We start from the raw sequence: 110,975 nt of genomic DNA, 5'->3' as shown, positions 1-110,975 counted from the left end.
CGACCGCGGAGAGCGAAGACCAAGCCATCACCGTTACTCCCGTCAGTCGACTAATTCATCCAAGGCCGCCCACCAGCAGGACGCGCAGACCGTGAGCGTGGTCCAAAGCGTTGCTGACCAGTTCTGTCGCCAGCAGCAACGCGTCCTCGACACAGTCGCTCGCCGCGCCGCGCAACACAACGCCACGGCCCGCGGCGCCCTCCACGTTCGCGCCGGATTCAAACCTCAAGGCGGCGAGAGTTTCCCCACGTCGCTTGCCCCGTGACGTTCTTCGGTTGGCCGGGTCCATTCGGTGTCCAGGTAAGCGGGAGCCTCCCGCCAAGCCAGCCCCGAAGGAGTCCCCATGACCAACCCGGCCACCACCACCAGCAACGCCGCGAAGACCCCGGCCCACTCCGACGCCACCGTCGTCGAGCGCGAGACCGGCGCTCTCTCCTCCGCGCACGGCGTCACGACCATCTCCGACGTCGTCGTCCAGAAGGTCGCCGGCCTTGCCACCCGCGAGATCGCCGGGGTGTACGCCCTCGGCGGGAACGCCTCGCGGGCCTTCAACGCCCTGCGCGAGCGCATTCCCGGCGCGACCGCCTCCTCCAGCCAGGGCGTGGCCGTCGAGGTCGGCGAGCGCCAGGCCGCCATCGACCTCCAGATCCTCGTCGAGTACGGCGTCTCCATCGCCGACCTGGCCCGTTCCGTGCGACGCAACGTCATCAACGCGGTCCAGACGATGACCGGGCTCGAGGTCGTCGAGGTCAACCTCACCGTCTCCGACGTCCACCTCCCCGGCGACGACGAGGGCGACGACACCGCCACCGTCACCGGCCGCGTCCTGTGACCCCCGGCGTCGAGATCGACGCCGCCGTCCTCGCCACGCTGGTGACGGCGCTCCCCCAGGTCGCCGCCCTGCACGACGGCCACTTCGGGGAGATCGCGACGCTGCTGCCCGGACGCCGGGTCCCCGGCGTCCGGATCCGGCCCGGGGAGATCACCATCGGCGTCACCGGCCGCTACCCGGCCACCGTCGCCGAGATCGACGCCGCGGTCCGCGTCGCGATCGGGCCGGCCGACCGGCCGGTGCACGTCCACGTCGGCGACATCGCCGCCCCCACCGCGACCCTCGTGGCCGCCGTCGTTCAGGAGTTCCCGTGAACCACACCCACCTCGGCCTGCTGACCGGCCTCGTCCTGGGCCTGGCCGCCGCGTTCGGCGGCTTCTGGGCCTTCCTCCTCGTGCTGGTGCTCGGCGGCCTCGGCCTGCTGGTCGGCCGGTTCCTCGACGGCAAGCTCGACATCGCCGCGCTGTCCGGCCGGGATCGGGGCTGAGCAGGCCATGACCGCCACGACCGAGCGCATCGCCGCGGACGACCGCGGCACGCTGACCATCGCGGATTCGGCCGTCGAGCGGATCGCCGCCCACGCCGTCACCGAGGTCGACGGCGTGGGCGGGGCCGCCACCCGTGTCCTGGGGGTGGCGGTCGGCGGCGAGACCCTCGACCGCAGCGCCAAGGTCACCGCGACGGTCACCGGCGGCACCGCCACCCTCGCGGTCCGGCTCTCGGTCGGCTACCCGCAGTCGGTCCGCAAGACCACCGAGACCACGCGCGACCACCTCACCCGCCGGGTCGGGGACCTGACCGGCCTGAGCGTCGAGCGGGTCGACATCACCGTGACCGCCCTGCACACCGAGACCGCCGAAACCCGGAGAGTCCTGTGAAACGCCGTCCCCGCCGCAGCACCCCCGCCGCACTCGTCGCGGTGGTCCTGCTCGCCGGGTGCGTGCTGGCCGCCGTCGTCGCGATCCAGACGATCTTCGGCCAGGCGCCCTGGATCAGCTACTCCGGCATCGCCGACCGGCTGCACGCCACCCACTGGAACGACCTCGTCCCGGTGCTCGCCGGCGTGGCGGCCGGCGTGCTCGGGCTCGTGCTGCTCGCGGCGGCGTTCCTGCCCGGCAAGCTCGTCGTCCTCCCGCTGCAGGGCGAGACCGATTCGGGTGCTTCCCGGCGCAGCTACCGCTCCACGCTGCGGGCCGCGGCGTCCGATGTGGACGGTGTGGCCGCCGCGACGCTGAAGGTGAAGCGCCGCAAGGTCATCGCCCGGGTCCGCACGGCGCGGACGAACGTCGAAGGACTGCCCGAGGCCGTGCGCACCGCGATCGAACGGCGGCTCGCCCAGATCGCCCCCGCCACCACGCCCGCCGTCAAGGTCCGGGTCACCTCCACCAGGAGCACGTCATGAGCCTCAACCGCCCGGCCCGGCTCAACCGCACGCTGCTCGCGCTGTTCGGCCTGGTTCTGCTGGCCGCCGGCGGGTTCGCCGTCGCCACCCACTTCGGGAAGCTGACGCTCCTCTCGCCGGACTCCGCGCTCACGCCCGGCACGTCCGCACCCCCGGCCTGGGTCTGGTACGTCGTCGCGGCGGCCGCGATCGTCGTCGGCCTGCTCCTGCTGCGCTGGCTGGCCGCGCAGCTCGCGCGGAAACCGAAAACCCACACCTGGCGCTTCGAGACCGACCCGGACCGCGGCCGGACCGAACTGGCCGCCGCGACCGCGGCCGCGCCGTTCCTCGCCGAGGTAGAGACCTATCCCGGCGTCCATGCCGCACACGCGACGCTCGCCGGCACCCACGACGACCCTGCGCTGGCGCTGGTGCTGAGCGTCGAGCAGGACGGCGACCCGAGCGCCCTCCGCGACCGGCTCGAAACCGAGGGCCTGCCGCGCCTGCGCCAAGCCCTCGACCTCGACGTCCTCCCGGTCACCATCGAATTCCGCTTCACCACCAAGACCGGCGCCCGCACGCGTTAGCCGTCACGGTGCCGGGCCACCTGGCACTCATGCCTTGTCGAGGCGGGGGTAGAGCACCTCCTCGACCAGCAGCAGGAGCGCCGCGGCGACCGGGATGGAGACCAGCGCCCCGATGATGCCCAGCAGGGCGCCGCCGATCAGCACCGCGACGACGGTGACCAGAGCGGGTACCTTGAGCGCGTTGCCGATGATCTTCGGCACCAGCAGGTAGTCCTCCACCAGCCGGTAGACGAGAGCGAAACCCACGGTCGCGAGAAAGACCGGCAGCGACACCGTGAGCGCCACCAGGCAGATCAGCACCCCGCCGATGATCGACCCCACCACCGGGATCAGATCCAGCACCGCGACGGCGATGGCCAGCAGCGCCGCGTACGGCACCCCGAAGATCAGCAGCCAGATCAGCGTGAGCACCCCGGCGATCACCGAGACCGCCAGGTTGCCCAGGACGTAGCCACCGACCTTGGCGAAGATGTCGTCGCCGATGAGGATCGCCCGCGGCCGGCGGGAATGCGGGATCAGCCGGTACATCGTGGAGCGGATGCGAGGCAGGTCGAAGACGAAGTAGATGGTCAGCACGACCACGACGAGGCTGTCGGTCAGGACGCCGAAGACGGCCTTGCCCGCGCCCAGCACGCCGCTGGTCAGGCCGCCGCCCGAGGAGAGCGCCGACCCGATCGCCTGCTGCAGGTGGAACCGCTCGTTGAGCCGGCCGAGGAAGGTGTTGTGGTCCTGGGCCTCGCGCAGGTACTCCGGGGCCTGGTCGACCAGGGCGGTGGCCTGTTCGACGATGACGGGGATCGCCGCGGCGAGGAACCCGCCGATCGCGGCGAATGCGACGACGAACACCGCGGTGACGGCCAGCCAGCGCGGGAAGCGGTGGATGACCAGCCACGACACCACGGGCTCCATGCCGATGGCGAGGAACAGGGCCAGCCCGACCAGGACGAGGATCTGCTCGGCGCCGGCGAGGAGCTGGATCAGGCCGTAGGTCACGGCGACGCCGGCCGCGGCGGCCATGCCGATGAAGAACGGCGACCGACGGTCGAGCCGCTTGCCGACCTGGCCCAGGGGCTGATCCGGGGTGCTGATCTGGGCGGCTTCGGCTTCGGCCTCGGCGACCGTGCCTTCTTCGTCTTCGCTGTGGGGCTGCCCGACCAGCGGGTGGTGGCCTTCGGCAGCGGGGTCGGCGGGGGACGTCAAGGGGCACCGCACTTGTCTCGCACCGGACGGTGCGCGGAGGAAGGCCGGCTCGATCGTGGGGACCGATCTGCGCGCTGATGATCGGCTGTGGGCTCAACCTCGGGCAGCGTAGCGATCACCGGCCGGACGTGGACCCGGCGGCCTGCGGCCGTTACGAGGATGGCATCCGCGATCGCCGGTGATCGATCGAGCGGGCTGCGAGCGGCGCAGGCCTGCGGTGCGGGTCCGAGGAGTGAGCACGACCACGAAACCGCGGCGGCGTCACGGAGAGGGGTGTCGCGACAGCCGGGATCACGACACCCCCTCTCGGGTTGGGCGACGGCGCACGCCACCGGAACGGAGAACCAGTCACGCGTCCGATGTGCCGTAGGGCCGTTGTGCGGCACCTTTGAAACCGTCCGCGTTTTCCCCGGGACCCGGGCCGATTTCCTCACCGCTGCGGCGTTTGCTGTCGCTACCACTCAACGGAGCTTCCGGCTCCATGTCGGTCGAGGACAACGTGCCATCCGGCGAGTGGTCCACCGGCGCACCGGTCGCCGGCTCACCGGGGTGGTTCTCGAAGGCCTTGTCGGTGGCGGGCGTTCTGTCGCCGCTCCCGAGGTCCGGGGACCAGCCATGGTTGTCCTCGTCGTCGAATCGGCTCACTGCGTGCTGTCGTTCGTTCTCCTCGGCCATGTGCGGCCTCCTCCGGGATTCGCCCAGGTCAACCCTGCGGCGTCCTTCGCGCCTACCCGGTCCGAGGACCGTCAAACCTCGACCCCGCCCGCCCGGGGAACAAGCCGGGGCCGTCGCCGTGCCGAACCACCTGGTGGCCGTGACGGTCCCTCTGGCGCCACCCGCGCCTGGGACGTTCAGCCATCCCGACGGGAGAACCCATGCCCACTTCAGCACCCGGCAGCCGGATCGTCGCCTGCGGACACCACCAGCCCGCCCGGCGCGTCTCGAACGACGAACTGAGTACTTCCCTCGGCACCACCGACACCTGGATCAGGGACCGCATCGGCGTCCGGAGCCGGCGGCTGGCCGCACCCGGGGAGTCGGTCGCCGACATGGCCACCGCGGCGGCCGCCGACGCCCTTCGGCACTCCGGCCGGTCCGCCGCCGAGGTCGACCTCGTCATCGTCGCGACCTGCACCTCCTTCGACCGGATGCCCAGCGTCGCCGCCCAGGTCGCCGACCGGCTCGGGATCCCCGCACCCGCGACCTTCGACCTCAACGCCGCGTGCTCCGGATTCCCCTACGCCCTGGCCAACGCCGACCACGCCATCCGCGCCGGCGCGAACCACCGCGCACTCGTGGTCGGCGTCGACAAGATGAGCGACTTCCTCGACTGGACCGACCGCTCCACCTGCGTCATCTTCGGCGACGGAGCCGGCGCCGCGATCGTCGAAGCAGCCGACGCACCCGGCGGGATCGGGCCGGTCGTCTGGGGATCCAACCCCGCCAAGAGCTCCAGCATCACCCTGCGAACGCCGGGCCCGCACGGCCTGCCCGCGACGTTCCGCCAAGACGGCCAAGCGGTCTTCCGCTGGGCGACCACCGAACTCGCCCCGATCGCCCGGACGGTCTGCGCCCGCGCCGGCGTCGACCCACGCGACCTCGGCGGCATCGTGACGCACCAGGCCAACGTCCGGATCATCACCGCGCTCGCCCGCAAGATCGGCGCCCCGGACGCCGTCATCGCCACCGACCTCACCGAATCGGGCAACACCTCCGCCGCCGGCATCCCCCTGGCCCTGTCCAAACTCGTCGGCCAACGCGCGATCCCCCAGGGCGCACCGGTGCTGCTCTTCGGCTTCGGTGCCGGGCTGACCTACGCCGGGCAAGTCGTCACCTGCCCGTGACCGGCCCGCGCCCATCCGGAGGCCGCGCTGCGCCGAACCCCTGGGCAGGTGTCGAGGGAAGGCCGATCTCTGTGATGGATTTCGACGAGGAGCTGGCGCAGCTCACCCGCAAGCTCGCCGACGCGGCCGAAATGACGGTGGCGTTGCACGACCTGCCGGACCTGCGCCGGGTCCGGTCGTCCGTCGCCGAGGCGCTGGCCTTCGGTGACTGTCCCGGCGATCGCTTCGGTGGCGTCCTGCTCGTGATCGACGAACTGGTCGGCAACGCCTACCAGCACGCCACCGCGGTCCGGGAACTGCGCGTCACCCGCACGGCCGGCAACCTCCTGGTCGAAGTCAGCGACCACGATCCGGACGTCACGTCGCTGCACGAGAGCCGACCGGAATCCACCCGCTACGGCCTCCGGCTGGTCGACCAGTTGTCCCTCGACTGGGGCGTTCGCGCCGACGACGCGGGCAAGGTGGTCTGGGCCCTCGTGCCGATCACGGTCTTCCCCGCGGCTTGTTGACACCCGGCGAGGGAATCGTCGCCATCGCGGGAGGGGCCGGTCGCCGCCACGACCCTGGAGTGATCCGGCGGTGGCGACGACCGGCGGGACGCCGCCGCTGAGGGCGTCCCCCGGCGGCGGACCTCCTGTGATCCGTCGCCGGATCACGGTCGCTGTCCGAGCCGGAATTCCTTCTCGGACAGCAAAGGGCGGCCGCCCCGGCTCCAGGAGGTCGTGGAGCCGGGGCGGCCGCATGGTGCCAGGCCACCCGTCGGCAGCTCAGGCGTTCGTCTTACTTGTTGGTGCCGGGGGTCAGCACCTTGTCGATCACGAAGACGGTGGCGTTCTTGGTGGGGATGTTGCCGCACAGGATCTTCGCGCCGTTGACGGTCATGTTGTCACCGGTGCCCTCGATCTTCAGCGGCCCACCGGCGGTGTTCAGCGACTCCAGCGAACCGGCGGCGGCGAGGCCCTTGGCGTCGTAACGCTTGCCGACGACGTGGTACTGCAGGATCGGCGCCAGCTCGGCCGGCTTGCCCGCCAGCTCGTTGAACTTCGCGTCACCCAGCGCCGCGAAAGCCGGGTCGGCCGGCGCGAACACCGTGATCGCCTGCTGCGAGTTGAGCGTGTCCACCAGGTTGGTGGCCTTGACCGCGGCGACCAGCTTGGTCAGCAGCGGGTTGGTCGAGGCGGCCGAGGCGACGGGCTGCGGGCCCATCGAGTCCAGCGAACCCGGCGAAGAACCCTGCGGCAGCTGCGAGCAGGCCGGGCCGAAGACGTCGGCGTTGGTGGTGACACCGTTGGAGGCAGCCGAGTCGGCGCTGGAGGACGGGGCGGCCATCGAGGACGACGGCGCCGGGGCGCTCGAGCTGGCGGACGAGCCGGTGTCGCTGCTGCCACACGCGGTCAGGGTGAGGGCGGCGGCCGCGGTCAGGCCGATACCGGCAATACGAAGCTTGTTCACGAAGTCACTCCAGTGAAATACGGCTTGAGCTCTCGGCGGGAATCCGCGGAACTCTTCTTCGGGGACCATTCGGCGCCGTCGGGCGACCGGATGGGTGGTTCACCACACTGTTTTTCGGACCCTCGAGAGCCGCAGCCGAGCCTGCTCCCAAGGGAACGGGCTCGGCGAAGTGCTTCTCGAGGTGACCATGACCAGAATTCGGGGGCGACGGCCTGCCGGATTGGTCATTCGCCGTCCCTGGTCACACTTCACCCGTTCCGGTGAACGCAGATCGGGTCGTAGAGCGCGGCGAAGGCCGTTCAGGTCTGCGCTCCCGCGCCCACTCGAACGGGTCACGCGGGAGGCCTGCGCGAGATCTGGCGCAAAGCGACCGCGAAGACGGCGTTGTCCACAGAGGACAATGCGAGGTGGTTCGCCGGTTTCCGCTACATGTTCTGGGCCCCCGCCTGGATCGCCTCCCGGATCCTGGCGTAGGTGCCGCAGCGGCAGATGTTGCGGATCTCGTCCAGGTCGGCGTCGGTGATCGCGTGGCCTGCGGCGGTCGCCTGCTTGACCTTCGCGACCGCGGCCATGATCTGGCCCGGCTGGCAGTAGCCGCACTGGGCGACGTCCAGTTGCAGCCACGCCTCCTGCATCGGGTGCAGGTCCTTCCCGACGGTCGCGGGCAGGCCTTCGATCGTGGTGATCTCGTCGGTGTCCTTGATGTCGGCGACCCGCACCGAGCACGGGTTGAACGCCTTCCCGTTGATGTGGCTGGTGCACGCCTTGCAGACGTCGAGCCCGCAGCCGTACTTCGGGCCGGTGATCCCGAGCAGGTCACGGAGAACCCAGAGGAGCCGGAGGTCGTCGTCGGCGTCGACGGTGACCTGCCGGCCGTTGACCTTGAACGTGTGTTGCGGCACGGCTGGCTCCTAGAAGGCGTGGTCGAGGCCGTCGGTGGGCGACGGCGGCGTGGACGGCTGCAGCGGCAACGGCTCGAAGCTGAGCGTGCCGTGGTTGATCGGGAACGACGTCGGCATCTTGCCCACCGCCCGGGCGTAGGCGCACGCGACCGCGGCGAACGACGGCGCGACCGCGAGCTCGCCCGCACCGCTCGGGCTGGCCGAGGTGTTCGGCATGACGACGACCTGCGTCTCGGGCGGGGTGTTCCACTCCCGGGTGTAGAAGTAGTTGTCCCAGCTGCCTTCCAGCGGGATGCCGTCCTTGATGTGCACGCTCGAGGTCAGGCACATCGCGATGCCGTCGTTGAGCCCGCCGATCATCTGCGCTTCCAGGCCACGCGGGTTGATCGCGAACCCGGGATCGACCACGACGAGCGCCTTCGTCACCCGCGGGCCGGTGACGGCGTCCGGGATCTTGCGGTTGACGGTCTCGGGCCGGCAGTCGATCTCGACCAGCACGGCGATCGCGCCGCGGTACTCGGCGTGCAGCGCGATGCCTTGGGCGGTACCGGCCGGCATCGCCCGGCCCCAGTTGCCGACCTGCGCCGCCTTGTCGAGCACCGCGCGCAACCGGGTGTCCTTGAGGAACTCCCGGCGGAACGCGACCGGGTCCTTGCCGAACTTCTTCGCCAGCTGGTCGACGACGAGTTCCTCGGCGGTGACGACGTTGGGCGAGTAGATGTTGCGCATGCTGCCGGTGTTGAACTTCAGCGGGATCTCGTTGAGCAGCTGGGTGGTCACGCCGAAGTTGTAGGGCGAGGACTGGCTCAGCAGGAAGATCGACTCGGCGAAGCTCAGGTTCCCGGCGATCGGCAGCCGCGACGCGAACGCCGTCAGCATCTCCCCCAGCCCGTGGCTGAACTCGGTCTGCACGCTGGTGTGCCGCTGCTCGAAGCTGATCACGTTGCCCAGCAGGTAGGTCGCCCGCACCCGCGACACGCACATCGGGTGGATGCGGCCCTGCCGGAAGTCGTCGGTGCGCGACCACATCAGCTTGACCGGCTTGCCCATCTTCTGCGACGCCTCGGCCGCTTCGGCGGCGGCGTCGTGGAACAGGTGCCGGCCGAACGAGCCGCCGCCCTGGGTGACGTGCACCTTCACCGCGTCCTGGGGCAGGCCCAGCTGCTTGGCGATGTCCTCCTGCGCGACGATCGGCACCTTGAGGCACGACCAGATCTCCGCACGGTCCGGCCGGACGTCGGCGATCGCGGCGCCGGTCTCCAGCGGGCTGTTGCTGGCGGCGGCGAAGGTGAATTCCGCGTCGACGTACTGGTCGAGCAGGCCGGGCACGGCCATCGGCAGCTGCGCGGCCTTCAGCTTCTTGAGCACCGTCGCGTCGGACTCACCGTCCACTGTGCCCGGTCCCCAGGTGACCTTCAGCGCGCGGATCGCGTCGATGCACTGGCCGAACGTGCGGCCGCGCACCGCGACCCCGTGCGCGATCGCGGCGACGTCGGTGATCCCCGGCATCGCCTTGACCTCGGCCGCATTGAGGATCGACCGCGGCGTCCCGTTGATCGTCGGCGGCCGGGCGACCATCGTCGGCAGCGCGTCCGGGACGGTGATGTCAAGGGTGAACTGCTTGGTGCCGGTGACCGAGGCGTGGGCGTCGAGCCGGTTCTGCGGCGTGCCCAGGACCTTGAACTCGGAACGCGCCTTGAGCGTGGCGACGACGCTGATCGTCGTGGCCGAGGCCGCGGCCTTGGACAGGGAGCCGTAACTCGCCTGCCGGCCGCTGGAGTGCCGGACCGTCCCCGCGGACGTCGTCAGCTGCGACACCGGGACGCCCCACTGCGCGGCGGCCGCGGCGAGCAGCCGCTGCCGGGCGATCGCCGCGGCGGTGCGGACCGGGGTGTAGATGCTGCGCATCGAGTTCGAGCCACCGGTGAGCTGGTTCATCAGCAGCTCGGGCCGGGCGTCGGCGAGGGTGACGTCGATCCGGTCCAGCGGCAGGTCGAGTTCCTCGGCGATCATCATCGCGACCGCGGTGGTCATCCCCTGGCCGACCTCGGCCCGAGGGACGGCGAAGGACGCGCGCCCGTCGGTGCCGACACCGACGGTGATCAGGCCCGAGGTGGGCAGGGCGGCGACGTTCTGCAGGTCGCCCAGGTCGAAGATGTCCTCGGGCTGCGGCAGCGACGGGATCGACGCCTCGGCCTGCCCCGGCGCGAGTTCGGCGACGCCGATTTGGGCGGCGACGGCGAGCGTCGGCGCGGCGAGCACGAAGCCGAGGAAGCGGCGGCGGCCGAGGGTGCGCGGTTCGGGTGGCTGCTCGGCGGGGACGTGGTGGGCCATGAGCGGCTGGTTCCTCTCGAACGACGGTGTCGGAGAAGTGCGGGGCTGGGACGCCGCCGAGCCGGAGTGTTGCATGGATCACGCCGCCGAAAGAATGCCCTGACTGCCTACGTTTGGCCTAGTGCCGTTGTGCACGGTGCACAGCCGGTGCTCGTCAGGGCACGCGCGGTGGCGGGAGGAACGGCAGGGCGCGCACGATCAGCGCCAGCTCCAGGGGCAGTTCCCCGCCGGTGAGGCGCTGCTCGATCAGCCCTTCGATCCGGTGGATCCGGTTGAGCACCGTGTTGCGGTGACAGTGCAGCGCCTGCCCCGAGCGCGTCGCCGAGCCGCCGGTGCCCACCCAGGTCGCGAGGGTCTCCAGCAGGAGACCGCGTTCGTCGCCGCCTAGGTCCAGCAGGCTGCGCAACCGGGTCTGCAGCAGCGAATCGGTCAATTCCGGCGAGCTGAGCAGCAACGCCTCGGGAAGCCGTTCGGCCAGGCACACGACGCCGGTCCGCCCCGGCGGCACGGTCCGCATGGCCAGGACCGCTTGGCGGTAAGCGGTGTGCACGGCGGCGAGACCGTCGACGAGCAGCGAGACCCCGGCCGCGGTGGCCAGCACGGACCCGACGGCCATCGTGGCCTTCACGACGTCGCGGCCGGGCAGCGAAACCACGCCGACGAGCACGTCGGCGCGCAGCTGCCAGGCCGACGCCGAGCCGAGCTTCTCGAGCTCGGCGCCCAGCGGTTCGACGCAGTCGCCGCCACCGGGTCCCGCCGCCGCGACGACGACGTAAGGGCCGGAGATCGGCAGGCGGAGGGTGCGGCCGGCCTCGTAGGCGAACCCGGCGTCGGCGGCCCGGCCCTGCAGCAGCCCTTCCCACAGCGACGCGCGCCGCTGCTCGTCGGCGCGCACCAGGCTGCGCTCGGCGGCGTGGTAGGCCTGCGCGACCTGGGCGGAGATCGCGTCGACGACCTCCCACACCCGGGTCGCGAGGTCCAGCATCGCCTCGTTGTTCACGTCCCCGGTGGCCCGGGCCTGCTCGGTCAGGGCCTGCCAGACCAGGCGCCCGCCCAGGCGGAAGGAGCGCAGCACGTCGTCGAGCGGCAGCTGCTGCTCGGCGCGGCGTCGCCCGGTCGCGCGGGCCGCGTCGTAGAAGTCCCCGTCGTCGCCGGGATGGCCGATGAGCTGGAGCACGCGCCGGAGGTTGTCGTGGCACGAGTGCCACAGATCGTCCCGCGGCACGACGTCGACCAGGCGGTAGCCGGGATTCTGGTCACCGATCACCGAGACCAGGACGTCGGTCAGCCGGTCGAGCCCGGCCAGCACGCTGGCCGCGAGCGACCGCGCCGTGTCGCCGCTGTCCACCCGTCCGTCCGCCATCCGCACCCACCGTCGTCGCCCCGCACCGGGGATTCGGAGCCGATGGCCGGTGCGGATCGGTCCCGGATCACCCGAGTCGGTGATCGACTCTACGTCCGCCGGGGCTCCGGCGCGTCAGCCGTCGGACTCCGCGGACGGGAGGTAGGCGCCCGGCACCTGGTCCGGGGCGACCACCTGGTTCTCCCCCGGGTAGGGCTGCTGCCAGCCGTGCGTCTGGTACCACGTGAAGTGGTTCATCTGCGCGGGGTTGGCGTAGTCGGCGACCGCGTTCGGGCCGGTCAGCCGCTGGTGGGTCGTCCACTCCTGCCACTGCGCCGCCACCTGCCGCTTGTCCGCCGGCACCGCCGACGACGGCACCGGCGCGGCGGCCGGGTCCGGCGGTGCGGGGGTGTCCGCGCCGCAGGACGGCTGGGTCGCCAGGCCGTCCGTCAGCGAGGTGCGGTTCGGCAGCGCGGCGAACGGCGTGTAGTCCGGCTTCTGCGTGAACGCCGCGCTCATCGGCGTCGCCGCGCTGTCCTTCTGGTTCATCGGCTTGACCCCGAGGATCTGCTCGATCGTCCGGATCATCGTGATCTGCGAGTAGTAGTGGTTGTCGACGACGCCGTGCTGGGCGTACGGGCTGATGATCTGCACCGGGGCCCGGTGGCCGTCGACGTGGTCGAGCCCGGCCTGGGAGTCGTCCTCGACTACGAAGATCGCCGAGTCCTTCCAGTACGGGCTGTGCGAGATCGTGTCGACGATCTTGCCGACCGCGAGGTCGTTGTCGGCGACCTGGGCGGCCGCGTTCGGCGGGCCGCCGGTGTGGTCGCTCGACAGCCAGAACATGTTCAGGTTGGCCGGCCCGTTCTTCTCGAAGTCGTCCTTCCAGATCTGGTACCGGTAGACGTCCGGCACCGCGGTGTCGAACTTCGGGAACGCGGGCACCGAGACGTTGTTCAGCGACGGGATCGGCGACGACGACACCAGCGGGTAGGCACTGGGCTGCCCGGTCGCGGCCATGTTCTTCGCGTCGCAGTACAGGTTCTGCCAGCTCGCGCCGGCCGGCTTGGTCAGGAACTGCTGGAACTCGCCGAAGTCCCGCACCGACTTCCCGGCCGCCTGCGCGCCGGTCCAGAGGAACCCGGAGCTCTGGTGGCCGAGTGCGTCGTCCTCGGTGTCGTAGCTGCGCAGGTACTCCCCCGCCGACGACTCGGTGTACTCCGGGTTGTCGGCCTGCATCAGCCAGTTGTGGCCCTCGGCGGAGTTCGTGCCGATGTCGTAGGTGTTGTCGTACAACCCGAACTGCTTCTCCAGCGCGTGCTGGTTCGGCGTCACGTTCTCGCCGAACTGCGTCACCGCCGGGTCGCCGTTGCCGCGCGCGTCGTCCCCGAAGACCTGGTCGTAGGTCCGGTTCTCCTTGACCAGCAGGAAGACGTGCTTGATCGTCGACGGGTCGCCGAGCCGCGCCGGGACCGGAACCGGCTTGCGGTGGCCGTTGTCGTGGGCCACCTGCACGGAGTCGGCCGTCCAGCCGTTCTGCTTGAACACCTGGCCGGTGTACCCGCGGATCGCGCGGTCGTCCGGCAGCCGGAAGCGCTGGACGCTCGAGGTCGTGTCGTGGGTGCCGTGCCCGGCCGCCGTGGTGGGACGGCGGGCGTCGACGCCGCGGGTGTTGGAGACCACGACGTCCTTGCCGACCGTGGTGATCGCCGTCGGGAAGTAGTCCGTCGGCAGCAGGCCGACGTAGCTCACCGGCTCCTGGGGCCGCTGGTAGCGGTAGACGGCGACCGCGTTGGCGCGGCCGAGCGTCACCAGCAGGTGCCCGTCGCCGGTGAGGGTGACGCCATCCGGCTCGTAGCCGACCGAAGCCTGCGGCCACGGCTGGGTCGCGATGGTCTGGACGACCTTGTCGCGGCCGGTGTCGATGACGGAAACCGTGTTGCTCGCGGTGTTCGTGACGAACAGCGCACCGTTCTTGGCGTACACCGCGGTCGGGTGGAGGCCGACGTCGATGCTCTTCGGCGGGGCGGCCGCGTTCGCCAAGTCGATGACGCTGACGGTGCCGCTCGTCGTCGCCCCGGTGAACCCGCTGGCCGGCACCTGGGTGTTGTACGAGTTCAGCGTCGGCTCGCCCGGGCGCGCCGGGCGCCCGCCTTCGTTGCTCACGTACAGCTTGGTCCCGACGCGGACCAGGTCACGCGGCGCGTTGCCGGTGGCCCAGCTCTGCTTGATCGCACCGGTCGCCGCGTCGAGGGCGACGACGCGGTTCTGGCCGTTGACCGCGGAGTACACAGTGGACCCGTCGGGCGAGAAAACGGCTTGGGCCACCAGCGCGTGCTTGGCGCCGTCGGCCGGGATCTTCACCGCCGCCGGGGCGGCGACCGTGCCGTCCGGGTTCACCGTGAACCTGGTGTAGCCGTCGGTCTGCGCCAGCCACAGGCTCCTGCCGTCCGGGGAGTACGACGGCCCTTCCTGGCCGACGTCGTTGCCGGGGATGCGCAGGTTCGCCGTCGCGGAGTTGCCGACGAGCTGCTGCACCTTCCAGCTCTTGAGGTCGACGACCGTGAGCGCGATCCCGCCGTCGGTGGTCAGCGCGGCGAGGTGGGCGCCGTCGGGGCTGACCGACGACGCCATGATCTTGCCGTTGTTCACGACCAGCCGGTCGCCGATCGGCTTGAGGTACTGGTCCGCGGAGACGACCTGGCCGTTCTCGGTGACCTGGCCGACCTGGTCCTTGCCGAACTGCTGCGTCGACGCGACCCCGACGCCGGTGCCGGTGGCGACGAGCACGAGCGTGGCGGAACCGGCTGTCGCGTACCGGAACCGGTGACCACCGAGGTGACCGAGAAGGCGAGCCTTCCGGACACGCCGCCTGCGGCGTGTTACCTGCATCGGTTCATCCCTTCGTGGAGGAGAGCAGCTCGACGTTCCCGTCGAACTGCCAGAGGGGGTTGGGCTGGTCCCCGGCCGGGGTGCGCACCTGGAAGTAGCCGTTCACTTCCTTCGGCCCGTCGCCGTCGGCGACGTACCGCCCGTCGGAGGTGACGTCCAGCTGGTAGATGGCCTGTCCGGTCGCCGCGATCCCGGGCAGGTGCCAGGAAACGACGCAGCGCCAGTCGTTGCCGGGCCCGTCGGCCGCGACCAGGCCGTCGCCCTTGGTGCACGCGGCCGTGGCGGCCAGCTGCGCCTCGGTGACGTCGGGCCGGTTGAGCTGCCCGGCCTGCAGGCGGTAGAGGTGACCGAACGCCGTCGCGAGCGAGGTCTGCACCTTGTCCTGGCCGATCCCCGACCCGGTGGCCGGGGTCGCCACGGCGATGATCCCGGCCGTGACGGCCAGGAGCGCGACCAGCGGCAGGGCCCCGGCGGTGAGGACCCGGCGTCCCGATCCGTCGTGGGCGAGGTTGGTGAAGTCGCGGCGCACGAACAGCAGGTAGGCGAGCACGGCCGCGACCACGGCCCACGCCAGGCCGACCCCGACACCGATGAGCAGCGGGCCGAGCTGGACCGGGTCGGTGAACAGGCCGTTCCAGGCGATGAAGGCGTAACTGGGCAGGGCGAGGCGGAGCGCGACGGGCAGCGGCAGCAGCTGGGCCAGCGCCATCGCGAGGGCGACGACGGCGGGCAGCAGCAGGCCCATGGGCGAACGTCCCCACAGGACGGACCCGAGCCACCCGACCGCGGCCAGGGCCAGCGTCGGGGCGAGCACGCAGACCCACGCCAGCAGGACCTGCGCCGCGGCCTCCCCCGGCGTCATCAGGTGGCCGTCGAAGCCCACCAGAGCCCGGTTTCCGACCGCCAGGAGCCCGCCGGCGCTGCTGGACACGGCCATCCCGGCCACCAGCACCAGGATGACGGTGAGGCTCGCCAGGGCCTTGGCCACGAAGATCCGCCGGGCGGACCGGACCGCCACCAGCAGGTGGCGCCAGGTGCCGAGCCGGTCCTCGGCCGCGAACACGTCCCCGGCGACCACCGACGTCAGCAGCGGAAGGGCGTAGGTGCCGGCGAACCCGAGCATCACCAGCGGCCCGGCCCAGCCCGTGGCGTTCATCCACCGGCCGAACAGGGTGTCGACGGGCAGCGAGCTCTGCCCGCTCACCGCGGCGACGAACAACGCGGGAGCGATCCAGCAAGCGAGGACCAGCAGGCGGATCCGCCAGGTCGAGAACAGCTTGACCAGTTCGAAGCGGTAGCCACGCGACACCGGGACGGGACCGGCGGCGGCCGGGGTCTCCACGGCGGTCGAGGTCATCGGGTGGTCTCCTGCTCGGTGAGGGCGAGGAACGCGGCTTCCAGCGGGGACACCACCGGCGCGAGCTCGCGCACCGCGATGCCGTCTTTCACGAGCCGGGGCACCAGCTCGTCGAGCGCGGGCACCAGCGCGCGCACGACGAGCACCTCGGTGTCCCGCCGGGCTCCGGCGTCCTCGACGAGGCGAACCCCCGCCGTGCCGGCGATCACCCGCCGGGCCGCGCCGGGGTCGGACGTGCGGAGCCGGTAGTCGAGCTCCCGGTTCTCGGCGGACAGCTTGCCCAGCGGGCCGGTGAACACGACGCGCCCGGCGGCGAGGATCGTGACTTCGGAGCACAGGGCTTCGAGGTCGTCCATCCGGTGGCTGGAGAGCACCACGGTCGTGCCGCCGGACACGAGCCGGTCCAGGACGCCGTGCACGTGCCTCTTGCCGACCGGGTCGAGGCCGTTGGCCGGCTCGTCGAGCACCAGCAGGCGCGGTTCGGTCAGCAAGGCGGCGGCGAGGCCGAGCCGCTGCCGCATGCCGAGGGAGAAGCCCCGCACCCGGTCGTCGGCGACGTCGGTGAGCCCGACTTCCTCGAGCACACCGTCGATGCCGGCCGTCCGCCGGTCACGGCCGCGCAGCGCCACCAGCGCGGCGAGGTTCTGCCGCGCGGTGAGCGAGGGGTAGAGGCCAGGACCGTCCACGAAGCCCGCGACCCCACCGGGCGCAGCCAGCGCGCGCCCGATCGGCGTGCCCAGGACCTCGAGCCGTCCTTCGTCGGCGACGGCCAGCCCCAGAAGCAGCCCGAGCAGCGTCGTCTTCCCGGCACCGTTGGGCCCCACCAGCCCGTGCATCTGCCCCGGCGCCACGTCCAGATCCACGCCGTCGAGCGCGACGACCTCGCCGAAGTACTTGGTGATCCCACGCGCTCGCACCGCGACGGGTGTGTCCATGACTCCCCTTGCCGTTTTCCTGGCTCGCGCAAGAAACTTAGGCACGGCAAATGACTTCGGCGGGCGCGCAGGGTGAACGCCGACCGAACGGGAACCGTCCGGCGGACACCTCGCCGGTGAAATGTCCGAGTTAAGGGCAGGTTTTGCGCCGGGTTAACCGGCGCCTTGCCTTCGGTCGTCCTCGAACCGAACCTGAGAGCTCGTGGAGGCAGGCCATCGGCTCTAGTACGCGTCTCGTAGTACGCGACGTGTACTATCTCGTCCATGCGCATGCCCCTGCCGAAAGCTCGACTGCGTCGCATCGGGCGGATCCTGCTCGTCGCCGTCCTGGTGCTCCTCGCCGGACTCGGCTCCTATGTCGGCTACGCCGCCTTGCGGGCAACACGGTCGGTCACCCTGCCCGCGCCGACCGGTCCCTACCGGGTCGGCCGCGCCATCGCCGAATGGACGGACCACGCGCGCGCCGATCCGCTTGCGCCGCCGCCTGGTGGGCCGCGGCGGTTGTCGGTGTGGCTGTGGTACCCCGCCGAGCCGGTGGCCGGTGCCGAAACCGCGCCGTACGCGCCCGGTGCATGGACGGGACTCCACCTCGGCGGCGCACTCGCCTGGAGCGAGACGAAGTTCGAAGACGTCCGTGTCCACGCGATCGCCGATGTCCCGGTCGCCGCCGGCCGGTTCCCGGTCGTCGTCCTGGAACCGGGCATGGGTTTTGCCGCGCCGCAGTACACCACGATCGCGGAGGACCTCGCGTCGCACGGATATCTGGTCGTGGGCGTCACGCCCACCTACAGTGCGAACTTGACCGTTCTCGGCGGAACGACCGTCCAGGCCAGCGAAGCGGGCAATCCGTCCGTGTTCGACGGCGACGACCTGCACACCGGCCAGGCGCAGGCCGCAGGTGATCGGCTGGTCCGCGTCTGGGCGGACGATGCTCGCTTCGCCGCGGCGCAAGTGCTGACCCAGAGCGCTTTCACCGGCCACCTCGACACGACGAAGACCATCTACATCGGACATTCGTTCGGCGGTGCCGCCGCCCTCGAGGCATGCCGCTCGGATCCATATTGCGCCGGTGCCGCCGACCTCGACGGCACCCAGTACGGCACCGTCGTCCACTCGGGACTCGCCAAGCCGTTGATGTTCCTCGGGAGTCAGGACTCCTGCATCACAGGCACCTGCGCACCGGCCACGCCGGCCGACCGATCCGACCGCGCCGCCGCCCAATCCCTGCTGAACGCCGGCAGCGGTCCCGTCTGGTGCTACCGGATCGCCGGGACCGAGCACTTCAACTTCACCGACTACGCCGCCTACTACCTCGCCGCCCCCACCGGGCTCCTGCTCGCCCTCGGTCCCGCGGACGGGGACGTCGTCCTCACCATCACCGGCGCCTACCTCAGCGCGTTCGCGGACCGGGCGGTCAGCGGCCGACCCCAGGCACTGCTGGCCGCGCCTTCACCGTATTCCCAGGTCGAAGTCCAGCGCACAATCCCTTAGCCACGCGATAACCTGGGGTTCGATATACAGACGCTACTTTCTGAACCACTCAGGTTTCCCGTCAGCCCAGCGCCGGCAGCACGCGGGTCCCTTCCGCACGCACTGCCCGCAGCGCCCGCGGGTTCAGGCCCAGCAGGTGCAGGATCGTCGGCGCGATCTGGGTCGTGGCCACCGGCACGGGAATCGTGCGCGGTGCACCGCCGCTCACCACGAGCGGGACCGCGCGGTCGTCCGGTGCGACGCCGCCGTGCTCGGCGATCTTCTTCGTGCCTCCGGTGTAGACGACGCCGTACTGCGTGACGCCGAACAGGTCCGGCGCCCGGTCGTCGCCGGGCCGGACGCCGAAGTAGCGGGCGGCGTCGGCGCCCGCGTACACCGTCCGCAGGCCGGAATGGGTGAACGCCTTGGGCGCGGCCGCGCTGTCGGTGCCCGTGCCGTTCTGCGCGAGCAGGTACTGCTTCGCGAACGCCGTCGCGGCCGGCGAGCGGTCGGTCAGCCAGAGCAGCATCGCGTCGTCGTCGGTCGAATGGACGACCAGCTCGGCGGCGCCCGGGTGGCGGGCCTGCCAAGCCGCGTTGAGGCCGTCGAGCAGCCTGGCGTCGTCGATCCGGGTCAGCGCGCCGGGGTCGGTGGGCGACTGGCCGTGCTTGGCGGACAGGATGATCGTCGTGGACCGGTCGAGGTGCCGGCTCCGCAGCTCGGCGGCGAACGCGCCGATCCGGCCGTCGACGAAGTCCAGCGCCGAGGTCAGCACCGGGCCGGGCACGGTACCGCCCGGAAGGTAGCCGCCGGTGCGCCCACCGGACGTCGGCAGCTTCTGCGCGGTGGACACGGACTGGAAGTTGAGCCCGAACACCGACGGGGTGCCCACGCGCCGGCTACCGCTGTGGTCGTAACCGTCGATCTCGTTCAGCACGGCCTGGGCCTTGTAGCCGTCGTACTGCTGGGTGGCGGCGTTGTCGGTGGTCCAGTCGCCGGTCCCGGCCGCGCTGTTGATCTCCGGGGTGAACAGGTCCTGCACGCCGGTGCCCGACGGCCCGTTCAGGATTTCGTAGGCCGGGTGCTTGTCCGACCACGCCGTCCGCAGCCCGGCCTGCCGGGCCACCTCGAACACCGTGTCGACCTTCAGGTACTCGTGCGGTGGTACCGGGCGGCAGGTCCGCGGATCGACCGGCAGCAGCGCGGCGTTCAGCAGCGTCCGCGGGTTCCCGGTCATGCCCAGCACGGACCCGGGGAGGCCGGTCAGGCCCTGACCGGCGTCGAGGCGGCTCTGGTCGCGGTCGAGGTTCTCGGTGAGGTCGACCTGGGCCCCCGGTTGCACCCCGGCGCACGACGTAGTGCCCGCGGGCAGCAGCGCGTGGTTGTAGGTGGCGTCGTAGTAGACGCCGGTGGTGGCCGGGTCGCCGCCGGTGAGCTGCCCGATCAGGCCGGGGAACGAGTCGGACGGCACCGGCGTGCGCGCGCTGGTGTACGACGTCCCCCGGGCCAGCAGGCCCGCCAGCGCCGAACGCGGGTGACCGGCGGCGTAGGCGGTCAGGTCGGACTGGTGCAGGCCGTCGACCGAGATGAGCAGCACGTGGCGGGCGCCGTCCGACGCCGACGCGACGGGCACGGCGGTGAGCAGGCTCAGCGCGGCGAGCACGGCGGGGACGCGGATCCGGTTCGGGGACAAGGTTTCCTCCTCGGCACGCCCCGGGGCGGGGCGTCCCCGGAATCCCACGCCACCGATCCGGCGGCGAGGAGACCTCGGTGCGAACACCGGGTGAACACCGGCGCACAACAAGTCCACTATGGACAGTCGTTGGCGCACAACGACATCGGGCACGCGCCGCACCCGCTCGCCATCTTAAACTACGAGGGTGTAGAACTTCAACCGGGACGGCGCACTGTGCGACTTCCGGCGTACACGCTACGCCGGAAGTCGCACGGCCGGCTCCCGCGGATCACCCGCCAGGCTGTCGCTCCGGCGCCACGCCCGGCCCTAGGCTCCGCCCACGCACCGCCGGAGAGGACGAGACCGCCCATGATCGAAGCACGTGCCGTGTCCAAACGCTACGGCGACAAGGTCGCCGTCGACGCCCTCACGTTCACGGTGAAACCCGGGGTCGTGACCGGGTTCCTCGGCCCGAACGGCGCCGGGAAGTCCACCACCATCCGGATGATCATGGGCCTGGACGCGCCCACGTCCGGCTCGGTCACCGTCAACGGCAAGCCCTACCGGAAGCACCCCGCGCCGCTGCACGAAGTCGGGGCGCTGCTGGAGGCCAAAGCCGTCCACACCGGACGATCCGCCTACAACCACCTGCTCGCCCTCGCGCTGAGCACCGGCATCCCGCGCCGGCGCGTCGACGAGGTGATCGACCTCGTGGGGCTGCACGAGGTCGCCCGCAAGCGCGTCGGCGGGTTCTCCCTCGGCATGGGCCAGCGCCTCGGCGTCGCCGCCGCCTTGCTCGGTGATCCCGCGACCCTGGTGCTCGACGAACCGGTCAACGGGCTCGACCCGCAGGGCATCCTCTGGATCCGCACCCTGCTGCGCGGCCTGGCCGCCGAGGGCCGGACCGTCTTCGTCTCCTCGCACCTGATGAGCGAAATGGCCTTGACCGCCGAGCACCTGATCGTGATCGGCAAGGGCAAGCTCATCGCCGACACCTCGGTCGAAGAGTTCATCCGGCGCGCCTCCAGCCGGGTCGTGCGGGTGCGCACCCCGGAGGCCACCCGGCTGCGGGACCTGCTCACCGGGCCCGATGTCGGCGTCACCAGCCTGGCCGCCGGGCTGCTCGAGGTCAGCGGCCTCGACGGCGCCGAGATCGGCCGCGTCGCCTGCCGCGAGGCCATCCCGCTCGAAGAGCTCACGCCCGTCCAGGCATCCCTGGAAGAGGCGTTCATGGAGCTCACCGACGACGCCCTCGAGTACCGGGTCACCCCGGCGGCCCAGGAAAGGTCCGCGTCATGACGACCACCACCGCCCCCGCCGCGACGCCGTCACCCCGGGCGTCCCTGCCGGACGACCTCAAGGTCACCCCGGTCCGGGTGCTCCGCTCGGAGTGGCTGAAGTTCCGCACGGTCCGCTCGTCGCCGCTGGCGGTCGCCGTGACCGTGGTCGGGATGATCGCGCTCGGCTGGATCTTCTCGGCCGCCGACGCGAACCGCTGGCCGGTCATGCGTCCCCAGGCCAAGGCGCACTTCGACCCGACCGACGTCAGCATCCGCGGCTACGTGCTGGCGCAGCTGGTGATCGGCGTGCTGGGCGTGCTCGTCGTCTCCGGCGAATACGGCACCGGGATGATCCGCGCGACCTTCTCCGCCGTCCCCACGAGGACGCCGGTGCTGTGGGCGAAGCTCGTCATCTTCGCGGTCGTGTCGTTCGTGGTGGGCACGGTCAGCTCGTTCGCCGCGTTCCTCGGCGGGCAGGCTTTCCTCAGCTCCCAGCACATCGAGACGACGCTGGCCGCCCCCGGCGTGTTCCGCGCGGTCTTCGGCGTCGGCCTCTACCTCACGGTGGTGGGCATGCTCGGCGTCGCGCTCGGCTGGCTGATCCGGCACACCGCCGGGGCGATCGCCACCCTGTTCGGCCTGCTGCTGGTGCTGCCGGGCATCGCCGACGCGCTGCCGGACAGCTGGGCCCCGCACGTCGTGCCGTACCTGCCGAGCAACGCCGGACAGGCCCTGATCACGGTCCGCCCGGACGCGGCCATGCTCGCGCCGTGGACCGGGTTCGCCGTGTTCTGCGCCTACGTCGCCGTCGCGCTCGTGGCCGCGTTCGTCCTGCTCGAACGCCGGGACGCCTGAGGACGGCGGGGTGAACGACACGGGTTCGGCGTGGCCGGCCGGCGGGTGGCCCGGGGCCGAGCGGCTGCGCACCTGGGCCCGCGCTCACCCGGGCGCCACGGACGTGGTGCTGGCGTGCGCACTGCTGCCGCTGGCGCTGGTCGTCGAGCACCGCGGGGTGACGCCGGCGGCTCGTCCGCTGCTGTTCGGGACGGGCACGCTGCTGGTCTCGACGCTGGCGTTCCGCCGCCGGTTCCCGCTGGCGACCCTGGCCACGGCGTGCGCGTTCGCGCTGGTCCCAGGGCTCTTCGGGCCACCGTTCCCGCCGACCTCCATCGCGGTGCTCGTCGCCGTCTACACGGTCGGCGCGCATTCCGGACGGCGGCGGGCCCTGACTGCGCTGGCGCTTCTCGGCGTGTTGATCGCGGTCGTGGTCTTCCGCGGCGACGAGCTCGCCGAGTCCGCCGCCCGGTTCGTGTTCGCCGCGGCCGTCGTCGTCGCGGCGTTCGTGCTCGGGGTCAACGTGCGGATGCGGCGGGTGTACCTGGTGTCGTTGCGGGACCGCGCGCTGCGGGCCGAACGCGAGCGCGACCAGCAGTCGCAGATCGCGGCCGCGCGCGAGCGAGCGACCATCGCCCGGGAGATGCACGACATCGTCGCGCACAACCTCTCGGTGATGATCGCCCTGGCCGACGGCGCCGCGTACGCCGCGCGCACCGATGCCGCCGCCGCGGAAACCGCGTCGTTGCACGTCTCCTCGACCGGGCGGCAGGCCCTCGACGAGATGCACCGGCTGCTGGGCGTGCTGCGCGGCGACGGCGGCGGCAGCCCTCGCACGCCGCAGCCCGGCGTCGCCCAGATCGACGAGCTCGTCACGCAGGTGCGCACCACCGGGCTCCCCACGTCGTGGACGATCACCGGCGAGCGGTTCCCCCTCTCCCCCACGGCCGGGCTCGCGCTCTACCGCATCGCCCAGGAGGCGCTCACCAACGTGCTCAAGCACGCCGTCCGGCCGTCGGCCGCGCACATCCGCCTGAGCTACGCCGACCCGGCGATCACCCTCGAGGTAGACGACGACGGTGCCGGCAGCCGGGCCGCCGCCGGTCCGGTGGCCGGGCACGGGCTCGGCGGCATGCGCGAGCGCGTCGGCGTCTTCGGCGGCGAGGTCACCGCCGGTCCCCGGCCCGGCGGTGGCTGGCGGGTCACGGCCCGGCTCGAACCCGGGTACGCCGGATCGGCGGCCGGCGCGTGATCAGCATCCTGCTCGTCGACGACGAACCCTTGCTGCGCCTGGGTTTCCGGCTCGTCCTGGAGTCGCAGCCGGACTTCACCGTCGTCGGTGAGGCCGCCGACGGCGCGGCCGCGATCAGCCGCACGGCCGAGCTCGACCCCGACGTCGTCGTGATGGACGTGCGCATGCCCGGGGTGGACGGGATCGACGCCACCCGCGAGATCGTCCGCGCGCACGCCCGCTCCCGGGTGCTGATCCTGACCACCTTCGACGTCGACGAGTACGCCTTCCCCGGTCTCAAGGCGGGCGCCAGCGGGTTCCTGCTGAAGAACGTCCCGCCCGAGGACCTGATCTCCGCGATCCGCGCGGTCGCCAGCGGCGACGCGGTGGTCGCGCCGAGCGTCACCCGCCGGCTGCTCGACGCCATGGCCGCACGGCTCCCCGACCGGGGCGTGGCCGGGGACGCCCCGGTCACCGGGCACGGTCTCGAACGGCTCACCGAACGCGAACTCGAGGTCCTCCGGAAGCTGGCCCGCGGCCTTTCCAACGCCGAGATCGCCGACGAGCTGGTCCTGGCGGAGGCGACGGTCAAGACCCACGTCGGGCGCATCCTCACCAAGCTCGAACTCCGCGACCGCGTCCAGGCCGTGGTGCTGGCCTACGACGTCGGCCTGGTGCGGCCGGCCTGACCGCGGCGCCGCGCGTCGACGGCGAACCCGAGGACGCAGACGACCGGCGACACCACGGCGACCGCGCGGAGACACCGCACCGGCACGCCCGGCCTCGGGGTCACGGTCACCCCGGGCGGCAGGTCGGGCACCCGGAACCGCAGGGTCTTCGTCATGTGCCGCCAGTGGAAGATCTCCTTCCACACCAGGTACCAGCTGATCGGCCAGGCCACCAGCGCGACGGTCCGCAGCATCCGCATCCCGCGAGGTTAACGCGGCTTAGCGCGCAGCGAACCGGTCGCTGACCGCGGTCGCCCTAGCTTGGCGTCGTGGCCATCCCTCCGTCGACCGAGCGAGACACCGTCCTCGGCGTGCGGATGCCGGTCTTGGCGGCGGCGCTCGCGGTGCTGGTGTTCCTGGCGCTGCTGGCATCCGCGAGTGACGCGCTGCCCTGGGCCAGGGGGTTCGACCTCGACGTCCACGCGTGGCTGGTGGCGCACCGGTCCGCGGCCCTCGCCGCCGTGGCCGCCGTGGTCACCTCGACGGCGTCCTCGGCGTTCACCGCGCCTCTGGTGTTCCTGGTCGCCGCCGTGCTCACGCGCGGAAACCCGCGCGCCCGGCTCGTCCGTGCCGGGCTCGTGCTCGCCGTGATGCTGTCCGCGGTGCTCTGCCGTTACGGGATTTCCGAGCTGATCGCCCGGCCGCGGCCACCCACCGCGGACTGGGTCGTGCAGGCCGGCGGCCTGTCCTTCCCGTCGGGCCACACCTCCGACGGCGCCCTCGCCGCGGGGCTGATCGCCTGGCTCGTCGTCCGCCGGTTCCCCGGCCGCCGCACGGCGTGGGTGGCGTGGGCGCTCGCCGCCGCGTACGCCCTGCTGATCGCCTGGACGCGCGTCTACCTCGGCGTCCACTGGCCCACCGACGTCTTCGGCAGCCTGGCCTTCGTGACGGCCTGGCTGTCCGGCTCCCTCGCCCTGCAGCGGCTCGAAGAGCGCGAGACGAACACCTAACGCAGAAAGGTCGTCATGCCAGCAACCACGGCCCGCGCCGCCCTCGCGGCGATCGCGGCATCGGTGCTCACCGCCTGCGGCGGAACCCCGTCCCCCGCACCGAGTCCGGCTTCGAGTCCGGCTTCCGGCAGCGAAGCGGCGAGCGGCACCACGGCAACGGAGGTCAACCCCGCCGGGGACATCCCCGACAACCAGGCCTACGTGCCCTTCACCCCGCCCGGTGGCGGTTTTACCGTCAAGATCCCGGAGGGCTGGGCGTCCTCGACCGCAGGCGCCACCACGACGTTCACCGACAAGCTGAACCAGGTCCAGGTGACGTCGTCCCGCGGCGCGGCCGCCCCGACGCCGGAGTCGGTGACCGCGTCCGACGTTCCCACGTTGCAGACGCGCACCCCGAACTTCGCCATGGGCCAGGTTTCGACGGTCCCCCGCGCCGCCGGCCAGGCGACTCTCCTGACCTACCAAGGCGATTCGGCACCCAACCCCGTCACCGGGAAGGTCGTCCGCGACGCGTTCGAGCGCTACAGCTTCTTCCACGGCGGGATCCGCGTCGACCTGACGCTGTCCGGCCCCACGAACGCCGACAACGTCGACCCGTGGCGCACCGTCACCGACTCCCTGAGCTGGTCGTGACAACCGGCTGGGCCACCCCGGCCCTGAACGCCCGCGAGCTGTACCGCTTCTTCCGCACCGGCGACGACGAAACGCTGGCCCTGCGCGGCGTTTCGCTCACCGTCGCCCGCGGCGAGACCGTCGCGGTGGTCGGCCCGTCGGGCTCGGGGAAGTCGACGCTGCTGGCCTGCCTGGCCGGGCTGGACGAACCCGCGGGCGGCAGCGTCGAAGTCGCCGGCGAACGGATCAGCCACCGTCCCGAGGCGGTCCGCGCCAGGATCCGCGCCCACCGGATCGGGGTGCTGCTGCAGTCCCGCAACCTGCTGCCCCACCTCGACGTCCGCGGAAACATCCGGCTGGCCCGGCGCGCGTGGCGCCACAGCGGCTTCCGCCCCTCGGCGGACGAGCTGCTGGACCGGGTCGGCCTCGGCGAGCGCGGACGGGCGACGCCCGCGCAGCTCTCGGGTGGCGAACTGGCCCGCGCCGGTCTCGCCGTCGCCCTGGCCAACCATCCCGACGTGCTGCTGGCCGACGAGCCGACCGGGGAACTGGACGGCTACACCGAGGAGCAGGTCCTCGAACTGCTCCGCGACCACGCCGCCCAGGGCGCGGGCCTGCTGATCGTCACCCACAGCGCCGAAGTCGTGGCGATCGCCGACCGGGTCGTCACGATCCGGGACGGCGAGGTGGCGGCATGAGCACCGACGCGCTCGTCGTCTGTGACGACGTGGCCCGCACCTTCGGCAGCGGGGCGGCCGCGGTCGTCGCCGTCCACGGGTCCAGCTGCAGTGTCCACAGTGGAGCGCGGATCGCCATCGCCGGGCCGTCCGGCTCGGGCAAGTCGACGCTGCTGCACCTGATGGCCGGGCTGGAGCGCCCCACCCGCGGCACCGTCACCTGGCCCGCGCTCGATCCGGCTGGGATCCGCGACATCGGCGTCGTCTTCCAGAGTCCCAGCCTGGTCCCGAACCTGGACGTCCGCGAGAACGCGGGCCTGCCGCTGGTCATCGCCGGCGTCGAAGACCCCGGACGAGCCGAGCGCGTGTCCGAGGCACTCGCCCTGGTCGGCGTCGACGACCTGGCCACCAAGCTGCCCGAGGAGATCTCGGGTGGCCAGGCCCAGCGGGTGGCGGTCGCCCGGGTGCTCGCGCAGCGGCCGCGGCTGCTGCTCGCCGACGAACCCACCGGGCAGCTCGACCGCGCGGCCGGGCAGCGGCTGCTCGACGCGCTGCTGGCCGCGACCGAGCACCTGGGCGCCGCCCTCGTCGTCACCACCCACGACCGGACCGTCATCGACCGGCTGGAGACGCGCTGGACCATGCACGAAGGCCGGCTCCGCACCACCGCGGACCGGACGGTGACGTCGTGATCGGGCTGTGGCTGGGCGGCCTGCTGCGCCGCCGCGCGGGCCGGCTGCTGGCCACCGCCACCGGCATCGCCCTCGCGGTCGCGCTGATCGCCGCCCTGGGCTCGTTCCTCGCCTCGTCGCAGGCCACGATGACCGCCCGCGCGCTGCGGTCGGTCGCCGTCGCCTGGCAGGTCGAGGTGCAGGCCGGTGGTGACGCCGGGGCCGTGCTGAGCACGTTGCGGAGCCTGCCGGGCACCGCGGCGGTCCGGACCGTCCACACTGGACGCACCAGCGGGCTGGAGGCCACCACCGGCGGCACGACCCAGACCACCGGCCCCGGCGTCGTCCTGGGCATCCCGCCCGGCTACGCGGCCACCTTCCCGGACCAGATCCGGCAGCTCAGCGGCTCCCCCGACGGCGTGCTCATCGCGCAGCAGACCGCGTCCAACCTGCACGTCCGCCCCGGTGACCAGGTCTCGATCGGCCTGCCCGGCGCCGGGCCGCGGCCGGTCACCATCGCCGGCGTCGTCGACCTGCCCCAGGCCGACTCGCTCTTCCAGAAGGTCGGCGCGCCCGCGCAGACGCAGCCGTCCGCACCGCCGGACAACGTCCTCCTCCTGCCCGAAGCCACCTTCACGGCGTTGACGGGCAACACCGCGCCGGTCACCCAGTTCCACGTCGCCCGGGACGCACCCGCCTCTCCCGACCCGGCCACCGCGTACCAGGACGAAATCGCCGCCGCCCACAACTTCGAAGCCCAGGTCGCCGGCGCCGCGCTGGTCGGCAACAACGTCGGCGCCGCTCTCGACGCCGCCCGCGGTGACGCCGCCTACGCGCAGATGCTGTTCCTGTTCCTCGGCCTGCCCGGGGTCGTCCTGGCCGCCCTGCTGACCAGCGCCCTCGTGGAAGCCGGCGGCGACCGGCGCCGCACCGAGCAGGCCCTGCTGCGCACCCGCGGCCACACCCCGCGCACGGTCGCCGGCCTCGCCGTCTCCGAAGCCGCGCTCGTCGCGGTGCTCGGCGGAGCCGCCGGGCTGGGCATCGCCGCGCTGGCCGGGCGGCTCGCCTTCGGGCCCGCACCGGACGGCGGGAGCGGCGCGGCCACGGCGTGGTGGTACGCGATCGCGTTCGCCGCCGGGCTGCTGATCACCACCCTCACCGTGCTCGTCCCGGCCGTGACCGGCCTGCGGCAGCGGACGGTTTCCCAGGCACGGCAGGTGATCGGCGCGAACCGGACGCCGTGGTGGGCCAAGGCCGGGCTCGACGTCCTGCTCGTCGCCGCCGCGCTCGTCGTGTTCCAGGCATCCTCGGGCAACGACTACGCGCTGGTGCTGGCCCCCGAAGGCGTGCCGTCGATTTCGGTGTCCTACTGGGCGTTCCTCGGCCCGGCCCTGCTGTGGCTCGGGGCCGCGGCGCTGCTGTGGCGGCTCACCACGCTCGTGCTCCGGCACGGCCGCGCCCCGCTGCGGCGGCTCCTGCGTCCGCTGTCCGGCCGGCTCGCGGCACCCGGGGCGGCCGGGATCTCCCGCCAGCGCCGTCCACTGGCCCGCGCGATCGTGCTCCTCGCGCTGGCCCTGTCGTTCGCCGCGTCGACGGCGGTGTTCAACCGCACCTACCAGCAGCAGGCCGAAGCCGACGCGCAGCTGACCAACGGCGCCGACGTCGCCGTCACCGAACCACCCGCCGCCCAGGTCACCGCCACCGCCGGCGACCGGCTTCGGGACGTCCCCGGCGTCCGGCACGTCGAGCCGATCCAGCACCGGTTCGCCTACGTCGGCGCGGACCTGCAGGACCTCTACGGGGTCCGCCCCGGAAGCATCCGGGACGCGACCGCGTTGCAGGACACGTACTTCCAGGGCGGCAGCGCCGCGGACCTGATGACGACGCTCGCGAACCAGCCGGACTCGATCCTCGTCAGCGCCGAAACGGTCAAGGACTTCCAGCTCACCTCCGGCGACCTGATCAACCTCCGCGTCCAGGACGCCCGCACCAAGGCCCTGCGGACGGTGCCCTTCCGCTACCGCGGGATCGTCAAGGAGTTCCCGACGGCGCCCAAGGACAGCTTCTTCGTGGCCAACGCGGCCTACCTAGCGCAGGCCACCGGCTCCGACGCCGTCGGCGCGTTCCTCGTCGACACCGGCGGCACCGGCCAGCCCGGGGTGGCCGAAGCCCTGCGCGCCCGGGTCGGCACCGCGGCGACGGTCACCGACATCACGCAGACCCGCGCCCACGTCGGGTCGAGCCTCACCTCGGTCAACCTGTCCGGGCTGACCCGCCTGGAACTGGCCTTCGCGATCCTGATCGCCGCCGGCGCCGGCGGAATCGTGCTCGCGGTGGGCCTGGCCGAGCGGCGTCGCGGTCTCGCCATCATGGCGGTCCTCGGCGCGAGACGGCGGCACCTGCGCGGGCTCGTCCTCGGGGAGGGACTCGTGCTGGTCGCCGGCGGCCTGCTCGGCGGCGCGATCATCGCGTGGGGCGTCTCGGAAATGCTCGTCAAGGTCCTGACGGGCGTGTTCGACCCGCCGCCGTCGTCGATCGCCGTGCCGTGGGCCTACCTGACGGCGACGGCCGCGGCGGTGGTCGCCGCCGTGGTCCTCGCCGCGACGATCAGTGCCCGCGCGTCCACCCGGCCCGCGGTGGAGGAACTGCGCGACCTGTGAATCACCCGCTCGTGGCGCGGCACTTTGCCATTCCCTCACCCGGCGTTGCCGGAACGTGAACCCGGACCTCGTTACGGTGCGCCATGACCTCAGTACGAACTCCCTTGCCCCGCAGCACTTTCCTGAACAAGGTCCCGGAGGTCACGCTCTACTTCTGGCTCATCAAGGTGCTGTGCACCACCGTCGGCGAGACGGCGGCCGACTTCCTCAACGTCGACCTGGGATTCGGGCTGACCGGGGTTTCGCTGGTCACCGGCGCGCTCCTGGTGGTCGCGCTGGTCTTCCAGTTCCGCGCGGCCCGGTACGTCGCCGGGCTGTACTGGCTCACCGTCGCGATCGTGAGCGTGTTCGGCACCCTGGTCACCGACAACCTCACCGACAACGCCGGCCTGCCGCTGGAGGCGAGCACGCTCGTGTTCGGCGTCCTGCTCGCCGTGACGTTCGTGGTCTGGTACGCGTCCGAGAAGACGTTGTCCATCCACTCGATCGTCACCCGCCGGCGGGAAACGTTCTACTGGCTGGCGATCCTGTTCACCTTCGCCCTCGGCACGGCGACCGGCGACCTCATGGCCGAAGTGCTCGGCCTGGGTTATCTGGTGACCGGTGGCATTGTCGTGGCGCTGATCGCGGTCACCGCGCTCGCCTGGCGGCTCGGCCTGCACCCGGTGCTCGCCTTCTGGTTCATCTACGTCCTGACCCGGCCGCTCGGCGCGTCCCTCGGCGACTACCTTTCCCAGCCCTCGAGCCAGGGCGGTCTGGGCCTGGGCGCGACGGTGACCAGCCTGATCTTCGTCGCGGCGATCGTCGTCACCGTCGTCTACTTGTCGGCTACGAAGGCCGACGTCGTCCCCGGAGCGGTCACCGCCGACGAGCCGGTCCGGGGTGGGATGTGGCAGACGGTCGTGTTCCTCGCGGTGATCCTCGTCGCCGGGGGCGTCGGCTACACCCTGCGCACCGCCGCCCTGCAGGACACCTCGCCGCAGGTGCCGGTCGCGTTGGCGCCGGTGCCCGGCGCCGGCCCGGCGCAGCCCGTGCCGGTCCACACCTCACCGCTGGGTGACCTGTCGGTGTTCCGCGGCATCACCCAGGACACCCTGAACCTGCTGAACGGCGGCAACCAGGCGGGTGCGACGACCCGCGTCGACGACCTCGAAATCCAGTGGGACACCGCCGAAGCCCGGTTGAAGCCCAAGGACAAGACCGAGTGGACGAACGTCGACGGCCGGATCGACAAGGTCCTGCGCGCACTGCGGTCGACGAGCCCGGATCAGGCTACCGAGAAGGATGCCCTCACGGCGTTGCTCACAACCCTTGGCTAAACCTCGTCCGTGGGTGCGCGGGACGGCCGCGCACCCACGGACCCCGGTCAGCCGGCGTTCTTGTTGGCCTGCAGGGCGAACTCGGTGGTGAACGTCTTGGCGAGGTCGACGTTGTGCCCCTTCACGTTGGGGTCGAACGCGGACAGGACGTTCAGCACGGTCTGCGGGCCGCCCTCGGGCATGATGCCGTCCGGGGTGTAGATGCCCTTCTCGTCGGACAGCGCCTTCACGTAGGCGGCGCGGCCGACGCCCGTGTAGTACTCCGGCGGCATCTTGTCGGTGATCTGGTCGGCGCTGCTCCTGGCGATGAACTTCATCGTCTTGACGAACGCGTTGGCCAGCTTCTGCACGACGTCCTTGTGGGCGTCCACATAGGACGTCTGCATGTACAGCGCCGACGCCGGGTAGACCCCGCCGAGCGCCTGACTGGCGCCGGCGGCGGTGCGCATGTCGATGAGCACCTTCGCCTGCCCGGTGTTCAGCAGCGCCGAGATCGTCGGCTCGGTGGTCATGCCGCAGTCGATGGACTTGTGCTGCATCGCCGCGATGAACGTGTTGCCCGCCTCGACCGCGACCGAATGGACGTCCGCGGCCTGCAACCCGTTGCGCACGGCCAGGTACTTGGTGAGGAAGTTCGTCGACGAGCCGAGCCCGGTCACGCCGAGGTTGCGACCCTTCCAGTCGGCGGGCGAGTGGATCTGGTCCGCGACGTCGGTGCGGCACAGCACGACCTCGCCTGGCACCTGCAGCAGCTGCACCACCGACTCGGCCGCCTTGCGCTTGCCCTGCAGGTCGATCGTGTGGTCGTAGAACCCGACGACGCCGTCGACCTGGCCGGCGAGCATCGCGGTTTCGGCGTCGACGCCGGCGGGTTCGTCGGAGAGCTGGACGTCCAGGCCCTGCTCCTTGAAGTACCCGAGCCGTTCGGTGAGCTTCGCCGGCAGGTAGATCTGCTTGTTGGCGCCGCCGACCATCAGCTTGACCACCGTCTGGCCCTGCGCGTTCGACGGCGCGGCGGCCGGGGTGGACGAGCCGCCGCAGCCGGCCAGAACCAGGCACGAAGCCGCCGCGAGCGCGGACGTGACGAGCAGTTTCATGGAAGAACTCCTTCGTTCCGGGTTCACAGGTCCGCGCCGGTCGAGGTGACGGGCGGGCGCCAGGCGAGCAGCTTCCTTTCCAGCAGCCCGATGAAGCCTTCGGTGATCAAGGCGACGGCGGCGATGATGACCATCGCGGCGAACACGCCGTTCGGGTTGAAGCTGCCCTGCGCCTGCTGGATGAGCAGGCCCAGCCCGCGCTGGGCCCCCAGGAACTCCCCGACGATCGCGCCGATCAGCGCGAAGCCGAAGCTGATGTGCATGCTGGCGATGATCCAGGTGAACGCCGAGGGCAGGACGACCTGACGGGTGACCTGGCCGCGGGACGCGCCGAGGATCCGGGCGTTGGCCATGTAGCTGCGGTCGACCTCGCGGGTGCCCTGGTAGGCGTTGAAGAACACGGCGAAGAACACCAGCACGACCGCGAGGGCCACTTTGGACTCGATGCCCAGCCCCAGCCAGACCAGGAAGATCGAGCCGAGCACGATCCGCGGGATCGAGTTCATGATCTTGATGTAGGGCCCGAAGATCTGCGACAGCAGCCGGACCCGGCCGAACGCCACCCCGCACGTGACGCCGAGGACGAGCCCGATCCCGAAGCCGAGGAACGCCTCTTCGAGCGTGACGCCGATCTGCTCCCAGATGGACCCGGCGTCCGTCCCGTGCTGGAGCCAGTCCCCGAGCTGGCGCACGATGGCGCTGGGCTGGCCGAAGAAGAACGGGTCGAGGACGTTCAGGTCGGTGGCCAGCTCCCAGGCCCCGAGGAAGACGACCGCGACGGCCACCCGCGCGACGTTCACCAGGACGCCACGCCGCCGCGCCCGGGTCCTGGCGGCGGTTTCCTCGAGGGCACCGGCCGTCTCCTCCGGGGCGGCGATCCGGGCCGTCACGACGCGGCCTGCGTGGTCGTGCGGGCGTAGGCGAGCTGGACCTCGTCGCGCAACGACGTCCAGATCTGCCGGTACAGCTCGACGAACCGCGGCTGGAACCGGATCTCCTGCACCGTGCGCGGCCGCGGGAGGTCGATGTCGTAGACGGCCTTCACGCGGCCCGGCCCGGCGGTGAGCACGACGACCTTGTCCGCCAGCGCGATGGCCTCTTCGAGGTCGTGCGTCACGAAGATGACCGTCGGGCGGGTCAACTGCCACAGCTGCAGCAGCTCGTCGGACATGATGGAACGAGTCTGGACGTCGAGCGCGCTGAACGGCTCGTCCATCAGCAGGATGCCGGGCTCGTTGATCAGCGACTGGGCCAGCGCGACGCGCTTGCGCATGCCGCCCGAGAGCTGGTGCGGGTAGTGGCCTTCGAAGCCGGACAGCCCGACCCGCCGCAGCCAGTCGCGGGCGCGGTCCCGGACGTCGCGCTTGTCACCGCCGCGCCACAACGGCCCGGCGGACACGTTGCCCAGCACGGTCTTCCACGGCAGGACGGCGTCGTTCTGGAAGACGAACCCGACCTTCGGGTCGATTCCGGTCACTTCGCCGCCGTCCACCAGGACCTGCCCGGTGGACGCGCGTTCGAGCCCGGAGACGAGCGTCAGCGTGGTCGACTTCCCGCACCCGGTCGGGCCGACGACCGCGCAGAACTCGCCGGCGCCGATCTCGAGGTCGAGGTCGGCCAAAGCGGTGTACATCCGCCCGGACGGCGTCGCGAACCGTTTCGTGACGTTCCGCAGCCGGATCGCCGTGGGAGTCGAGGTGTCCATGGGCCGGGGACCCTAGGTTCGGCTCGCGGCCCGGCGACAGCGTTGTGCGGCTTTGGCCGGTTACCCGCGTATCCGCAGGTTTTGCGCGTTCTGCCAGGCCGCTTTCCCTTGCGTTAGCACGCGGTGGAGGACACTCCCGGGATCGTCGGCGAAGACGCGAGGAGGCCGCCGTGCGCCATCCCAGGGCACTCTCGTCGTTGATCCTCGGGTACGTGCTCGCCATCCTGGTCGTGACCATGGTGCTCGGTTTCGCGCTCTACACCCAGGTCACCCGGGACCTGCTGGACCGCTACAGCGAGCGGCAGGCCCTGTCGGTGGCCGAAGCGGTCGCCGCCGACCCGGCCGTCCGCGCCGGGATCGCCGGCGGGGACCGGACGGGCGCCGTCCAGCGGGTCGCCGAGGACGTGCGGACCGCGTCCGGCGCCGCCTACGTCGTGGTGATCGACCGCGACGGGATCCGGCACTCCCACCCGAACCCCGCGCTCGTCGGACGGCGGATCGAAGAGCCGGTGATCGCCCTCGACGGGCGGAGCCACGTGGGTCTCGACGCCGGCAGCCTCGGCGACTCGGCCAACGGCAAGGCCCCGCTGCGCGCGCCGGACGGCACCCTGGCCGGCGAGGTGTCCGTCGGCATCCTGGAAACCGATGTCTCCCAGCACTTCTGGGCCGAGGTGCCGACCCTGCTGCGCTACACCGGCGCGGCGTTGCTGGCCGGGACGCTGATCGCGCTCGTGCTCGCCCGGCGGCTCAAGCGGATGACGTTCGGGCTGGAGCTGCACGAACTGGCGTCGCTGCTGCAGGAGCGGGAAGCGACGCTGCACGGCATCCGGGAAGGGGTCGTGGCCTTCGACCGGCAGGGGCGGCTCACCATGGTCAACGACGAGGCCCGGCGGCTGCTGCGCTGGCGGAGCGCGGAACTGGGCCGGACCCTCGACGAGGTCGTGCCGGAGGGCCGCCTGCGTGAGGTGCTCGGCGGCGACGGGATCGATCAGATCGTGCTGACCGACGAGCACCTCTTGGTGGCCAACCGGATGCCGGTGCGGGTGCGCGGGCGCGACGTCGGCTCGGTGGTGACCCTGCGGGACCGCACCGAGCTGGAAGCCCTGCTGCGCGAGCTGGACAGCGTCACCGGGCTCACCGACGCGCTGCGCGCGCAGCAGCACGAGTTCTCCAACCGGCTGCACGTCCTGTCGGTGCTCGTCGGGATGGGCGACCAGGAGGAGGCGATGGCCTACCTCGACGAGATCTCCGCGGGCAGCACCGGGCAGGCCGAAGAGCTGCGCTCCCGCATCGCGCCCGCGTCGCTCGCCGCGCTGCTGCTGGCCAAGATCACCATCGCGGCCGAGCGGGACGTCCGGCTGACCGTGTCCGAGGATTCGCGGCTCGACCAGCCGGCGCCGGACGCGCTGCTCACGATCGTCGGCAACCTCGTCGACAACGCGCTCGACGCCGTGGCCGACACGCCCGCGCCGCGGGAGGTCGTGGTGCGGCTGGCCCACGACGACGGCGCCATCGCCGTGTCGGTCACCGACAGCGGCCCCGGCGTGCCCGCCGGCCTGGCGGAGCGGGTCTTCCAGGACGGCTACACCACCAAGCCGTCCCGCAGCGGCCTGCCGCGCGGCCTGGGCCTGGCCCTGGTGCACCGGCTGGTCGTCCGGCTCGGCGGCCGGATCACCGTGGCACCGGGGCCGGGCGGCGCGTTCGACGTCCGGCTGCCCGTCCGGGCCGGGGAGCGGCCGTGATCCGGACCCTGGTGGTGGACGACGACTACCGGATCGCCCAGGTGCACGCGGCCGGCGTCGGCCGCGTCGACGGCTTCGTCGCGGCCGGCGAAGCGCATTCGCTGGCCGAGGCGCGGGCGCTGGTCCGGACGCTCCGGCCGGACCTGCTGCTGCTCGACCTGTACCTGCCCGACGGCCACGGGCTCGAGCTCATGCGGTCGCTGCACGACACCGTGCCCCGCCCGGACTTCATCGTCATCACCGCCGCGCAGGACATCGACAGCGTCCGGCGGGCCATGCAGCTGGGTGCCGTCTACTACCTGGTCAAGCCGTTCGGGTTCGCGCAGCTGCGCGAGCAGCTGGCCGCGTACGGCCGGCTGCGCGAAAGCCTCGACGGGCTCGACGTCGCGAACCAGGAAACCGTCGACACGCTCTACGGGCTCCTGCGCGGCCCGGCCGGGCACCAGGCCGGCCGGCGGCGGCTGCCCGCGACGATGGCCCAGGTCCTGGAGCAGGTCCGGACCGCGCCGCGTGCTCTGTCCGCGACCGAGGTGGCCGAACGGCTCGGTGTCAGCCGCGCCACGGCGCAGCGGTATCTGGCCGACCTCGTGCGCCGCGGTCTGCTGGACCTCAGCCTGAACTACGGCACCGCGGGCCGTCCGGAACACCGCTACCACGTGCCCCGCCGGTGATCACACCACGAGCGGCCGGCTCGCCGGGCGGACGCGGCGCCACGTGATCACCAGGAACACGATCAGGCCCGCGAACGGCAGGGAACCGACCAGCCAGCTCAACGCCAGCGGCGGCCCCGGCTGGTCGAGGACGGTGATGTCCGGGAGGTGCCCTTCACCGTGCCCCTGCGGGCCGTCGATGGCGAACCCGAAGCGGTACGTGCCCGCGCTGCTGAACGACTTCACGTCCAGGCCCCACGCATCGAGCTTGCGCGGGTGGCGGACCAGCGGCCCGGCGTGTTCGTCGGACTTGACGCCGGGGCCGTCCAGCAGCAGCGTGCCGGACTTGCCCGCGATGCCGCCGTCGGGCACGAACGTGAAGTCCAGCGACTGCATGGCGCGGATCGGCCAGACGGAGAACCCGACCGTCACGCTGTACGGACCGGCTTGGACGTGTTCGGTGTGCACGATGTCGACCGGCGCGTAGGCCATCGCCGGGGCCGCCCCGGCGAAGGTCAACGCGACAATGGCGAGGGCGGTGACGGCGAGGCGCCGGGTCCGCGAGGTCATCGGGTTTCCTCCGGGGTGAGGGCGTCGAGCATCGTGGTGAACCGGCCGCCGAGGAACCCGGCGAGCAGGCCCAGCGGCAGGCCGAGGATCGCGACGAGCGCGAACTCGGTCCCGGAGATCTCCGCGGTGGGGTCGGTGAGGAGCTGCTGCAGCGGCAGGCCGACGGCCACGACCAGGCCGGTCACCGTGCCGGCCAGGAGCAGGACCCGTTTCGCGTCGAGCCCGCGACGGCGGGTCAGGTGCAGCAGTCCCTCGACCAGGACCGCCGCGACGATCAGGAACATCGGCATGGCGCCGGGCAGGTCCGGCGGCTGGGGCGTGAGCCCGTCGCGCAGCGGGAGCCCGACGGCCGCGGCGTAGGTCTCCGCCGCCCACGGCGAGAACCACCACAGGAACGCCTGCAGGACCCCGAGCACCACCGCGATCGCGGTCGCGGAACCCGGCCGCCGCAGCAGCGTCGCGCCGATGACGAGCAGCAGCGGCGTGAAGAAGATGATCCCGATGATCGTCGGGTCGACCGGCAGCGGGAGGTTCTTGAGCGCGTTCGCGGGGATCGGCGCGAAGGTGATCAGGATCGGGATCGACCCGATGACGCCCCAGTGGCCCCAGCGCTGGTCCTTCGCGGCGGCGAACACGATGATGCTGCCGATCATGGTGACGGTGATCGAGAGGAACAGCGCGACGTGCGACGGGGTGTTCAGCACGGCGTCGAAGCCGTAGATCGAGTGCCACACCAGGTCCAGCAGCCCGTACAGCAGGAATGACGCCGCGCCGATCCCCGAGACCAGATAGCCCAGGGGCGCGGTGAAGACGCCGCCGAACACGCGGACGGGCGTACCGCCGGTCGTCCGGGGCATCGGCCGGCCGGCGCGCTGGGCGGCGGTGGCCAGCAGCACCATCACGAGACTGGCGACGCCGGACAACGCGCTGCCGGTGTAAAGGGCCAGATGCGACAGCGTGAAGAAGGTGTCCGGCCCGACCTCGGTGTGCCACTGGATGTCCCAGCTCAGCCCGGCCGTGGTGATCACCGTGCCGAGGAAGACCGTCCAGGCACCGGCCTGGGCGGCGGTTCCCGTCCGGGTGGCGGCGCGAACGCCGGCCACTGACGCGGATATGTCCATCTTCGTGTCCTTTCTCAGTTCGAGACGGGGACGGAAAGCGTGAGGTGGTCCGCGCCGACCGACAGCAGCAGCTGCCACGAGCCGGCCATCATCAGCGGCACGCCGTCGGCGCGGTAGCCGCCGCCACCGGTGGGCACGGCGGCGACCGGCGGGCCGGCGTGGCCCATCTGCGGCATCACCGGCTGGACCCGGACCGCGGCCCCGGAAACGGGGCGACCGGCCGGATCCGTGACGTCGATGTCGACGGAAGTGCTGCCGGGCTTGGGGTTCCGTACCGTGGCCGTCACCGCGTAGCGCGCCGAAGCCGCGTGCAGCACGGCGGGGCCGGCCGGGCTGGGCCACAACACCGCCACGAGCACCGCGACGACGGCGACCGTCACGCCGATGGCGACGGCGAGCCCGCGGCGGGAGCGGGTGGGCGTCACGGGGTCTCCCGGGGTGCGGGGGCGACGTCGAGCACGACCGGGACCGTCAGCACGGCGTAGCGGCGTTCGACCTGGATCCAGAGCCGGTACCGGCCGGGCACCGGGAAGGTGTAGGTGAACGGCACGTCCGGCCCGTAGGCGGCGACGGTCTCGTCGGGGGCGCTGTCGCCGTTGACCGGCGGAAGGCCGGCTATCCCGGGCCGCGAAGGGTCCATTGTGGACGTCGAACCCATGGCGTGGACGTGCGCCCACACCGGCGCCGTCTGCGCCGCCGCTCCCACCGGCGCCGTGGGCGGCAGCGGCCCGGCGACGATGAGGTGCCCGGCCATGCCCAGCCAGGGCTGCAGGTCGCCGGTGTCGCCGGCCCGCGCGGTCACCGTCGTCGGCTCCCCCGCCGCCGGCGTGGTCGTGGTGACGGTGATGCCGCCCGGCACCGTCACGCCGGTGAGCTGCCCGGCACCGAGCCGGACCGGGGCCGGGACCGCCGGCGACGCGGACGTGCCCGTGACGTCGATCCCGGCGGCGGCGTGCACGAGCTGGACCCCGCCACCGCGCCGGACCAGTTCGACAGACAGCGCGTAGTGCCCGGGCATCGGCGGCGTGACGTGCAGTGCGTAGTGGCCCGGGGCGGTCCGGATCGGGTGCTCGTGCCACAGCTCGCCGTCCGGGCCGATCAGCAGCAGGTGGACCAGGGCGCTGTCGTGGACGACCAGGTCGTCCGCCGGCAGGCCCGTCGACCCGTCGGTGAGGGTGAGCCCGAGGTCGCTCGCGTGTCCCGCGGCCGGCGCGCCGTCCACGGTGAGCACCACCGGCGGGCGCGAGTAGTCGCCGGTCATCGGCTGGGTCAGCGCGTACGGATCGGTGACGTTGGCGACGGTCGGATCGAGCTGCGGACCGGGCTGCGGCGGCAGCGGCAACGACGCCGAGAGCACCGCGGCGGTCACGGCGACCGCCAACCCGGCCACCATCCCGCCGGCCGGGAGCACCGCCCAGGCCGTCCGGCGGGTCCGGGTCGCCGTCACGACCGAAACCAGCAGCAGCACGCCCGCCGCGAGGAAACCGCCGTACACCAGGCGTTCCGGCGGCGAGATCACCTGAACGGGCACCACGAAGGGAATCCGGGCGGTGCGCGTCCCATCGCCCAGGGCCAGCTCCCACGGTCCGGGCCGGTCCACGGTCACGACCGCGCTGTAGGCCCGCGGTTCCGCCCCGAGGTCGACCGCGGCGGTGGCCGGCGCGCCGCTTTCGGCGGTCGCCCGGGCCGCCACGGTGAGCCGGCCCGGCGCGGTACCGGCGTGGGTGACGACGTCCAGGTGCAGCGGGCCGGGGACGCTCGTGATGCGGCGCAGCACGACGGTGAGTTCGCGGTCGCCGAGGGTCTGGGCCACCGTGACGTCGCCACCCGAAGACGGCGAATCGGCGTACGTCACCGGGCTCGCAGCGAGCAGGAACGCCAGGCACGCGACCGGAACCAGCGCACGGCGCTTCGGGAAGTGCGTCACGGCAGGAGCTTCGCGAAAACCGCCTTACAGGACCCTTTCAGCGGGTAAACGCGCTTTTGCCGTCGCCCGGCAATACTGGGGCGATGCGGATACTGGTGGTCGAGGACGAGGAGGCCATGGCCGCGTCGCTCGCCTGGGGACTGCGGGCGGAGGGGTACGTCGTGGACGTCACCGCCGACGGCCGGGACGCCCTGTGGCGAGCGCGGGAAACGGCCCACGACGTGATCGTCCTGGACGTCATGCTGCCCGGGCTGGACGGCTACCAGGTCTGCCGCCGCCTGCGCGCCGACGGGCTGTGGACGCCGATCCTGATGCTCACGGCCATGGACGACGACCTCGACCAGGCCGAGGGGCTCGACTGCGGCGCCGACGACTACCTGGTCAAGCCGTTCGCCTACCCCGTCCTGCTCGCCCGGCTGCGGGCGCTGACCCGGCGCGGGCTCGGCCGCCGTCCCGCGGTCCTCACCGCCGCCGGCCTGCGCTTCGACCCCGCCGGGCGCACCGTCGTCCACGACGGCGTCGCACTCGACCTCACCACCCGCGAGCTGACCGTCCTGGAGTACCTGCTGCGCAAGCAGGGCCAGGTCGTGTCGAAGGCCGAACTGCTGGACCACTGCTGGGACACCGCCTACGACGGCGGCCCGGCGGTCGTCGAGGTCACCGTCCACCGCCTGCGCCGGAAACTCGACCGGCCCGGCGGCCCGGGCGTGATCCACACCCTGCGGGGCCAGGGTTACCTCATCCGGGACGACGCCGATGAGCGGTGACCACCCGCGGTGGCACACCTTGCGGGTCCGGCTCACGCTGGTCGCCGGGCTCGTCATCACCGGCGCCGTGGTCCTGGGGATCGTGCTGCTCTACCTGCTGCAGGTCCAGTCCGTCGACCGCACCCTCGACGGCCAGCTGCGCGCCTACGCCGTCGAGATCACGGAGTCCGCCGCGAACGGCGCGTGGCCGCGGCTGCTGGCACCGTCCACATTGGACGCCGACGCCCAGGCCCAGGTCCTCGCCCCGGACGGGCACGTGCTCGCCGCGACCCGCACCCTGGCCGGCCTGCCCGCGATGTACAGCACCGGGTCCGGCACCCCGCGGCGCACGGCCGCGGCCGACGGCGTCGTCCCCGACGACGTCCGCGTGGTCGCGGTCCGGCAGGTCGTCGGCGGGCAGCCGGTCACCGTGCTGGCCGGCACCCCCACCGGGTTGCTCACCCAGCTGCGCGACGCGTTCACCTCGAACCTGCTCCTCGGCTTTCCCGTCATCCTCCTCGTCGCCGCGGTCACGGTCTGGCTGATCGTCGGCCGGGTGCTGCGCCCGGTCGAGCGGATCCGGCACGCCGTCACCGAGATCACCTCGGCCGATCTGTCCCGGCGGGTGCCGGAGCCGGGCACGCCCGACGAGATCGGCTCGCTCGCCCGGACGATGAACGACATGCTCGGCCGCCTGGAGAACTCGGCCGGCCGGCAACGGCGCTTCGTCGCCGACGCCTCCCACGAGCTGCGGAGCCCGCTCGCGGCGCTGCGCACCACGCTCGAGGTCGGGCTCGCCCACCGCGAGCGCGCCCCCTGGCCCGAGATCGCCGAGCGGGCCACCCGGCAGTCCCAGCGGCTCGAGGACCTGATCCAGCAGCTGCTGCTGCTCGCCCGGGCGGACGAACACCAGCTGACGGCGCAGGCGTCCGAAGTGGACATCGGCCGGCTGCTGCACGACATCCGGGCCTCGACGCCGGCCGACGGCGTGACGATCGACGTTCAGAGCACCGGCAACGCGGTCGTCCTGGGCCACGCCGGCCACCTGGAACGCTTGTTCCGCAACGTCCTCGACAACGCCGTCCGGCACGCGGAGACGTCCGTCCACATCAGAACGACGACCGGCCGCGGGCGGGTGGTCGTCGAGATCGCCGACGACGGCCCCGGCATCCCGGTCGAAGACCGGGACCGGGTCTTCGACCGGTTCGTCCGGCTCGACGGCAGCCGGGACCGCGCGAGCGGGACGAGCGGACTCGGGCTCGCCATCGCCCGTGAGATCGTCACGGCCCACCGCGGCGGCATCGTCATCACCGACACCGGCGGGCACGGGACCACCGTGTTCGCCTGGCTGCCCCACCGCGGGCCGTGACCGGCGGCGGTCACACGCCGCTGTAGCTGCCGGCCGTCCACTCGGGAATCGGGTCGTAGGCGTGGACGTCGTGGGCCGGCACGACGTGCATCCGGCCGGACAGGGCGATGACGCGCAGGAGGCCGTCCCGCACCTGCGACGGCTCGACGTCCGCCAGCATCCGCAGCAGCTTCGGCCGTTCCGCCCGCAGCGTCACGCCTTCGCACTGCCAGGTCAGGTCGCCGATGAACGCGAACCGGCCGCCGCCGGGAAGGGTCACGAACACGACGACGGAGCCGTCCGTGTGACCGCCGGCCTCGGCGATGACCACCGAGCCGTCCCCGTGGACGTCGTGGCTGGCCGGGAAACCGAGGTACGGCGGGCCGTCGAAGGTGTAGTGGTGGATCTCGTGCCCGCGGGCGACGTCGCGGAACACCGAGGCGTCCTTGGCCCGCTCGACGTACCGGCTCTCGGCCGCGTTCATCCAGATCGGGACGTCGAGCTCGGCCAGCCCACTGACGTGGTCCCAGTGGGCGTGGGTGATGACGACGCCGCGCAGCCGCGCCGGGTCGTAGTTCCGGTCCCGCAGCTGGTCCCGGACCGTGGCGCCGAGGTCGTGCGGCGAGCGCCGGTAGGACGGCATGGTCGCGATGTGCGCCTCGACGTCCGCGCCGAAACCCGCGTCGATCAGCAGGTCGCCGGCCGGGTGCCGGACGAGCACCGCAGTGGCCGCGAACTTCCGGAGGTCACCGAACGAGCCACCGCGGTAGGCCAGCGCGGCCCGGTTCTCGTACGTGCCGGTCGGGAGCTGGTAGAGCGCCATCCCGGCCGGGGGCGACGCGGCCGGCAGCGGACCCGTCCACGGCTCCGGCGCCGGAAGCGGCGCGGGCCGGAACGAACGGATCACGATCAGGGCGCCGGCGATGACCACGAGAGCCAGGGCGGTCCAGAGGTGGATCATGGTGCGTCGGGCCTTTCCGAAGTGGTGGTTTCCGGGCGCTGGTCCTGGAAGAACTGGTGGATCTCCTCGGCCGCCACGGACGTGCGGGCCTGGCCGACGTACAGGGACAGCACCACGGTGAGGACCTCGAGCGCCGGCTGGTCGAGCCCGGCGCGGACCGCGCGTTCCAGGTGCGTGGTGAGCCGGTTGCCGCGCACGCCCTCGCAGATCAGCGCGGTCAGGATCGCGACGCTGCGGCCGCGGTCGTCGAGGGCCGGGTCGTGCCACGCCGGCCCGCCTGCGGCGAGGACGGCTTCGTCGGCGAAGCGGCGGCCGACCCGCTCCGCGAACACGTCCGGCAGGTCGCCGGGGCTGACGCCGAACGTCTCGGCGTACACCGCGATGCCCCGGCCGATCCGGTCTCCCCGCGGGTTTTCGTTCTTGTCGTTCACCCTACGATCAGACCCCGGCGGCGGGTGCGAGGTCCAACACCTGATCAGACCGGGCCATACCGTCAGGGTATGGTCCGAGGGTGGTGGATCTGCGGTCCCTCGGCTACTTCGTCGCGGTGGCGGAGGAGCTGAACGTGGGCCGGGCCGCGGCCCGGCTGCACATGTCGCAACCCCCGCTGAGCCGGGCGATCCAGCAGCTCGAAGGCGACCTCGGCGTCGAGCTGTTCACGCGGTCCGTCCGTGGCATGACCCTGACCCAGGCCGGCCAGACGCTACTGCCGGAAGCCCGGGAGGTGCTCGCGCGGGTCGAGTCCCTGCCGTCGGTGGTGTCGCAGGCGGCCGAACCGCGCACCCTCACCATCGGGACCCTCGCCGACAGCGTGGACCGCGCGGGGCGGTCCCTGATCGACGCGTTCCGCGCCCGCTACCCCGGCGTCGGGATCCGTGTCGTCGAAGGTGATCTCACCGACCCCACCGTCGGGGTCGATCGCGGGCAGGTGGACGTCGCCCTCACCCGCGGCCCGTTCGACGCCGCGGGGGTCGTGGTCGCCGAGATCCGCCGGGACCCGGTCGGCGTCATCGTGCGCGCCGCCGACCCGCTGGCGTCCCGGGACCGGGTCCGGCTGGACGAACTGCGCGACCGGCGCTGGTTCCGCGTCCCGGACACCGCGGACGCGCTCTGGCGGGCGTACTGGGCCGGCGGCCGCGAGCCCGGAGGCGAGGCCGACACCATCGTGCGAACCGTGCGCGAGTGCGTCCAGGCCGTGCTGTGGTCGGACTCGATCGGCCTCGCGCCGCTGACGATCACCCGGGCGCCCGGCATCGTCGTCGTCCCGGTGGACGGCGTCGCCCCCAGCCCGCTGGTCGTCGCGTGGCGGCGCCGGGACCGGAGGCCGCTCGTGCACGGCTTCGTCGACGTCGCCACCACCACCGCGCAGGACAGCTGATCCTGCCGCGTCAAGGGCGCCGGCGCTGCCGGCCCGCGTAGTTGCGCAGGGCACGGAGGAAGTCGATCTCGCGGAAGGCCGGCCAGTAGGCGTCGCAGAAGTGCAGTTCCGCGAAGGCGCCTTGCCAGAGCAGGAAGTTCGACAGGCGCTGCTCGCCGCTGGTGCGGATGATCAGGCCGGGTTCCGGCTGCTCCGGCGCGTACAGGTGCGCGGCGACGTCGTCGACGGTCAGGGTGTCCGCGACCTCGGCGAGGGTGCTGCCGGCGGTGGCGCGTTCGACCAGGAGGTCACGCAGGCCGTCGACGATCTCCTGGCGGCCGCCGTAGCCGATCGCCAGGGTGACGTGGGCGCCGGTCAGGCAGTCCCGGGTGGCTTCGGCGGCGTGTTTCAGCGCGCCTGCCGTGCTGGCCGGCAGCAGATCGACCGCGCCGGCCACGTGGACCCGCCACCGTGCGCCCGGCCGGGCCAGCCGCTCGGTGGCGAGCCGCTCGACGACGTCCATCAGGAACGCCACCTCGCCGTCGGCGCGGTGGGTCAGGTTTTCGGTGGAGCACAAGAAGACCGTGACGTAGCGGATGCCCAGCGACTCGCACCAGGACAGCACGCGTTCGGCGTGTTCGGCGCCGTACTGGTGGCCGAGGCTGGGGTTGGCCATGCCCTGCTGCCGGGCCCAGCGCCGGTTGCCGTCCATGATCAGCCCGACGTGGTCCGGCAGGTCCCTGCCGGTGAGCTGCTTGCGCAGGCGCCGTGCGTACAGGGCGTAGAGCGGTGCGGTGATGCGCATCTGCCCGCCTTTCAGGCCGCGGTTTCCGGGGTTCGCAGGACCAGGGGTGTCGCGAGCAGGACCAGCCCGAGCGCCGGCGCCGCCCCGGCGACCAGTTGCGTCGCCCCGATGGCCGCGGCCGCCGTGGCCAGCACCCGGACCCCGAGCCGGAAGCGCCGCGGGGGCACGGCCGGCACCGGTCCGATCCCGGCGACCGCCCTGCCGACCTGGATCACGGCCAGACCCCACGCACCCCACCAGCACAGCAGCAGCGTGAGCCGGACCGGCGGCGCGAAGGAACCGTTGGTGGCGTGGACAACGGCGACCACGATGAGGCCGAGCACAGCCGGTCCGGCGAGCCCGCGCACGAGCCGTCGCCCGAGGGCCATCAGGGTGGCCGGGTTCGGCCGCGGTGCGACAAGCCCCAGGCCGGCCACCACGGCGACCGCACAGACGTCGAGTACCCGGGAAAGCCCGCGACCGTCCTCGACGATCAGGTGCACGGCGAACCAGCCGATCCCGGTGACGATCACCGCCATCGCGGTGACCCGGGCTTGGCGTTGGGCGGCTGAGCGCGCGGGCCAGACGGCAGGGTGCAGCCACGCGTCGGCCGCGCCCACGAGCAGGTCCGCCCAGTCGCTCGCGCCGGCGTCCGCCGCCAGATCGGCACCCCAGCGCTCCCGGAACGCCCGCGGGTAGAGCCGCACGAGCCACCGCACGACGGTCATGCCGGCCGCACGCCAAGCCGCCGAAGACCGGCGTCGGCGACCCGCGCCATGGCCCGCAGCTCACGTTCCAGCACAACGCGACCTTGCTCGGTGATCCGCACCGGGCGTTGTCGACCTTCACCGTCGAGAGCTTCGACGAGCCCCTTCGCCTCCAGGCGGGCGAGCGCACCGTAGAGACTGCCCGGCCCCAGCCGTTCACCGGTCAGCTCGTCGATCGCGGTGTTGATCGCGTACCCGTGCAGCGGGCCATCGGTCAGCGCGTAGAGCACCAAGATCTGAGCGTCGTTCGGCATGAGCGGCCCCTTCGGTCGCCCGCACGTTACTACGCGCCACGTAGTACGTGCAACGTACCGCATCCCCAGGACGGGATCTCTTCGACCGCCGGTGCTCTGACTAGTGGCCGTCGCGTCCCCAGGACGGGCGCCAGCTGTCGCCCCCTTTCCGGCCGGCGAAGTCGGCTTCGAGGAAGGCGAGCAGCTCGGCCAGATCGGGCTGCCGGTTGCCGGTGCGCCAGACGACCCACAGCGGGAAGACCGGGGTGGGGTCGACGATCGGGATGCGGCGAAGGTCGTAGTGCGCGGGCCAGAGGTAGCGGGAGCCTTCGCCGACGAGGTTCGCGAGCGTCGCCGACTCGGCGATCTCGGTCATCAGCACCTCGGCCCCGAACGCCGGGCCCAGGACGTCGATGGTGAGCCCGAAGGTGGCGCCGAGCTCGGCGTAGTAGGCCGCGACCTCGTCCCCGCGGGGCAGCCCCGGCATCCAGATCGGATGATCGGCGAGCCGGCGTGGGGTCACGGACGCAGCATCGGCAAGCGGGTGCTTCGGGCCGACCAGCAGCTCGTGGCGGTCCTCGATGACCAGGGCGCTGGAGAGTCCCGTGCCGGAGAGTTGCCTCTTCGGGTCGGTCAGGCCGCGGAACGTGGCGTCGACGGCGCCACTGGCGACGGCGGCCAGCGCCGCCTCGAGGGTGAGATCGGGCAACGCGACGACGTCCAGGTCGCGCTCGCGGTGTTGCCGGTAGAAGGCGTGCAGGAGCGTGGCCGGTGCCGTCCGCCGGTTCCGTACGTCGACTCGCAGCGCTCGGCGTCCGGGCGTCACCGAGGCGAGGGCGCGGTCCTCGGCCTGCAGCAGCTCGTGGGCGTGCGGCAGGAACGCCTGGCCGTCGACGGTCAGCGTGGCGCCGCGGGGTCCGCGGGCGAAGAGAACCACGCCGACCTCACGCTCGAGGGCCCCGATGCGCTTCGAGACGGCCTGCTGGGTGATGCCGAGCTCGTCGGCCGCGCGCTGGAACTGTCCTTCCGAGGAGACCTTGAGGAAGGTCCGTACCGCGTCGAGGTCCACCCCCGCACCCTAGTGACACAACGAACAGTTGTGGCGCGCCGCCAGGTCGGTGGTTGCCCCGATCCGGGCACCAGCCTCATGTTTCGGGCCAGCGCGAAACGTTTTCGGGCCGGTTGACGGTGCTCTCGCGCCGCTGGCAGCGTCAGCACGCCGCGGTGCCGGGCGCCTGCGCGCGGTCCCGGGGTCGCCACACGATCGTGAAGGGTGCGGGCACGGATTGCTGGAAGCCACGGTCCTCGGCCCGGTCGGCGCGCGGGTCCACGGGACACCGGTGCCGGTCAAGGGGCGGCTGGGGCGCACGGTGCTCGCCGCGCTGGCGCTCGCCTGCCGGCAGCCGGTGTCGGTGGAACGGCTGATCGACGCCCTGTGGGGCGAGCTGCCGCCGGCCACCGCGCGGACCCAGGTGCACATCCAGGTGTCCAAGCTCCGCGCCTCGCTCGACCGGGCCGGCGCGGGCGGGGCGGTGGTCACCGTGCCGAGCGGGTACCTGCTGGACTGCCTCGCCGACGTCGACGAGGTGCGGCAGCTGCTGGTCACGGCGCGGGCGGCCGGGGACCCGGCGGGCACGGCCGGCCTGCTGCGGTCCGCGCTCGACCGCTGGACCGGGACGCCGCTGGGCGGGGTGACCGCGCACCTGGCGGGCGTGGAGCAGCCCCGGCTGGACGAGCTGCGGATCGGACTGGCCGAGGAGTGGATCGACGCGGAGATCGCATGCGGGCGGGCCGCCCGGCTGCTGCCCGAGCTGACCGCGCTGGTGCAGGCCCACCCCCTGCGCGAGGGCCTGCACCACCGGCGGATGCTGGCGCTGCACCGCGCCGGGCGGCGGGCCGACGCCCTGACGGCGTTCCAGGAGGCCCGGCGCGTGCTGCGCGACGAGCTGGGCATGGATCCCTCCCGGGAGCTGCTCGCGCTGGAGGCGGAGATCCTCTCCGTCGAGACGCCTCCGGCGGTGACCGTGGTGCCGCCCAGCTGCCGCCGCGGACCTCCGGGTTCGCCGGGCGCGACGCGGAGTCGTCCGCGATCGGGGCCGCGGTGGCGCGCCGGACCGACACGCCACCGCTGGTGCTGATCACCGGGATGCCCGGGATCGGCAAGACGGCGCTGGCCCTGCACGCGGGCGCGGCGTCGGCACACGCTTACCCCGGCGGGCAGCTCTACGCCGACCTGCGGGGCGCCGACACAAGACCGGCCGCACCCCACGAGATCCTCGCCGGCTTCCTGCGGGCCCTGGGTGTGCCGGCGCGGTCGATGCCGGCCGCCGTCGAAGAGCGCACGGCCGAGTTCCGCAGCCGCACGGCGGGCAGGCGGGTGCTCGTGGTGCTGGACAACGCCGCCACCGCCGCGCAGATCGAGCCGCTCCTGGCCGCCGATCCGGGCTGCGCCACGATCGTGACCAGCAGGTCCGTTCTGCCCGAGGTGGAGCCCGCGGTCCGGGTGCCGCTCGCGCCGCTGTCCGACCCGGTGGCCGGGACGGTGCTCGCGAACGCGGCGGGCGCGGCGCGGCTGGGCGAGGACGAGGGCACGGTCGCCACGGTGATCGAGGCGTGCGGGGGTGTGCCGCTCGCCTTGCGGATCGCCGGGGCGCAGCTCGCCGCGTACCCGAAGCTCGGCGTGGCGGAGCTGGCCGCGCGACTGTCCGACGAGTCGAGGCGGATGCGGGAGCTGACGGTCGGGCAGCGCAGCGTGCGGGACAGCCTCGACGCCAGCTTCCGGTTGCTGGACCGGGAAGCGCGGGCCGCGATGCTGGCGCTGGCGGCGATCGGGGCGCCGACGTTCACCGGCTGGCCGCTCGCCCCCGTGCTCGACGTGCCACTCCCCCGCACCGGCGAGGTGCTGGCCCACCTGTGCGCGATGAACCTGCTCGACCAGGCCGGGCCGGGGCGCGACGGGATGCCCCGCTACCGGATGCACGACCTGGTCCGGGCCTACTGCCGCACGGTCGGCCCGCCGCTCGGTCCGCGCGCCCTGGACCGGCTGGCCGGGTGGGCGGTCGCGCTGACCCGGCACGCCTGCGAGGGCATGCTGGGCATGCGGGTCGGGTACGCGGTGGTTGCCGAGACCGCCGCGCCCCTCGGCCAGGACGTGGTGGGGCACGTGGTGCAGGAGCCGCTGCCGTGGGTGGGCGCGGACGTCGACGTCCTGCTCGCCGTGTTCGGCCTGGCCGTGCGCGGCGGCCTGCTCCGTCCCGCGGCGGCGCTGCTGCTGGTGGTGCGCGCGCCGCTCGTGCGGCTCGACCTGTCCGACCACGGCGCCCGGGCGGCCGCGCGGCTGGCGAACGTCGCCGGCCCGGACCCGGTGGTGCGGGTGACCGCGGCGCTGGTCGCGGCGACGGCGCGGATGCACCGCAGCCGGTACGCCGACGTGGTCGCCATCCTGAACGAGGTGCCCCTGGCCGACGTCGACCTCGCGCTGCGGGCGGAGGTGCTGACCAAGCTGGGTGACGCGTACGAGCGCTGCCGGGACTGGCACAGCGCGATCACTTCCCTGCGCGAGGCCGTCGTGTGCTTCCGGAAGTCCGGCAACCTGGCCGGAATGGCGGGCTGTCACGGCACACTGGCCGCCCTGTACCGGGACCACCTCGGCGACCTGCGCGCGGCGACGGCGCACGGCACGAAGGCCCTGCGCCTGGCCGACGCCGCCGGTGACTGGAAGACCCGCGGGCAGGTGCGGCTCGTGGTCCTGCGCACCGCCTTGGCCTGCGGCGACGCGGCGGCCGCGGCCGAGCTCGCCGGACAGGCCCGCTGCCTGTCGGAGCGCAACGGCGACCCGATCGGCCAGACCTGGTGCCTCACCGCCGAAGCCGACGCCCACCGCGCGAACGGCGACCCGGACGCCGCCCGGCGATCCGCGGACCGCGCGCTGGGCCTGGCCCGCCGCACCCGCCGCCCGGACGCCGAGTCCGCCGCGATGCTCGCCCTGGCCTCGATCGAGCTGGCCGCCGGTGACCGGGCCGCCGCCCGCCGCATCGCCCAGGCGGCCCTGGACCTGCAGGACCGGTTCGACAGCCCGGTCGAACGAGCCGGGGTGGAGAAGGTGCTGGCGGAGATCGACGGTCAGCCGCCCGCCGGGCGGTCGGGCACCGCGCCCGCGACGCCGGAAATCTCGATGTAGCCGAGCTGGCGGGAATCCTGGCTGTGGCCGGTGTTGTCGCCGACCACCACCACCCGGCCGGCCGGGACGACCGGGTGGTCCGTCCCCAGCCAGGCGGGGACCGGGTCACCGGCGACCGCGGCGATGCGCTTGATGCGCCACGCGACGTCGGTGTCATTGGTGGACCCGGTTCGCGGGCGGAAGACGATCACGTCGCCGACGCGGTAGTGCCGCCGCCGGGTCGCGACCACCCGCTCGCCGTCGTGGAAGGTCGGGGACATGCTGTGGCCCCGGACGCGGACCACCACGTAACGGCGGCGCACCACCACGACCAGCAGTACCAGCACGACCAAGACCACGACGAGCCCGGCCATCACGCCTCCACCATCGCGTATCCCTTGGCCTGCAACGAGAACAGCCGGGCGTACTCGCCACCCGCGGTGAGCAGCTCGTCGTGGGTGCCCTCTTCGATCACCCGGCCGCCGCCCAGCACGACGATCCGGTCCGCACCGCGCAGGGCGGAGAGGCGGTGGGAGATCAGCACGCTCGTCCGGCCGGCCCGGTGGCCGCGCAGGGCCTCGTGGGTCCTGGTCTCGGCGTCGGCGTCCATGCCGGAGCTGGGTTCGTCGAGGATGAGCAGGTCGGCTTCGTCGCGCATGAGCGAGCGGGCCAGCGCCACCCGCTGCCACTGGCCGCCGGACAGGGCCGCCCCGGCCTTGTCGTCGACGTCCAGGAACGCCCTGGACAGCAGGGTTTCGTAGCCGCGCGGCAACGCCGAGAGCGCCGGATCGATCTCGGCGAGGCGGGCCGCCGCGCGCACGCGGTCGAGATCGCCGAGGCGGGTGACGTCGCCGATGCCGATGTTGTCGGCCGCGGTCAGGTCGTAGCTGGTGAAGTCCTGGAACGTGGCGCCGATGCGGGCCCGCAACGCGGCCGGGTCGCAGGAGCGGATGTCGACGCCGTCCCACAGGATACGGCCGCGGTCCGGGTCGTAGAAGCGGCACAGCAGCTTCACGAGCGTCGACTTGCCCGCGCCGTTCACCCCGACCAGCCCGACGGCCGCGCCGCTGGGGATCATCAGGTCGACCCCGCGCAGCACCCACGGGCCGGTCCGGTCGTACCGGAACCACACGTCACGCAGTTCGATGCCGGCCTTCAGCTCCGGCACGGCGTCCGTCCCGGAGGCCAGGTCGGGTGCGGTCGTCACCACGTCGAGGTAGTGCTTGAACAACCCGAGCGAGCCGCCGGCCCGGCCGAGCTGGCCCAGCAGCGAGCCCACCGGTGACTGGATGCCGGCCACCGCGGCGGTGAAGAGCGTCACGTCGCCGATGGACAACGCCCCGCGGGCGGCGCCGGTCGCGGCGACCACGAGGGCGATGCCGGCCACCACCGCCGACACGATCGCGGCGGTGATCCCGGCGACCGCGATCCGGCGCTGCATCGCGCACTCGCTCGCGGTGGCCGTGCGGACGGCGGTCACCATGCGCGACCGGAACAGGTCCGCGAGGCCGAAGAGCCGGATCTCCTTGGCCGCCCGGATGTCCGAGCACAGCGAGCGGAACAGGAACCGCTCGCGGTGGGTGGCCATCATCGCCTCGACCTCCCGCGCGCGCAGACGGGACAGGGTCAGCTGGGAGATCGCCGCGGCCGCCAGTGACGCGGCGAGCAGCCCGGCCATCGGCGGCCACACGAGCAGGACCGCGCCGCCGAACGCGAGCACGGCGACCACGGTGCGCACCGACTCGACGATCAGGGCCAGCACCGCGGGTGCCGCCTCCTGCGCGCCCTGCTCGGCCAGCCGCACCTGGTCGAGGAACGCCGGGTCCTCGAGCCGGCGCAGCCCCGGCAGCGCACCGACCGCGCCGACCAGGCGGTCCTCCGCCTCGATCGCGGACTTGGCCCGCACGATCGAGGTGCAGTACGAGGCGACCGCGGTGATCGCGGTCGCGACGGCGAGGCCGGCCGCCGAGCCGATGGCCAGCAGCACGATCAGGCCGCTGTCCCGGCCGCCGGTCAGCTCGTCGAACATCAGCTTCCCGAGCCAGGCCGACACCGCCGGCAGGGCCGAGGCGAGCACCGCCAGCGCGATCGTGCCGCCGGTGGCCACCCGCGACGCACGCCAGGCGACACCGAACGCGGGGCCCGCCGCCCGGAACAGGCTCACCGGGCGTGCTGCGGACGCACGGCGTCGAGGTCGTGGCCGGCGGCGGCGATCCGCCGGTCCCGCACGCGGATCAGGGTCGGGGTGACATCACCCGCGGTGAACGCGGCCGACACCGGGCTGCGGTCGCCGACGAAGGCGACGCGCACGGAGGGTCCCAGACCGGCCGCGTACTCGACGGCCTTGTCGCGGTCCCCGCCGTCGAGCACGAACGCGACGGTCGGCTCGGTCAGCTGGGCGGCGATGCGCCGGCAAGGCCCGCAGGTCGGCGACAGGAACGCGACGAGCGCGTCGTCCAGCTCGCGGTCGGTGACGGTCAGGCCGCCGGCGTCGGTCACCTCGAACGCCCCGACTTCGGTGCCCACGGCGGGCAGCGCGGGCGTCACCGGCCGGCGCTGCTCCTTCAGCATCCGGACGATCGCCGAGGACAGCAGGAGGTTGAGCACCGTCAGCACGGCCAGCACCGCGACCACGGCCACCAGGAACGACATGAGATACCTCTTTCAGCGATGGGCGGTGTCCGCCTTGCCGACCAGGCCGGCCAGGCTGTCCCAGTTGATTGCGACGAGTGCGGCGAACGCGCCGACGAGCACGGCGGCCGCGGCGGTGTCGAGTCCGAGACCGGGCCCCTGCGGAACGGCGAGGGCCGCCGCGGCCCACCCGGCGAGGAGCGCGTTGCGGACGAGGTGGGCACGGCCGAGCACCGCCCCGGAGCGGCCGAAGCAGCGGCAGGTGACGCGGCGGCCCAGGCGCATCGAACGAGCGATCGCGGCGCAGAACACGAGCATCACCGCCGTCGCCAGCCCGAGCCCGAGCCGGTGGGTGGCGGGGAACGCGACGAGCACGGCGACGGCCAGCTCGGCGACGGCGGTCCCGGCGGCGATCGGCAGCCAGCCCACCGGCGACCGGCCGAGCGGCGACAGCGACGCGGCGAACTCCGCCAGCCGCACCCGCCCGGCGAGCTTGCCGACGGCCGCGACCGCGAACACGAGCCCGGTCAGCACCCGGGCGGCGAGCACGAACTGGGCGCCGATCATCGGTGAACCTCCTTTGCGCGGCAACGCCTTTCCCGCCGCGAGGCCGCGGCGGGAAAGGCATGGGCGTCGCGGTTACTTGCAGCTGCCGTAGCAGTCGTAGTGGAACGTCTTGCAGACCTGGCCGTGCTCGGCGACGCAGGCGCCGGCCTTGACCTCGCGCAGGAACAGCCCCAGCAACCGGTCACCCAGGGTGTTGATCATGCGAGCCATGATCACTCCTCTCACTAACGGGAATCGACCGGGAGATCGTGGCTCAGCCGCGCTATCCGTTCGCTATCGAGGACGCCGGGGCCTCAGGTCCGGCTGTCGTGGTGAGCGCGCAGTGCCTGGCCGAACCAGCTGAACACCGGTTGCAGGTCCGGGAGCGGGGCCCAGCCGTTGATGGTGGCGGCCAGCTGCCAGTACCGCGTGACGCGAGGATCGTTCGCGACCTCGAGCCGTTCGAGGATCCATCGCTTCAGCTGGTTGTCGTCGGCCTTACCGAAGGTCTCGGCGTAGCGCGCGGTGAGCGCGGCGACGACGCCGCCGGCTTCCCGCGAGTCCGGCGCGATCCCCGCGGCAAGCGCCCGTCCGACGTCCCCGCGCACGGTCTCGGTCAGCTCGTGGTGCAGGCCGGTGGTGTCTCCGCCGGCGCGCTGGGCCGCCTGGTACTCGGCCATCCGCCGCACCGCGGCCCGGAAGTCGTTGTCCTGCACCAGCTCCACGAGTTCCATCCACGCCTCGACCTGTTCGAGGGTGGCGTCGTCGGGGAGTTCGGGCATGCTCGAACGCAGCAGTTCCACCATGGCCGGGTTGGCGTCGACACCGCCGAAGGCGTCGTCGATGAAATCGTGGATGAAGTGGCGCCGTTCGGCATCGGACAGGTTCACCAGTCTGTGCATCAGATCCATCTCCCGGGGGGTCGATTCCCGGCGGGCGACCGCGGCCAGCACCGCACGCCGCAGGCGCAGCACCCGGATGTGTGTGTCGAGGGCCGCCGCGTGCGCGGCGGCGACCTCGGCCAGCGAGGTCTCCTCGGCCAGCACGCGCCGGATCGTGGCCAGGTCGACGTCGAGGGCGCGGAGCGTGCGGACCAGTTCCAGCCGAGCCAGGGCGGCCACGTCGTAGAGGCGGTAGCCGGCCGGGCTGTGACAGGTCGCCGGAACGATCCCCTTGTCGGCGTAGAACCGGATCTTCTTGACGGACAGCCCGGTCCGCGCGGCCAGAGCCCCGAGCGACGTCCTCTGATCGTCTGGCAAGCCGCGCCTGCAGTACCTGCCCGTCGCCAATTCCGTCCTCGAGGCTGCGGCCGACGCCGTGCAGGAGCAGCACGGGTGGATCGGCCGGATCACCGCCGACTCGCACGCGGGCCTTCGATCTTGCGCGGAGTGACACTCATGCCGTCAGCGCCGGCGCAGCGCGAGATCCTCGACGGCGAACAGCGCGAGCTTCCGCGACCACTGGGAACGAGGTGAGGTCGGCACCTGGCGGTCAGCGGTGAAGCTCATGCTGGGCTACGACATCGAGATGCTCCACGACCCCGACCGGGATCACTGGGTCATGCTCTACACGCCGCGCAGCACGGATGACCGCCCGTTCCGATGAGCCGCACGCCCTCAGCCAGGACCAGGTAGGGACCCGCGCCTCAGCGCGAATTGACGATCGTGCCCCTGCGGTCCTGAGAGCCAGCCCGATCAGCGAGGCGACGCGGGTCGGCTGCCGGCGACGGCTCTTCGGTCGTCACAATCCGCCGGTTCGCGCGATCACCTGGCCGGCGAAGTCGAGCATCTGATCAAGGCTGTGGAGCATCGCGAAGGCATCCACGTAGGCCTCGTCGGTACCGGATTCGGCAAGCTGCTTCAGCCTGTCCGCAAGCGAGTCGACGGACGTGCCCGGGCCGACGTTGATTCGGATGGCCGTCTTCAGCGCGTCGGGATCGCGGCCTGCGTCCTGCGCCGCGCGGCGCGGCGCGCGATCGACCACAGGTGGTCGGTACTCTCGTCGCGACCGGGGATCGACGCGGCGGCCGGCGGCCCCTCGACCCCGAGCCAGCCGGTGCCGACGCGGCCGACCCGGCGCATCGCGGCCTCGCTTTCACCGCCGATCCAGATGGGTGGCCCACCCGCCTGGACGGGGCGCAGGTCGGCGTGGACCGGCGGCAGGGAGAAGAACTCGCTGTTCCAGGACACCGGGGTGGTCGTCCACCACGCTTGCAGGAACGCCAGCACGTCGTCGAGCATCTTGCCGCGCCGGTGCCAGTCGGCGTTGCGGGCGACCTCGTACTCCTCCTTCATCCACCCCAGCCCCACACCGAGGCCGAGGCGGCCGTCGCTGAGCACGTCGAGCGTGGTCAGCAACCGGGCCAGGTGCGGCGGCTCGTAGTAGAACGTGCTGAGCGTGCTGGTGACCAGCCGCATCCGACTGGTCGCCGTCGCGGCGACCGTCAACAGCAGCAACGGATCCAGGTGACGCCCCATCTGCGGCCCGCGGGTCAGGTAGGTGCTGTCCAGATCGACCAGCGCCGCTGACAGCGGGCCCGACAAGGGGAAGGGTGAAGCCGAGCTTCATGGTGGGGGCTCCTCCGGGCAGACCATCGTCCGCCGATAGTGCGGTGCCGCTCAGCCGGTGAATTCGGTGACGCCGAGGGCGAAGTCCCAGTGGCCGACCCCGTTGCCGGCGAGCCCCATGGTGACCACGCCCGCTCCTTCCAGCCAGTGCGCCATCTTCAGGCCGCCGACGTCCAGCGCGCGCAGCCCGAGGCTCTCGATGAACGCCTTCACGCTCGCCTTGGCCTGTGCGTTGTCGCCGGCGAAGAAGACGTCGGGCCGGCCCTTCTCCAGGACACCACGGAAGATGGTGTTGAACGCCTTCACCACGCTGGCGCCGGCCGGGGCCACCTTGGCGGCCTCCTGCGCGATCGAGGTTTCCTCGCTGTGCGCCAGTCCGTCGCCGGTGGCGTTGAAGGGGTTGCTGATGTCGACGACGACCTTGCCGGCGAGGGCGTCTCCGTATTCGGCGACGACCGGGACGACACCGTCGTACAGCAGGGCCGTGATGACGATGTCCCCGGCCGGGACGGCGCCCCACTTGCCCGTAGTCGTGCCGCTGCCCAGAGCCGTGGCCAGGTCGTCGGCCTTGGCCTGATCGCGGCCCATGACCTCGACGGTGTTGCCGCCCGCCACCGCGAGCGTGCCGATGGTGCGAGCCATGTTTCCGGTACCGATGACGGTGATGCTGCTCATGAGGTGTGCTCTCTTCCTGTTCTTCCGGGCGGGTGGCTCAGATCGCGGTGGCGCCGCCGTCGGTGACCAGTTCCAGGCCGTTGACGTAGCTGGAGTCCTCGGAGGCGAGGAACAGGGCCGCAGAGGCGATTTCTTCGGGGCGGCCCATCTTTCCGCGGGGGATGAGGGACTCGAACGCGTCCCTGGTCGCCTCGTCGAACAGTTCTTCCTGTTTCGCGGTGGCGACCTGACCCGGGGTCAGGACGTTGACCCGGATCTTGCGGTCGCGCAGTTCGTTGAGCCACACCCGGGCCCAGGCCTGCTGGACGGCTTTGCTTCCCGCGTAGATGCTCCAGCCGGGGAAGGCGCCGAGGGAGGCGTTGGACCCGGTCATGAAGATCGAGCCGTGGTCGTTGATCAGCGGCAACGCCTTCTGCACGGTGAAGAGGGTGGCCCGCGCGTTGAGCGAGAAGGCCCGGTCGAACTGCTCCTCGGTGATCTCGCCGAGCACGGCGGGTTCGCCCGTCCCGGCGCTGGCCCACAACACGTCGATCGAGCCCTTTTCCCGCTTAACGGTGTCGTACAAGCGGTCCAGGTCGTCCAAATCGGACGCATCACCCTGCACGGCCGTCACGTTGCGGCCGATCAGCTTGACCGCGTCGTCCAGCGCCTCCTGCCGCCGGGCCTGGATGAAGACGTGCGCTCCTTCGTCGACGAACAGCTTGGCGCCGGCCAGTGCCATGCCGGTGGACGCGCCGGTGATCACCGCGACCTTGCCTTCGAGCTTTCCCATGGTCACTCCCTTGCGTTGCCGAGTTGGCGTTATGTACACCAATCTGTGTATGTAACGTAACCGCAGACGGCCTGGAGCGCAAGCTATGTACACCGATCAGTACCGAACGGTGTACGCTCGAGAGCATGACCGAGCTGGAGAAGGGCCCCCTGGGCCGGCGCCGCGGCCGGGGTGCACGCGAGCGCATCCTCGGCGCGTCACAGCAGCTGTTCCGCGACCAGGGCATCAACCGCACCGGCATGGACGAGCTCTGCGCCGTGGCCCAGGTGTCCAAGCGCACGGCCTACCAGCACTTCGCCGGCAAGGACGAGCTCGTCACCGAATACCTGCGCCGGTTCGATCCCGACGTCATGCCCGAAGTGTTCGACCGCGCCGACCTCACGCCCCGCGAACGGCTGCTGGCCGCGTTCGAGATGCCCGCGTCCACGCCGTTGTGCCCCTACATCGCGGCGGCCGTCGAACTCCACGACCCCCAGCACCCCGCGTCCCGGTACGCCCGCGAGTACAAGACCGCCATCGCCGCGCGTCTGGCCGAGGCCGCCCGCGAAGCCGGCGCCACCGACCCCGAACAACTGGGCGAACAACTGGCCCTGCTCATCGACGGCGCCGCGGCCCGCACCCGGGTCCTCGACAGCGACTCCTTCCCCACCGCCGCCGCCATCGCCGCCGTCCTCATCGACAGCGCCATCCCCGCGTCATCCTCGGCAGCCCAGCGATAACCGCGGAACCGCCGGGCCTGCTTCCGTTCCGCAGGGACGCCGATGACTGTCTCGTTTGCGTAGGGGACTGAAACGTCGGCGAGGCGTGATCAGAGATCCGGCGCGCGACCTGGCCCGGTCGCTGCAACGAGGCGTCAGCCGGTTTGCCCGTCGCGGTTGTCGTAGGCGTCCTGGGCGGTGAGGACCTCGGGCAGGTGCTGCACCGACCACTCCGTGAGCGCCTTCAGCGGCACCCGCAGCGTCTCGCCCAGCGACGTCAGCCCGTACTCCACGCGCACCGGCACCGCGGGATGGACCGTCCGCCAGACCAGGCCGTCGCGTTCAAGGGCGCGCAGAGTCTGGGTGAGCATCTTCTCGCTCACCCCCGAGAGCCGGTTGCGCAGCTGGGTGAACCGGCTCGGCCCCTGCTTGCCGAGCTCACCCAGCACCAGGATCGACCATTTGTCGCCGATCCGGTCGAGCAGATCCCGCGACGGGCAGCCGCGCTCATACGGATCCCACGACGGTGTCGTCCTGGTCACAGCCTTGTCGGTCGCCACCGCATCCACCTCTTCTCTTTCCGGCGGGTGGTTACCTTACCAAAAGGTGGCTACTTCCCAACGGTGAGCCACGGGGTCACGGTGGGTCCGTGCCGCGGAAAAGCCGCGACGGAAAAGAGAACCGCACGTGTCCATCGTCGTCACCGGAGCCACCGGCCAGCTGGGCCGGCTCACCGTCGAAGCACTGCTGCGGCGCGGAGTTCCCGCCTCGCGGATCATCGCGACCGGCCGGAACCTCGAGCCGCTCAAGGACCTGGCCGACCGCGGCGTCGTGCTGGACACGGGGTCTCCCTGGTCGCGTACACGAGCATGGCGCACGCCGGTACGGCCACCACGATCCTCGCCGCAACCCATCGCGCCACCGAGGAGTACCTGCGCGAGCGCGACGTCCCCCACGTGCTGCTGCGCAACAGCTGGTACCTGGAGAACTACACCGCCACCCTGCCCTCGATCCTCCGGCACGGCGCGGTCGCGCTGACCACCGAAGGCCACACGAGCGCGGTGTACGAGCTCGGTGGCGACGAGGCGTTCACCCTGGCCGAGCTCGCCGCGACGGTCTCGGCCGCCACCGGCGAACCCGTCGCCTACACCGATCTGCCGGCGGGCGATCTCACCGAAGCGCTGATCGGCGCGGGCCTGCCCGCCGAGCTGGCGAACGTCCTCACCGACGCCGACCTGGGACTGGGGCGGGGTGAGCTGTTCACCGAATCCGGCGACCTGAGCCGCCTGATCGGCCGCCCGGCCACCGCACTGGCCACCGCGATCGCCGACGCGCTGCGCTGACCGGCCACACGTCCCCTGCCACCCGAACGGAAAGGTTCATCACGATGTCCATGCACACCACGCTGTTCACCCTCGTCGCGACGTCCGTCGCCCTCGGCGTCCTGGCCGTTCCCGCCACCGCCACGACCACGCCCGAGGACAGCGGCTCCCCGGTCACGATCGACGGCGCCAACGCCTTCCCCGAAAGCGTCGCCGCCGACCACGATTTCGTCTACACCACCAGCATCGGCGACGGCACCGTCTACCGCGGACGCACCGGCGCGGCGACGCTCGAACCGTTCCTGGCGGCCGCCCAGGACGGCCGCACCCAGGCCACCGGGATCAAGGTCGCGGGCGACCGGCTGCTGGTCGCCGGCGCCTTCACGGGCCGGTTCTTCACCTACACCACCACCGGCAGGCTCGTTTCCGCCTACACCGTCCCGGACACCGGCGAGGCGACCCTCGTCAACGACGCGGCCGTCACCCCGCGCGGTGACGTCTACGTCACCGACTCCTTCCGCGCCGTCGTCTACCGGATCCCCGCCGCCGAAGTGCACGCCCCCGCCGCCGGCACCCACCGGACCCTGCAGGTGGCCTATCACCTGCCGGACTACGTGGCCGGCCAGTCCAACGGCAACGGCATCGTCGCCACACCGGACGGCAAGTCGCTGATCATCGGCTACTGGTACAGCGGCGCGCTCTACCGGCTCACCCTCGCCACCGGCGAAGTCCGCAAGATCGACGCGCCGGCCCTGCACAGCGCCGACGGCATCGCGCTGCGGGGGCACACCCTCTACATCGCCCGCTCGGTGAACAACGTCGTCACCACGGCACGGCTGTCCGCCGACGGAACCCGGGCCGGCGTCGTCACCGAGCGCACCTACCCGGGGGCCGACACCACGACCGGCGTCGCGCTGAACGGGGATCGGTTGCTGGTGACCAATTCCCAGATGGACACCTACCTGTACGGCACCCCGCTGACCAGCCCGGTGTTCACCCTCGAAAGCCTGCCACTGCGCTGAGGACGGCACCGGCCCGCAGAACGGTGGCCGAAACGAGGGCGCACCACATTGCTTCCGAAACCCCGGCAATTCTTCGCGCAACAAGAGGACGATACATATCGCGACACCCGGCAGACAGGGCCGAAAGAGTGCGGGCAATTACGACGGCTGTGCGGAAACCCGGATCCGGCCGCACTGACGTCGAGAAGTCCGATAATGACCAGAAAGATGGCCGAGGAGAGAAATCTCCACAACCGCAACTCCAAAGAATTGCGCAAGAACCGCGAGCAGAGCTGTAACGCATTCATGATCGTCCACGAAGGTCCGATCGTGAAAACACCGAGCAGACAACTCCTCGCAGTTCTCGCGGCAGCGACGATCGCTTGCAGCATAGGAACAGCGGCAATTCCTGCCACGGCTCAAGCAGTCGTGGTAGACCCGCAGCCATGTCCCCTGGACGGATGCGGCGGCGACCCCGGGGATCCCGGCGACCCGGGTACGCCGCCGCCCACCACCCCGGCCCCGACGACCTGCGCCAACCAGGGAACCCCGGTCTACAGCGGCTCGGCCACGTCCTACAGCCCCGACTGCGGCACCGGCTACCGCGTCCACGCCTACACCACCCTGCTGCGCTGGGACTCCTACTCCGGCGGCAGCCCGGTCAAATCCGCCCGCATGCAGAGCTACATCCGGTTCGAACGCACCAACGGTGACGGCCTCGACGCCCGCAACACCCGCGTCGCCTGCCACGACAACTACGGCGGCTCCGGCTCCGACCAGGAGAACAAGGCCACCAAGACCACCGTCACCTACAGCACCCCCGGCATCCCGCCCGGGGCCGCGGTCACCGTGACGTGCGAACACCAGGCCACCTACAACAACATCACCTACTCCACCACCACCGTCCAGACGATCTACGCACCCCACCCCTACTGATCGACACCCCGCGATCAACAGTCCCCTCGGCACGAGCCGGGCACTGCGGGGCTCGCGCGGTCCTGGCCGGCTTCTGCCCGGCCAGGACCGCCACCAACGAGCCGGCGCTCGGCGGGCCTCACACCAGCACTCCGGGACGGCCGAGGACCACCGCTCCCTGAACGAAGTTCGTCCTCACGCCGGGTGGATGAGGCGGCTCTCATAGGCGAAGACCACGGCCTGGATCCGGTCGCGGAGCTCGAGCTTCTGCAGGATCCGTCCCAGGTGCGACTTCACGGTCGCCTCCGCGAGGTGCAACGTGGCCGCGATCTCGGAATTGGACAAGCCGGCGCCCACCTGGACGAGCACCTCGTGCTCGCGGGCGCTGAGCCGGCTCAGCCGCTCGTCGCATCCGGCGCTGCCGCCGGGGATGTGCGGGCGGAACTTCTCCAGCAGACGGCGGGTGATCCGCGGGGAGACCACCGCGTCGCCCGCGGCCACGTGACGGATCGCGGTGAGCAGTTCCTCGGGCCGGGTGTTCTTCAGCAAGAACCCCGAAGCTCCGGCCTTGAGCCCGGCGAAGGCGTATTCGTCCAGGTCGAACGTGGTGAGAATCAGCACCCGGGTCTGCGCGCAGGACCCGATGACCTGCCGGGTCGCCTCGATCCCGTCGGTCCCGGGCATCCGGACGTCCATGAGGACGACGTCGGGGCGCAGTTCCCGGGCGAGGCGGACGGCCTGGGCGCCGTCTTCGGCTTCGCCGACCGGCTCCATGTCGGGCTGGGCCTCCAGGACCGTGCTGAACGCCATGCGGAGCAGCGCTTCGTCGTCGGCGATCAGGATGCGGATCGTCATGCGGTCGCCGCTCCGCTGCTGGCGAGGAACAGGCGGGTGTGAACGCCCCAGCCGCCGCCCGGCAGCGGTCCGGCCCGCACCGTCCCCTCGTAGGCGGCGGCGCGTTCTCGCATGCCGGTGATGCCGTGACCGGACCGGGCTGCAGAAGGCAGACGGGGCCCGCTGTCGGAGACGTCCACGGTGACGGTCTCCGTCGAACACTCGACCCGGACCTTCGCGTCGGTGCCGGCGGGGGTGTGCTTGAAGCTGTTGGTCAAGGCTTCCTGGACCAGGCGGTAGACGGTCAGCTGCGCGCTGGCGGGTATGCGGGTGTGGGCGCCGTGGATTTCGATCCGGGTGGGCAGCCCGGCGGCGCACATCTGGTCGGCGAGGGTCGTCAGCTGGGCGATCCCGGGCAGCGGGTGGCGCAGCGCGTCCGGTTCGCCGGTGCGCAGGACGCCCAAGGACCGCCGCATGTCGGTCAGGGCCTGCCGGCCCGTCTCGGAGATCTGGTGCATCGCAGCGATGGCCTTGCCGGGCGACCGGTGCTGCGCGTAGACGGCGGCGTCGGTGAGCGCGACCATGACGGACAGGTTGTGGGTGACGATGTCGTGCATCTCCCGCGTGATCCGCGTCCGCTCTTCGGCGACGGCCACCCGCGCCTGCCGGTCGTGGTCCCGTTCCAAGCGCACCGCCCGTTCCTCGACGGCCGCGAGGTAGGCGCGGTGGGTCCGCACGTGCACCCCGAGGACGCCGACGGCGACGATCATCGCGGTGACCGCGACGAACGGCGTCAGGAACGCGCCGTCGGTGGCCCAGCGCAGGCAGGCCAGGAAGCCCCCGGCCTCCAGGACGGCCCCGGCGACCAGCGTGCCGCGCAGGTCCGAATGCACGGCCACCGTGTAGAGAGCCACCAGCAAGGCGATGTCGGCCGGCAGCTGGACGTCCAGCAGCCACTGGACCGAGGCCACGGCCGCTACCGCACCGAACACCGTGCGCGGGGCCCGGTGCCGCCACACCAGGGGCAGCATGAGGACGACGGTGAAGGTCACGGCGGCCGGCAGCTCTCGCGGCGGCCGAGTGGTCACGACGTTGAGCAGGAGAAGCGCCAGCAGCAGCGAACCCCGCACCACCGGCGGCAGCCGGGACACCCGGCGTGTGGCGGCTCTCCCCAGCCGCGCCGCCCGTGCCGGAAGAGTGCCGGCTGTCCTCGCGGAGCGCACCTGCTGATCGCCGGATCCGGCAGCCGCCACGGTCATCGCACGTTCCTGTCGATCCAGCCCCGGAGCGGCCCCCGCGTACCGCCGGAGCCGAGTACAGGGCGCGTACCCGGTGCCGCCATGCTAGGCCGTGGGCCCGGCTCCGCACATGAGCCTGGCGTCTGACGGCACCCGGCCCGGATACGACCTGAGGAGGAGTTCCACCACCTCCCGCAGTCGCAAACCGGCCACCGATCCGGGCCGCCCGATTGCCACTCCCGTCTCACTGGGCCTGCTCCGGATTGCGCTCCCGGTCGCCCGGGAATGGCGACCCGGGAGCGATGTGGCCGCGCCTCCCCCGCGCCGAAGATGGCCGGGTGACCGAGATCATCACGGGACTGAACCTGTGCCTCCTGGAAATCCTGGCGTTGCTCGGAGCCGTCGCGCTGGTGGTGGCGCGCTGGCTCCCGCCCGCCGCCCGCGCACGGACCACGATTGCGGCGGGGGCGGTTCTCCTGGCGTCCGCGATCGCGCTGAGCGTGACGGGGATCCGCTGGCAGATGCTGCCGGTGCTGGCGGGCGCCGCCTTCGCGGCGCCGTTCGCCTTCTCGCCGTTGCTGCGACGTCGTGGCGGCCGGCCGGCACGGCGGGCCCGCTGGTGGCTCGCGTTGCCGGGATCGGTGGCGTGTGCCGGGCTGATCACCACGGGCGCCGTCGCCGTCTGGGCCTTTCCCGTCCCCGTGTTCCCCGTCCCCTCGGGCGGGTTCGCGGTCGGCACCCGCGTGCTGCAGTGGACCGACCCGCTCCGCCCCGAGACCTTCACCGCCGATCCGGACGACCGGCGCACGGTCGTGGTCCAGCTCTGGTACCCCGCGCAGAGCAGCCCCGCGGACGCACCACGGGCCCCGTACCTAGGACGCACGGAGGACGAAGCGCGCACCGTCTCCGAAGCCCTCGCCGCCGGAACCGGCCTGCCGCGGTTCCTGCTGGACGACGTTCCGCGCGCCCGCACCCACTCGGTCTCCGACGCCCCGGTGGCCCGCGAAGGAGGACGGTTCCCGATCGTGCTGTTCTCCCCCGGGTCCGGCGGAGTGCGCACCCAGAACACCGCCTGGGCGGAGGAACTGGCCAGCCACGGCTACGTGGTCGCCGCCCTCGACCACCCGTACGACTCCGCGGCCGTCGTCCTCGCCGACGGCCGGACGATCACCACCGAGACCGTCTCCAGCGGCGACCGGGACCAGGACGAGGAACTGGCGGCCGGCTGGACCGCGATCCGGGCCGCCGACCTCGGCTTCGTCCTCACCCGGCTGACCGCTCTGGACCGGGGTGAGGGCGCCGACCCGCTGGCCGGGCGCCTGGACACCGGCCGGGTCGCCGCGACCGGCCACTCCCTGGGTGGCGCCGCCGCCCTGCAGGTCGTCCGGCAGGACCACCGGTTCGCCGCCGTCATCGACCTGGACGGCTACCCGCACGGCCCCCTGTCCCCCGCCCTCGACCGGCCGGCGCTCGCGCTCACCCAGGCCATCACCCCGGCAACCGACCCGCGCTACCTGCCCCGCCTCACCGCGGCGCTCGACAGCAGCACCGCGCCTAGCTACCGGCTCACCATCCAAGGCGCAGCCCACCTCACGTTCACCGACGGCCCGCTGTACCTCCCACCGGTGCCCTCGATAGTCGGCTCCCTGGGCCGCACCGAGAGCCCGCGGATCGTCGCCGCAACCACTCTCGCTTTCCTGGACACCGTCCTGCGAGGTGCTTCCACCGATGTGGCCGGGGTACTGCGGGCCTACGGCGAGCTCAGCGTCCACCAACCGGACGCCGCCCGCTGACCCGTCACGCCTGATCACAGCGGCAGCCCAAACGCACAGATGCAGCCGTCCTCAAGGCCAGATCAACCTTTTCGCTCTCCGAACATCCGCTCATGCCGCCGATCGTGCGTTCGACTTCGACGTGCCGGTACTCGCGCGATTTACTGCAGCATAAACAGCGCACGTACGACCGATGTCTGCTCCCCTTTCTTCCCAGCGGGATTTGCCACTCGGCGCATCTCGGCTGACGATGTGCCGTTCGAGTGACTGCGATCCAGGCAGCTAAACCGGCCGCTCGACCGGCGCGTGTCCTCGACGCGGTTGCGCTCAGAGCCGCATTCACGAGAGCCCGAAGTCGGGTTCACATCGAGGGAGGAACCGGAAATGATCGCTTCCTGGAAACGCTGCGTGGTCGGCCTTGCCGCAGCGGCGGCCAGCGCGGCAACACTGCTGGCGGTGGCCGCCCCGGCCGGCGCGTCGACACCCGTCGCCGAGTCGCAGGGAATTCAGGTCCAGGCAGTCGACAGCGCCACGCCGGTCACGGTGTCGGATCTGGTCAGTGCCCATCCGGAAAGCGTCGCCTCGACCCTGTACTGCGCCGTCCGAGACAACGCATTCGGATGTCAGCAAGGCACGCCGGGCGACGGCCTGGTGGTCAGCATCCTCTACTACGACCCGAACTTCACCGGCTCGCAGGTCGTGATCTTCAACCCGGCCTACCAGGTCGGCTGCACTTCGGGAACGGGCGACAACGAGGGCGGCGCGAACCTCGGTGCCGCGGCCAACCTGATCAGCTCGGTGCGGACCTACCACTCCTGTGACATCAAGCTGTTCGACGGCAACAACGCGACCGGCACAGCCACCGGATGGCTGGACGCTGCCGGCACCCTGGGGTCGATGAACGACCGCGCCAACTCCTTCAAGATCTCCTGATCGGACCCACTCCGAACTGGAGAGGCAACGAGACCCAGCTACTTCGTCGCGGCCGCGAGATCCTCGGCCGCTGCGCCGGGCCCGGTGTTCCTGGTGGCCCGCCGGGCACCCGGGGGCACGGAGCGCACCGGCGAAGACGGCGCCACCGAGACTGACCTGATGAACCTGCCGGGCACGAGGACCGCCACACCCTCCAGCGCTACCTCGAGCCCTCCCAGGAGGGCACCTGCCGACGCTCGACGAGATCGACGCCCACCGCCCTACCTGGACACCCAGCGCAGACGAACTCGCCGCCCACCTCATGACCTATTTACCAGCAGATCGGCGGCATCCGCGTCGATCACCTGAAGCGCCGCGACCGTGCGTTGTTTCTCAGCGTCTGCTGCTTGGAGCCCTACCGTGGGCGAAGTGTTCGCGTACTGCGGGGATTCCGGGTGTATCAACCGTTCACGACCAGGTCGTTGACAGCCTGCGTGTCCTTGTAGAAGGCGTCCGCGCCGTAGATCTTCCCGCCACGGACTCGATAGTGCTCCACGACTTTCATCGGCAGTTGTCGCCCGCTCTTGCGGGAGGTGAAAACGGCGTCGAGCCGCAGTTCCACCACGTCGCCGGCCCGGACGATCTCGTGCCCGCGTGCGGTGAGCTCGGCCAGCACGTCGATCTCACGGGTCAGGCGTGCGAACCCGTCCGGCCCTCGCCATTCCCCACCCCAGGGCAAGCTCTCCGCCTCCCGCCAGACGGCGTTCTCGTCGACCATCGCAAGAGCGCCCTCTCCGCCTCGGACGAAGTCCTCCAGCGTGGCCACGTCGTCGTGGACTTGCGCGGTGACGGCGGGAAAGTAGTGGCCGTTGTCCAGATCGGCGAGCAGGCCGGGCCGGCTGGGTTCCCAGCCCAGGGTGCGGCGGGTGATGAGGTTGGACGCCGGGTAGCTCTGGGTGGCGACGTTCGCGAGGAAGCCGAAGTATCCCGGCGTCATCAGTTCGTCCGCGGGGATGCTCACGACGGGAAGGTCCAACCGGCTGCCGATGGCCTCGGCTATCTCGCGGAAGGAAACGCCCTCGTCCTCGACCGCGTGCCAGTAGCTGCCGGCCGGTCCTTTCTCCAGCGCCAGGCGGAACAATGAGGCGAGATCGCGAACGTGTACGGCGTTCCACAGGTTCGTGCCGTCTCCGGGGTGACCGGCGAAACCCTTCTCCTTCGCCAGTGCGATCAACAGGGGAAGGAAGCCGGCATCGTCGGTGGTGTCGTGCACGATGTTGGCGATCCGCACGACCGACGACCGGACCCCTCGCTCGGCGAGGTCGATCACGGCCCTTTCCACGGCGTTGCGAGCCCGCAGGGTGCCCTGGTGCTCATCGCCGCTGGGCAGGGCCGGGTCGTCCTCGACGATCGGCCGTCCGAGGTTGCCGGGTGATCCGATGCTCCCGGCCACGACCAGCGGCTTGCCGGTGCCCGCGAGCGCCTCTCCGTAAGCGTGCATGATCGGGAGTTCCGCCGCGGCCACGGCGCTCATCCCGCCGGTGGGGAGCAGGTCCTGCCGGTGGGCGACGTGGATGACGCCGTCGGCGTCCGCGGCAGCTTCCTTGAGCTCGTCGAGGTCCTCGAGGCCGCCGCGCCGCACCGTCGCGCCGAGCGCGGTCAGCGCGGCGGCGGCCGTGTCCGACCGGGCCAAGCCCGTGACCTCGTGGCCGGCGGCGATCAGCTCGGGGACGATGAACGAACCGGAATGGCCGGTTCCGCCGGTGACGAAGACGCGCATCAATACTCCCTGTCAGGGTTGGCGGAGTTCTCCCCGTGCCGTCGACCGGCTGTGGTGACGTCGCCTGGGGATAAGGGGCAGTGTGGGCGCAGTCAGCCGAGGAGCCTGGCGCCGAGGGCGATGTCGAAACCAGCGCCGCTGCGGGCCAGGCCCATCATGAGCAGGCCCGTTCCTTCCAGCCAGCGCGCCATCTCCAGGCCACCGACATCCAGCGGCCGCAGGCCCAGGCTCTCGATGAACGCCGCCACGCTCGCCTTGGCAGCCGGGTCGTCACCGGCGAAGAACACATCGAGTTGGCCGCCCCGGGCCAGGACGTGCCCGAAGACGGTATTGAACGCCTTCACCACGTGCGCGCTCGCCGGCAGGGCGGCGGCGAGCTGGTGCGCGCCGGACGTGCCCTCCGGGGTGACCAGGGTGGTGTCGTCGGCGCCGGCGAACGTGTTGGAGATGTCGACGACGACCTTGCCGGCCAACGCGTCCCCGTACCGGCTGACGACCGCGACGCCGCCCGCGTGTGGCACGGCGAGGATGACGATGTCGCCGGCCGGGGTGGCGCCGAAGGTCCCCGTTGTGGCGCCGAGCGCAGCGGCGACCTCCTCGGCCTTGGCCGCGTCGCGGCCGACGACCTCGACTGCGTGGCCGCCGGCGAGCGCCCGCTCGGCCAGGGCGCGGGCCATGCCCCCGAGACCGATGATGCTGATGTTGCTCATGGTGTGTCTCCTTTTCGTGGCAGCGTGAGAGGCCCGTTTCCCATCGCGTCCGAAGCGCGATGCACGACGTTCACCACCCGACGTTGCCACCGGCCCCGTGTGGGAGTCCAAGACCTCTTTCGATCACGGCGATGCCCTGGGAGCATCGCCGCGCTGCACGACGCGGAGCGAGAAATGGGCCTACAACCAGCCTTACTGCGCCGAGCCCGAACGCCGGGCGGCTCTGCCGGGTTGGCTGCATACCGTCCGGCTCGGGAAACGGGTGATCCCGAACCACGTCCCGATCTCCACCAGGTCGGCGTAGCGGAATCGTCGTGTTCGTCAGCCACGGTCAGCATCCACGAACGGCCAACCTTTCGCCCGTCTCGCGCGTGTACTCCCCGAGGCGAGGGGGCTGTCATGGGGGCACAGGTGCCGACCCGCGGCGAGGTGGCGCAGGCCGCGGTCTGGCTGGGCCGGCACGGGGTCCGGGTGCGGGTCCCGACCCGGCTGCTGGCGACACGGCTCGGCATGCGCGTGGGCGCGCGGCCGCTGGCGGTGCTGGGGCGGCTGGCCGTCTTCTACCTCGCCGGGACCGCCGGCGCCCTCGGGTACCAGAGCCTGCAGTACCTGCCCGGCGTGCGCGGGGTCGAGATGACCGACAGCAAGGTCGCGTACTTCCTCCTCTTCGCGATCCAGGGGGCGATCTGGTCCGCCCTCCGGCAACGGGACCGCAAAGCCGCCGCGGCACTGGGCCAGCGGGCGCTCGACCGGCCGCGGCCGCCGTGGCGCGCGCTGAGGAGCGGCTGGTACTTCGCGTCGGTCGTGGTGACCTTCGCCGGTGGCGCCGCGCTCGGGGCGACGATGTTCTTCACCACCGAGTACCGGACCTACGCCTGGAGCTGGCTCGGTCTCCTCGCGATGAGCGCGGTCGTCTTCGGGGCGGCCTTCGCCGGGGTGGTCCGCCGGCCGGTGATCGCGGAGGACGAGCCGTCGCTGGCGGTCGACGCCGTGCTGCGGATCGAGGACCTCAGCCTCACCCTGCCTGCGATCTACGCGTCCCCGGTGCTCACGGACCTGGTGACCACCCACCGGCAGCCACCCGGGTTCGCGCCCTGGCTGGCCGGTTACGCGGCGCTGGCCATCGCACTGCAGGTCGTCGACGCGATCATCCACGGGCGACGGCGACCAGCCCTGCCGGACGGCAACTACGGCGTCCCGTCAGCGGACCCACAGTTCGCGCAGACCGCGGTGAACTGGTCACCCCCGGAGGCGCCCCGCTGATCCGGACGGCCTTCGCGACCCTGGCGGCGGTCGTACCAGCCGCCCAAACCTGCAAGCGTCAGGCGTCGCCTCCAGCCGGAATACTTCCCCTCTTCTCCTAAACCCGCCGTCCCCTTCACGCGTGTCGGTGAGGAGACCACATCGAACAGGGGAGGAACACGTGATCAAGAAGGTGATGGCGGCGTGCGCGATCGCGAGCGCGGCCGTGCTGGGGCTGGCCGTGCCCGCGTCGGCGGACGTCCGCTCGAGTCCGGACTGCCAGAACAGCGCCGGTTACCAGACGCTCGTGACACCGCGGGCCGCGGTGATCGCCACCAACAACGTCGTCGTCGGGGAGGTCCAGCTGTGCCGCCAGGGTGACCTGTACTTCGCGTTCGTGCTCTTCGACCAGGCCATGACGGCCAGCCAGTACGCGCAGGCGTACCTCGTGCGCTACGACCAGGGTGTGCCGGTCGGCACCGTGACCTGCGACAGCTCCGGCGGCAACGGGAAGGTGCTGCCGGGGCAGCGCCGGTGCTGGACGCCGAACCTCAACGGGCAAGCGGCCAGGTACACCTTCGTCGCGTCGGCCGACAAGCACAGCAGCCACACCGGCGCCCTGCTCGCCTCGGGCAACACCGGGCTTCCCGCCCGCTGACTCCACCCGGCCCGCTGTGCGCGCCGGTCGCGCGAGACCGGCGCGGACAGCGGGCTCACAGTCCGGCTCCGAAGGCGACAGTCATCCGCAGGAAGCGGGGAACGTCGCTTCGGGCACGTGCTGAGCCCAGCGTTGCGGAGTCAGCACCCCCGCGGTGTCGGCGCAGATCCGGCGCTCCGCTTCCCGCACGTCCATCGCGGTCAGCTGAATGGTGCGATCGTCGCTCGCGGTCGCGAGCACGGTGCCGTCCGGGCTGAACACGGCGCCGTCGATGGGGGCCGTGTGCGTGGTCAGCGCCTGCCCGATCGGAGTGGCGTTGGCCGGGTCGTGGACGTCCCACAGCCGGATCGTGCCGTCCTGGCCGGTGCTCGCCATGGTGGCGCCGTCCGGGGTGAAGGTCACTTGGTAGACGAAGCTGGTGTGCCCGTTCAGCGGTGCGCCCAGCTGTTCCGGCGTTCCCGTGCCGCTGACGTCCCAGAGCCGGACGGTGTGATCGGTGTCGGCAGTCTTTGGTCGTGATCGCCGTCGCCCTGGGTATGGCCGCCGCCCCGGCGGCGTCCGCGGCGACCCCGCCGAAGACCATCAGCAAGGGCGACAGCGGACACGGTGTGTGGTGCGTCCAGCGCGCCGTCGACAACTACTACAAGACCTACTACGGCAAGACCACCAACGTCATCGCCGAGGACGCCCAGTTCGGCACCAGCACGGCCGACTGGGCGACCTCACCAAGTCCGAAGACCGGCTCATGCTGAAGTGGCGCCGGCGGAACTGCCGCCACGCAAGCGGGACATCGTCAACGATCGCGCTGTTCGCATGAGCAAATAGCTACGTGTCGTTTCGGCAGGTCCGGGCTTACCTTCGCGTGGTGGCGAACGAACTGACGATTCCGCTCCTGCCCTGTCCTTCCATCGACGAGATCGCGTCGTTCTACGAAATGCTCGGCTTCGAGATCACCTATCGGCAGATGCGGCCGAACCCGCACGTCGCGGTGCGACGGGAAGACATCAATCTGCACTTCTTCGGGATGGACGGCTACGACCCGGCGCAGTCCTACAGCACGTGCCTGGTCATCGTGGCGGACACCGGCGAGCTGTTCGAGGCCTTCGCGGCGGGGATGCGTTCCGTGCACGGAAAACTGCTCGTCTCCGGCATCCCGCGGATGACCCGGCCGCGGCTGCGCAACGACCGGTACACCGGGTTCACCGTCGTCGATCCGGGCGGCAACTGGATCCGGATCAGCAAGGCCGCCCAGGAACCCGAAGCACGGACCACGCTGGCCAAAGCCATGGAGAACGCCGCGAGACAGGCGGATGCACGCGGCGACGAACGCCAGGGGCTGAAGATCCTGGAAGGCGCGTTGAAGCGGGCGACCGGCGACGAACCGGAGTTCCGGGCGGTGCAGGAGTACCGCGATGAGCTCATCGAACGGATCAACCGGGCCTGAGCCGGCGTGGTGTCGCTCCCGGCACTCAGCCAACGGTTTCGCCGCGCGTCGAACCGTTTCGGGATCACTTGGATTCGACGCGTCCCAGGGCGCCGGGGCCGGTGGTCAGCGCGGCCTGGGCTGTCTGCCAGGAGCTGTCGCCGGGGTGGAACGCCGAGCGGAGGTAGGCCGCGGTGAGCTCGGCGATCGCGGCGACCCGGTCGGGGCTCTCGTCCGTGGTCTCGATGCTGTCGTGGCCTTGGATGCCGCCCAAGAGGTGCTCGCCGTCGAAGACGGTGAGGAGTGTCTTCGGTCCGGGCGCGAGGTGGTAGGGGTCGGCGTGCCAGTCCGGTCCTATCGTCGTCCAGTGCTGGGAGTCGTCCTTGTCGCCGGCGACCACGAGAGCCGGTGTCGTCATCGTGGTGAGGTCGGTGGTGCGGAAGAGCGGCACGCGGGCGGACATGAACCCGTCGAAGGCGTCGCCGCCCCGGCCGATGGCGCCCAGCAGCACACCTTGCGTGATCCGGGGGTCGAGCGCGTTCATCGCCCGACCGGTGTCGGGGTCGGTGGCGCCGGCACCGAGGAGGAGTTCGCTGGTGAACGAGCCGGCGGAGTGGCCGGCGACGGCGACCTTGCCGCGGTCCAGCCGTCCGGCGAGCTGCGGCACGGCCTGCTCGATCTCGTCGAGCCGATCGAGGATGCCGCTCATGTCCTCGACGCGCGAGCGCCAGAAGAAGGGCGCTCCGGGCTGGTCGGCGACCCGGTGGCTCAGCCTGGGGGCGCTGAGGTGGTGGGGCTGGATGACGACGAACCCGCGGGCCGCCCAGACCTTGGCCAGAGGGAGGTAGCCGTCGAGCGACGAGAGCCCGTACGCCCCGCCCTGGCCGTGGGAAAAGAGAATGATCGGCAGATCGGCGCCGGTCACGGGGGCCGAAACGCGGACCTCCAGATCCAGCGGGCGACCGGGCACGGTCAGCGTGACCGGGCTGACCGACATCACCGGGGGTGCGGACGGGTGCAGGTAGGTGTCGGCGACGGAAGTCCATTCGGGCATGCGGAAACGTTCCTTTCGAAGAGCTCCCCGCTGATCGCAGGGCGAGCAAGGAGGTTCAGCCTCGGCCGAGACTGAAGCGGAACCTTGCTCCACTTACTATACGGAGCATGGTTCCATTTCGCAATCGACCCTGACGCCGGCCGCCCGTGTCAGCCGCCGTGTCAGCGCCGTGGCCGCCCGATGTCAGCCCACCCCGCAACAGTGGTTCACGTCCCCACCACCGGGGACCACGAACCCAGGAGAACCCATGCAGACCTTCGCCACCACCACCCCGATCACCACCACCCTCGACCTCCCCGCCGGCCGCATCCACCTCCACGCCACCGACCGCACCGACACCACCGTCGACATCCACCCCGCCAACCCGGCCAAGACCCGCGACGTCAAAACCGCCGAACAGACCACCGTCACCTACACCGACGGCGTCCTGCACATCCACACCCCGCAGGGCAAGAACCAGTACTTCGGGCCGTCCGGCTCCATCGACGTCACCATCGCACTCCCCACCGGCTCCCACATCGAAGCCACCACCACCGCCGCCGAACTCGACAGCACCGGCCGCCTCGGCAACGTCACCTTCACCGGCGCCCACCGCCACATCACCCTCGCCCACACCGCCGCCATCCACCTCACCGCCACCGACGGCGACATCCACATCGGCCACCTCGACGGCCCCGCCGACATCACCACCGCCCGCGGCGACATCCACATCACCGAAGCCACCACCGGCACGGTCACACTGCAAACCCAGGCGGGCAGCATCACCATCGGCGCCGCCCCCGGCGTCTCCGCAACCCTCGACGCCGGAACCACCCACGGCCGCATCGACAACACCCTCAAGAACAACGGCACCCCCGAACTCACCATCCACGCCACCACCACCCAGGGCGACATCGTCGCCCGCAGCCTCTGAAGCGCGGCGCCGCGAGGGACGGGGGTCTCGGCTGACCCGCGTTCGCCTCTCCGGTGCACGAAACATCGTTGGGGGCGGAGCCGGTAGGGACTGCAAGCCCCAGAGCATCGGCGAGAGTCGGCGGCGGACGTCGGCTTCGTGCCGGTGCACCATTCATCAGCCGCGCGGCTTCCAGGCGGACTCGGGTGTGGCCGTGCCGCGGAACCGGGTCAGGCGCAGGCTGTTCGACACGACCAAGCAGCTCGACGCGGCCATCGCCGCGCCCGCGATCATCGGGTTGAGCAGGCCCGCGGCCGCCAGCGGCAGCGCCGCCACGTTGTAGGCCAGCGCCCAGAACAGGTTCGCCTTGATCGTCGCCAATGTGCGGCGGGACAAGCGAATCGCGTCGACCGCGGCCATCAGGTCACCGCGGACCAGGGTCAGGTCCGCGGCCTCGATCGCGGCGTCCGTGCCGGTGCCGATCGCCAGCCCCAGGTCGGCGGTGGCGAGCGCCGCGGCGTCGTTGACGCCGTCGCCGATCATCGCGACCACGCGGCCCTGGGCCTGCAAGTCGGCGATCACCTCGACCTTCTGCTCGGGGGAAACGCCGGCGATCACCTCGGTGATGCCCGCCTCCTGCCCGATCGCCTGAGCCACCGCTTCGTTGTCCCCGGTCAGCAGCACCGGGGTGAGGCCGAGGCGGCGCAGCTGAAAGACCGCCGGCGCGGACGTCGGCTTGACCGTGTCCGCCACGACCAGCACGGCGTGGGCGAACCCGTCCCACGCGAGGATGACCGCGGTGTTCCCGGCACGTTCGGCCTGCTGCTTCACCTTGAACAACACCGACGGCACCCGGACGGACATCTTCTGCAGAAGCTCGGGGCGGCCCACGACGACGCGGTGGCCGTCCACCCGGCCGAGCACGCCGTAGCCGGCGACGGCCCGGAACTCGCGCACCTGGCCGACGTCGCCGAAGCGACGGCGGGCCGCTTCGGTGACGGCGACGGCGATCGGATGCTCCGACGCGCTTTCCAGGGCGCCGGCCAGCTGCAGCGCGAGGTCCTGCGGCACGCCGTCGACGGTCTTGACCCCGGCCAGCGTCATCTTCCCGGTGGTGACGGTGCCGGTCTTGTCGAGCACGACGGTGTCGACCCGCCGCGTCGACTCCAGCATCTCCGGTCCCTTGACCAGCACGCCGAGCTGGGCGCCGCGACCGGTGCCCACGAGCAGCGCGGTCGGCGTCGCCAGCCCCAAAGCGCACGGGCAAGCGATGATCAGCACCGCGACCGCCGCGGTGAACGCGATCCCGGTCTCGGCTCCGGAGCCGAGCCAGAAACCCAGCGTCGCCACCGAAAGGCCCATCACGATGGGCACGAAGACGGCGGACACGCGGTCGGCGAGCCGCTGCACGTCGGCTTTGCCGCTCTGGGCCCGTTCCACCATCGCCGCGATGCGCGCGAGCCGCGTCTCGGTGCCGATGCGCGCCGCCCGGACCACGAGGCGCCCGCTCATGCTCACCGTCGCGCCGACCACCTCGGCGCCGGCCGCCACTTCGACCGGCACGGCCTCGCCGGTCACCAGGCTGAGGTCGACCGCGGACGCGCCCTCGACGACGACGCCGTCCGTCGCGATCTTCTCCCCCGGCCGGACGACGAACAGGTCACCGACGCGCAGGCGGTCGATCGGGACGCGGTCTTCGCAGCCGTCGCGCAGGACCGAGACGGATTTGGCGCCGAGGTCCAGCAGCGCCCGCAGCGCCGCACCCGCCCGGCGTCGCGACCGGGACTCGAAGTACCGGCCCGCCAGGATGAACAGCGTGACACCGGTGGCGACCTCGAAGTAGATCCCGTCGACGTCGTGGTCGGCGTAGAGGGTGAACTCGAACTCGTGGCGCATGCCGATGACGCCGGCGCCGCCGAAGAACAACGCGTAGAGCGACCAGAGGTAGGCCGCGGCCACTCCCATCGACACCAGGGTGTCCATCGTCGCGGTGGCGTGGCGGAGGTTCGTCCAGGCCGCCCGGTGCAACGGCCAGGCGCCCCACACGACGACCGGGGACGCCAGGACGAGCGAAACCCATTGCCAGGCCGGGAACTGCAGGAACGGCACCATCGCCAGCAGGATCACCGGTGCGCCGAACATCGCCGAGACGTGCAGCCGGCGGAGCAGCGCGTCGGCCGGCAACGGCTCGGCCCTTTCCTCGGCCTGGGGTGGTTCGGGTGGCGCGGCGGTGTAGCCGGCCGCCTCGACCGCGCGGATCACGTCGTCGACGGTCATCGAGGGCGGCACCCGCACGAGGGCCTTCTCCGTGGCGTAGTTGACGCTGGCCTCGACGCCGTCGAGCCGGTTGAGCTTGCGCTCGATCCGGGCGGCGCACGACCCGCAGGTCATGCCGCCGATGATCAGCTCGATCCCGGGCCCGGCCGCAGCAGGCGCCGGTGCCGCTACTGCGTCCCGGACATCGACACGACCGGGGTCGAGGGCGCGGATGGGGGCGGTGACGGGGTCGGGCCGACGGCCTCCGGTGGTCATCGGACGAGCTGGTAGCCCGCGACGCGGATCGCCTGCTCGACCCGGCCGAACTCGAGCGCCGTCTCACTGGTGACCAGGACGTTGCCGGTGCCGAGATCGACGTCGACCTCACGGACGCCGGGCAGCTCGCCGAGCTCCTCACGGACCGAACCGGCGCAGTGCCCGCAGGTCATCCCGGTCACCGCGTAAGTCGTCTGGGTCATCGTGTCCACCTTCCCGGCCGTGGCCGTGTCGTGACGGGGGAAGAGCCCTCGCCGAGGCAAGGTCGGCCCCGCGACGCGGATGGTTCCCGCGAATATTTCTCAAGATCGTTTTCAACCGGACCGGCACCGGCGACGTAGTAGCGGATGTGAGGCCACAACGCGCGGACGACGCCGACATCACGCGTGGGCCCTGCTCGCCGGCCGCGGCGACGGCCCGGCTCTCGAGCAGTTCCTCCGCTCCACCCAGCCCTTCGTCTGGCGGTTCGTCGCCGGGCTCAGCGACGCCCAGTCGGCGGACGACCTGAGCCAGGAGACCTACCTGCGGGCGCTGGGCAGCCTGCACCGCTTCAAGGGCGACTCCTCGGCCCGCACCTGGCTGCTGTCCATCGCGCGACGGACGGTCGCCGACCACATCCGGGCGCTCCAAGCCCGGCCGCGCCGGTCGTCGGTGACCGACTGGGAGGCCGCGGCGGAGCGCACCGAGCCGAACCACGCGGAGCGGTTCGACGAGCAGATCGTGCTCGATCAGCTGGTCCAAGCGCTCGACGCCGACCGTCGCGACGCGTTCGTGCTCACCCAGACCCTGGGACTGTCCTATGCGGACGCCGCGCAGGTTTGCGGGTGCCCGGTCGGCACGATCCGCTCCCGCGTGGCCAGAGCCCGGGAAGACCTTCTGGCGGCGATGGCCGGGACCCGGCCGGGCTACCCGGCGGTCGGCTGACCTATTCCACTGTGGACTGTCAAATGGCGTTGCCGCGCTCGTCGCGCGCGGCCAGGAGGTCATCGCGGCCGCGGGCGACGCGGGAACGCACCGTCCCGATCGGGCAACCGCAGATCTCGGCGGCCTCGGCGTAGGTGTACCCGAGCACCTGCGTCAGCACGAGCGCCTCACGGCGTTCGTCGTCCAGGCCCCGCAGCAACAGACCGACCTCGACGAACTCTTCGAACCCCGCGGAATCCGCGCGGCTGCGGACGGAGTGCTCCTCGACGGCCGTCTCCCAGTCCTGTCCGGACACCTGCGGCCGGGCCGAGCGCGCCCGGAAGTGGTCGACGACGGCGCGGCGGGCGATGGACAGCAGCCAAGTGCGCGACGAGGAACGGCCGGCGAACCGGGCGAGGGAGTTCACGGCCCGGGCGTAGGTCTCCTGGGTGAGGTCGTCGGCGGCCGCGGAGTCGGTCAGGTGGGCCACGAACCGCCAGACGTCGGCCTGCGTCGACCGCACCCACTGCTCGTAGGCACGCTGGTCACCGCGCGCCGCGGCGATGGCGAGCGCGGTGATCCGTTCGTCGTCACGTTCCCGGCTGGAGTTCACGAAACGACACCGTAACCCACTCCACCGGGAACTCCGAGGGGTCTCCGCGCGACTATGTGGGGGTGAACTGCTCCGACTTCCGCGAAGCGCTCTCGGCCCGGATCGACGGTGAAACGGCGACCCTGCCGGACTCCGTGGTGGACCTCCACCTCGCCGGCTGCCCGCAGTGCCGCGCTTGGCAGGACGACGCCGTGCGGCTGCGGCGGGTGCTCCTGGTCCGCGAGGCGCCGAGGGTGCCCGACCTGACCGAGCGCATCCTCACCGAGATCCCGGCCCCGCCGGCGCAACGCTGGGGCCTGCGGATCGCGCTGGCCCTGGTCGCCCTCGGCCAGAGCGGTCTCGGATTCGCCGAACTGCTCGGCGCGGACGTCGGCCACGCCGGACACGGCGGGATGATGGCGATGGCGGTGCACCTCGGCAACGAGAGCGCGGCCTGGAACCTCGCGGTCGGCTTCGGCCTGCTCTGGGCGGCGCTGCGACCGGCCACCGCGTCGGGGCTGCTGCCCGCGCTGGCCGGCTTCGTGGCCGTGCTCGGTCTCATGTCGGGCATCGATCTCTTCGACGGCGCGGTCACCGTGTCACGGGTGCTTTCCCACGGCCTGCTCGTGGCCGGGCTCGGGCTCCTCTACGGCGTCCGTCGCCAGCACCGCCGCACGTCGACACCGGGCCCGAGCACGCGCGTCGGCGCCACGACGCACGACGAGGTCACGCTCGACTGGGAACCCCGGGCCGCAGACGGCGGCCGGGGCCGGCGCCGCCGGTTCCCGCACCTGCCGGCGAGCCGTCGTCGCGCGGCCTGACGATCGCGGGGAACCAACCCGGCTCGCCGGACGACTACCGAGGCAGTCACTCAACTCCCGAGGAGCCGACGATGACCTCACAGCCTGCCGACCTGCGTCACATCGCGACCTTCTGCGGCCAGTGCAACTGCGGCTGCCCCGAGCTCTACGTGGCCGAAGGCGCTCCGCCGGAGCGCGCGATCGTCATCACCGACGACTTCGGCCAGCGGATCGAGATGAGCCTCGCGCAGCTCGAGGTCCTCGTTTCCGACGTCAAGGCCGGTGTGCTGGACAAGGTTCTCACGCCCTCGGCCGGCTGAGCCGCGACCGGAGCACCACGCCCGCGATGATCGTGACGACCACCACGGCGATGAGGATCCAGGCCCAGAGCGGGAACCCGCCTCCGCTGCCGGACGACGCCGCGGGCGCGACCGAAGGGCTCGTGCTGGCGGTACTGCTCGACGGCGCCGCGCTGCTGGACGGCGCCGCGGCCGTCAGGGTGAAGTGGACGGCACCGGTCACCTCGTCGCCGTCGTCGGCGATCACCTTGTAGCTGACCGTGTAGGCCCCGGCCGGGCCGGCCGCCTGCACGGGCGCGCTCACCACGGGCCCGGTGACCTGGATCGGGTCCTTCGGCACCGTGACCGCTTCGCCGAACGTGAGCTTGATCGACGTCGGCGCCGCGGCCAAGGACGCGCCTTCGGCGGGATCGCTGCCCTGCAGCTCGGTGTGCGCGGCAGCCGGAACCGCGGTCGCGAGCAAGGCCAGGCCGGCCAGTGCCAGCGCGCCGCCGAGACGTCTCAAATCCAGTTCCCCGCGATCTTCGGGTAACCAGGTTCAGTTGCCGGGTGCGCCGCGCGGTAGCGACGTCGTCAGGCCATGGTCAGCAGCATCAGGCCCATGCCGAGGGCCATCACCCCGTCGGCGCCACGACCGAGGGACCGCAGTGGCGGGCCCGAGGCTCGCGCTTCGTCGATCGCCCGGGCCAGGAAGACCAGGCCCGCCACCACGAACACGACGAGCAACACCAAGGCGACGATCGTCACGTCGACCGGAGATCCGCCGCCGGCGGGACCGGCGGGCATCGACATCCCGGGATGACCCGGCATGTCCATCGTCCCGCCGCCACCGGACATGCCGCCCATCGCCCGCGGCATCACGAACACCATCCACGCCATCGCCGCCATCATCACCACGTGGTAAACCGCCGCCCGGCGCCCGCCGTGGTCCGCGTGCGACGCACCGGTCGCGGCCACGCCCGCGAACCACGCCGCCGCGAGACCGAACACCACCGTCTGCGGCAGCCGGGCGATGCCCATTCCCACCGGCCACGCCATCGCCACCATGGCCACGCACATCACGACGTGCAGGACGTCGCCCACCCGCTCCGGGACGCTTCCCTGCCGCACGCACCGGTAGGCGCAGAACGCTCCGGTCAGCACGAACAAGATCGTCAGGATCCAGCGCAGGCCCCCGGCCGTGATCATGCGTCCACCTTCCGCCGCCGCAGCTCCAGAAACCCGTCCACGACGAGAAAGCCCAGTAGCGACAACCCGAACAGCGGCAGGTGGTACCCGACGACGGCGACGACGACCAGCGCCGGTGCCAGCACCCGTCCGGGGATCCGCCGCCACACGCCGCGCGCGGGTGGCCGGCCGAACCGGGCTCCGCCGCGTGCCGGACGCCGCAGCCACCACATCCGGTAGCCCCAGCCGATCACGCAGACCAAGGCGACCGCCAGCAGCGTCAGCACGATCTGGTTGGCCAGGCCGAAGAGGAAGCCCATGTGGGCGTCGATCCCCCACGTGCTCAGCTTCGCCGCGAGGTTGTAGTCCGCGAACCGCAAGGTGTCGGTGACGGCCCCGGTGGCCGGGTCGACGGCCATCGAGTCGGCTTGCACGGGCCAGCTCCGGCCGACTTGCGCGACCACGTAACCCTTTCCGGGGCCGGTCGGCGGGCGCACTTCGACCGGGTCGGTCAGCCCGGCCCGCAGCGTCGCCTCGCGCGCGCCGTCGAAGCCGATGTCGCGTCCGCCCGGGGAAACGGGGACCGTCGCCGAGACGGCGGGGCTGGTCCAGTCCAGCTGCGCGCGCAGTTCGCTGATGGTGGTGCCGGTGTACTGCGACCACGTCAGGCCGGTGGCGGACAGGAACAGCAACCCGATCGCGAGCACCAGGCCGGTCCGGCCGTGCCAGGTCAGCAGCTTGGCGCGGGAACTCGCGGCCGCGGCGCGCCGGCGACGGCGCCGGCCGAACCAGAGCGCGAGCCCGGCGAGCACCACGACCCACAACCAGCTGGCCGCCAGCTCGCTGTACAGCCGTCCGAAGTCGCCGAGGTGCAGGCTGCGGTGCAAGACGTCGATCCAGCCTCGCAACGGCATCGCCTGTCCCGAACCGTAGGTCTCCAGCTGCCCCCGGACGTCGCCGGTGTGCGGGTCGACGAACACCGTCCAGTGGTAGCTGGGTTCCAGGTCCGGCCGGGTGAAGATCACCTGGGTCGCGTCGGTCGGCGACGGCCCGGGCCGCACCCCGGTCAGCGTGCCGTCCGGCACGAGCGCCCGTGCAGCCGCGGCCTGCTGGTCCAACGGGACGGTTCCCGCTACCGCCGGAACGTGCAGCTCCTGGTCGTAGACCGCCTGTTCCACCTGCGGCGCCCAGACGTAGGCGAGCCCGGTGACCGCGGCGACGAGCAGGAAGGGCCCGACGAAAACGCCGGCGTAGAAGTGCAGTCGCAGCACCAACGGACGGATCGACGCCCAGCCGCCCCGCGCCTCCACCACGCGTTCCGCACGCTCGTCGATGGACATCGAGCTCCCTTCATCCGCCATGTCGAACAGTCGGGCCGCGAGCCGCCGGAGTTCCGGCGCGGATTGTGACCCACCTCACCGAACAGTCTCCGCAGTTGTCCACTGTGGACGTTCATTGGCAGCACGCACCTAGACGTGTTGGTGAGCGGTCGTCATTGCGCGATGTCCGCGGGAACGGCCGTCAACTCCTCGTCTTGGTCCCCCACGTAATAGTCGGCTGCCGGGGCCGCTCGGTTCCCGCGAGTCCGGTGGCGTTGGCGTCGCGAGCCGGTGACGCCGTCGAAGACATCGGCGCGCACGAAGACGAACAGGTCCATGATGTGCTCGACCCACGCGTCCGGACGACCGAACCGGGCGCAATGCGTTTCGAGATCGGCATCGACGCGGCGGATGGTCCGCCCCGACGCTTCGGACAGCGCGCGGCCACCTCCGAGAACGTCAGCGACCGGGGCCCACCCGACAAGGTGTCGAAGTCCGGGAAGGCCGCAGCGATCGGCAAACCGGTGAACGTGCCGACCCAGCCGCCGTCGTCGTGGAAGAAATCGGACCGACACGCAGTCGGGACGAGTTCCCATATCGAACCAGTGGGTTGTTTGCGCCGGCACGCTGAGCAGGTCGCCGCTTCACACAGAACGCCGTAGACGTGTGCGCCGATGTGCAGGTAAAGACGCCCCGGCCGTATGCGAAGCACCGGTCCTCGTCAACGTCCTGAGTGTGCTCGGCAAAGCCGTCGCGGTGTTCCCCGCCGACCGACTGTGGGTCACCCCGGACTGCGGCCTCAAGACCCGCGGTTACGCCGAGGCGCGGGCGACCCTGGCCAGCCTGGTCGAGGCCACTGGCAGCTGAGGGCGAGCTGGAGTTTTCGTTAGAGATGCGACGCGACGCGACAACGACGGCCGGGTTCAAGGCGTGGCTGGTCCCGGCCGACGTCAAAGCCGATGTAGCGCAAGGCCGTACGCACAAGGTGAAGCTGACGGTCACGCCGCGCAATCCCGGCGTCGGAGATCTGCTGGTCGCCGGCGACCAGGCTCGATCGGACACGCCGCAAGCACCCCGAAACACGCACCGGAGCCACGCGCAAGGGAAGCCGCTCCGAGTGAGCCTCGTCCGCGACCCGCGCGGACGAGGCCCTTGGTCACGCTGCGAGCCCTCCGTCGATATTGAAGGTCGCGCCGGTGATGCAGCCGGCTTCCGGACCGGCCAGGAAGGCGACCAGCGCGGCGACCTCCTCGGCCGTGCCGTAGCGGCCGAGCGCGCCGCGGGCCTTGAGCAGGTCGGCCAGCTCGCCCTCGTCGGGGTTCATGTCGGTGGTGATCGGGCCCGGCTGGACCACGTTGACGGTGATCCCCCGCGGACCCAGGTCGCGGGCGGCGCCCTTGGAGTAGACGGTGACCGCCGCCTTGGTCGCCGAGTACTCGGCGAACCCGGGGAACATGATCGAGCCCGTGGCGGTGGAGGTGGAGATGTTGATGATCCGCCCGTGGTCGGCCATGACCGCCGCCGCGGACCGGACGGCGTTGCGCACGCCCCGGTAGTTGATGTCGATCTGCCGGTCGGAGGTCTCCAGGTCGAGACCGTCGGCCCCGACCGGGCCGGTGTGGGTGACGCCGGCGCTGTTCACGAGGACGTCGAGCCGGCCCAGCTCACCGGTGACCTGCCGGACGGCGGCGTCGACCGCGGCCGGGTCGGCCTGGTCCGCCCGCAGGACCAGGGCCTTGCTACCCAGACCGACGATCTCCTTGGCGACAGTGTTGGCCGCCTCCTCGGCCGCGGTGTAGGTGATGGCGACATCGGCGCCCTCGCGGGCGAGCCGGAGGGCGACGGCGGCACCGATGCCGCGTGATCCGCCGGTGATGAGGGCGACCTTGCTCTCGAGATTTCCCATGTCCTGCTTCCTGTACTGGTTTTGTACCGCACGGTATCAAACCGTGATGGCACGTTCTGTACCGCGAGGTATAGTTGGGGCATGGCCAGGCCACGCGAATTCGATGTCGACGCCGCCCTCGACCGGGCGGTCGACGTGTTCTGGGAGCACGGCTACGAGGGCGCGTCGCTGGCGCAGCTGACCGAGGCGATGGGCATCAACAAGCCTTCGATGTACGCCGCCTTCGGCGACAAGCGTCAGCTGTTCGAGAAGGCGGTGCAGCGCTACATCGCCGTCGGCCCGGCGTGGGAGATGGAGGCCTTCGCGCTGCCCACGGCACGCGAGGCCACCGCGACGTTCCTGCACCGCACCGTCGACGTCGTCGCGAGCGACGACCACCCGCACGGCTGCCTCGTCGTGCAGGGCATCGGCAAGTGCTCGCCGGACAACCGGCCGATGCGCGACTACGTCGCCCAGCAGCGGGCCAACGCCCTCGAGTTGATCCGTGAGCGCTTCGAGCGAGCCGTGGCCGAGGGGGATCCGACGATGAACGCCGACCCGGAGACGCTGGCGCTGTACACCGCCGGCCTCAGTGAGGGGATCGCGGTACGGGCCAACGACGGCGTCCCGGCCGCAAAATTGCATCGCATGGTGGATCTCGCGATCCAGGGGGTGTTCGTCCAGCCGGTCGCTACGGGATGAGCACCGGAGCCGGGCCCGCGGAGCGCGCCTCGACGTCACGATGTGCCCGCACCACATCCGCGAGCGGATACCTGCGGACCTCGCGCATGCCGAACACGCCGTTGCGCAGCGCGCCGAAAACCTCGTCGGCGGCACCGAGCAGCACCTCGCGGCCGGCCAGATGATCCCCGGTCGAGGATCGGGTGACGTGCACGCCCGGCGCCTTGAGCCTGAGCAGGGATGCGTCGATCTCCCCTGACGCGCTTCCCGCAAGGTCGAGCCGGCCACCCTCGTTCAGCACGCTCGCCACGTCGTCGAACACCGCTTGTCCGACCAGGTCGTAGACGATGTCCACCGGCCGCGCCTCGCGGGCCACCAGCCGCGCCAGACCACCCGTGCCCGCAACGGCGACGTTCCCCAGTCCCCGGGCGTTGAGTGTCGCGACCTGCTCGGGGCGGGCCGCCACGGCGATGACCTTCGCGCCGAGATCCGACGCCCAGGAGGCCAGCAGCGAGCCGACGCCACCGGTGGCTCCGGTGACCACGGCCAGGGTTCCCGGCCCGACGGGGTGGACGCGCCGCACCCGTGCCCACGCGGTGAGTCCCTTGGCCAGCACGGAGGCGGCGACGTCGGACGGGATGTCGTCGGGAAGGGGAATGAGCTGCGACTCGGCGATCAGCCGGACCTCCCGGTAGGCGCCGGGCGCGAAGTAGTAGCCGGCGCGCTCGCCCGGCGATACCGAGGTGACGCCCGGTCCGACGGCGTCCACCGTCCCGGCCGCCTCGACACCGATCACGGCAGGCAGCGGCCGGACCGGAAACGTTCCGTTCCGGAAGTACGTGTCGACGTAGTTCAGGCCGATGGCCTCCTGTCGGAGCCGGACCTGACCGGGTCCCGGAGCTCCGGCGTCTTCGCTCTCCAGCTGCAGGACCTCCGCCTCGCCCTGGCGGTACATGCGCACAACGTCACTCACGGCTTCGACTCCTCGAGATCGACCGAACCTTCCCGGTTATGTACCTGACGGTATAGAACTCGGCAGGCAGATTCTGTACCGAGAGGTAAAGATCACAGGCCCCCGCAGTCACTGGTCATGGCGGTCACGTCCAGGCCGCCGGTGCCGAACAGCACCCGCAACGGCGGGTTCGGGGCGTCGGCCACCGCCAGCAAAGCCTCCCTCGCCGCGAGGAGGGTGACGACCGCCAGCCCGCCGCCGGCCGAGTCACCGGCGAGGACGATCCGGCCGGGGTCGATACCTTGCGCGAGCAGGCCCTCGTATCCGGCCGCGGGCGTCTTCGAGCGCGGCCGGATACGGGTGTTCGGGGGCCAGCCGGCAGTCGAGGGTGACGGCGTCGACGCCCGTGCGCCGGACAAGCTCGCCCACCAGCGGGACCGAGGTCGCCGCCGAGCCGATGACGTAGACGCCGCCGTGGAAGTAGAGGATCACGCGGCCGGGCTCGTTGCCCGGGATCGATACCTCGATGCCCTCGACACCGCCGGGCACGGGAACCTGGGCCATCAGCGCGGCGAACGCAGACGGCCTCAACTTGGCCGGCACGTTGGTCCTCAAAGCTTGCGGCTGGGCTGGTTGACAATGCCCGGTGGATGTCATCAACAAGAATGGTCAGGCCGGAACGTGAACCCGCGCGGCAAGGTTACGGATTCCTGGTACGGCGGCCTGGTTCTGGCCGAGCAGCGCTTCGACGATTGTCCGAACGGCGGCACGAGTGTGCACCTCGCCTGGGGCACGTTCCTCGGCGGCCAGAAGTGTGCGGTAAGCCGCCCCTGGCTGACCGAGCTGAAGCTGCACAGCGGCGAGGTCGACCAGATACCGTCCCTCGCGCTCGACGTCGGGGAATGCTACCGCCCGGGCGTGCTGCAGAGCGCGCCAGGGTCGCCGAGTGATCGCCACGGCGAGCGCGCGCAGCTCCGGTGCGGTCCGCCACCACGGCGCCGACGAGATCATCGACTACACGAGCGAGCTGGTCGCATCGGCAATCGAGCCGGTCGACGTGCTGATCCACCTGGTCGGCACCCCGCCACCATGGACCCCACCGGTCCGCCGAGGCGGCACGATCATCTCCGCGGCGGCCCCCGTGCCCGCACCACCGGGCGTGACGTCGACACACGTGGTCGTCCGCTACGACGCGGCCCAGCTCACCGAGCTGGTGCGATTGGTGGACATGGGCGAGGTGACCGTCGACATCGCCGAGACGCACACGGTGAACGGCCGCGCCGACGTGCACCGCAGGAGCGAAGCGGGCGACGTCCGCGGGAAGGTCGTGATCCAGCCCCGGTAAGAGAGTCATCTCACCGGGGCCGGCGGAACCGTCAGTCCGGCACGGCGATGGCCCTGACGTTGTCCGAGATCTTGGTGCGAGCGCCGTTGATCTCCGAGGACAGCTCCCGGGTGTAGTCCTGCAGGGACGGATCGCCCAGGACCGCGCGGAAGCCGGGGGCCACCTGGCGGGTGTAGCCGGCCGAGCTGGGATCGCGCTGGGTCCACCCGGAGTTCTCCAGGCGCCAGCGACCCTCGGGGACGGTGACCGACGTACGGGGGCCGCCGCTCGAATCGCAACGCCAGGACGTGTAGATCATGTTCAGGGTGCCGTCCTTGTCGTACCAGACGTCGTCGACACCGGACCCTTCGTCGTTCGGGTCGCCCACCGGCGGCGTTTCCTCGTGCGTGCCCGTCGCCAGGTTGAGCAGGACGATCGAGGACCGGGTCTCACAGGCCCCCGCGTGGCCTGCGGCGACGTAGGCGGCGAAGCGGCCGTCCGGGGAGAACGTCGTCCCGGAAATCGCGACGTTGCCCTGGGCGGTGCCGAGCGGGAACACCTGGCCGCCCGGGCGGACGAGGTACAGGTTCTCCGCGCCACCGCCGTACGCGGACACGCCGTCGGGCGCGGAAACGAGGGTGCTCCCCTCTCGTCCGGCCAGGATCCGCAGCGGCAGGATCTGGTTGGGCTCGTCGACTTTGCGGTCGGGCAGAACGGTGGTGACCGAGCGGGGCCTCGCGCCCGTTTCGGCGAGGTCGAGCGTGGTCAGGACGTTGCCGGCCAGCCAGCTGAGCACGCTTCCGCCCGCTGCCACCGCGTCCTGACAGCTTCCGCACGGCACCACCCTGGCGGCGCCGGACCGGACGTCGAGGGTGGAGATGCCCGCCGCGGTCACGGCGAACACGAAGTGCCCGTCCGCGGAGTAGTGGACGGTGTAGGTGCTCGTGAACACGCCGGGGGTCTGCGCGACCACCTTCGTCCCGCGGACGACCGCAAGGCGGTCGCCGGTCACGAACGCATAGCTCGGGTCCGGCTCCGGAGCGCTGAGGCTGATCGAGGCCGCGTCGGGCAGGGCCGGGACCACGAGCCGGTCGAGGACCGCCTTGAGCTCGTCGGCGTTGCCGGTGAACGCGGCGGCGGACGCACCCGCGAACTGCGCCAGCGCGGCCTTCCGGTCTTCGGGGACCTGGAAGCCGACGACCCTGATGTCCAGGTCCAGTCCCGCCTCGGCCAGGCGGTCGTCCAGCGCCTTGCGCGCGCCGGCCGGGTCGTTCGTGCAGGCGTCGGCGCCCGAAGTGGAGATGACGACGATCCGGTTGCGCACGCTGCCGCGGCGGGTCAGCAGGCCGCTGAAACCGTCGATGGCCGCCGCTACGCCGTCGACCATGGTGGCTTTGCCGGACGGGGAGAGCGAGCCGACGGCCTGCTGCACCTCGTCCGGGCTGTCGGCTATCTCGGAGGTGTTGCCGGCAGAACCGCATTCACCGCCGAAGCGGCGGACACTGAGCGCGTCGGAGTCGCCGCTGTTGCTGGTGACCGACCGCACCGCGCCGGCGATCTGGGCGAGGCCGGTGCCCGGAGCGGAGGTGTCCACCACCACGGCGGTCCGGTAGGCCGGCACCGAAAGGACGAAGACGTAGACCGCTGCGCACGCCACGACGACGAGCAGGGCGGCCAGCGGGATGAGCACCGCACGCCGATTCATTAGTGTCCTCCCGGACCGGCGGCCCGCATCCGGGCCAAGAGTGTGTTCAGGACGTCGACTTCGGAGTTGTAGAGGTCGGCCTCGTGGCGGAACGCGGTCAGTTCGGCCGCGAACGGCTTGCCCGCCCTGGCGAGGTCCAGTAGCCCGGTCACGGCGGGTACGGCGTTCTTCTGCCTGTCCCGCAACGACGTCGCACGGCGGTAGACCTCGATGGCGTCGGGTGTCTTCGCCCGGCTCTCGAGGTTGGAGAACTCGACGTCCGCCGAGGCGGGTTTGATCGCGGCCAGTGTGCGGTCGGCGACGTCCATTCTCCCGTCGACGACAGCCTGCGCCGCGTCGTTGAGCTGCTTGGCGACCGGGTTGAGAGCGCCGACGACGTCGTGCGCCGACCGCAGGACGGGCTCGACGTTGGCGATCCAGTCGAGTGCCGCCTGCAGTTCCGCGGGATCCTGCGCGAGCACGGGTGGCGGTGCGGACGCGCTGCTCGCCAGCTTGTCGAGGACCGGCTTGTCCTTGTCGGCCAGGCGGTAGCCGACGAATCGGAACTCGACCGCCAGGCCGGACGCCGCCAGCCGGTCCCGGATCTCCCGCTGGACGAAGCCGGTGTCGTCGTCGCAGGCGTCCACGCCGTTGCGGGTGACGACCACGATCCGGTTGACCTGCTTGGCGTTCTGCGAGAACGGCGCGCTGAAGTCCTCGGCCGCCCCGATCAAGCCTCGCACGAGGGTCGCCGCACCGCTCACTGAAGCACCGCTCATCGCGCTGCCGATGTCATCGCGGTTGCCCGTCCCGAAGGTGACCACCTGCGAGGTGTTGCCGTCCGTTCCGCATTGCCCGCCGAAGGTCCGCAGCGCGACGGCGTCGTCATCGCCGGTGTTCCCGATCGCCTTCCGCAGCGACTCACTGCTTTCCGCCACAGCGGACTGGTCGGCGCCCGTCGCGGACAGGTCGACCAGGAACTCGGTCTTGTAGGTGGGCGCGAACTCCGGCAGGACCCACGTCACCACGGCGGCGACCGCGCCTCCGGCCAGCGCGACCACCAGGACCACGATGATCAGGGTGCGCACCGCACGGGGCATCGGAACGCTGAGGAAGGTCCCCATCCTGATGCCGCCGCGGATGTCCCGCACCGCTTGGATCGTGGTGCCCGATCCGGTGTGCGAGCGCATCGTCGACGCGTCTGCCGAAGCTGGGGCATCGGGTTCATCAGGTTCGTCAGCCGCGGGACTTGCAGGCTCGTCCGGGTGGTCCCCCGGCGACCGGACGGTCTTCAGCACGGTCTTGCCGCGAATGTCCCTGCCGGCCTGGATGGTCACGCCGGTGCCGCGATGTGCGGTCATCGTCGTGGCCCGAGGCGGCGTATCCGCCGTGGAATCCGCGGGGCGTGCCCACTTGAGGAGGGAGGGCACCGCCAGCCAGAGGAAGGCGAGGACACCGGCGGGCCAGCTCAGCGCTTCCAGCACATTGCGAGCCGGATGGTGGTCGGCCAGCATCCAGTCCAGCCAGCCGGATCCCGCCACCCACGACACCAGCGCCGCCGTCAGCAGCACTACCAGCCCCACTCGCCACCACGTGGTGCGCGCCATCACCGCTACCCTCAGCTTTCTTCGACCGGATTCCCCGCCCAAGGTCGCCGGCCGCACCGCCCCGGTTACGCGATTCACCCCCGATGACGGCGAAATCCCCCGAACAGCTCAGCAGCCGGCCCGGGATCACTTCACCGGAAAGCGGAGCCGATGCAACTCGCCGGAACATTTCGAGCGCGTCCGACCGCCCCGCGCAATCGAACACGGCGGAGACGAACTGGCCGCAGAGCAGCTCTTCGCTCAACCAGCGGTGCGGGTCCCTCGTCCGCCGGCCACCGAGAAGGGTGACCGGATCAGATCCTGAGGTGACCGAACGCGGCGGTGATCAACGCTTCGCGCGCAGCGGGCGAAAGCCCCCCAGGCGGCTTGTCCGACAGATACACCTCCTTGGACGTCGTCCCGTTCGGCCCGAAAGTGTCGACCAGGACGACAAGATCGACCCGGCTGTCGTCGGTGACCACCGCCTCGCTCAGTGGCCCCTCGAACAACGGCAGTCCGCCGGTGAACAGGCGGTACCGGAAGTCCATCCCGATCCGGCCGTCGAACATGGTTTCGCGGTCCGGGAGCTTGAGCGCCGACTGGACCAGTTTTTCCACGTCCCGGCCGGTCGTCGACGCCGGCACGACGACCGTGTGCGTCACTTCCAGGGCCTGGTTGTGCACGTACAGGGTGACGCGGCCGAGGTCCATGCTGTCGGCCGTCGTCACCGGTGCGGGGCGGATCGGCGAGCCCGCCAGCCGGTCCCGGCGCCAAGCCGCCGTCAGCTTGTCGACCACCGGATCCCAGCCGCCGCGGGCGTCCAGGTACTTGCGTGGCGCGAGCAGCAGGGGCAGCGGGGTGTCGTCGAGGCGGACGATGAACAGGAACACCCGGTGGTCCCGGAGGAACCGGTCCGCGTCCGACTCGTCCAGCTCCCTGGCGAACGCGGCCGACCACTCCGCGTCCACCCAGCTCCGGCCCGGGGTGTGCTTGGACCAGAGCAGGACGAAGTAGTCCGCCGCGGACATGAGCGCGTCGATGCCGAGCAGGATGTCGCGGCCGGGCGGCAGGTCCTCCTCGTCGACGAACGCCTGGACGTCGTGGCGGCCGAGGTCGGCCTTGAGCCGGCAGGCCGTTGCGCGGTCCTCGCCGGCGAAGGAGATGAAGACCTTGCTGGGGGCGTCATCGTGCATCGGCGTCTCGGTTCCTCACAGGGTCGAAAATGCGGCGGGCGAAACGGCGCAGGGGGCCGGCAGCGGTCTCCAGGCCCGGATCGCCGTACAGGGTCCAGCAGGCCCAGTGCGCGGGGTGGCCGAGCGCGGGGGTCTCGCGGCACAGGTCCAGCTGCGCCCGCTGCAGCGCGACGTCGCGGGGCAGGTAGCGGACGTAGCGTTCGAACCGGTCGAGCACCTTCGTCGCCGCTCGGCCTTGGGCGTCCCACCGGGCGGCGACCACAGTGGACGCTCCGGCCTGCAGTCCTGCGCGCACGAAGCCGGCCCGTTCGTCGCGCCCCCGCCGGCGGGCCATGCCGGACTCGCAGGCGCCGAGCACGAGGGTCGCGCAGGAGCCGAGGTCCATCGCGCGCAGATCCTCGGCGTACCACCGTCCTTGGCCACCTTCGGGGCTCAGCTGAAGCCACGACCGAGCGGGCGTGGCGGGGTCGTGCGCGCCGTGGGCGTCGACGCGTATCCGGTGGTAGCGTCCGGTTTTGACCTCTTCCTGCAACCGATCGGTGGTCGCGTCGGCGTCGTCAAGGGGGGTGCACCGGGGCGGGACCTTCGTCCGCGACAGCCCCGGGACCGGAGGCCGGATCCTCAACGTCCGATCCCCGCGTTGGCGGGACGCCCTGCGCCGCAAGGGATCCCGCGCGGACAGGCACGGCAGGTCGGACAGCGCGAACCGGTGGCCCAGCCGCTCGGCCGTGTCCGGGACGAGCAGGCCCGCCAGCGGGATCTCGGACAGCACCCCGCCCGCGACGACCGCGATCCGCTCGACGTGCGGGGGAACGACCTCCACCACCTCCGCCACCCCGATCAGGTCGCCGATCCGGGCCAGCGCTTTCTCGAAATCGCCGCTCTCGATGGCGCTCGGCAGGACATCCCCACTGCAGCACGCCAGCAGGCCGCCCACCGCGTCGCTCAGTTCGAGAGCTCGTGCCCCGACCGAGAACTGGAGCAGCAGATCGCGGCCGGCGATCGCGTGGTACACCCGCTCCGGGGTCGCGTGGAGCAGCCAGACCACTTGCGACCGGGGGAGATCGCGCGTGGTGCGGGACAGCCACCGCCACGCGCTGCCGAAGTCGGCCAGCGCCGGGAGGTCGCGGACGGCCCCGGCGCGGCCGGGCAGGACCGCGCCGAGGATCGACGTGCCCCGCGCCGCTTCGATGGCGGCCGCGACCCCGGCGGCCGCCTCGGGACCCCGTTCCGCCACCAGTTCCCCGGCCGCGCGGACCCGCTCGTCGTGCTCGTCGGGGGCCGCCAGCAACATCCGGATCCGCACGTCGTCGGTGACCTGGCGCCCGGCGATGTCCTCCTCGATCCGGTGGGCCTCGGCCCAGCACGCGCCCGCCTGCCCAGCGTCGCCCAGGCGGGCGTGCACCCGGCCGAGCAGGCGCAGCGCCAGCTGCCGGACGTCGTGGAGCGACACGGAATCCGTGTGCCGGACCGTGACTCGGAACCGGCGTGCCGCCTCGGCGAGGAACTCCCGCCGGCCGGTCTCCTGGTACCGCGCCTGGGCGAGTTCACCTGCGGCGAGGTGCCACAACGCCGTCTCGCGGTCCGCTTCCGGTGCGGGTCGAAGCTCCGGCAGCAGGTGCTCCGCGTCGGCGATCCGCCGGCTCTCGACCAGCTGCCGCACGTGGCGCAATCGATGGTCGAACCGCTCGTCCCAGGACGCCTGGACATCACCGGAGACCAGGGCGATCGCCGCCCGGGCCGCGGCGGGGTCGCGTGCGGTGGCGGCCAGCTCCTCCAGCTGCTCGACCACCTGGCGTGCTTTTTCGTCCTGGCGAGTCAGCCGCAGCAGCACCGCGCACTCGTGCAGGACCGGGAACAGCAGGGCGTGATCGTGGCGCCGGCTGCGGGCCGCCTTCCGCAGTACTCGCAACGCCTCCTCGTAACGCAGCTCTCGCTTCAACGCCAAGGCGAGCCGCACCGGATCCGGCTTCGGCCGGGCACCCTCCGTCGCCAGGACCCGGGCCACGGCGTCCGCGTCGCCGCGCCGGACGGCGACCAGCTCACGGGCCCGGCCGACGGAAGCGACCCCGGCCGCGTTCCCCGCCGCCGCGAAGAGCCGTGCGGCGGCGGCGAACAGCTCGGCCGCGGCCGGCCCGTCGTCGGCCGCGGCGAGCCCTTCCACCCGCAGCAGCCGAGCCCGGCTCTCGTCGTCGAGCTTCGACCGCCGGATCGCCTTCGCCTCGGACCGGACGCGCTCGTGATCCCCCGTCGACGACGCGATCTCGGCGAGCAGCACCCGAAGGACCGCCTCTCGCGGATGCCGGGCCAGGTGCTCTTCGCACCGGTTCCGCGCTCTGGTGGGGTGTTCGAGCGTGAGCAACCGCGAAACGTGGTCGACCGCCACGGCGGCCGCGACCGCGGTACCGGCCACGAGCGGGACGATCGCCTGGTAGGCGCGGTCCAGCTCGCGGACGTCGCCGGTCGTGAACGCCTCGCCGGCCCGGGCGACGAGAGCGGCCGCCGGGTGCTCGGGGCCGATGCTCCGCGGTGCGCTCATCAGTCCGTGCACCCGGCGAGGGGCTGGCCGGTGTCCGGGCAGACCAGCAGGATCTTCCGGCGCGCCTGCGGGGAAGGGCCCGAAGGCGTCGTCGAAGTGGTCGCCGACGGGGTGCCGGTGCCGATCGAAGGCGCCTGGCCCGCAACGCCGGTCACGAAGCCGCGCCCGAGCCCGCCCACGAACTGCCAGTCCTGCCCCTCGTACACCCGCACGTCGGGTGCCGTGACCGGCTGGGATGCCTGTTCGTCGTCGAGCCGCGCCTCGCGCACGGTGACTTTGGTGTCGTGCGGCAGGGCTTCGACGAGGATCGGGCCGTCCGCCACGGAGAGCGTCGCCCGCATGCCCTCGTGCAGGTACACGTCGGCGCCGGGTTCGCCCAGCACCTGTCCCAGGTCGGACGTCCGGGACGCCGAGGTCGTCAGCCGGCTCGTGTCGACGTGCTCGAGCCGGCCCGCGACAACACGTACCGTCGGGGGTGGTGAGCCGGCCGGGCCGGTCGCGCGGACCACGCGTTCCGCGCCGGGGTCGGCGGCGGGCAGCAGCTGGATCTCGTCGGGCTTGACCAGGGCGACGCCGTCGGAGCCCAGGTCCACCGCGCGGATCAGCCCGTCGCGCGCCTTGCCGGCGAGCTCCATCGCGTCCAGCACCCGCGGGAAGTCGCGCAGCAGCGCCGCGCCTTCCACAGTGCCGTTCACGCCGAGCAGTGGATCGCCGGCGGGGACGTAGACGTGCCCGTCGGCCCAGCTGAGGTCCGCGGACTTCCCGTCCTGCGCGGAAACCCGGACGGTCTGGTGGTTCTTCGGCGGACCGCCGACGGAGGCGACCACCGTCCCGTGGCCGGGCGAAGAGGTGACGTCCAGCCACGGTCCGTCGAGGGTGGGGTGCGGGGCAAGCTGGCCGATCAGGAACCGGGCCTCGCCCGCCCTGTCGGGACCACCGAGCCGGAACGCCAGCGCGTCGGCGGGCGGCGACACCGTGTCGCCGACCGAAAGCCAGGGTTCGTCCGGGCCGCCCACCCGGCTCGACCACCGGCCACCGGCGTCCTCGGTGCTGTACAGCGCGCCGTCGGTCACCGGCGGGACCGCGCCTCCCGGGTTCGAGGCGAACCGGTTCTGGACCGACTCCAGCGCCGTGCGAACCCGGTCGACCAGGCCGCGCCGCCACTGCACGGTCACCAGGTCGGCGCTCTGCCTGGTCGCGACCAGCTCGCCGAGATCGGTGCCCTGCATGGACATCCGCTGGGAGACCCGGCCGTGGTCCGCGCGCAGCTCGACGTCGAACCGGCGCGGAGACTGTTCCGCGCGCCAGACCTTCAACCCGCCGTACGGCGCCACCTTGCGGCCGGTGGCTTCGACGCCGATCGCGGATCCCCCGTCGGGCGCCGGGCGCAGCGTGCGCGTCACGTCGTCGACGACGTTCGCCTGGTCGTCGAGCGCCGTCACCTCCTGGATCCGGCCCGACCCGCTCGTCCCGTCGAAGGTCGACGAGGGGTCCTGCAGCCCGGCGCGGTCGATGCCGGCAGGCAGGCTCGCCCGGAAGGTCTTGTCCGCCGTCCGCGTGGTGCGGTCGCCGAGCGACACCCCGCCGCGGATGCTTTGGCCGCCGCACTCCAGTGAGGCCTTGGACGGGATGGAGACGACGGCTTCCTGCTTCGCCGACGGCGGGGTGACGAAGCCGACGTCGCCCCGCTCCTTGAGCTCGGTGTTCTCGCGGTACCAGTCGGCGAACTTCAGGTCGGACCGGATCTGCGAGTCCGGCAGCTGGGGCAGCCGCGCCGAGGTCTTGCCGACCAGCCAGTCCAGCGCGCCGCTCCAGCGCATGATCTGGTCGAGCCGCTCGTACTGCCGCTCGTAGTCGGCCACGGCCTGGAAGTGCTGGTCCCACCAGTGCAGGCCGCGGCCTGCCGCGTAGCTCGGCTCGACCTCGTCGCCCTGGCCGCCGCCGGGAGCGTCCGCCCGGCTGAACAGCCGCGTGGTGTTCGCGCCCAAGCTGACTTTGCCGGCACCGTAGGCGAACCCGGCGTCGGACTGGGCGAACCACAACCGGCCGCTCTCGTCGGCCCCGCCGGATCCGTCGCACTCGCTCCACGGCGTCACGGCTTCGGACTCGCGCACGAAGCCGCCGACCGCCGCGGTCGGCACGCCCGTGCCGACGTCGGCCACCCAGTTCTTGGCGACGTAGTCGGTGTAGAAGAGTGTCATGCCGACCTTCGTGCCGGCCAGCCCGCCATCGTAACGCGCCTGGCTGAAGACAGGCCGGTGGGTCAGCGCGTTCGACACGCCCCACAGGGCGGTCCGGTCGGTCGGCAGTCCCGCGTCCGTCAGCGTTCCGGCCGGCACGTCGCCGTCGAACAACGCTTCGTCGACCAGGTTCAGGAGATCTTCCGAACTCTCCGGCGAGCCGGCCCACTCGTCCTGGGCGATGCGTGCGGCCAGATCGGGACGCAGGCCGGGAATCGACGCGAGGAGGTCGGCGTCGGTCTCCGAGGGGACCGGGTCGAGGGAGAAGCCGGGAGTGGGGCCGGTGAGCTGCGCGTAGCCGCGCTGCAGCACGGAAACGTCCTCGGCGTCGAGCAGCCCGGTGGGCTCGCCCGGCCAGGCCCAGCCACCCGCCCAGAGCTCGCCACCGCGGTCTTCGACGGTGGACAGCGAAGACGTGCGGGCCAGGAAAGCGGCCAGGTTTTCGGTGGTGCCGACCTGTTCGCTGACGTAGCCGTACTTCGCGCGGGCGGCGTCGGCGGCCATGGCGCCGTCGTCGGTGATCCGGATCGTCCAGGCGGCGCTGTCGATCGCGTAGTGGTGGACCTGCACCTGCGAGGCGTCGGCCCCGCTGTCGGTGCGGTGCTGGTCGAGCGCCAGCCCCACGGTGCGCGCCTCGTGGGGGTCGCCGGTGGGTACGAGCACGTGCAGCGTTCCCGAGCCGTCCAGCAGGGTCCGTCCCGGCCCGGTCGGCTGCCGGGTCAGGTCGGCGAAACCCATGTCCCGCAGCGGGAAGGTGTCGTACAGGTTGTCACGGACCTGGGCGGTGTCCAGTTGCAACCGGGCGGCCAGGGAGAGCCGGGCCCAGTCCCGGACCTGCTCGTCGGTCTCGGTGGCGTCGAGGCCGGCCAGCCTCCCGGCCGCGGCGGCGTAGGACACGAGGTGACCGGGGCCGGGGTCTGGTTTCGCGGTGGCCGAGGAGCTGGGCCAGAGCAGCCAGGAGGCCAGCGCGGCGACGAGCGTCAGGGCGGTGCCCGCCAGCGCCCAATGGATCTTCCGGAAAGACGGGAACAGCATCACGATCCTTCGGAAAACGGTGAATGTACGACGAGCGATCGCTCGACGTTCAGCTCGGTCGGAATACGAGTCGGCAGCGTAACGGGTGCCGATTCGGGACGTGGCAGCGAACACGGGTTGTCACGTTTGTGTCCACTGATTGTCCTCCGTTTCCGAAGCTCGACCGGGTTGCCGCAAGACCCTTGCAGGGGTTGGGAACCCGTAGGCGCGCAGGTGCGCGACCCGAGCATTGTGGCAGGCGGGCAAAGCCTCGATCGGGGAAGGTAAACTCGTGGTTGTTCTACTCTGAGCAACAATTTATGTGGTCAACGGGCGGTGAGCGGAATGCGCAATCCGGCGTTCCGGTGGTGCCGGGAGAGGCGCGCCCTGATCACTTTCGCGCGCCCTTGTCACAGCGGGCGGCGCAGCCCGTCCAGCACGAGGGTGATGACGTCGTCGGCTTCGGCCCGCCACCCGGGGCGGTCATGAGCCGCGCCGATGCCACGCAGCGCCATCAGCACGGCACCGGCGTTCACGTCGTCGCGGACGGCGCCGTCCTGCACAGCGGCGGCCACCAGGTCGGTGAAGGCCTGCTCCAGCGCCCGGCCGCTCTTCGCCGGTTTCATCGTGGCCATCCAAACCGATCATGAAATTCCCGAAATTCGCGTTTACGCGCGAGCTCTGGAACCACTCCTAACTGTGTAACGATGTCATCCTTGGTGGCGACTTGTTGGTCGAGACCAAGGAGGTCAGTCGGCAGCATGAACAAAAAAGCAGACGTTATTCACTTGATTGACCAGCTTCACGACGCTTTGTACGGCATGAGAATAACCATTGAACAGTACAGTCGTCACGATTACACACCTCTTGGCATTTTGGCGCCCGAGCTCGCCTCGGCAATTCAGAACTTCAAAGATTTCGTTATTCTTGCCGACAGGTTTTTTCAGGGTAGAATGGCTGAGCTTTCGCGCGAAGAGGAAGCTCCGGATCTTTTGCCCGTGGGTCATGAACTTCGAAGTAAGCTGCCATTGCCAGGAGGAAAGGGATCACAGTTGAATCTGGAAGCTCCCGTCACCCGGCAAGCAAACGTCTCTGAAATCAACAGATCAGAATTTCCTGATCAGTCCATCAGTGTCGCCGTATACCTCGACACGGACGACGAAGAACTAATCCGTCGCGTCCTGAAGAACGTCGATAACCTGGTCGGCGATATGGGCTACGGTCCTCCTGAAGACGTCGAGACCATCAGGGGGTCCATTTTTCGCCGTTCATGGTCGCGAGTTAAGGGCTTTCTTAAGTCTGACGAAGTTGCAGAACTTCGGGAAAAGGCAGGGCGCGCACTCGAGATACAAGGTTTGATGATCCCGGAAGCGGACGTCACCTTTAAGCTTAGTCAATCTGCAAGCCAGCTGATCGCATCGGTCGCAGATGTGCCCAGTGCATGCCTTCGACTGGGGAGCATTCTTTTGATCAAGTATACGCTAGACACGTCTGGGCCGGTCTTGCTGGTACGAAACCTTTCTACAAGCGAGATTTTGGCTCTGGAGCGCTATCCTGAGATCCAAAAGAATCCGTCGATGGCTTTGGAGATGCTTGCGACCGCCATTGAGACTTCGTCGACAATGGACTCTCCTGAAGGTGACGCGGAAGAAAACGAACAAGATTTTGAAGCCTTAGATTGAAGCTCTTGACTGATAGGCCAACGGCAGAAATTCCGAACCTGCTAGGCTGAGCGTATCCAGGACGTTCCAGGTGTCGGACGCCAAAGGACTCACAATGGCTTAGCAGCCGCTGAGATCATCATCGCAATGAAGTTCGCTGGTCGGCAGTAGCGGACGTTCTCGTGGGTCGGCAGCTCCTGTCACGCACTGGTGGGATCTGGGGTGAATCGGTCGAGGTGGGCTGCGCGGACATAGCTCACAGCGGTGGTGACGCCGAGCCCGAATACGCGCATAAGCTGGACGGGCTCAGCGGTGTGGTGGGCTTCGTCGAGGATGCGGTCGGTGCGCAGTTGCCGCGCAGTGATCCCGAGCTGCCGGAACGGGGCACCGAGGCCGTACCGGCTCATCGGGACTTGCTCGTGCGCGGTGAGGCGGGTGATGAGCAGGTGCGGGGTCAGGCTGAGTGGCCAGCGCTCGTGCCGAGTTCGTAGCCACTCGGCCATCAACATCAAGTGGGCGACGAGTGCGTCCGAAGTGAACGTGAACGGCAAGCCTCCGCGCTCGACGGCAATCGTGCCGTCTGCGGCGTCGTAGTGGCCTAGTTTCAGTGCGCGTAGATCCTCGATACCCAGCGCGTGGACTGCGGCGAGCTCGACAATCAGGCGGGCGCGTGGGTCGGTGAGCCGGTCGAGCACGCCACGCAGCTGTAACCGGCTCGGCAGCGTCGCTGTTGAGCTCGGCATCGATTTGTCCGGCCATCCCCTGGCATCGGATGCGGCCACAGTCGCGGAACGACCGGACTCTCCGATTCGAATGAACGATGACTGGCTTTCGACCGACTACGGCCAGGCCCGCGCCGCCAAGGCTGAGCAGACCCGTGACGCTCTTACTCAGAGTGACCTCAGGATAGCAGAAGGCTGGGAGAAGGCCCGCTCGATCATCACCACGTCTGACGGTGTCATCTATTTCGACGCTCTCGCCGATCTGGCCATCGGTGCCCGCCAGGCGGACCTCGGCCACGTGCCGGCGGCGTTCCTCACCAATCCGCACTTCACGCCGTACAACTACGCGACGTCGATCGACCGACTGGGTGACGTCGAAGTCATGCCACAGGCAACACGCGCCCAGATCAGGAATCTGGCGCGCGAGGTGGCCACGCGGTTCTGCCGCGAATTGACCCTCAATAGCTACACAGTCCTCGACCTGCCGCAGCTCGCGGGGCTGGCTCAGGTGAACGACGACCTGACGGGAACGGCGTTATGCCAACTCGGGTCACACCCCACTGCACTCGAGGCCACCGAGTGTTTCTGGCTTGCCGCTACGCTGCCCGTCGCTTGCCGCCCGACCGGGCACAGGTCGCGCTGGACGACTTCACCAAGTTGTCTTTGCACATCGCACCGCTCGACTGCTCATCCGGAAGCCGCAGGTCCTCCGGCGGCTCGGTGCTCGCACGGCCTACGAGGCAATCGGCGGCCCTGAGTTCAACACCGCCATTTGGAGGCCCGCTTACCGAGCAGCGGAGCTCAACTACATTCCGCGACGGGATGGGATGCACGGCATGCGCCATTTCTACGCCTCGGTCGCTCTTGCGTCCGGAGTGTCGGTCAAGGAGCCGGCCGAGTACCTCGGTCACCACGACCCGGGCTACATGCTCCGGATCTACACCCACCTGATCCCGTCGGCAGCCGACGGGACCTTCAAACCGCGCCACGCCGGGGCGGCACGGCTTGAAGATCCCGAGACGGCCTTACGCGATCGACCCTACTTGTGCCAGAACTTGACGCCGCTCCACGTCACAGTGATCGGACCCGCGCCGCTCGAGGTTCGGTAGCTGCCGAACTTGTCGTAGTAGCTGCCGCTCGGGCTGGCGATCGTCTGCTTCAGCGAACCGTTGATGTACACCTTGTGCGACGTGCCGACCTGGTTGATCGTGTTCACCCGGACCGACGTGCCGACGGTCGCGCCGCTGCCCAGGGTTGCCCCTCCTTCCACTGCGTACATCCGGCCGCCGTTCTCGACCGCCAGCAGGAAGTACGGGCCGGAGTCCGAGCCGTCGCGGAAGGTCTGCTTCAGGCTGATCCGGGAGCCCGTCATGCTGGTGATCTTGAACGAGCCCTCGAACTGGTGGGTGCCGCCCGTGTAGGTGTCGTAGCGGCGTTCCGCCCGCTGCTCACCGCTGCTGCTGGAGCAGGTGAGCTTGAAGGTGAGCCCGGACGTCGAGCCGCAGCCGACGTTCTGGGTCTTGTAGCCCGGCGAGTCCGAGGTCCACGTACCGCCTCCGACCTGGGCTTCCGCTGTCGGGGCGAGCACCGCGAGCCCCGCCGCGACCGTTACGAGCACTCCCGCACCGCGAAGTCTGCGCACCATCCAACCTCCTGTGTGACTGGAGGCGGCGGTGGCGGGACACAGGTTCAGACCTTTGTCCGGCTTGAGAAGACTGTACGAGCCGGGGTGCCCGGTGGACAAGACCCACTTCCGCCCGGACGAGTGCGTCGGAAGTTTTCCCGCGCGTGCTGTCGAATCCGGCGGACCCCGTTCGACACACTGGTGAACGCAAGCTTGATCAACCAAGGAGCACCCCATGCGCACCCTGATCTCCACCTCGTTCGTCTCGCTCGACGGCGTCGTCGAAGGACCCGGCGGCGAGCCGGGCTACCGCAACTCGGGCTGGACCTTCAAGGACGTCGAGTTCGACCCGGCCGCCTACGAGATGAAGGGCACCGAGCAGGAGGAGGCCACGGCCCTGCTGCTCGGCCGGGTCAGCTACCAGGTGTTCGCGCCGGTGTGGCCGGGCATGACCGTCGAGTTCGCCAAGTACAACGCGATGCCGAAGTACGTCGTGTCGACCACGCTGCAGGAGTCCGACCTGGTGACGAACTGGGGCGAGACCACCATCCTGCGCTCGCTGGACGACGTCGCCGCGCTCAAGGAGACCGAGGGCGGCCCGATCATCGTCAACGGCAGCGCCGCGCTGAACCGGGCCATGGCCGACGCCGGCCTGATCGACCGCTACCACCTGCTGCTGTTCCCGGTACTGCTCGGCGCGGGCAAGCGGCTGTTCAGCGAGACCGACAAGGACAAGCAGAACCTCAAGCTGATCAGCAGCGAGGCGTACGGCAACGGGATCCAGAAGCTGGTCTACGACGTCGTGAAGTAGAACAAGTGTTCGACTGTGGTGTACGGTCGGGGCATGACGACACCGGCACTGCAGCCCTCGCTGTTCGGCGAGCCGGGCCCCGTCACCCTCCACCCGCTCGCCCCCCGGCGCACCGAGCTGGGGGCGGGCGCCTGGGTCGACGTGCAGCCCGGCTGGCTCGACGGCGCCGACGAGGTGTTCACCGAGCTGGTCACCGCCGTCCCGTGGCAGGCGGAGCGGCGGCGGATGTACGACCGGATCGTCGACGTCCCCCGGCTGCTCTGCTTCTACCGCGAGGCCGCCCCGCTCCCCCACCCCGTGCTGGCCGGGGCGCGCGCCGCGCTGAGCGAGCACTACGCGGGTGAGCTGGGCGAGCCGTTCCGCACGGCCGGCCTGTGTTACTACCGTGACGGCCGCGACAGCGTCGCGTGGCACGGCGACACGCTCGGCCGCGGCAGCACCGAGGACACGATGGTCGCGATCGTCTCGGTCGGTGCCGCGCGCCAGCTCGCGCTGCGCCCCCGCGGCGGCGGCGAGTCCCGGCGGTACGCGCTGGGCCACGGCGACCTGATCGTGATGGGCGGCTCGTGCCAGCGGACCTGGGAGCACGCCATCCCGAAGACGAACCGCGCGGCCGGGCCGCGGATCAGCATCCAGTTCCGGCCGCGCGGGGTCCGCTGAGCGCTCCACAAAGGAGTGGCTTCACCTCCGTAGGCTGACATCGTGTACTCCCTTGCCGAACCCCGCTGTTCACCCGGCTCCGGCCCGCGCGGCGGGATTCCGCTCGCGACCGCCCTGCGCGCGCAGGGCAAAGAGGTGCACCTCGCGAACCTGGCCTTCAGCGACCTGAACCGGCTCGACCTGGACGACTGGCTCTTCCCCGGCGTCGCGCGGGTGCGGCCCGGCAGCGCGGGTGACGACGCGTAACCCTCGCGCGGTGGCTCGCATCACGCGGGCTGCCTTCGGTCGTCCACGCGTTCCCGCGCGTCGGCGTCCAGCCGGTGCGGGACGCCTACCGCGACCTCGTGACCCACCTCGGCGTGGACACCGTCGTGCTCGTCGACGGCGGCACGGACATCCTGCTGCGCGGCGACGAAGCCGAGCTCGGCACACCCGAAGAGGACATGACCAGCCTCGCGTCGGTGGCCGCGCTCGACGGGGTCGACCGGCTGGTCGTCAGCCTCGGGTTCGGCATCGAACCCGCTGATGGGTGTCTACTTCAGCGTCGACCTGGCGATCCTGGCCGCCGGGGTCGGCTACCTGGACGACCTGGCCACGACCAGCACCGCCGCCGACGTCGCCATGGTCGTCGAAGCGCAAGGCGACGGCCGGGGCGGGCGATGCCGCACTGAGTCAGCCGACCAGGACCGGCAGCTCGTCCAGACCGTACACAATGGACACCTTGCGGAACGAGAGCTCTTCGGCCGGCACGGCGAGGCGCAGGTTCGGGAACCGGCGCACGAGCGCGGGGTACGCCGTGCGCAGCTCCATCCGGGCCAGCTCGGCGCCGATGCAGCGGTGGATGCCGTAGCTGAACGCGAGGTGCGACGTCGGCTCGCGAGTGGCGTCGAAGGTGTCCATGTCCGAGCCCAGCTTGGTGTCCCGGTCCGCGGCCGACAGCGACACCAGCACGATGTCGCCCTCGCTGATCTGGACGCCGGCGATCTCCATGTCCTGCTTGGCGAACCGCGGGAACGCCATCTGCACGACGGTCAGGTAGCGCAGCAGTTCCTCGACGAAGCGGTGCACGGACTCGTCGTCGCCGCGGACGGCGTCGAACGCCTTCTCGTCGCGCAGCAGCACCAGCGCGCCGAGGGCGAGCATGCTGGCCGTGGTCTCCAGGCCGCCGGTGAGCACGCCGTCGGCGAGGCCGGCCAGTTCCTGGTCGGAGATCTCGTCGCCGTGCTCCTTGATCAGCATGCCGAGCAGGCCGTCACCGGGCTCCGCGCGCTGCTTCTTCACGATGTCGAGCAGGTAGGTCAGCGATTCGGACATCGCGCCGAGCGAGGCACTCGCGCCACCGAAGAGGTCGAAACGGGCGGTGCTCAGGCGCTGGAAGTCTTCGCGGTCCTCGTAGGACACACCGAGCAGTTCACAGATGGTGAGCGACGGGATCGGCAGCGCGAACGCCTGCCAGAGGTCGACGGGCCCGTCGGCGGCGGCCATCGCGTCGAGCTGCTCGGCGACGATCTCGTCGATCCGCGAGGTCAGCCGGTTGAGCCGGCGCATGGTGAACTCGGGCGTCAGCAGCTTGCGCAGGCGGGTGTGCACCGGCGGGTCCGCGAAGCCCAGGCCACCCGGGTTCTGGTCCTCGGTCACCCCGGCGCTGCCGACCAGGTTGGTGAAGTCGCTCGAGAACTCCGTCACCTTGCCGAGCACGGCCTTCGCCTCGTCGTACCCCGTGACCAGCCAGGCGTTCATCCCGAACGGCAGATCGAGCTTGCTGATCGGGGCTTCGGCCCGGATCGCGCCGATCTCCGCGACCGGGTCGAGGCCGTCGCGCTTGAGCGGCAGCAGCGCCGAATCGGGCAGGAAGGACGACATCTTCTCGAGGTCGAAGCCCTTTTTCGACTGCCGCGCGAGATAGCGTCGGCCGACCCAGCCCAGGACCCGCGAGCGGAGACTCCCCATGTCTCCGACAGTACCCCACTAGCCCGATCGGGTGAGCGGGCACGAGACGGGGTTCACGAGACCGAAACCTGGCGGACGGGCGGCATGTGTCCGATGTGGACCACGGGTGTCCGGCCGGGCCATGCTGGGGTGATGAACCGCTACCTGCTCGACAACCGTCGCCCGGAGGCCGGTGAACGGTTCGCGGCGCTCGCCGAGCTGTTCGACCCGTGGACCTTCCGGCACCTCGACGACCTGGGGCTCGGCGAAGGGTGGCGGTGCTGGGAGGTCGGCGCCGGCGGCGTCTCGGTGCCACTCGGCTTGGCCGAGCGCGTCGGGACGGGCGGCCGGGTGCTGGCCACCGACATCGACGTGTCGTGGGCCGGGCCCGCGGCCGGCGGCGCGCTCGAGGTGCGCCGGCACGACGTGCTGCGCGACCCACCGCCGGCGGAGACGTTCGACCTGGTCCACGCCCGGCTGGTGCTGGTCCACCTGAAGGACCGCGCGGCCGCGATGCGCGTCATGGTCGACGCACTCCGGCCGGGCGGTTGGCTCGTGATCGAGGACGCGGACCCGGCGCTGCAGCCCCTCGCCTGCCCGGACGAACGCGGCCCCGCCGAAGCGCTGGCGAACCGGCTGCGCACCCGGATCCGGACGCTGATGGCCGAGCGCGGCGCAGACCTCGCCTACGGCCGGACGCTGCCCCGGCTGCTGCGCGAGTCGGACCTCACCGACGTCCGCGCCGAGGCCTACTTCCCCGTCGCGGCCCGCGCGTGCGCGGTCCTGGAGGCGGCCACGGTCCGCCACGTCCGCGACCAGCTCCTGGCCGCGGACCTGGCGACGTCCGAGGAGATCGGGACGCACCTCGCGAACCTCGTGCGCGGTGACCTGGATCTCATGCTCGCGCCGATGATCACCGCGTGGGGCCGCAAACCGGCCTGAGACTCACCTCCGCGGCGGCAGCTCCCGGTTCTGGGTGATCCGCCCGTGTTCGCTCGCGATGTAGTGGAGGTACGGGCGGCCCAGGTCGTCCGGGCCGGTGTAGAGCGTCTGGGACTTCCCGTCGGCCTCGGTGTTGACGCCGTTGGTGCGCGCCAGCACGCCGGACGCGGACAGCCACTCCCGGGACGCGCGCACCGGCCGCCAGCTCCGGCCGTCGCCGGTCAGGTCGCCGAGGATCTGGGTCATCTCGGCCGAGCCGGAGATCCGCAGGTTCTGGTCGTCGGTGATGTTCGCGGTGGCGTCGGTGGTCAGCGGGTAGGACCAGGTGTGCCGGGCCGCGGAGCGCACCCGGCCGTCCACAGTGGACGTCGAGGTCTGCTGGCCCGAGTCGGCCTGCACGACGTGCTGGGTGAAACCGCCACCGGTGACGTCGTCGCTGTTGCGGTAGTCGCGGGTGCGCTCGACGCGGGTGTAGACGCGCCCCGCCGAGGTGTCGACGTACCCCGCGGTGACGTCGTGGCGCTTCGCCTTGACGGTCGCGTTGACCCCGCCGGCGATGTCCTTCACCGTCGTCTTCCGCACCGGCGCCGCCGCGACGTCGTCCTGGGTCAGCGCGCCGGACGTCCGCGCGGCGTGGTCGTCGGTGTGGAGCAGGAGGGTCGGCACGACCGTCCACTCGCCGCCGATGTCCGGCACGGTGAACGACAGGTCGTGCGCGCCGCCGTCGACCAGCTTGCCGACGAACGGTGTCACGTCGTAGGTCTCGGAGTGCAGGCTGAAGGTGTCGATCGCCACGATCGGGCGCCACAGCTGCGGCACGATCCCGCCGGAGTAGATGTGCGGGAAGGTGAACGCCGACCCGGCGGCGGTCCCGTCGATCGCGAAGTTCGCTTCGCGGTAGGGCCCGTGGCCGCACATCCCGGCCGCCGGGTACTTCGCCGCGACCTCGTCCGGGACGTCGTCGAACCACTGCTCGTCGCAGGCGTGGCCTTCGAGCGTGACTTCCAGCTCGGCGCGGGTGATGTTGCGCGGCAGGTCCTTCGCGGTGAAGTGGACGGTCGGCGCCGCGGGGGTCGCGTCGACGTGGCCCATGCCGGTGACGTGGTCGGGGACGTCGGGTGCCGGGTGCCTGCGGTCGGCGCGGTAGTAGGTGAGCGTCACGGTCTGGGCGTAGACGCCGGTGTAGACGTTCGAGGTGAAGTTCTCGATGCCGCCGTGGAACGGCTGCGGGGTGCGCAGCAGCGCGGAATACGGCGTGAGGTCCTTGTCGAAGTGGTAGGTGATCGGGCGGTTGCCCTCGCCGCTGGGTTCTTCGGTGGTCCCCCACCAGACCTCGGCGTCGCCGATCTTCAGGTCGCCGATCCGGTCGTACTGCCGCCCGCTGACGGTCACGGTCTGGTCCATGACGACCTTCGCCCACGGCCCGGCGCAGGCTTTCGGCGGCGTGAGCGTGCCTTCGTAGAACTGCGAGGTGCCGTCGGCGGCGTTGGAGCGGAAGGCATCGGCGAGCGTGACGGTGCAGTGCGGCGTGTCGGGCCGCGTCACCGCGGGCGCGGCCAGCACGGGATCGTCGGTGTCGTGTTCGAGGACGGGATCGGCCGAGGCGATTCCCCCGGAGACCGCGGTCATCAGCAGCAGGGACAGGACGATCGTGAAGATCCGCACCCGGACTCCTCCCAGTGGCAGGAAACGCGAGTCGAATCCTAGTACCGCGATCATGCGACTTATGGTGGGAAACAGCCTTCAGTGAAACGTTTCATCACCGTGCTAGGCTTGGTCTTTCTCAGCGAGGGGGTGCGGTGGTCGGCATCAAGGACGTCGCGAAACGGGCCGGCGTCTCGATCGGCACGGTGTCCAATGTGGTCAACCGGCCGCACGTGGTCGCGACCGCCACCCGCAACCGGGTGCTGTCCGTCATCGAGGAACTCGGGTACGTCCGCGACGAGTCCGCCCGGCAGCTGCGGGCCGGCAGCAGCCGGATCCTGGGACTGCTGGTGCTGGACCTCGGGAACCCGTTCTTCGTCGACGTCGCCCGCGGGGCCGAGCAGGCCGCCCACGCCGAAGGCCTCAACATCATCACCTGCAACAGCGGCCAGCGCTCCGACCTCGAAGCGTCGTACCTGGCGATGTTCGCCGAACAGCGGGTCCGGGGTGTGCTGCTGAGCCCGGTCGGGGCGTCGAGCGAGGCGCTGCACGCGTTCCGTCGCAGCGGGACGCCGTACGTCTTCGTCGACCGCAAGGCCTCGACGAGCGAAGCGAGTTCGGTCGCGGTGGACGACGTCGCCGGCGGCGCACTCGGCGCCCGGCACCTGCTGGAGACCGGCCACGACCGGATCGCCTTCGTCAACGGCCCGGCCATCCTCGACCAGTGCCGCGACCGCGAGCAGGGCGTCCGGTCGGTGCTGTCCGGTTCGGCGGCCGAGCTGACCGTGCTGGAAGGGCTCGGCCTCGACGTCGAGTCGGGCCGGGACGCGGGTTCCCGGCTGCTGGGCATGAGCCCCCGGCCGACGGCGGTGTTCTGCGCCAACGACCTGCTCGCGCTGGGCGTGCTGCAGGCGATGGTGGGCGCGGGCGTGCGCGTGCCGGAGGAGATGGCGATCGTCGGGTACGACGACATCGAGTTCGCGGGCGCAGCGGCGGTCCCCCTGACGTCGGTCCGCCAGCCCGCCCGGCGCCTCGGGCGCACCGCCGCGGAGCTGCTGCTGGCGGAGACGGCGGACACGAAGGCGGAACGCCAGGCCGTGGTGTTCACCCCGGAACTGGTGGTCCGCGAGTCGACCCGTGTGCGCCGCTGACCCCTCGTAAATGGTTTGAGTCCGGTTTGATCGTTAGGCATGCTAACGATCATGACCAGCAGATGGGTGCGCCTCCAGGCCGTAGCGGTGTCCGGTTCGGCTTGCGAAGGACTGCTGCTGGCGGCGCTGCCCCTGCTGGCCGTGTCGATCACCACCGATCCGCGTGAGGTGTCGCTGGTCAACGTCGCCGGGCAGGCGCCGTGGCTGCTGCTGTCGCTCTTCGCCGGGGTGCTCATCGACCGCGTGCGGCGGACCGCCGTGCTCGCCTGGGCCTACGCCGTGCAGGTCGGGACCGCGCTGGTGCTGGCCGCGATCACGACGGCCGGCGCGCTGACGCTGCCCGCGCTGCTCGTCATCGCGTTCGTCATCACCTCCGCGCAGGTGCTCGGGGACGGCGCGAGCGGCGCGCTCGTGCCCGAACTGGTCGAGCCGGACCGGCTGGCCCACGCCAACGCGCGGCTGACCGTCATCGACCGGGGTGTGGTGCAGTTCATCGTCCCGCCGGCGACCGGCTTCCTGATCGGCGTCGGGACCGGCGTGCCCGCGTGGCTGGCCGCGGCGTTCGCGCTGGCCGCGCTGGTGCTGGCGCGGCGGATCCCGTCGGCGTCGGTCGTGGCCGCGCGGACCCACCCGCTGCGCGACCTCTCGGCCGGGCTCACGCACCTGGTCCGGACGCCGCTGCTGCGGTCGATCACGATCAACGTCGCGCTGGGCTCGTTCGCCGCGAGCGCCGGCAGCTCGATGCTGGTGCTGTACGCGACGCAGGTGCTGCACGTCGGTTCGGTCGGGTACGGCCTGCTGCTGACGTGCCTGGCGATCGGCTGGGTGCTGTCGTCGTTCGTGGTGCAGAGGATCGTCGACCGGCTCGGCTACTCGTGGTCGATGCGGCTGGCGCAGGGCCTCGGCGCGGTGGCGCCGCTGCTGCTGGCCGTGCTCCCGCCGTGGCCGGCCTTGATCGGGCTGGTGCTGGTCTTCATGACCTCGACGGTGCTGGTCTGGAACGTGTGCTCGCAGTCGAGCCGCCAGCGCTTCACCCCGGCGCCGCTGCTCGGCCGGGTGCTGACGAGCCACCGCGCGCTGGCCTGGGGCCTGACCCCGCTGGGTGCGTTGACCGGCGGCCTGGTCGCGGCCCACTGGAGCCTGCGCGGGGTGTGGGTGATGGTCGCGGCGATCCAGGCGGTGAGCGCGGTGCTGGTGTGGTTCCAGCTGTCGCCGGAGGCGTTCCGCCGCACCGAAGAACTGACCGCAGCGGAGGCTTGATGCTGACCACGGCCACCTTCCGGCTCTTCGGCGCGCCCGGGCGGACGGCCGCCGAGGTCACGCGCCGCTTGGGTGTCGACCCGACCACCGCCGGGGAGGCGGGCGAACCCGTGGGTGCCCGCTCCCGGGCGGTCCGCTCAGGCTCCTTGTGGTGCCTGTCCTCTTCTCCGGCGGCTACCGAAGCCGAACTCGCCACGCACCTGCGGCAGCTGCTGGACGTCCTCGAACCCCGGCGAGCCGAGCTGTGGGCCCTCACGCGCGACGGTTACCTCGCGGACTGGTTCTGCATGGTCGCTTCGCACGCGGCAGAGCACGCGGTCGAACTCGACCGCGACCTGCTGGGCCGCCTGCTGGCCCTCCCCGGCGAACTGCTGCTCGACGTCTCCGGCGACGACCGCTGAAGACGGCGCTCTCCGGCTCTTCGACGTGATACCGGGTGGCGTGCCGGGTCGGGGCACCGGCACGCCACCCGGTCGTTACTGGTCCCCCAACGCCAGCGCTACCGCGCCCAGCAGGGCCGCGTCCTGGTCGAAGCGGGCCGCGACCAGTTCCGGGGGGAACGGGACCGCGTGGGCCAGCCTGGCCGCCAAGGCCGGCAGCAGCACGTCCGCCGAGCGGACCAGGCCGCCGCCGACCGCGATGCGCTGGGGGTCCACCATCAGCGCCAGGTTGGCCACGTGCATCGACAGCTCGTCCAGCGCCGCGGTCACCAGCTCCTTGGCCTCGGCGTTCTCCTTGGCCAGGGCGAACAGCTCGCCCGCGGTGACCGGGCGGCCGAGCAGGATGCTCGCCCGGCCGCCCAGCCCACGCCCACCGACGGCTTCCTCCAGCGGCGCCGCTCCGCTGGCGAAACCCTCGGTGTCCTGCGGTGAGAGCAGGTTGTACCCGATCTCACCCGCAGCTCCGTTGGCGCCGGTCAGCAACCGGCCGCCGACCAGTACCGCCGCGGCGATACCGGTGCCCAGCGAGAGGAACACGGCCGGATCGGTCCCGGCCAGCGCGCCCCACCGCCATTCCGCGAGTGCCGCCGCCTTCGCGTCGGTCCCGACCGAGATCGGCACGGCCGGGAACTCCGCCGCCACCAGCTCCGCCAGGTGCAGCTGCTCCCAGCCCGGCACGTTCGGCGCGAGCAGGATCCGATCCGGCAGCACGATCCCCGGGCTGACGACGCCGATCGCGGCAGGCACGGCACCCGCGTCGGCCAAGAGCCCCTTGGCCCCGGCGAGCGCCCGCACGACCACCTGTTCGGCTCCCGCCTGCGCGTCGGTGTCCAGCCGGCAGGTGGCCAGCAGGTTGCCGTCGTGGTCGGCGAGCCCCAGCGCCACTTTCGTGCCGCCGAAGTCGATCCCGAGAATCCGTTTGTCACTCACTCGAAAGAGCCTCCAGTCCCCTCGATCTGCGGCGCCACCGCCGCGTCCCCGTGGTGGCCGTACCCCCCGGCCGCCCGCACCACGATCCGGCCCGTGTTGAACCCGTCGACGCTGATCACCGGCGCGGCGCCACGCAGGTCGGACGCCTTGTAGGTGACGGTCAGCGTCTGCGACTGGCCCGGCCACAGCGTGATGTCGTTGTCGTCCCAGGTCGCGGCCGCGAGCTGGTTGTCACCGCCCGCCTCGTGCCCGTCCGGCGTGCCGCGCCGGATGTCGGCCCGCAGGAAGAACCCGACCGCCGGGGTCTTCGACGTGTTGGTGACGGTCACGGTCGTGACGGTGTCGTCCCCGTTCGGCCCGCGGCCCGGCTTCGTCGAGGCGACGGCGCTGACCTGCGACTTCGGCAGGTCCTGCAGCGCCTGCAGGTTGCTGTACTGCGACAGCGTCGCCTGCGGGTTGCCCAGGGTCTTGCCCCAGTCGACGACGTCCTTCTGCGTGGAGAGCCAGTAGACGTTCC

At 71.4% G+C, this 110,975-nt stretch carries 117 protein-coding genes and 3 pseudogenes (2 of these 120 cut by a window edge); 54 read left to right on the top strand and 66 right to left on the bottom strand.

The window, feature by feature from the left end; translation table 11 throughout:
• Positions 1 to 28 carry the 5' end (the start) of a hypothetical protein gene (locus VA596_RS25990; protein WP_323330763.1) on the bottom strand. Its footprint begins 491 nt before the window's first position, so only the first 28 of its 519 coding nucleotides appear in the window; the start codon lies at positions 26 to 28; the stop codon falls past the left edge of the window.
• A gap of 27 nt (positions 29 to 55) precedes the next feature.
• A complete protein-coding gene (locus VA596_RS25985) occupies positions 56 to 229 on the bottom strand; it encodes a hypothetical protein (protein ID WP_323330762.1) in 174 nt (57 codons plus the stop codon).
• Positions 230 to 343: 114 nt separating this feature from the next.
• Here VA596_RS25985 and VA596_RS25980 point away from each other — a divergent pair, with 114 nt between their 5' ends.
• The 6 genes from VA596_RS25980 to VA596_RS25955 are packed head-to-tail and all read left to right on the top strand — an operon-like array spanning position 344 to position 2,800.
• On the top strand, positions 344 to 832 hold the full coding sequence (locus VA596_RS25980) for an Asp23/Gls24 family envelope stress response protein (protein ID WP_323330761.1): 489 nt from the start codon (positions 344 to 346) through the stop codon (positions 830 to 832).
• Entirely contained in the window at positions 829 to 1,146 is a 318-nt protein-coding gene (locus tag VA596_RS25975; protein WP_323330760.1) for a hypothetical protein, read from the top strand. Before VA596_RS25980 ends, VA596_RS25975 begins: the two co-directional genes overlap by 4 nt.
• Positions 1,143 to 1,319 (top strand): DUF2273 domain-containing protein, encoded by a 177-nt coding sequence (locus tag VA596_RS25970; protein ID WP_323330759.1) that lies wholly within the window; start codon positions 1,143 to 1,145, stop codon positions 1,317 to 1,319. The genes VA596_RS25975 and VA596_RS25970 overlap by 4 nt, the downstream gene beginning before the upstream one ends.
• 7 nt (positions 1,320 to 1,326) lie before the next feature.
• Entirely contained in the window at positions 1,327 to 1,710 is a 384-nt protein-coding gene (locus tag VA596_RS25965) for an Asp23/Gls24 family envelope stress response protein (RefSeq protein WP_323330758.1), read from the top strand.
• Complete coding sequence (locus VA596_RS25960; RefSeq protein ID WP_323330757.1) at positions 1,707 to 2,234, top strand: DUF6286 domain-containing protein; 528 nt, start codon at positions 1,707 to 1,709, stop codon at positions 2,232 to 2,234. The genes VA596_RS25965 and VA596_RS25960 overlap by 4 nt, the downstream gene beginning before the upstream one ends.
• Positions 2,231 to 2,800, top strand: coding sequence for an alkaline shock response membrane anchor protein AmaP (locus VA596_RS25955; protein ID WP_323330756.1), 570 nt, complete (start codon positions 2,231 to 2,233; stop codon positions 2,798 to 2,800). The genes VA596_RS25960 and VA596_RS25955 overlap by 4 nt, the downstream gene beginning before the upstream one ends.
• Before the next feature lie 27 nt (positions 2,801 to 2,827).
• Here the strand turns inward: VA596_RS25955 and VA596_RS25950 are convergent, their stop codons facing one another.
• Both VA596_RS25950 and VA596_RS25945 read right to left on the bottom strand, forming a co-directional pair.
• Complete coding sequence (locus tag VA596_RS25950) at positions 2,828 to 4,000, bottom strand: AI-2E family transporter (protein WP_323330755.1); 1,173 nt, start codon at positions 3,998 to 4,000, stop codon at positions 2,828 to 2,830.
• Positions 4,001 to 4,348: 348 nt separating this feature from the next.
• Entirely contained in the window at positions 4,349 to 4,675 is a 327-nt protein-coding gene (locus VA596_RS25945) for a hypothetical protein (protein WP_323330754.1), read from the bottom strand.
• Between the two features lie 200 nt (positions 4,676 to 4,875).
• On the opposite strand from VA596_RS25945, the gene VA596_RS25940 reads away from it, so the two are divergent.
• Both VA596_RS25940 and VA596_RS25935 read left to right on the top strand, forming a co-directional pair.
• Positions 4,876 to 5,844 carry a beta-ketoacyl-ACP synthase III gene (locus VA596_RS25940; RefSeq protein WP_323330753.1) on the top strand — a complete coding sequence of 323 codons (969 nt, stop codon included), beginning with the start codon at positions 4,876 to 4,878 and terminating at the stop codon, positions 5,842 to 5,844.
• A gap of 74 nt (positions 5,845 to 5,918) precedes the next feature.
• A complete protein-coding gene (locus VA596_RS25935) occupies positions 5,919 to 6,353 on the top strand; it encodes an ATP-binding protein (RefSeq protein ID WP_323330752.1) in 435 nt (144 codons plus the stop codon).
• Positions 6,354 to 6,624: 271 nt separating this feature from the next.
• On the opposite strand, the gene VA596_RS25930 is transcribed toward VA596_RS25935, so the two are convergent.
• The 7 genes from VA596_RS25930 to VA596_RS25900 form a co-directional block, all read right to left on the bottom strand.
• Entirely contained in the window at positions 6,625 to 7,296 is a 672-nt protein-coding gene (locus VA596_RS25930) for a fasciclin domain-containing protein (RefSeq protein WP_323330751.1), read from the bottom strand.
• Positions 7,297 to 7,721: 425 nt separating this feature from the next.
• On the bottom strand, positions 7,722 to 8,198 hold the full coding sequence (locus VA596_RS25925; protein WP_323330750.1) for a (2Fe-2S)-binding protein: 477 nt from the start codon (positions 8,196 to 8,198) through the stop codon (positions 7,722 to 7,724).
• A gap of 9 nt (positions 8,199 to 8,207) precedes the next feature.
• The gene (locus VA596_RS25920) at positions 8,208 to 10,532 is read right to left on the bottom strand and encodes a molybdopterin cofactor-binding domain-containing protein (RefSeq protein ID WP_323330749.1); all 2,325 of its coding nucleotides are present in this window, start codon (positions 10,530 to 10,532) and stop codon (positions 8,208 to 8,210) included.
• 154 nt (positions 10,533 to 10,686) lie between these two features.
• On the bottom strand, positions 10,687 to 11,895 hold the full coding sequence (locus VA596_RS25915) for a PucR family transcriptional regulator (RefSeq protein ID WP_323330748.1): 1,209 nt from the start codon (positions 11,893 to 11,895) through the stop codon (positions 10,687 to 10,689).
• Between the two features lie 114 nt (positions 11,896 to 12,009).
• Positions 12,010 to 14,766, bottom strand: coding sequence for an alkaline phosphatase family protein (locus VA596_RS25910; RefSeq protein WP_323330747.1), 2,757 nt, complete (start codon positions 14,764 to 14,766; stop codon positions 12,010 to 12,012).
• Positions 14,767 to 14,770: 4 nt separating this feature from the next.
• Positions 14,771 to 16,123 (bottom strand): ABC transporter permease, encoded by a 1,353-nt coding sequence (locus VA596_RS25905; protein WP_323330746.1) that lies wholly within the window; start codon positions 16,121 to 16,123, stop codon positions 14,771 to 14,773.
• Positions 16,120 to 17,058: an ABC transporter ATP-binding protein gene (locus VA596_RS25900; protein ID WP_323330745.1), complete on the bottom strand. Its 939-nt coding sequence runs from the start codon at positions 17,056 to 17,058 to the stop codon at positions 16,120 to 16,122. Before VA596_RS25900 ends, VA596_RS25905 begins: the two co-directional genes overlap by 4 nt.
• A gap of 264 nt (positions 17,059 to 17,322) precedes the next feature.
• Here VA596_RS25900 and VA596_RS25895 point away from each other — a divergent pair, with 264 nt between their 5' ends.
• Positions 17,323 to 18,549: an alpha/beta hydrolase gene (locus tag VA596_RS25895; RefSeq protein ID WP_323330744.1), complete on the top strand. Its 1,227-nt coding sequence runs from the start codon at positions 17,323 to 17,325 to the stop codon at positions 18,547 to 18,549.
• A gap of 61 nt (positions 18,550 to 18,610) precedes the next feature.
• Here VA596_RS25895 and VA596_RS25890 read toward each other — a convergent pair whose 3' ends face one another.
• Complete coding sequence (locus VA596_RS25890; protein ID WP_323330743.1) at positions 18,611 to 20,221, bottom strand: alkaline phosphatase family protein; 1,611 nt, start codon at positions 20,219 to 20,221, stop codon at positions 18,611 to 18,613.
• 351 nt (positions 20,222 to 20,572) lie between these two features.
• Between VA596_RS25890 and VA596_RS25885 the strand changes: the two genes are divergently transcribed.
• Genes VA596_RS25885 through VA596_RS25870 form a run of 4 tightly spaced genes read left to right on the top strand, consistent with a single transcriptional unit; the run spans position 20,573 to position 24,237 of the window.
• Complete coding sequence (locus tag VA596_RS25885) at positions 20,573 to 21,502, top strand: ATP-binding cassette domain-containing protein (protein WP_323330742.1); 930 nt, start codon at positions 20,573 to 20,575, stop codon at positions 21,500 to 21,502.
• The gene (locus VA596_RS25880; protein WP_323330741.1) at positions 21,499 to 22,338 is read left to right on the top strand and encodes an ABC transporter permease subunit; all 840 of its coding nucleotides are present in this window, start codon (positions 21,499 to 21,501) and stop codon (positions 22,336 to 22,338) included. The genes VA596_RS25885 and VA596_RS25880 overlap by 4 nt, the downstream gene beginning before the upstream one ends.
• 10 nt (positions 22,339 to 22,348) lie before the next feature.
• Positions 22,349 to 23,569, top strand: a complete 1,221-nt coding sequence (locus tag VA596_RS25875; RefSeq protein WP_323330740.1) for a sensor histidine kinase — start codon at positions 22,349 to 22,351, stop codon at positions 23,567 to 23,569.
• Positions 23,566 to 24,237, top strand: a complete 672-nt coding sequence (locus tag VA596_RS25870) for a response regulator transcription factor (protein WP_323330739.1) — start codon at positions 23,566 to 23,568, stop codon at positions 24,235 to 24,237. The genes VA596_RS25875 and VA596_RS25870 overlap by 4 nt, the downstream gene beginning before the upstream one ends.
• Here VA596_RS25870 and VA596_RS25865 read toward each other — a convergent pair.
• Complete coding sequence (locus VA596_RS25865; protein ID WP_323330738.1) at positions 24,207 to 24,476, bottom strand: hypothetical protein; 270 nt, start codon at positions 24,474 to 24,476, stop codon at positions 24,207 to 24,209. The genes VA596_RS25870 and VA596_RS25865 overlap by 31 nt on opposite strands.
• Positions 24,477 to 24,545: 69 nt before the next feature.
• Here VA596_RS25865 and VA596_RS25860 point away from each other — a divergent pair, with 69 nt between their 5' ends.
• The 6 genes from VA596_RS25860 (at position 24,546) to VA596_RS25835 (ending at position 31,165) form a co-directional block, all read left to right on the top strand.
• A complete protein-coding gene (locus VA596_RS25860) occupies positions 24,546 to 25,226 on the top strand; it encodes a phosphatase PAP2 family protein (protein WP_323330737.1) in 681 nt (226 codons plus the stop codon).
• A 15-nt stretch (positions 25,227 to 25,241) separates the two neighbouring features.
• Positions 25,242 to 25,859 carry a hypothetical protein gene (locus VA596_RS25855; protein WP_323330736.1) on the top strand — a complete coding sequence of 206 codons (618 nt, stop codon included), beginning with the start codon at positions 25,242 to 25,244 and terminating at the stop codon, positions 25,857 to 25,859.
• A complete protein-coding gene (locus tag VA596_RS25850) occupies positions 25,856 to 26,536 on the top strand; it encodes an ABC transporter ATP-binding protein (protein WP_323330735.1) in 681 nt (226 codons plus the stop codon). Before VA596_RS25855 ends, VA596_RS25850 begins: the two co-directional genes overlap by 4 nt.
• Positions 26,533 to 27,207, top strand: a complete 675-nt coding sequence (locus VA596_RS25845; RefSeq protein ID WP_323330734.1) for an ABC transporter ATP-binding protein — start codon at positions 26,533 to 26,535, stop codon at positions 27,205 to 27,207. Before VA596_RS25850 ends, VA596_RS25845 begins: the two co-directional genes overlap by 4 nt.
• A complete protein-coding gene (locus tag VA596_RS25840; protein WP_323330733.1) occupies positions 27,204 to 29,846 on the top strand; it encodes an ABC transporter permease in 2,643 nt (880 codons plus the stop codon). Before VA596_RS25845 ends, VA596_RS25840 begins: the two co-directional genes overlap by 4 nt.
• Positions 29,847 to 29,929: 83 nt before the next feature.
• On the top strand, positions 29,930 to 31,165 hold the full coding sequence (locus tag VA596_RS25835) for a COG4705 family protein (protein WP_323330732.1): 1,236 nt from the start codon (positions 29,930 to 29,932) through the stop codon (positions 31,163 to 31,165).
• Positions 31,166 to 31,212: 47 nt separating this feature from the next.
• Here VA596_RS25835 and VA596_RS25830 read toward each other — a convergent pair whose 3' ends face one another.
• Genes VA596_RS25830 through VA596_RS25820 form a run of 3 tightly spaced genes read right to left on the bottom strand, consistent with a single transcriptional unit; the run spans position 31,213 to position 33,967 of the window.
• Positions 31,213 to 32,262 (bottom strand): ABC transporter substrate-binding protein, encoded by a 1,050-nt coding sequence (locus VA596_RS25830; RefSeq protein ID WP_323330731.1) that lies wholly within the window; start codon positions 32,260 to 32,262, stop codon positions 31,213 to 31,215.
• Between the two features lie 23 nt (positions 32,263 to 32,285).
• Positions 32,286 to 33,152, bottom strand: a complete 867-nt coding sequence (locus tag VA596_RS25825; RefSeq protein ID WP_323330730.1) for an ABC transporter permease — start codon at positions 33,150 to 33,152, stop codon at positions 32,286 to 32,288.
• On the bottom strand, positions 33,149 to 33,967 hold the full coding sequence (locus tag VA596_RS25820; RefSeq protein WP_323330729.1) for an ABC transporter ATP-binding protein: 819 nt from the start codon (positions 33,965 to 33,967) through the stop codon (positions 33,149 to 33,151). Before VA596_RS25820 ends, VA596_RS25825 begins: the two co-directional genes overlap by 4 nt.
• A gap of 170 nt (positions 33,968 to 34,137) precedes the next feature.
• Between VA596_RS25820 and VA596_RS25815 the strand changes: the two genes are divergently transcribed.
• Complete coding sequence (locus VA596_RS25815) at positions 34,138 to 35,709, top strand: sensor histidine kinase (protein WP_323330728.1); 1,572 nt, start codon at positions 34,138 to 34,140, stop codon at positions 35,707 to 35,709.
• Positions 35,706 to 36,380 carry a response regulator gene (locus tag VA596_RS25810; RefSeq protein WP_323330727.1) on the top strand — a complete coding sequence of 225 codons (675 nt, stop codon included), beginning with the start codon at positions 35,706 to 35,708 and terminating at the stop codon, positions 36,378 to 36,380. The genes VA596_RS25815 and VA596_RS25810 overlap by 4 nt, the downstream gene beginning before the upstream one ends.
• On the opposite strand, the gene VA596_RS25805 is transcribed toward VA596_RS25810, so the two are convergent.
• Genes VA596_RS25805 through VA596_RS25790 form a run of 4 tightly spaced genes read right to left on the bottom strand, consistent with a single transcriptional unit; the run spans position 36,381 to position 39,977 of the window.
• Positions 36,381 to 36,929, bottom strand: a complete 549-nt coding sequence (locus VA596_RS25805; RefSeq protein ID WP_323330726.1) for a hypothetical protein — start codon at positions 36,927 to 36,929, stop codon at positions 36,381 to 36,383.
• The gene (locus VA596_RS25800; RefSeq protein WP_323330725.1) at positions 36,926 to 38,050 is read right to left on the bottom strand and encodes a hypothetical protein; all 1,125 of its coding nucleotides are present in this window, start codon (positions 38,048 to 38,050) and stop codon (positions 36,926 to 36,928) included. The genes VA596_RS25805 and VA596_RS25800 overlap by 4 nt, the downstream gene beginning before the upstream one ends.
• Before the next feature lie 14 nt (positions 38,051 to 38,064).
• Positions 38,065 to 38,475: a FixH family protein gene (locus tag VA596_RS25795; RefSeq protein WP_323330724.1), complete on the bottom strand. Its 411-nt coding sequence runs from the start codon at positions 38,473 to 38,475 to the stop codon at positions 38,065 to 38,067.
• Complete coding sequence (locus tag VA596_RS25790; RefSeq protein ID WP_323330723.1) at positions 38,472 to 39,977, bottom strand: hypothetical protein; 1,506 nt, start codon at positions 39,975 to 39,977, stop codon at positions 38,472 to 38,474. The genes VA596_RS25795 and VA596_RS25790 overlap by 4 nt, the downstream gene beginning before the upstream one ends.
• 83 nt (positions 39,978 to 40,060) lie before the next feature.
• Here VA596_RS25790 and VA596_RS25785 point away from each other — a divergent pair, with 83 nt between their 5' ends.
• On the top strand, positions 40,061 to 40,744 hold the full coding sequence (locus VA596_RS25785) for a response regulator transcription factor (RefSeq protein ID WP_323330722.1): 684 nt from the start codon (positions 40,061 to 40,063) through the stop codon (positions 40,742 to 40,744).
• Positions 40,734 to 42,092, top strand: a complete 1,359-nt coding sequence (locus VA596_RS25780) for a sensor histidine kinase (protein WP_323330721.1) — start codon at positions 40,734 to 40,736, stop codon at positions 42,090 to 42,092. The genes VA596_RS25785 and VA596_RS25780 overlap by 11 nt, the downstream gene beginning before the upstream one ends.
• Positions 42,093 to 42,102: 10 nt before the next feature.
• Here the strand turns inward: VA596_RS25780 and VA596_RS25775 are convergent, their stop codons facing one another.
• Together VA596_RS25775 and VA596_RS25770 are read right to left on the bottom strand one after the other, a co-directional pair.
• A complete protein-coding gene (locus VA596_RS25775) occupies positions 42,103 to 43,032 on the bottom strand; it encodes an MBL fold metallo-hydrolase (protein ID WP_323330720.1) in 930 nt (309 codons plus the stop codon).
• Entirely contained in the window at positions 43,029 to 43,463 is a 435-nt protein-coding gene (locus tag VA596_RS25770) for a carboxymuconolactone decarboxylase family protein (protein ID WP_323330719.1), read from the bottom strand. Before VA596_RS25770 ends, VA596_RS25775 begins: the two co-directional genes overlap by 4 nt.
• Positions 43,464 to 43,543: 80 nt before the next feature.
• On the opposite strand from VA596_RS25770, the gene VA596_RS25765 reads away from it, so the two are divergent.
• On the top strand, positions 43,544 to 44,410 hold the full coding sequence (locus VA596_RS25765) for a LysR family transcriptional regulator (RefSeq protein ID WP_323330718.1): 867 nt from the start codon (positions 43,544 to 43,546) through the stop codon (positions 44,408 to 44,410).
• A gap of 10 nt (positions 44,411 to 44,420) precedes the next feature.
• Here the strand turns inward: VA596_RS25765 and uppS are convergent, their stop codons facing one another.
• The 4 genes from uppS to VA596_RS25745 form a co-directional block, all read right to left on the bottom strand.
• Positions 44,421 to 45,194, bottom strand: a complete 774-nt coding sequence (uppS, locus tag VA596_RS25760; protein WP_323330717.1) for a polyprenyl diphosphate synthase — start codon at positions 45,192 to 45,194, stop codon at positions 44,421 to 44,423.
• A gap of 11 nt (positions 45,195 to 45,205) precedes the next feature.
• Positions 45,206 to 45,901, bottom strand: coding sequence for a hypothetical protein (locus VA596_RS25755; RefSeq protein ID WP_323330716.1), 696 nt, complete (start codon positions 45,899 to 45,901; stop codon positions 45,206 to 45,208).
• Positions 45,898 to 46,194: a PadR family transcriptional regulator gene (locus VA596_RS25750; protein ID WP_323330715.1), complete on the bottom strand. Its 297-nt coding sequence runs from the start codon at positions 46,192 to 46,194 to the stop codon at positions 45,898 to 45,900. Before VA596_RS25750 ends, VA596_RS25755 begins: the two co-directional genes overlap by 4 nt.
• 100 nt (positions 46,195 to 46,294) lie before the next feature.
• The gene (locus VA596_RS25745) at positions 46,295 to 47,242 is read right to left on the bottom strand and encodes a LysR family transcriptional regulator (RefSeq protein WP_323330714.1); all 948 of its coding nucleotides are present in this window, start codon (positions 47,240 to 47,242) and stop codon (positions 46,295 to 46,297) included.
• A gap of 217 nt (positions 47,243 to 47,459) precedes the next feature.
• Here VA596_RS25745 and VA596_RS25740 point away from each other — a divergent pair, with 217 nt between their 5' ends.
• Both VA596_RS25740 and VA596_RS25735 read left to right on the top strand, forming a co-directional pair.
• Positions 47,460 to 48,311 (top strand): AfsR/SARP family transcriptional regulator, encoded by an 852-nt coding sequence (locus VA596_RS25740; protein WP_323330713.1) that lies wholly within the window; start codon positions 47,460 to 47,462, stop codon positions 48,309 to 48,311.
• On the top strand, positions 48,275 to 50,353 hold the full coding sequence (locus VA596_RS25735; RefSeq protein WP_323330712.1) for an NB-ARC domain-containing protein: 2,079 nt from the start codon (positions 48,275 to 48,277) through the stop codon (positions 50,351 to 50,353). Before VA596_RS25740 ends, VA596_RS25735 begins: the two co-directional genes overlap by 37 nt.
• Here the strand turns inward: VA596_RS25735 and VA596_RS25730 are convergent.
• From VA596_RS25730 to VA596_RS25685, 10 genes are all read right to left on the bottom strand, one after another.
• Positions 50,296 to 50,706, bottom strand: coding sequence for a S26 family signal peptidase (locus tag VA596_RS25730; protein WP_323330711.1), 411 nt, complete (start codon positions 50,704 to 50,706; stop codon positions 50,296 to 50,298). The genes VA596_RS25735 and VA596_RS25730 overlap by 58 nt on opposite strands.
• Complete coding sequence (locus tag VA596_RS25725) at positions 50,706 to 52,496, bottom strand: ABC transporter ATP-binding protein (RefSeq protein ID WP_323330710.1); 1,791 nt, start codon at positions 52,494 to 52,496, stop codon at positions 50,706 to 50,708. The genes VA596_RS25730 and VA596_RS25725 overlap by 1 nt, the downstream gene beginning before the upstream one ends.
• Positions 52,493 to 52,984 carry a hypothetical protein gene (locus VA596_RS25720; RefSeq protein ID WP_323330709.1) on the bottom strand — a complete coding sequence of 164 codons (492 nt, stop codon included), beginning with the start codon at positions 52,982 to 52,984 and terminating at the stop codon, positions 52,493 to 52,495. The genes VA596_RS25725 and VA596_RS25720 overlap by 4 nt, the downstream gene beginning before the upstream one ends.
• Before the next feature lie 12 nt (positions 52,985 to 52,996).
• Positions 52,997 to 53,530, bottom strand: coding sequence for a MauE/DoxX family redox-associated membrane protein (locus tag VA596_RS25715; RefSeq protein ID WP_323330708.1), 534 nt, complete (start codon positions 53,528 to 53,530; stop codon positions 52,997 to 52,999).
• 72 nt (positions 53,531 to 53,602) lie between these two features.
• Positions 53,603 to 53,740: a hypothetical protein gene (locus tag VA596_RS25710; RefSeq protein ID WP_196425463.1), complete on the bottom strand. Its 138-nt coding sequence runs from the start codon at positions 53,738 to 53,740 to the stop codon at positions 53,603 to 53,605.
• Positions 53,741 to 53,823: 83 nt separating this feature from the next.
• Positions 53,824 to 54,768, bottom strand: coding sequence for a MerR family transcriptional regulator (locus VA596_RS25705; RefSeq protein WP_323330707.1), 945 nt, complete (start codon positions 54,766 to 54,768; stop codon positions 53,824 to 53,826).
• Positions 54,769 to 55,249: 481 nt separating this feature from the next.
• Positions 55,250 to 55,492, bottom strand: a complete 243-nt coding sequence (locus VA596_RS25700; protein WP_323330706.1) for a hypothetical protein — start codon at positions 55,490 to 55,492, stop codon at positions 55,250 to 55,252.
• Positions 55,432 to 56,052, bottom strand: coding sequence for an LLM class flavin-dependent oxidoreductase (locus tag VA596_RS25695; RefSeq protein ID WP_323330705.1), 621 nt, complete (start codon positions 56,050 to 56,052; stop codon positions 55,432 to 55,434). The genes VA596_RS25700 and VA596_RS25695 overlap by 61 nt, the downstream gene beginning before the upstream one ends.
• A gap of 75 nt (positions 56,053 to 56,127) precedes the next feature.
• On the bottom strand, positions 56,128 to 56,751 hold the full coding sequence (locus tag VA596_RS25690) for an NADPH-dependent F420 reductase (RefSeq protein ID WP_323330704.1): 624 nt from the start codon (positions 56,749 to 56,751) through the stop codon (positions 56,128 to 56,130).
• 37 nt (positions 56,752 to 56,788) lie between these two features.
• Positions 56,789 to 57,523, bottom strand: a complete 735-nt coding sequence (locus VA596_RS25685) for an SDR family NAD(P)-dependent oxidoreductase (RefSeq protein WP_323330703.1) — start codon at positions 57,521 to 57,523, stop codon at positions 56,789 to 56,791.
• 125 nt (positions 57,524 to 57,648) lie between these two features.
• Here VA596_RS25685 and VA596_RS25680 point away from each other — a divergent pair, with 125 nt between their 5' ends.
• Positions 57,649 to 58,242, top strand: coding sequence for a TetR/AcrR family transcriptional regulator (locus VA596_RS25680; RefSeq protein ID WP_323330702.1), 594 nt, complete (start codon positions 57,649 to 57,651; stop codon positions 58,240 to 58,242).
• A gap of 134 nt (positions 58,243 to 58,376) precedes the next feature.
• Here the strand turns inward: VA596_RS25680 and VA596_RS25675 are convergent, their stop codons facing one another.
• Entirely contained in the window at positions 58,377 to 58,781 is a 405-nt protein-coding gene (locus VA596_RS25675; RefSeq protein ID WP_323330701.1) for a winged helix-turn-helix transcriptional regulator, read from the bottom strand.
• Between the two features lie 309 nt (positions 58,782 to 59,090).
• On the opposite strand from VA596_RS25675, the gene VA596_RS25670 reads away from it, so the two are divergent.
• The 3 genes from VA596_RS25670 to VA596_RS25660 all read left to right on the top strand — a co-directional run bounded on the left by VA596_RS25670 (position 59,091) and on the right by VA596_RS25660 (position 61,480).
• The gene (locus VA596_RS25670; RefSeq protein WP_323330700.1) at positions 59,091 to 59,564 is read left to right on the top strand and encodes a Rossmann-fold NAD(P)-binding domain-containing protein; all 474 of its coding nucleotides are present in this window, start codon (positions 59,091 to 59,093) and stop codon (positions 59,562 to 59,564) included.
• Between the two features lie 44 nt (positions 59,565 to 59,608).
• Positions 59,609 to 60,565 carry an SMP-30/gluconolactonase/LRE family protein gene (locus tag VA596_RS25665; protein ID WP_323330699.1) on the top strand — a complete coding sequence of 319 codons (957 nt, stop codon included), beginning with the start codon at positions 59,609 to 59,611 and terminating at the stop codon, positions 60,563 to 60,565.
• A gap of 408 nt (positions 60,566 to 60,973) precedes the next feature.
• Positions 60,974 to 61,480, top strand: coding sequence for a hypothetical protein (locus tag VA596_RS25660; RefSeq protein WP_323330698.1), 507 nt, complete (start codon positions 60,974 to 60,976; stop codon positions 61,478 to 61,480).
• Positions 61,481 to 61,654: 174 nt separating this feature from the next.
• On the opposite strand, the gene VA596_RS25655 is transcribed toward VA596_RS25660, so the two are convergent.
• Positions 61,655 to 62,314: a response regulator transcription factor gene (locus VA596_RS25655; protein WP_323330697.1), complete on the bottom strand. Its 660-nt coding sequence runs from the start codon at positions 62,312 to 62,314 to the stop codon at positions 61,655 to 61,657.
• Positions 62,311 to 63,444 carry a sensor histidine kinase gene (locus VA596_RS25650; RefSeq protein ID WP_323330696.1) on the bottom strand — a complete coding sequence of 378 codons (1,134 nt, stop codon included), beginning with the start codon at positions 63,442 to 63,444 and terminating at the stop codon, positions 62,311 to 62,313. The genes VA596_RS25655 and VA596_RS25650 overlap by 4 nt, the downstream gene beginning before the upstream one ends.
• 425 nt (positions 63,445 to 63,869) lie before the next feature.
• On the opposite strand from VA596_RS25650, the gene VA596_RS25645 reads away from it, so the two are divergent.
• Both VA596_RS25645 and VA596_RS25640 read left to right on the top strand, forming a co-directional pair.
• Positions 63,870 to 65,324, top strand: a complete 1,455-nt coding sequence (locus VA596_RS25645) for an alpha/beta hydrolase family protein (RefSeq protein WP_323330695.1) — start codon at positions 63,870 to 63,872, stop codon at positions 65,322 to 65,324.
• A gap of 363 nt (positions 65,325 to 65,687) precedes the next feature.
• On the top strand, positions 65,688 to 66,236 hold the full coding sequence (locus VA596_RS25640) for a hypothetical protein (RefSeq protein ID WP_323330694.1): 549 nt from the start codon (positions 65,688 to 65,690) through the stop codon (positions 66,234 to 66,236).
• A gap of 439 nt (positions 66,237 to 66,675) precedes the next feature.
• Here VA596_RS25640 and VA596_RS25635 read toward each other — a convergent pair whose 3' ends face one another.
• Both VA596_RS25635 and VA596_RS25630 read right to left on the bottom strand, forming a co-directional pair.
• Positions 66,676 to 67,995, bottom strand: a complete 1,320-nt coding sequence (locus tag VA596_RS25635; protein ID WP_323330693.1) for an NAD-dependent epimerase/dehydratase family protein — start codon at positions 67,993 to 67,995, stop codon at positions 66,676 to 66,678.
• Positions 67,996 to 68,087: 92 nt separating this feature from the next.
• Positions 68,088 to 68,705, bottom strand: a complete 618-nt coding sequence (locus VA596_RS25630) for an NADPH-dependent F420 reductase (RefSeq protein WP_323330692.1) — start codon at positions 68,703 to 68,705, stop codon at positions 68,088 to 68,090.
• 399 nt (positions 68,706 to 69,104) lie between these two features.
• On the opposite strand from VA596_RS25630, the gene VA596_RS25625 reads away from it, so the two are divergent.
• On the top strand, positions 69,105 to 69,968 hold the full coding sequence (locus VA596_RS25625; RefSeq protein WP_323330691.1) for a hypothetical protein: 864 nt from the start codon (positions 69,105 to 69,107) through the stop codon (positions 69,966 to 69,968).
• A gap of 160 nt (positions 69,969 to 70,128) precedes the next feature.
• Positions 70,129 to 70,605, top strand: a complete 477-nt coding sequence (locus tag VA596_RS25620) for a hypothetical protein (protein ID WP_323330690.1) — start codon at positions 70,129 to 70,131, stop codon at positions 70,603 to 70,605.
• Positions 70,606 to 70,686: 81 nt separating this feature from the next.
• Here VA596_RS25620 and VA596_RS25615 read toward each other — a convergent pair whose 3' ends face one another.
• Positions 70,687 to 71,037 (bottom strand): WD40 repeat domain-containing protein, encoded by a 351-nt coding sequence (locus VA596_RS25615; protein WP_323331121.1) that lies wholly within the window; start codon positions 71,035 to 71,037, stop codon positions 70,687 to 70,689.
• Positions 71,038 to 71,120: 83 nt separating this feature from the next.
• Between VA596_RS25615 and VA596_RS25610 the strand changes: the two genes are divergently transcribed.
• Together VA596_RS25610 and VA596_RS25605 are read left to right on the top strand one after the other, a co-directional pair.
• On the top strand, positions 71,121 to 71,357 hold the full coding sequence (locus VA596_RS25610; RefSeq protein WP_323330689.1) for a hypothetical protein: 237 nt from the start codon (positions 71,121 to 71,123) through the stop codon (positions 71,355 to 71,357).
• Positions 71,358 to 71,470: 113 nt separating this feature from the next.
• Positions 71,471 to 72,049, top strand: coding sequence for a VOC family protein (locus VA596_RS25605; protein ID WP_323330688.1), 579 nt, complete (start codon positions 71,471 to 71,473; stop codon positions 72,047 to 72,049).
• A 64-nt stretch (positions 72,050 to 72,113) separates the two neighbouring features.
• Here the strand turns inward: VA596_RS25605 and VA596_RS25600 are convergent, their stop codons facing one another.
• Entirely contained in the window at positions 72,114 to 73,082 is a 969-nt protein-coding gene (locus VA596_RS25600) for an alpha/beta hydrolase family protein (RefSeq protein WP_323330687.1), read from the bottom strand.
• A 247-nt stretch (positions 73,083 to 73,329) separates the two neighbouring features.
• Between VA596_RS25600 and VA596_RS25595 the strand changes: the two genes are divergently transcribed.
• Positions 73,330 to 73,995, top strand: coding sequence for a DUF4097 family beta strand repeat-containing protein (locus VA596_RS25595; RefSeq protein ID WP_323330686.1), 666 nt, complete (start codon positions 73,330 to 73,332; stop codon positions 73,993 to 73,995).
• 156 nt (positions 73,996 to 74,151) lie between these two features.
• On the opposite strand, the gene VA596_RS25590 is transcribed toward VA596_RS25595, so the two are convergent.
• The gene (locus VA596_RS25590; RefSeq protein ID WP_323331120.1) at positions 74,152 to 76,377 is read right to left on the bottom strand and encodes a heavy metal translocating P-type ATPase; all 2,226 of its coding nucleotides are present in this window, start codon (positions 76,375 to 76,377) and stop codon (positions 74,152 to 74,154) included.
• A gap of 125 nt (positions 76,378 to 76,502) precedes the next feature.
• Positions 76,503 to 76,709 (bottom strand): heavy-metal-associated domain-containing protein, encoded by a 207-nt coding sequence (locus tag VA596_RS25585; RefSeq protein ID WP_323330685.1) that lies wholly within the window; start codon positions 76,707 to 76,709, stop codon positions 76,503 to 76,505.
• Positions 76,710 to 76,788: 79 nt separating this feature from the next.
• Here VA596_RS25585 and VA596_RS25580 point away from each other — a divergent pair, with 79 nt between their 5' ends.
• Positions 76,789 to 77,430: a sigma-70 family RNA polymerase sigma factor gene (locus VA596_RS25580; protein WP_323330684.1), complete on the top strand. Its 642-nt coding sequence runs from the start codon at positions 76,789 to 76,791 to the stop codon at positions 77,428 to 77,430.
• 19 nt (positions 77,431 to 77,449) lie between these two features.
• Here VA596_RS25580 and VA596_RS25575 read toward each other — a convergent pair whose 3' ends face one another.
• Positions 77,450 to 78,022, bottom strand: coding sequence for a sigma-70 family RNA polymerase sigma factor (locus VA596_RS25575; protein ID WP_323330683.1), 573 nt, complete (start codon positions 78,020 to 78,022; stop codon positions 77,450 to 77,452).
• A gap of 62 nt (positions 78,023 to 78,084) precedes the next feature.
• Between VA596_RS25575 and VA596_RS25570 the strand changes: the two genes are divergently transcribed.
• Positions 78,085 to 78,822 carry a zf-HC2 domain-containing protein gene (locus VA596_RS25570; RefSeq protein ID WP_323330682.1) on the top strand — a complete coding sequence of 246 codons (738 nt, stop codon included), beginning with the start codon at positions 78,085 to 78,087 and terminating at the stop codon, positions 78,820 to 78,822.
• 71 nt (positions 78,823 to 78,893) lie between these two features.
• Positions 78,894 to 79,121: a hypothetical protein gene (locus VA596_RS25565; protein WP_323330681.1), complete on the top strand. Its 228-nt coding sequence runs from the start codon at positions 78,894 to 78,896 to the stop codon at positions 79,119 to 79,121.
• On the opposite strand, the gene VA596_RS25560 is transcribed toward VA596_RS25565, so the two are convergent.
• The 5 genes and pseudogenes from VA596_RS25560 to VA596_RS25540 form a co-directional block, all read right to left on the bottom strand.
• Positions 79,102 to 79,605 (bottom strand): copper resistance CopC family protein, encoded by a 504-nt coding sequence (locus VA596_RS25560; RefSeq protein WP_323330680.1) that lies wholly within the window; start codon positions 79,603 to 79,605, stop codon positions 79,102 to 79,104. The genes VA596_RS25565 and VA596_RS25560 overlap by 20 nt on opposite strands.
• Before the next feature lie 68 nt (positions 79,606 to 79,673).
• Positions 79,674 to 80,288 (bottom strand): DUF5134 domain-containing protein, encoded by a 615-nt coding sequence (locus VA596_RS25555; RefSeq protein ID WP_323330679.1) that lies wholly within the window; start codon positions 80,286 to 80,288, stop codon positions 79,674 to 79,676.
• The gene (locus VA596_RS25550; protein WP_323330678.1) at positions 80,285 to 81,607 is read right to left on the bottom strand and encodes a PepSY-associated TM helix domain-containing protein; all 1,323 of its coding nucleotides are present in this window, start codon (positions 81,605 to 81,607) and stop codon (positions 80,285 to 80,287) included. The genes VA596_RS25555 and VA596_RS25550 overlap by 4 nt, the downstream gene beginning before the upstream one ends.
• Positions 81,608 to 81,759: 152 nt before the next feature.
• Positions 81,760 to 81,924, bottom strand: coding sequence for a hypothetical protein (locus VA596_RS25545; RefSeq protein WP_323330677.1), 165 nt, complete (start codon positions 81,922 to 81,924; stop codon positions 81,760 to 81,762).
• 143 nt (positions 81,925 to 82,067) lie between these two features.
• Positions 82,068 to 82,330 (bottom strand): annotated as a pseudogene (locus VA596_RS25540) (cupin); the annotation flags it as partial.
• Between VA596_RS25540 and VA596_RS25535 the strand changes: the two are divergent.
• Positions 82,322 to 82,453 carry a hypothetical protein gene (locus VA596_RS25535; protein ID WP_410171924.1) on the top strand — a complete coding sequence of 44 codons (132 nt, stop codon included), beginning with the start codon at positions 82,322 to 82,324 and terminating at the stop codon, positions 82,451 to 82,453. The pseudogene VA596_RS25540 and the gene VA596_RS25535 sit on opposite strands and share 9 nt — an antisense overlap.
• Positions 82,443 to 82,580: pseudogene (locus tag VA596_RS25530) on the top strand (trypco2 family protein); the annotation flags it as partial. The gene VA596_RS25535 and the pseudogene VA596_RS25530, both read left to right, overlap by 11 nt.
• Positions 82,581 to 82,742: 162 nt before the next feature.
• On the opposite strand, the gene VA596_RS25525 reads toward VA596_RS25530, so the two are convergent.
• Positions 82,743 to 83,492: an SDR family oxidoreductase gene (locus tag VA596_RS25525; RefSeq protein WP_323330676.1), complete on the bottom strand. Its 750-nt coding sequence runs from the start codon at positions 83,490 to 83,492 to the stop codon at positions 82,743 to 82,745.
• Between the two features lie 81 nt (positions 83,493 to 83,573).
• Here VA596_RS25525 and VA596_RS25520 point away from each other — a divergent pair, with 81 nt between their 5' ends.
• Complete coding sequence (locus tag VA596_RS25520; protein WP_323330675.1) at positions 83,574 to 84,173, top strand: TetR/AcrR family transcriptional regulator; 600 nt, start codon at positions 83,574 to 83,576, stop codon at positions 84,171 to 84,173.
• Here the strand turns inward: VA596_RS25520 and VA596_RS25515 are convergent.
• Both VA596_RS25515 and VA596_RS25510 read right to left on the bottom strand, forming a co-directional pair.
• Complete coding sequence (locus VA596_RS25515) at positions 84,163 to 85,125, bottom strand: alcohol dehydrogenase catalytic domain-containing protein (RefSeq protein WP_323330674.1); 963 nt, start codon at positions 85,123 to 85,125, stop codon at positions 84,163 to 84,165. The two genes, VA596_RS25520 and VA596_RS25515, sit on opposite strands and share 11 nt — an antisense overlap.
• 246 nt (positions 85,126 to 85,371) lie before the next feature.
• Positions 85,372 to 85,707, bottom strand: a complete 336-nt coding sequence (locus VA596_RS25510; RefSeq protein WP_323330673.1) for an alpha/beta hydrolase — start codon at positions 85,705 to 85,707, stop codon at positions 85,372 to 85,374.
• 343 nt (positions 85,708 to 86,050) lie between these two features.
• Here VA596_RS25510 and VA596_RS25505 point away from each other — a divergent pair, with 343 nt between their 5' ends.
• The gene (locus tag VA596_RS25505) at positions 86,051 to 86,449 is read left to right on the top strand and encodes a zinc-binding dehydrogenase (protein WP_323330672.1); all 399 of its coding nucleotides are present in this window, start codon (positions 86,051 to 86,053) and stop codon (positions 86,447 to 86,449) included.
• A gap of 31 nt (positions 86,450 to 86,480) precedes the next feature.
• On the opposite strand, the gene VA596_RS25500 is transcribed toward VA596_RS25505, so the two are convergent.
• The 6 genes and pseudogenes from VA596_RS25500 to VA596_RS25475 form a co-directional block, all read right to left on the bottom strand.
• The gene (locus VA596_RS25500; protein WP_323330671.1) at positions 86,481 to 88,133 is read right to left on the bottom strand and encodes a hypothetical protein; all 1,653 of its coding nucleotides are present in this window, start codon (positions 88,131 to 88,133) and stop codon (positions 86,481 to 86,483) included.
• On the bottom strand, positions 88,133 to 89,719 hold the full coding sequence (locus VA596_RS25495) for a vWA domain-containing protein (RefSeq protein ID WP_323330670.1): 1,587 nt from the start codon (positions 89,717 to 89,719) through the stop codon (positions 88,133 to 88,135). The genes VA596_RS25500 and VA596_RS25495 overlap by 1 nt, the downstream gene beginning before the upstream one ends.
• 293 nt (positions 89,720 to 90,012) lie before the next feature.
• Positions 90,013 to 90,891, bottom strand: a complete 879-nt coding sequence (locus VA596_RS25490; RefSeq protein WP_323330669.1) for a toll/interleukin-1 receptor domain-containing protein — start codon at positions 90,889 to 90,891, stop codon at positions 90,013 to 90,015.
• Positions 90,881 to 93,430: a CHAT domain-containing protein gene (locus VA596_RS25485; RefSeq protein ID WP_323330668.1), complete on the bottom strand. Its 2,550-nt coding sequence runs from the start codon at positions 93,428 to 93,430 to the stop codon at positions 90,881 to 90,883. Before VA596_RS25485 ends, VA596_RS25490 begins: the two co-directional genes overlap by 11 nt.
• Entirely contained in the window at positions 93,430 to 96,705 is a 3,276-nt protein-coding gene (locus VA596_RS25480) for a hypothetical protein (protein WP_323330667.1), read from the bottom strand. Before VA596_RS25480 ends, VA596_RS25485 begins: the two co-directional genes overlap by 1 nt.
• Positions 96,706 to 97,094: 389 nt before the next feature.
• Positions 97,095 to 97,301 (bottom strand): annotated as a pseudogene (locus tag VA596_RS25475) (SbtR family transcriptional regulator); the annotation flags it as partial.
• A gap of 144 nt (positions 97,302 to 97,445) precedes the next feature.
• On the opposite strand from VA596_RS25475, the gene VA596_RS25470 reads away from it, so the two are divergent.
• Entirely contained in the window at positions 97,446 to 98,366 is a 921-nt protein-coding gene (locus VA596_RS25470) for a hypothetical protein (RefSeq protein WP_323330666.1), read from the top strand.
• A 179-nt stretch (positions 98,367 to 98,545) separates the two neighbouring features.
• Here VA596_RS25470 and VA596_RS25465 read toward each other — a convergent pair whose 3' ends face one another.
• Positions 98,546 to 99,040, bottom strand: coding sequence for a site-specific integrase (locus tag VA596_RS25465; protein ID WP_323330665.1), 495 nt, complete (start codon positions 99,038 to 99,040; stop codon positions 98,546 to 98,548).
• Between the two features lie 118 nt (positions 99,041 to 99,158).
• Between VA596_RS25465 and VA596_RS25460 the strand changes: the two genes are divergently transcribed.
• Entirely contained in the window at positions 99,159 to 99,824 is a 666-nt protein-coding gene (locus VA596_RS25460; protein ID WP_323330664.1) for a hypothetical protein, read from the top strand.
• A gap of 282 nt (positions 99,825 to 100,106) precedes the next feature.
• On the opposite strand, the gene VA596_RS25455 is transcribed toward VA596_RS25460, so the two are convergent.
• The gene (locus VA596_RS25455; RefSeq protein WP_323330663.1) at positions 100,107 to 100,712 is read right to left on the bottom strand and encodes a hypothetical protein; all 606 of its coding nucleotides are present in this window, start codon (positions 100,710 to 100,712) and stop codon (positions 100,107 to 100,109) included.
• A gap of 214 nt (positions 100,713 to 100,926) precedes the next feature.
• On the opposite strand from VA596_RS25455, the gene VA596_RS25450 reads away from it, so the two are divergent.
• The 4 genes from VA596_RS25450 (at position 100,927) to VA596_RS25435 (ending at position 102,833) form a co-directional block, all read left to right on the top strand.
• Positions 100,927 to 101,502 carry a dihydrofolate reductase family protein gene (locus VA596_RS25450; protein WP_323330662.1) on the top strand — a complete coding sequence of 192 codons (576 nt, stop codon included), beginning with the start codon at positions 100,927 to 100,929 and terminating at the stop codon, positions 101,500 to 101,502.
• A gap of 33 nt (positions 101,503 to 101,535) precedes the next feature.
• Positions 101,536 to 102,162, top strand: a complete 627-nt coding sequence (locus VA596_RS25445; protein ID WP_323330661.1) for an alpha-ketoglutarate-dependent dioxygenase AlkB — start codon at positions 101,536 to 101,538, stop codon at positions 102,160 to 102,162.
• Positions 102,163 to 102,204: 42 nt separating this feature from the next.
• Positions 102,205 to 102,408 carry a hypothetical protein gene (locus tag VA596_RS25440; protein WP_323330660.1) on the top strand — a complete coding sequence of 68 codons (204 nt, stop codon included), beginning with the start codon at positions 102,205 to 102,207 and terminating at the stop codon, positions 102,406 to 102,408.
• 74 nt (positions 102,409 to 102,482) lie between these two features.
• Positions 102,483 to 102,833: a DUF1152 domain-containing protein gene (locus VA596_RS25435; protein WP_323330659.1), complete on the top strand. Its 351-nt coding sequence runs from the start codon at positions 102,483 to 102,485 to the stop codon at positions 102,831 to 102,833.
• A gap of 1 nt (position 102,834) precedes the next feature.
• On the opposite strand, the gene VA596_RS25430 is transcribed toward VA596_RS25435, so the two are convergent.
• Entirely contained in the window at positions 102,835 to 104,112 is a 1,278-nt protein-coding gene (locus VA596_RS25430) for a cytochrome P450 (protein ID WP_323330658.1), read from the bottom strand.
• A 132-nt stretch (positions 104,113 to 104,244) separates the two neighbouring features.
• Here VA596_RS25430 and VA596_RS25425 point away from each other — a divergent pair, with 132 nt between their 5' ends.
• Complete coding sequence (locus VA596_RS25425) at positions 104,245 to 105,033, top strand: methyltransferase domain-containing protein (RefSeq protein WP_323330657.1); 789 nt, start codon at positions 104,245 to 104,247, stop codon at positions 105,031 to 105,033.
• 3 nt (positions 105,034 to 105,036) lie between these two features.
• On the opposite strand, the gene VA596_RS25420 is transcribed toward VA596_RS25425, so the two are convergent.
• Positions 105,037 to 106,698 carry a peptide-N4-asparagine amidase gene (locus VA596_RS25420; RefSeq protein WP_323330656.1) on the bottom strand — a complete coding sequence of 554 codons (1,662 nt, stop codon included), beginning with the start codon at positions 106,696 to 106,698 and terminating at the stop codon, positions 105,037 to 105,039.
• Between the two features lie 134 nt (positions 106,699 to 106,832).
• Between VA596_RS25420 and VA596_RS25415 the strand changes: the two genes are divergently transcribed.
• From VA596_RS25415 to VA596_RS25405, 3 genes are read left to right on the top strand one after another with little or no spacing between them, the layout of a single operon-like run.
• Positions 106,833 to 107,828: a LacI family DNA-binding transcriptional regulator gene (locus VA596_RS25415; protein WP_323330655.1), complete on the top strand. Its 996-nt coding sequence runs from the start codon at positions 106,833 to 106,835 to the stop codon at positions 107,826 to 107,828.
• 51 nt (positions 107,829 to 107,879) lie between these two features.
• Complete coding sequence (locus VA596_RS25410) at positions 107,880 to 109,088, top strand: MFS transporter (protein ID WP_323330654.1); 1,209 nt, start codon at positions 107,880 to 107,882, stop codon at positions 109,086 to 109,088.
• On the top strand, positions 109,088 to 109,489 hold the full coding sequence (locus tag VA596_RS25405) for a DUF4279 domain-containing protein (protein ID WP_323330653.1): 402 nt from the start codon (positions 109,088 to 109,090) through the stop codon (positions 109,487 to 109,489). Before VA596_RS25410 ends, VA596_RS25405 begins: the two co-directional genes overlap by 1 nt.
• 75 nt (positions 109,490 to 109,564) lie before the next feature.
• On the opposite strand, the gene VA596_RS25400 is transcribed toward VA596_RS25405, so the two are convergent.
• Together VA596_RS25400 and VA596_RS25395 are read right to left on the bottom strand one after the other, a co-directional pair.
• Positions 109,565 to 110,458 (bottom strand): ROK family protein, encoded by an 894-nt coding sequence (locus tag VA596_RS25400; protein WP_323330652.1) that lies wholly within the window; start codon positions 110,456 to 110,458, stop codon positions 109,565 to 109,567.
• Positions 110,455 to 110,975: the 3' portion of a glycosyl hydrolase 2 galactose-binding domain-containing protein gene (locus VA596_RS25395; RefSeq protein ID WP_323330651.1), read on the bottom strand. The gene runs 2,383 nt beyond the window's last position; only the last 521 of its 2,904 coding nucleotides appear in the window; its start codon lies off the right edge, out of view; it ends in the stop codon at positions 110,455 to 110,457. The genes VA596_RS25400 and VA596_RS25395 overlap by 4 nt, the downstream gene beginning before the upstream one ends.

The organism is Amycolatopsis heterodermiae (genome assembly GCF_034929455.1).
GTDB lineage: Bacteria > Actinomycetota > Actinomycetes > Mycobacteriales > Pseudonocardiaceae > Amycolatopsis > Amycolatopsis heterodermiae.
Note: the sequence above shows the minus strand (reverse complement) of the source record. Positions and strands in the feature narration are given on the sequence as shown.

Bases quoted from the DNA above. Each gene is read 5' to 3' on its own strand.
- VA596_RS25980 (WP_323330761.1), top strand. From the start codon at position 344: ATGACCAACCCGGCCACCACCACCAGCAACGCCGCGAAGACCCCGGCC.
- VA596_RS25965 (WP_323330758.1), top strand. From the start codon at position 1,327: ATGACCGCCACGACCGAGCGCATCGCCGCGGACGACCGCGGCACGCTG.
- VA596_RS25955 (WP_323330756.1), top strand. From the start codon at position 2,231: ATGAGCCTCAACCGCCCGGCCCGGCTCAACCGCACGCTGCTCGCGCTG.
- VA596_RS25945 (WP_323330754.1), bottom strand. From the start codon at position 4,675: ATGGCCGAGGAGAACGAACGACAGCACGCAGTGAGCCGATTCGACGAC.
- VA596_RS25940 (WP_323330753.1), top strand. From the start codon at position 4,876: ATGCCCACTTCAGCACCCGGCAGCCGGATCGTCGCCTGCGGACACCAC.
- VA596_RS25935 (WP_323330752.1), top strand. From the start codon at position 5,919: ATGGATTTCGACGAGGAGCTGGCGCAGCTCACCCGCAAGCTCGCCGAC.
- VA596_RS25920 (WP_323330749.1), bottom strand. From the start codon at position 10,532: ATGGCCCACCACGTCCCCGCCGAGCAGCCACCCGAACCGCGCACCCTC.
- VA596_RS25915 (WP_323330748.1), bottom strand. From the start codon at position 11,895: ATGGCGGACGGACGGGTGGACAGCGGCGACACGGCGCGGTCGCTCGCG.
- VA596_RS25910 (WP_323330747.1), bottom strand. From the start codon at position 14,766: ATGCAGGTAACACGCCGCAGGCGGCGTGTCCGGAAGGCTCGCCTTCTC.
- VA596_RS25905 (WP_323330746.1), bottom strand. From the start codon at position 16,123: ATGACCTCGACCGCCGTGGAGACCCCGGCCGCCGCCGGTCCCGTCCCG.
- VA596_RS25900 (WP_323330745.1), bottom strand. From the start codon at position 17,058: ATGGACACACCCGTCGCGGTGCGAGCGCGTGGGATCACCAAGTACTTC.
- VA596_RS25895 (WP_323330744.1), top strand. From the start codon at position 17,323: ATGCGCATGCCCCTGCCGAAAGCTCGACTGCGTCGCATCGGGCGGATC.
- VA596_RS25885 (WP_323330742.1), top strand. From the start codon at position 20,573: ATGATCGAAGCACGTGCCGTGTCCAAACGCTACGGCGACAAGGTCGCC.
- VA596_RS25880 (WP_323330741.1), top strand. From the start codon at position 21,499: ATGACGACCACCACCGCCCCCGCCGCGACGCCGTCACCCCGGGCGTCC.
- VA596_RS25865 (WP_323330738.1), bottom strand. From the start codon at position 24,476: ATGCGGATGCTGCGGACCGTCGCGCTGGTGGCCTGGCCGATCAGCTGG.
- VA596_RS25855 (WP_323330736.1), top strand. From the start codon at position 25,242: ATGCCAGCAACCACGGCCCGCGCCGCCCTCGCGGCGATCGCGGCATCG.
- VA596_RS25845 (WP_323330734.1), top strand. From the start codon at position 26,533: ATGAGCACCGACGCGCTCGTCGTCTGTGACGACGTGGCCCGCACCTTC.
- VA596_RS25835 (WP_323330732.1), top strand. From the start codon at position 29,930: ATGACCTCAGTACGAACTCCCTTGCCCCGCAGCACTTTCCTGAACAAG.
- VA596_RS25830 (WP_323330731.1), bottom strand. From the start codon at position 32,262: ATGAAACTGCTCGTCACGTCCGCGCTCGCGGCGGCTTCGTGCCTGGTT.
- VA596_RS25820 (WP_323330729.1), bottom strand. From the start codon at position 33,967: ATGGACACCTCGACTCCCACGGCGATCCGGCTGCGGAACGTCACGAAA.
- VA596_RS25805 (WP_323330726.1), bottom strand. From the start codon at position 36,929: ATGACCTCGCGGACCCGGCGCCTCGCCGTCACCGCCCTCGCCATTGTC.
- VA596_RS25800 (WP_323330725.1), bottom strand. From the start codon at position 38,050: ATGGACATATCCGCGTCAGTGGCCGGCGTTCGCGCCGCCACCCGGACG.
- VA596_RS25785 (WP_323330722.1), top strand. From the start codon at position 40,061: ATGCGGATACTGGTGGTCGAGGACGAGGAGGCCATGGCCGCGTCGCTC.
- VA596_RS25780 (WP_323330721.1), top strand. From the start codon at position 40,734: ATGAGCGGTGACCACCCGCGGTGGCACACCTTGCGGGTCCGGCTCACG.
- VA596_RS25775 (WP_323330720.1), bottom strand. From the start codon at position 43,032: ATGATCCACCTCTGGACCGCCCTGGCTCTCGTGGTCATCGCCGGCGCC.
- uppS (WP_323330717.1), bottom strand. From the start codon at position 45,194: ATGCGCATCACCGCACCGCTCTACGCCCTGTACGCACGGCGCCTGCGC.
- VA596_RS25755 (WP_323330716.1), bottom strand. From the start codon at position 45,901: ATGACCGTCGTGCGGTGGCTCGTGCGGCTCTACCCGCGGGCGTTCCGG.
- VA596_RS25750 (WP_323330715.1), bottom strand. From the start codon at position 46,194: ATGCCGAACGACGCTCAGATCTTGGTGCTCTACGCGCTGACCGATGGC.
- VA596_RS25730 (WP_323330711.1), bottom strand. From the start codon at position 50,706: ATGGCCGGGCTCGTCGTGGTCTTGGTCGTGCTGGTACTGCTGGTCGTG.
- VA596_RS25720 (WP_323330709.1), bottom strand. From the start codon at position 52,984: ATGTCGTTCCTGGTGGCCGTGGTCGCGGTGCTGGCCGTGCTGACGGTG.
- VA596_RS25715 (WP_323330708.1), bottom strand. From the start codon at position 53,530: ATGATCGGCGCCCAGTTCGTGCTCGCCGCCCGGGTGCTGACCGGGCTC.
- VA596_RS25710 (WP_196425463.1), bottom strand. From the start codon at position 53,740: ATGGCTCGCATGATCAACACCCTGGGTGACCGGTTGCTGGGGCTGTTC.
- VA596_RS25690 (WP_323330704.1), bottom strand. From the start codon at position 56,751: ATGAGCAGCATCACCGTCATCGGTACCGGAAACATGGCTCGCACCATC.
- VA596_RS25685 (WP_323330703.1), bottom strand. From the start codon at position 57,523: ATGGGAAAGCTCGAAGGCAAGGTCGCGGTGATCACCGGCGCGTCCACC.
- VA596_RS25680 (WP_323330702.1), top strand. From the start codon at position 57,649: ATGACCGAGCTGGAGAAGGGCCCCCTGGGCCGGCGCCGCGGCCGGGGT.
- VA596_RS25670 (WP_323330700.1), top strand. From the start codon at position 59,091: ATGGCGCACGCCGGTACGGCCACCACGATCCTCGCCGCAACCCATCGC.
- VA596_RS25665 (WP_323330699.1), top strand. From the start codon at position 59,609: ATGTCCATGCACACCACGCTGTTCACCCTCGTCGCGACGTCCGTCGCC.
- VA596_RS25655 (WP_323330697.1), bottom strand. From the start codon at position 62,314: ATGACGATCCGCATCCTGATCGCCGACGACGAAGCGCTGCTCCGCATG.
- VA596_RS25640 (WP_323330694.1), top strand. From the start codon at position 65,688: ATGATCGCTTCCTGGAAACGCTGCGTGGTCGGCCTTGCCGCAGCGGCG.
- VA596_RS25635 (WP_323330693.1), bottom strand. From the start codon at position 67,995: ATGCGCGTCTTCGTCACCGGCGGAACCGGCCATTCCGGTTCGTTCATC.
- VA596_RS25630 (WP_323330692.1), bottom strand. From the start codon at position 68,705: ATGAGCAACATCAGCATCATCGGTCTCGGGGGCATGGCCCGCGCCCTG.
- VA596_RS25625 (WP_323330691.1), top strand. From the start codon at position 69,105: ATGGGGGCACAGGTGCCGACCCGCGGCGAGGTGGCGCAGGCCGCGGTC.
- VA596_RS25600 (WP_323330687.1), bottom strand. From the start codon at position 73,082: ATGCCCGAATGGACTTCCGTCGCCGACACCTACCTGCACCCGTCCGCA.
- VA596_RS25595 (WP_323330686.1), top strand. From the start codon at position 73,330: ATGCAGACCTTCGCCACCACCACCCCGATCACCACCACCCTCGACCTC.
- VA596_RS25585 (WP_323330685.1), bottom strand. From the start codon at position 76,709: ATGACCCAGACGACTTACGCGGTGACCGGGATGACCTGCGGGCACTGC.
- VA596_RS25580 (WP_323330684.1), top strand. From the start codon at position 76,789: ATGGTTCCCGCGAATATTTCTCAAGATCGTTTTCAACCGGACCGGCAC.
- VA596_RS25565 (WP_323330681.1), top strand. From the start codon at position 78,894: ATGACCTCACAGCCTGCCGACCTGCGTCACATCGCGACCTTCTGCGGC.
- VA596_RS25555 (WP_323330679.1), bottom strand. From the start codon at position 80,288: ATGATCACGGCCGGGGGCCTGCGCTGGATCCTGACGATCTTGTTCGTG.
- VA596_RS25550 (WP_323330678.1), bottom strand. From the start codon at position 81,607: ATGTCCATCGACGAGCGTGCGGAACGCGTGGTGGAGGCGCGGGGCGGC.
- VA596_RS25545 (WP_323330677.1), bottom strand. From the start codon at position 81,924: ATGGACCTGTTCGTCTTCGTGCGCGCCGATGTCTTCGACGGCGTCACC.
- VA596_RS25525 (WP_323330676.1), bottom strand. From the start codon at position 83,492: ATGGGAAATCTCGAGAGCAAGGTCGCCCTCATCACCGGCGGATCACGC.
- VA596_RS25520 (WP_323330675.1), top strand. From the start codon at position 83,574: ATGGCCAGGCCACGCGAATTCGATGTCGACGCCGCCCTCGACCGGGCG.
- VA596_RS25500 (WP_323330671.1), bottom strand. From the start codon at position 88,133: ATGAATCGGCGTGCGGTGCTCATCCCGCTGGCCGCCCTGCTCGTCGTC.
- VA596_RS25495 (WP_323330670.1), bottom strand. From the start codon at position 89,719: ATGGCGCGCACCACGTGGTGGCGAGTGGGGCTGGTAGTGCTGCTGACG.
- VA596_RS25490 (WP_323330669.1), bottom strand. From the start codon at position 90,891: ATGCACGATGACGCCCCCAGCAAGGTCTTCATCTCCTTCGCCGGCGAG.
- VA596_RS25485 (WP_323330668.1), bottom strand. From the start codon at position 93,430: ATGAGCGCACCGCGGAGCATCGGCCCCGAGCACCCGGCGGCCGCTCTC.
- VA596_RS25480 (WP_323330667.1), bottom strand. From the start codon at position 96,705: ATGCTGTTCCCGTCTTTCCGGAAGATCCATTGGGCGCTGGCGGGCACC.
- VA596_RS25470 (WP_323330666.1), top strand. From the start codon at position 97,446: ATGAACAAAAAAGCAGACGTTATTCACTTGATTGACCAGCTTCACGAC.
- VA596_RS25460 (WP_323330664.1), top strand. From the start codon at position 99,159: ATGAACGATGACTGGCTTTCGACCGACTACGGCCAGGCCCGCGCCGCC.
- VA596_RS25455 (WP_323330663.1), bottom strand. From the start codon at position 100,712: ATGGTGCGCAGACTTCGCGGTGCGGGAGTGCTCGTAACGGTCGCGGCG.
- VA596_RS25450 (WP_323330662.1), top strand. From the start codon at position 100,927: ATGCGCACCCTGATCTCCACCTCGTTCGTCTCGCTCGACGGCGTCGTC.
- VA596_RS25445 (WP_323330661.1), top strand. From the start codon at position 101,536: ATGACGACACCGGCACTGCAGCCCTCGCTGTTCGGCGAGCCGGGCCCC.
- VA596_RS25430 (WP_323330658.1), bottom strand. From the start codon at position 104,112: ATGGGGAGTCTCCGCTCGCGGGTCCTGGGCTGGGTCGGCCGACGCTAT.
- VA596_RS25425 (WP_323330657.1), top strand. From the start codon at position 104,245: ATGAACCGCTACCTGCTCGACAACCGTCGCCCGGAGGCCGGTGAACGG.
- VA596_RS25410 (WP_323330654.1), top strand. From the start codon at position 107,880: ATGACCAGCAGATGGGTGCGCCTCCAGGCCGTAGCGGTGTCCGGTTCG.
- VA596_RS25405 (WP_323330653.1), top strand. From the start codon at position 109,088: ATGCTGACCACGGCCACCTTCCGGCTCTTCGGCGCGCCCGGGCGGACG.